82 protein-coding genes, 4 tRNA genes, 3 pseudogenes and 1 riboswitch (1 of these 90 cut by a window edge) are annotated in these 115,343 nt (G+C 65.5%); of the genes and pseudogenes, 48 read left to right on the plus strand and 41 right to left on the minus strand.

Annotation, left to right across the window (positions count from 1 at the left end):
- Positions 1 to 352 precede the first annotated feature (352 nt).
- Both DX923_RS17195 and DX923_RS13240 read right to left on the minus strand, forming a co-directional pair.
- Complete coding sequence (locus tag DX923_RS17195) at positions 353 to 520, minus strand: hypothetical protein (protein WP_430732306.1); 168 nt, start codon at positions 518 to 520, stop codon at positions 353 to 355.
- A gap of 829 nt (positions 521 to 1,349) precedes the next feature.
- Positions 1,350 to 1,817: a YczE/YyaS/YitT family protein gene (locus DX923_RS13240; protein WP_116115605.1), complete on the minus strand. Its 468-nt coding sequence runs from the start codon at positions 1,815 to 1,817 to the stop codon at positions 1,350 to 1,352.
- A 111-nt stretch (positions 1,818 to 1,928) separates the two neighbouring features.
- Here DX923_RS13240 and DX923_RS13245 point away from each other — a divergent pair.
- From DX923_RS13245 to DX923_RS16300, 6 genes and pseudogenes are all read left to right on the plus strand, one after another.
- A pseudogene (locus tag DX923_RS13245) lies at positions 1,929 to 3,150 on the plus strand (IS3 family transposase); the annotation flags it as partial.
- 547 nt (positions 3,151 to 3,697) lie between these two features.
- Positions 3,698 to 3,883, plus strand: coding sequence for a hypothetical protein (locus tag DX923_RS16295; RefSeq protein ID WP_162872983.1), 186 nt, complete (start codon positions 3,698 to 3,700; stop codon positions 3,881 to 3,883).
- Positions 3,884 to 4,009: 126 nt separating this feature from the next.
- Positions 4,010 to 5,119: an MFS transporter gene (locus DX923_RS13255; RefSeq protein WP_240322843.1), complete on the plus strand. Its 1,110-nt coding sequence runs from the start codon at positions 4,010 to 4,012 to the stop codon at positions 5,117 to 5,119.
- On the plus strand, positions 5,091 to 5,699 hold the full coding sequence (locus tag DX923_RS13260) for a 2OG-Fe(II) oxygenase (protein ID WP_116115607.1): 609 nt from the start codon (positions 5,091 to 5,093) through the stop codon (positions 5,697 to 5,699). Before DX923_RS13255 ends, DX923_RS13260 begins: the two co-directional genes overlap by 29 nt.
- Positions 5,700 to 5,882: 183 nt before the next feature.
- On the plus strand, positions 5,883 to 6,914 hold the full coding sequence (locus tag DX923_RS13265; RefSeq protein ID WP_240322635.1) for an IS30 family transposase: 1,032 nt from the start codon (positions 5,883 to 5,885) through the stop codon (positions 6,912 to 6,914).
- A gap of 75 nt (positions 6,915 to 6,989) precedes the next feature.
- Positions 6,990 to 7,529, plus strand: coding sequence for a hypothetical protein (locus tag DX923_RS16300; RefSeq protein ID WP_162872985.1), 540 nt, complete (start codon positions 6,990 to 6,992; stop codon positions 7,527 to 7,529).
- 731 nt (positions 7,530 to 8,260) lie between these two features.
- On the opposite strand, the gene DX923_RS13270 is transcribed toward DX923_RS16300, so the two are convergent.
- Positions 8,261 to 9,085, minus strand: a complete 825-nt coding sequence (locus DX923_RS13270) for a transposase family protein (RefSeq protein WP_116115608.1) — start codon at positions 9,083 to 9,085, stop codon at positions 8,261 to 8,263.
- Between the two features lie 106 nt (positions 9,086 to 9,191).
- Between DX923_RS13270 and DX923_RS13275 the strand changes: the two genes are divergently transcribed.
- Positions 9,192 to 9,419 carry a transposase family protein gene (locus DX923_RS13275; RefSeq protein ID WP_240322636.1) on the plus strand — a complete coding sequence of 76 codons (228 nt, stop codon included), beginning with the start codon at positions 9,192 to 9,194 and terminating at the stop codon, positions 9,417 to 9,419.
- Positions 9,420 to 10,215: 796 nt separating this feature from the next.
- Here DX923_RS13275 and DX923_RS13280 read toward each other — a convergent pair.
- The 8 genes from DX923_RS13280 to DX923_RS16970 all read right to left on the minus strand — a co-directional run bounded on the left by DX923_RS13280 (position 10,216) and on the right by DX923_RS16970 (position 33,803).
- Complete coding sequence (locus DX923_RS13280; protein WP_162872986.1) at positions 10,216 to 12,090, minus strand: ABC transporter ATP-binding protein; 1,875 nt, start codon at positions 12,088 to 12,090, stop codon at positions 10,216 to 10,218.
- Positions 12,087 to 13,859: an ABC transporter transmembrane domain-containing protein gene (locus DX923_RS13285; RefSeq protein ID WP_116115610.1), complete on the minus strand. Its 1,773-nt coding sequence runs from the start codon at positions 13,857 to 13,859 to the stop codon at positions 12,087 to 12,089. The genes DX923_RS13280 and DX923_RS13285 overlap by 4 nt, the downstream gene beginning before the upstream one ends.
- A 1-nt stretch (position 13,860) precedes the next feature.
- The gene (locus DX923_RS13290) at positions 13,861 to 15,693 is read right to left on the minus strand and encodes a siderophore-interacting protein (protein ID WP_116115611.1); all 1,833 of its coding nucleotides are present in this window, start codon (positions 15,691 to 15,693) and stop codon (positions 13,861 to 13,863) included.
- Between the two features lie 82 nt (positions 15,694 to 15,775).
- The gene (locus DX923_RS13295) at positions 15,776 to 17,038 is read right to left on the minus strand and encodes a lysine N(6)-hydroxylase/L-ornithine N(5)-oxygenase family protein (protein WP_116115612.1); all 1,263 of its coding nucleotides are present in this window, start codon (positions 17,036 to 17,038) and stop codon (positions 15,776 to 15,778) included.
- 61 nt (positions 17,039 to 17,099) lie between these two features.
- Entirely contained in the window at positions 17,100 to 18,767 is a 1,668-nt protein-coding gene (locus tag DX923_RS13300; protein WP_116115613.1) for a (2,3-dihydroxybenzoyl)adenylate synthase, read from the minus strand.
- A gap of 129 nt (positions 18,768 to 18,896) precedes the next feature.
- Entirely contained in the window at positions 18,897 to 19,103 is a 207-nt protein-coding gene (locus DX923_RS13305; protein ID WP_006503239.1) for an MbtH family protein, read from the minus strand.
- Positions 19,104 to 19,137: 34 nt separating this feature from the next.
- Complete coding sequence (locus DX923_RS13310; RefSeq protein WP_116115614.1) at positions 19,138 to 20,139, minus strand: Fe2+-enterobactin ABC transporter substrate-binding protein; 1,002 nt, start codon at positions 20,137 to 20,139, stop codon at positions 19,138 to 19,140.
- On the minus strand, positions 20,136 to 33,803 hold the full coding sequence (locus DX923_RS16970; RefSeq protein ID WP_116115615.1) for a non-ribosomal peptide synthetase: 13,668 nt from the start codon (positions 33,801 to 33,803) through the stop codon (positions 20,136 to 20,138). Before DX923_RS16970 ends, DX923_RS13310 begins: the two co-directional genes overlap by 4 nt.
- An 88-nt stretch (positions 33,804 to 33,891) precedes the next feature.
- Between DX923_RS16970 and DX923_RS13320 the strand changes: the two genes are divergently transcribed.
- From DX923_RS13320 to DX923_RS16305, 4 genes are all read left to right on the plus strand, one after another.
- On the plus strand, positions 33,892 to 34,110 hold the full coding sequence (locus DX923_RS13320) for a phosphopantetheine-binding protein (protein WP_116115616.1): 219 nt from the start codon (positions 33,892 to 33,894) through the stop codon (positions 34,108 to 34,110).
- A gap of 99 nt (positions 34,111 to 34,209) precedes the next feature.
- Complete coding sequence (locus DX923_RS13325) at positions 34,210 to 34,848, plus strand: TIGR00645 family protein (RefSeq protein WP_240322637.1); 639 nt, start codon at positions 34,210 to 34,212, stop codon at positions 34,846 to 34,848.
- Positions 34,849 to 35,099: 251 nt separating this feature from the next.
- Positions 35,100 to 36,530, plus strand: coding sequence for an MDR family MFS transporter (locus DX923_RS13330; protein ID WP_116115617.1), 1,431 nt, complete (start codon positions 35,100 to 35,102; stop codon positions 36,528 to 36,530).
- Positions 36,531 to 36,642: 112 nt separating this feature from the next.
- Positions 36,643 to 36,816 carry a hypothetical protein gene (locus DX923_RS16305; protein WP_162872987.1) on the plus strand — a complete coding sequence of 58 codons (174 nt, stop codon included), beginning with the start codon at positions 36,643 to 36,645 and terminating at the stop codon, positions 36,814 to 36,816.
- Between the two features lie 12 nt (positions 36,817 to 36,828).
- Here the strand turns inward: DX923_RS16305 and DX923_RS13335 are convergent, their stop codons facing one another.
- Positions 36,829 to 37,470 (minus strand): response regulator, encoded by a 642-nt coding sequence (locus DX923_RS13335; protein ID WP_116115618.1) that lies wholly within the window; start codon positions 37,468 to 37,470, stop codon positions 36,829 to 36,831.
- A complete protein-coding gene (locus DX923_RS13340; protein ID WP_116115619.1) occupies positions 37,467 to 38,618 on the minus strand; it encodes a sensor histidine kinase in 1,152 nt (383 codons plus the stop codon). Before DX923_RS13340 ends, DX923_RS13335 begins: the two co-directional genes overlap by 4 nt.
- A gap of 156 nt (positions 38,619 to 38,774) precedes the next feature.
- Here DX923_RS13340 and gdhA point away from each other — a divergent pair, with 156 nt between their 5' ends.
- Positions 38,775 to 40,115, plus strand: a complete 1,341-nt coding sequence (gene gdhA / locus DX923_RS13345) for an NADP-specific glutamate dehydrogenase (RefSeq protein ID WP_116115620.1) — start codon at positions 38,775 to 38,777, stop codon at positions 40,113 to 40,115.
- An 85-nt stretch (positions 40,116 to 40,200) separates the two neighbouring features.
- Here the strand turns inward: gdhA and ppdK are convergent, their stop codons facing one another.
- Together ppdK and DX923_RS16835 are read right to left on the minus strand one after the other, a co-directional pair.
- Positions 40,201 to 42,903: a pyruvate, phosphate dikinase gene (gene ppdK / locus DX923_RS13350; protein ID WP_116115621.1), complete on the minus strand. Its 2,703-nt coding sequence runs from the start codon at positions 42,901 to 42,903 to the stop codon at positions 40,201 to 40,203.
- A gap of 578 nt (positions 42,904 to 43,481) precedes the next feature.
- Positions 43,482 to 43,664, minus strand: a complete 183-nt coding sequence (locus tag DX923_RS16835) for a hypothetical protein (RefSeq protein ID WP_240322638.1) — start codon at positions 43,662 to 43,664, stop codon at positions 43,482 to 43,484.
- Between the two features lie 40 nt (positions 43,665 to 43,704).
- Between DX923_RS16835 and DX923_RS16840 the strand changes: the two genes are divergently transcribed.
- The 3 genes from DX923_RS16840 to DX923_RS13365 all read left to right on the plus strand — a co-directional run bounded on the left by DX923_RS16840 (position 43,705) and on the right by DX923_RS13365 (position 46,192).
- Positions 43,705 to 43,974 (plus strand): hypothetical protein, encoded by a 270-nt coding sequence (locus DX923_RS16840; protein ID WP_240322639.1) that lies wholly within the window; start codon positions 43,705 to 43,707, stop codon positions 43,972 to 43,974.
- 273 nt (positions 43,975 to 44,247) lie between these two features.
- Positions 44,248 to 45,153 carry a hypothetical protein gene (locus DX923_RS13360; RefSeq protein ID WP_116115622.1) on the plus strand — a complete coding sequence of 302 codons (906 nt, stop codon included), beginning with the start codon at positions 44,248 to 44,250 and terminating at the stop codon, positions 45,151 to 45,153.
- A complete protein-coding gene (locus DX923_RS13365) occupies positions 45,143 to 46,192 on the plus strand; it encodes a pyridoxal-phosphate dependent enzyme (RefSeq protein WP_116115623.1) in 1,050 nt (349 codons plus the stop codon). Before DX923_RS13360 ends, DX923_RS13365 begins: the two co-directional genes overlap by 11 nt.
- A gap of 147 nt (positions 46,193 to 46,339) precedes the next feature.
- Here DX923_RS13365 and DX923_RS13370 read toward each other — a convergent pair whose 3' ends face one another.
- The 3 genes from DX923_RS13370 to DX923_RS13380 all read right to left on the minus strand — a co-directional run bounded on the left by DX923_RS13370 (position 46,340) and on the right by DX923_RS13380 (position 50,601).
- Positions 46,340 to 47,629 carry an MFS transporter gene (locus DX923_RS13370; protein ID WP_205413047.1) on the minus strand — a complete coding sequence of 430 codons (1,290 nt, stop codon included), beginning with the start codon at positions 47,627 to 47,629 and terminating at the stop codon, positions 46,340 to 46,342.
- Between the two features lie 307 nt (positions 47,630 to 47,936).
- Positions 47,937 to 49,292, minus strand: coding sequence for a M18 family aminopeptidase (locus DX923_RS13375; protein ID WP_116115625.1), 1,356 nt, complete (start codon positions 49,290 to 49,292; stop codon positions 47,937 to 47,939).
- 52 nt (positions 49,293 to 49,344) lie between these two features.
- Positions 49,345 to 50,601, minus strand: a complete 1,257-nt coding sequence (locus DX923_RS13380) for a S1 family peptidase (protein WP_116115626.1) — start codon at positions 50,599 to 50,601, stop codon at positions 49,345 to 49,347.
- Positions 50,602 to 51,043: 442 nt separating this feature from the next.
- Between DX923_RS13380 and DX923_RS13385 the strand changes: the two genes are divergently transcribed.
- From DX923_RS13385 to DX923_RS13420, 6 genes are all read left to right on the plus strand, one after another.
- The gene (locus DX923_RS13385; protein ID WP_240322640.1) at positions 51,044 to 52,825 is read left to right on the plus strand and encodes an HAD family acid phosphatase; all 1,782 of its coding nucleotides are present in this window, start codon (positions 51,044 to 51,046) and stop codon (positions 52,823 to 52,825) included.
- 275 nt (positions 52,826 to 53,100) lie between these two features.
- On the plus strand, positions 53,101 to 54,783 hold the full coding sequence (locus DX923_RS13395; protein ID WP_116115628.1) for a 3'-5' exonuclease: 1,683 nt from the start codon (positions 53,101 to 53,103) through the stop codon (positions 54,781 to 54,783).
- Between the two features lie 825 nt (positions 54,784 to 55,608).
- Positions 55,609 to 55,980 carry a GntR family transcriptional regulator gene (locus tag DX923_RS13405; protein ID WP_116115629.1) on the plus strand — a complete coding sequence of 124 codons (372 nt, stop codon included), beginning with the start codon at positions 55,609 to 55,611 and terminating at the stop codon, positions 55,978 to 55,980.
- Between the two features lie 2 nt (positions 55,981 to 55,982).
- Positions 55,983 to 56,810 carry an ABC transporter ATP-binding protein gene (locus DX923_RS13410; protein WP_116115630.1) on the plus strand — a complete coding sequence of 276 codons (828 nt, stop codon included), beginning with the start codon at positions 55,983 to 55,985 and terminating at the stop codon, positions 56,808 to 56,810.
- Positions 56,803 to 57,483 (plus strand): ABC-2 transporter permease, encoded by a 681-nt coding sequence (locus tag DX923_RS13415; protein ID WP_116115631.1) that lies wholly within the window; start codon positions 56,803 to 56,805, stop codon positions 57,481 to 57,483. Before DX923_RS13410 ends, DX923_RS13415 begins: the two co-directional genes overlap by 8 nt.
- A gap of 328 nt (positions 57,484 to 57,811) precedes the next feature.
- Positions 57,812 to 58,144: a hypothetical protein gene (locus DX923_RS13420; protein WP_162872989.1), complete on the plus strand. Its 333-nt coding sequence runs from the start codon at positions 57,812 to 57,814 to the stop codon at positions 58,142 to 58,144.
- A 109-nt stretch (positions 58,145 to 58,253) separates the two neighbouring features.
- On the opposite strand, the gene DX923_RS13425 is transcribed toward DX923_RS13420, so the two are convergent.
- Positions 58,254 to 58,340, minus strand: a tRNA-Ser gene (locus DX923_RS13425).
- Positions 58,341 to 58,559: 219 nt separating this feature from the next.
- Complete coding sequence (locus tag DX923_RS13430; protein ID WP_116115633.1) at positions 58,560 to 58,991, minus strand: nucleoside deaminase; 432 nt, start codon at positions 58,989 to 58,991, stop codon at positions 58,560 to 58,562.
- Between the two features lie 91 nt (positions 58,992 to 59,082).
- On the opposite strand from DX923_RS13430, the gene upp reads away from it, so the two are divergent.
- Positions 59,083 to 59,721, plus strand: coding sequence for a uracil phosphoribosyltransferase (upp, locus tag DX923_RS13435; protein WP_116115634.1), 639 nt, complete (start codon positions 59,083 to 59,085; stop codon positions 59,719 to 59,721).
- A 110-nt stretch (positions 59,722 to 59,831) separates the two neighbouring features.
- On the opposite strand, the gene DX923_RS13440 is transcribed toward upp, so the two are convergent.
- Positions 59,832 to 60,191, minus strand: a complete 360-nt coding sequence (locus DX923_RS13440) for a PadR family transcriptional regulator (protein ID WP_116115635.1) — start codon at positions 60,189 to 60,191, stop codon at positions 59,832 to 59,834.
- Positions 60,192 to 60,371: 180 nt separating this feature from the next.
- On the opposite strand from DX923_RS13440, the gene DX923_RS16310 reads away from it, so the two are divergent.
- Positions 60,372 to 60,542, plus strand: coding sequence for a hypothetical protein (locus DX923_RS16310; protein WP_162872990.1), 171 nt, complete (start codon positions 60,372 to 60,374; stop codon positions 60,540 to 60,542).
- A gap of 41 nt (positions 60,543 to 60,583) precedes the next feature.
- Positions 60,584 to 61,411, plus strand: coding sequence for a PH domain-containing protein (locus tag DX923_RS13445; protein ID WP_116115636.1), 828 nt, complete (start codon positions 60,584 to 60,586; stop codon positions 61,409 to 61,411).
- A gap of 61 nt (positions 61,412 to 61,472) precedes the next feature.
- On the opposite strand, the gene DX923_RS13450 is transcribed toward DX923_RS13445, so the two are convergent.
- On the minus strand, positions 61,473 to 61,976 hold the full coding sequence (locus DX923_RS13450) for a VOC family protein (RefSeq protein WP_240322641.1): 504 nt from the start codon (positions 61,974 to 61,976) through the stop codon (positions 61,473 to 61,475).
- Between the two features lie 158 nt (positions 61,977 to 62,134).
- Here DX923_RS13450 and DX923_RS13455 point away from each other — a divergent pair, with 158 nt between their 5' ends.
- Together DX923_RS13455 and DX923_RS13460 are read left to right on the plus strand one after the other, a co-directional pair.
- Complete coding sequence (locus DX923_RS13455) at positions 62,135 to 62,629, plus strand: hypothetical protein (protein ID WP_116115637.1); 495 nt, start codon at positions 62,135 to 62,137, stop codon at positions 62,627 to 62,629.
- Between the two features lie 359 nt (positions 62,630 to 62,988).
- Complete coding sequence (locus DX923_RS13460) at positions 62,989 to 64,521, plus strand: amino acid permease (protein WP_116115638.1); 1,533 nt, start codon at positions 62,989 to 62,991, stop codon at positions 64,519 to 64,521.
- 765 nt (positions 64,522 to 65,286) lie between these two features.
- Here the strand turns inward: DX923_RS13460 and DX923_RS13465 are convergent.
- Positions 65,287 to 67,140, minus strand: a complete 1,854-nt coding sequence (locus tag DX923_RS13465; RefSeq protein ID WP_162872991.1) for a hypothetical protein — start codon at positions 67,138 to 67,140, stop codon at positions 65,287 to 65,289.
- A gap of 1,463 nt (positions 67,141 to 68,603) precedes the next feature.
- On the opposite strand from DX923_RS13465, the gene DX923_RS16315 reads away from it, so the two are divergent.
- Positions 68,604 to 68,771, plus strand: coding sequence for a hypothetical protein (locus DX923_RS16315; protein WP_162872992.1), 168 nt, complete (start codon positions 68,604 to 68,606; stop codon positions 68,769 to 68,771).
- Here the strand turns inward: DX923_RS16315 and DX923_RS13470 are convergent.
- Complete coding sequence (locus DX923_RS13470; protein ID WP_162872993.1) at positions 68,761 to 69,855, minus strand: substrate-binding domain-containing protein; 1,095 nt, start codon at positions 69,853 to 69,855, stop codon at positions 68,761 to 68,763. The two genes, DX923_RS16315 and DX923_RS13470, sit on opposite strands and share 11 nt — an antisense overlap.
- Positions 69,856 to 70,082: 227 nt before the next feature.
- Here DX923_RS13470 and DX923_RS13475 point away from each other — a divergent pair, with 227 nt between their 5' ends.
- A complete protein-coding gene (locus DX923_RS13475; RefSeq protein WP_116115641.1) occupies positions 70,083 to 71,822 on the plus strand; it encodes a hypothetical protein in 1,740 nt (579 codons plus the stop codon).
- A 99-nt stretch (positions 71,823 to 71,921) separates the two neighbouring features.
- On the opposite strand, the gene DX923_RS13480 is transcribed toward DX923_RS13475, so the two are convergent.
- Positions 71,922 to 72,824 carry an RDD family protein gene (locus tag DX923_RS13480; RefSeq protein ID WP_116115642.1) on the minus strand — a complete coding sequence of 301 codons (903 nt, stop codon included), beginning with the start codon at positions 72,822 to 72,824 and terminating at the stop codon, positions 71,922 to 71,924.
- A 336-nt stretch (positions 72,825 to 73,160) separates the two neighbouring features.
- On the opposite strand from DX923_RS13480, the gene DX923_RS13485 reads away from it, so the two are divergent.
- From DX923_RS13485 to DX923_RS13500, 5 genes are all read left to right on the plus strand, one after another.
- Positions 73,161 to 73,233: transfer RNA gene (locus DX923_RS13485), tRNA-Arg, on the plus strand.
- A 225-nt stretch (positions 73,234 to 73,458) separates the two neighbouring features.
- Positions 73,459 to 73,605, plus strand: a complete 147-nt coding sequence (locus tag DX923_RS16320) for a hypothetical protein (RefSeq protein WP_162872994.1) — start codon at positions 73,459 to 73,461, stop codon at positions 73,603 to 73,605.
- A complete protein-coding gene (locus tag DX923_RS13490) occupies positions 73,602 to 73,835 on the plus strand; it encodes a hypothetical protein (protein ID WP_116115643.1) in 234 nt (77 codons plus the stop codon). Before DX923_RS16320 ends, DX923_RS13490 begins: the two co-directional genes overlap by 4 nt.
- Positions 73,836 to 73,876: 41 nt before the next feature.
- A complete protein-coding gene (locus tag DX923_RS13495) occupies positions 73,877 to 74,065 on the plus strand; it encodes a hypothetical protein (protein ID WP_162872656.1) in 189 nt (62 codons plus the stop codon).
- A 259-nt stretch (positions 74,066 to 74,324) separates the two neighbouring features.
- Positions 74,325 to 74,558 (plus strand): hypothetical protein, encoded by a 234-nt coding sequence (locus DX923_RS13500; RefSeq protein ID WP_116115645.1) that lies wholly within the window; start codon positions 74,325 to 74,327, stop codon positions 74,556 to 74,558.
- 52 nt (positions 74,559 to 74,610) lie between these two features.
- Here the strand turns inward: DX923_RS13500 and DX923_RS13505 are convergent.
- From DX923_RS13505 to DX923_RS13525, 3 genes and pseudogenes are all read right to left on the minus strand, one after another.
- Positions 74,611 to 75,447: pseudogene (locus tag DX923_RS13505) on the minus strand (IS481 family transposase).
- A 528-nt stretch (positions 75,448 to 75,975) separates the two neighbouring features.
- Entirely contained in the window at positions 75,976 to 80,301 is a 4,326-nt protein-coding gene (locus DX923_RS13520) for an RHS repeat domain-containing protein (protein WP_116115647.1), read from the minus strand.
- The gene (locus DX923_RS13525; protein WP_116115648.1) at positions 80,282 to 80,599 is read right to left on the minus strand and encodes a hypothetical protein; all 318 of its coding nucleotides are present in this window, start codon (positions 80,597 to 80,599) and stop codon (positions 80,282 to 80,284) included. Before DX923_RS13525 ends, DX923_RS13520 begins: the two co-directional genes overlap by 20 nt.
- A gap of 1,796 nt (positions 80,600 to 82,395) precedes the next feature.
- Between DX923_RS13525 and DX923_RS13530 the strand changes: the two genes are divergently transcribed.
- From DX923_RS13530 to DX923_RS13540, 3 genes are all read left to right on the plus strand, one after another.
- Positions 82,396 to 82,608: a hypothetical protein gene (locus DX923_RS13530; protein ID WP_116115649.1), complete on the plus strand. Its 213-nt coding sequence runs from the start codon at positions 82,396 to 82,398 to the stop codon at positions 82,606 to 82,608.
- A gap of 476 nt (positions 82,609 to 83,084) precedes the next feature.
- Positions 83,085 to 84,602: an LCP family protein gene (locus DX923_RS13535; protein WP_162872995.1), complete on the plus strand. Its 1,518-nt coding sequence runs from the start codon at positions 83,085 to 83,087 to the stop codon at positions 84,600 to 84,602.
- A gap of 223 nt (positions 84,603 to 84,825) precedes the next feature.
- A complete protein-coding gene (locus DX923_RS13540) occupies positions 84,826 to 85,683 on the plus strand; it encodes a LytR C-terminal domain-containing protein (protein ID WP_162872996.1) in 858 nt (285 codons plus the stop codon).
- A gap of 1 nt (position 85,684) precedes the next feature.
- Here the strand turns inward: DX923_RS13540 and DX923_RS13545 are convergent, their stop codons facing one another.
- A complete protein-coding gene (locus DX923_RS13545) occupies positions 85,685 to 86,116 on the minus strand; it encodes a pyrimidine dimer DNA glycosylase/endonuclease V (protein WP_116115652.1) in 432 nt (143 codons plus the stop codon).
- Between the two features lie 318 nt (positions 86,117 to 86,434).
- Here DX923_RS13545 and DX923_RS13550 point away from each other — a divergent pair, with 318 nt between their 5' ends.
- Positions 86,435 to 88,252 carry a phosphoenolpyruvate carboxykinase (GTP) gene (locus tag DX923_RS13550; protein ID WP_116115653.1) on the plus strand — a complete coding sequence of 606 codons (1,818 nt, stop codon included), beginning with the start codon at positions 86,435 to 86,437 and terminating at the stop codon, positions 88,250 to 88,252.
- A 2,261-nt stretch (positions 88,253 to 90,513) separates the two neighbouring features.
- On the opposite strand, the gene DX923_RS13565 is transcribed toward DX923_RS13550, so the two are convergent.
- Together DX923_RS13565 and DX923_RS13570 are read right to left on the minus strand one after the other, a co-directional pair.
- On the minus strand, positions 90,514 to 91,008 hold the full coding sequence (locus DX923_RS13565) for a 4Fe-4S single cluster domain-containing protein (RefSeq protein WP_116115654.1): 495 nt from the start codon (positions 91,006 to 91,008) through the stop codon (positions 90,514 to 90,516).
- Positions 91,009 to 91,010: 2 nt separating this feature from the next.
- Entirely contained in the window at positions 91,011 to 93,224 is a 2,214-nt protein-coding gene (locus DX923_RS13570) for an anaerobic ribonucleoside triphosphate reductase (RefSeq protein WP_116115655.1), read from the minus strand.
- A gap of 107 nt (positions 93,225 to 93,331) precedes the next feature.
- A riboswitch (cobalamin riboswitch) is annotated at positions 93,332 to 93,555 on the minus strand.
- A 197-nt stretch (positions 93,556 to 93,752) separates the two neighbouring features.
- Between DX923_RS13570 and DX923_RS16325 the strand changes: the two genes are divergently transcribed.
- The 6 genes from DX923_RS16325 (at position 93,753) to DX923_RS13600 (ending at position 101,987) form a co-directional block, all read left to right on the plus strand.
- Positions 93,753 to 94,301 carry a hypothetical protein gene (locus DX923_RS16325; RefSeq protein WP_162872997.1) on the plus strand — a complete coding sequence of 183 codons (549 nt, stop codon included), beginning with the start codon at positions 93,753 to 93,755 and terminating at the stop codon, positions 94,299 to 94,301.
- Between the two features lie 349 nt (positions 94,302 to 94,650).
- The gene (locus DX923_RS13580; RefSeq protein WP_116115657.1) at positions 94,651 to 94,908 is read left to right on the plus strand and encodes a hypothetical protein; all 258 of its coding nucleotides are present in this window, start codon (positions 94,651 to 94,653) and stop codon (positions 94,906 to 94,908) included.
- Positions 94,909 to 95,842: 934 nt separating this feature from the next.
- Positions 95,843 to 98,374 (plus strand): hypothetical protein, encoded by a 2,532-nt coding sequence (locus tag DX923_RS13585; protein ID WP_116115658.1) that lies wholly within the window; start codon positions 95,843 to 95,845, stop codon positions 98,372 to 98,374.
- Positions 98,375 to 98,532: 158 nt separating this feature from the next.
- Positions 98,533 to 99,243, plus strand: coding sequence for a DUF998 domain-containing protein (locus DX923_RS13590; protein WP_162872998.1), 711 nt, complete (start codon positions 98,533 to 98,535; stop codon positions 99,241 to 99,243).
- A gap of 377 nt (positions 99,244 to 99,620) precedes the next feature.
- Positions 99,621 to 100,349 (plus strand): response regulator transcription factor, encoded by a 729-nt coding sequence (locus tag DX923_RS13595; RefSeq protein WP_116115660.1) that lies wholly within the window; start codon positions 99,621 to 99,623, stop codon positions 100,347 to 100,349.
- A 93-nt stretch (positions 100,350 to 100,442) separates the two neighbouring features.
- Positions 100,443 to 101,987, plus strand: a complete 1,545-nt coding sequence (locus DX923_RS13600) for a sensor histidine kinase (protein WP_240322642.1) — start codon at positions 100,443 to 100,445, stop codon at positions 101,985 to 101,987.
- 19 nt (positions 101,988 to 102,006) lie between these two features.
- Here DX923_RS13600 and DX923_RS13605 read toward each other — a convergent pair whose 3' ends face one another.
- The 4 genes from DX923_RS13605 to DX923_RS13620 form a co-directional block, all read right to left on the minus strand.
- Positions 102,007 to 102,423 (minus strand): hypothetical protein, encoded by a 417-nt coding sequence (locus DX923_RS13605; RefSeq protein WP_116115662.1) that lies wholly within the window; start codon positions 102,421 to 102,423, stop codon positions 102,007 to 102,009.
- A 260-nt stretch (positions 102,424 to 102,683) separates the two neighbouring features.
- Positions 102,684 to 102,777, minus strand: a tRNA-Ser gene (locus tag DX923_RS13610).
- A 202-nt stretch (positions 102,778 to 102,979) separates the two neighbouring features.
- Positions 102,980 to 103,183, minus strand: a complete 204-nt coding sequence (locus DX923_RS13615; RefSeq protein ID WP_006503297.1) for a cold-shock protein — start codon at positions 103,181 to 103,183, stop codon at positions 102,980 to 102,982.
- Between the two features lie 344 nt (positions 103,184 to 103,527).
- Positions 103,528 to 104,547, minus strand: coding sequence for a LacI family DNA-binding transcriptional regulator (locus tag DX923_RS13620; RefSeq protein WP_116115663.1), 1,020 nt, complete (start codon positions 104,545 to 104,547; stop codon positions 103,528 to 103,530).
- A gap of 276 nt (positions 104,548 to 104,823) precedes the next feature.
- On the opposite strand from DX923_RS13620, the gene DX923_RS13625 reads away from it, so the two are divergent.
- The 3 genes from DX923_RS13625 to DX923_RS13635 all read left to right on the plus strand — a co-directional run bounded on the left by DX923_RS13625 (position 104,824) and on the right by DX923_RS13635 (position 106,108).
- Positions 104,824 to 105,063, plus strand: a complete 240-nt coding sequence (locus DX923_RS13625; protein WP_162873132.1) for a metal-sensitive transcriptional regulator — start codon at positions 104,824 to 104,826, stop codon at positions 105,061 to 105,063.
- Positions 105,060 to 105,977, plus strand: a complete 918-nt coding sequence (locus DX923_RS13630; protein ID WP_116115665.1) for a hypothetical protein — start codon at positions 105,060 to 105,062, stop codon at positions 105,975 to 105,977. The genes DX923_RS13625 and DX923_RS13630 overlap by 4 nt, the downstream gene beginning before the upstream one ends.
- Before the next feature lie 41 nt (positions 105,978 to 106,018).
- Positions 106,019 to 106,108 (plus strand) — tRNA-Ser (locus tag DX923_RS13635).
- Positions 106,109 to 106,173: 65 nt separating this feature from the next.
- Here DX923_RS13635 and DX923_RS13640 read toward each other — a convergent pair.
- Complete coding sequence (locus DX923_RS13640) at positions 106,174 to 107,109, minus strand: hypothetical protein (RefSeq protein ID WP_240322643.1); 936 nt, start codon at positions 107,107 to 107,109, stop codon at positions 106,174 to 106,176.
- A gap of 192 nt (positions 107,110 to 107,301) precedes the next feature.
- Positions 107,302 to 107,346, minus strand: a pseudogene (locus DX923_RS17200) (hypothetical protein); the annotation flags it as partial.
- A gap of 305 nt (positions 107,347 to 107,651) precedes the next feature.
- Here DX923_RS17200 and DX923_RS16490 point away from each other — a divergent pair.
- The gene (locus DX923_RS16490) at positions 107,652 to 108,128 is read left to right on the plus strand and encodes a hypothetical protein (RefSeq protein ID WP_205413048.1); all 477 of its coding nucleotides are present in this window, start codon (positions 107,652 to 107,654) and stop codon (positions 108,126 to 108,128) included.
- A gap of 68 nt (positions 108,129 to 108,196) precedes the next feature.
- Here the strand turns inward: DX923_RS16490 and nudC are convergent, their stop codons facing one another.
- The 3 genes from nudC to cysK all read right to left on the minus strand — a co-directional run bounded on the left by nudC (position 108,197) and on the right by cysK (position 110,842).
- A complete protein-coding gene (gene nudC / locus DX923_RS13650) occupies positions 108,197 to 109,138 on the minus strand; it encodes an NAD(+) diphosphatase (protein ID WP_116115667.1) in 942 nt (313 codons plus the stop codon).
- A gap of 113 nt (positions 109,139 to 109,251) precedes the next feature.
- Positions 109,252 to 109,872: a serine O-acetyltransferase EpsC gene (epsC, locus tag DX923_RS13655; RefSeq protein WP_205413049.1), complete on the minus strand. Its 621-nt coding sequence runs from the start codon at positions 109,870 to 109,872 to the stop codon at positions 109,252 to 109,254.
- Between the two features lie 43 nt (positions 109,873 to 109,915).
- A complete protein-coding gene (cysK, locus tag DX923_RS13660; protein WP_116115668.1) occupies positions 109,916 to 110,842 on the minus strand; it encodes a cysteine synthase A in 927 nt (308 codons plus the stop codon).
- Positions 110,843 to 111,139: 297 nt separating this feature from the next.
- On the opposite strand from cysK, the gene DX923_RS13665 reads away from it, so the two are divergent.
- A complete protein-coding gene (locus DX923_RS13665) occupies positions 111,140 to 114,220 on the plus strand; it encodes a (Fe-S)-binding protein (RefSeq protein ID WP_116115669.1) in 3,081 nt (1,026 codons plus the stop codon).
- A gap of 50 nt (positions 114,221 to 114,270) precedes the next feature.
- On the opposite strand, the gene DX923_RS13670 is transcribed toward DX923_RS13665, so the two are convergent.
- Positions 114,271 to 115,343 carry the 3' portion of an ABC transporter ATP-binding protein gene (locus DX923_RS13670; RefSeq protein WP_116116346.1) on the minus strand. It continues 895 nt past the right edge of the window, so 1,073 of the gene's 1,968 nt are visible here — the last part of the coding sequence; the start codon falls outside the window, past its right edge — the gene reads right to left on this strand; it ends in the stop codon at positions 114,271 to 114,273.

Raw genomic sequence — 115,343 nt, forward strand, 5'->3', positions numbered from 1 at the left:
GCGATCTCGACCCGACGGACCCGGCGCACAGAGCGGCAGGAGAACGTCGAGTGTACCCAGCACCCAGGTTCCTTGCCCGGGATATGAGGCGGCACTCCATTTGTGAGAACTGTTGCAGGCCACCTCCCGGGTCAGTTCCCAGCCTGGAGCAGGGGAGGTGGCGACCAGGACGCGCGAATAGCCCATAGTCGGCACAACTGCTTCGCCAGGGCCGTCGGTCGATCGGGAGGACGTTTCGTGGCTCACGAAGAGACAGCGTATGGCTGTTTTCTGAATGGCACCTGGAGTTGCCAGGCGATCCTCCCGGCGAAGCCCGCCCTTTCTCTCGGGAAGAAGCGCACGAGCGGTATCATCAGGGAGCCAGTCGTCTCCTGGCCGCCGGAGAGGGCCCTCGCACTTGACCTTGACGTAGCGTCAAGGTCAGAGGCTTCGGAAGATAGCCGATCATATCCGCCTCAATCAGCTCCACTCGCCCAGCGAGGTCCTCCTGATCAACTTTTTGGCGAGTGACGTCCAGCATCTCCACCGAGACATCGACACCAGTTACTTGAGCGCCTAATTTTGCGAGACGAGCGCGCCCCTACCGGCAGCACAACCTAATTCAAGAAATCGACTCTTTTCTTGCGCGAGAAACTTATAGAAATCGAGGCCTCACGTATAGCCATCAGTTATGTCGTAAAATCGGGCTACCGTTCGATTTGACGAGCAATCGAGCACCGTTCATACCATCTATTAATGGACTAAGGGACGCCTCCGGCCCACAGCTGGACAGTCGCGATTGCGTGGGAGAAATTCTCAATTAAAAGTTAAATCTGAGAAATCAATAGTCAGGCGCTTGTTGAGCAGGGAAAGTTCACAGCAGTGTCAGGGCCCAGCCAGATCGATCTGAATCAGGCCTTACCTGGCAATAAACGTGAAGTTCTCTGAGGCTAGCGCCCTGTTTTCTAGACTCAGGATCGTTAAAAGCTTCTTGCGCCGAGATGTTATACAAGCCCCCGGGGGGACACCTGGAGTCGGCCATCCCTGCCCAATCGCAGATCATCATCCCTGAAACCATCTGAGTTCCTCACCAGACTCTTAGTTCGAATGCGGGCCAGGCTGCAGGAGCACACGGGCTCCAATGCCACGTTGCCTGGGCAAGGCACCATGTTCAGCGTTGGCACCTTCAGGCCCGAAACTCCGGATCCGCCAACCCTGGGCAACCGCTGTCGGCCCCCGCCCCTTCTCTCCAGGTCCCTTTATGTGTAGGGAATTTCGAGGCTAAATCCGGTCATGTGGGTCTGCAAACGAGACACGCACAGAACCAGGCTGGACTTCGCTTCACATATTCGGCAATCACGACAGAGGCCCTATCGGCCGGCCCGGGTAGGTGCATCGAGTTCCACGATGGTGCGAGACAGGAGGCTTCCGAGCAGTGGCCCTATACAGATCGCGATGACAACTGTGCCGACGCCTAAGGTGCCGCCCAACAGCCAACCGGTGACCGCAACCACGATCTCGATACAGGTCCTGACTCGGTGGACAGGCTGTCCAGTGGCTCGAGTGAGGCCAGTCATAATGCCGTCGCGGGGCCCCGCGCCGAACTGGGCGCCCAGATACAGAGCGTCGAAAAAGGCCAGCATCAGCACCCCGATCACGAGGTACATGGCCCTGGCAGGCCATGACTCTGCTGGTGGAAGCAGCAGAGCGGTCCAATCGGCGGTCAAGCCCACGAGACACACATTGAGAACAGTTCCCAGGCCAGGCATCTCGCCCAAGGGGATCCATGCCACCAGCACGGTCAAGGCGATCAGATTCGTCGTCCAGCCAAAACTCATCCCTGTCTGATGAGCAACCCCTTCAGCCAGGACATTCCAGCTCGCAGCTCCCAATCTGAATCGCCCCGGGTTCGGTGAAGACTCTGATTCCTGGGAAGGATGATGAGTGTCATGGCGGCACCGAGGAAGTACAGCCTGGAGTTGAAGGAGCGGGCCACGCGGATGGCGGTTGAGGCTCGGCAGGATCCGGCCTCGCGGGCGGGGGCGATCAAGCGGATCGGTGATCAGCTCGGGGTGCTTCCGGAATGCCTTGCGGACCTGGGTGAAGCAGGCTGAGATCGATGGCGGTCTGCGCGCCGGAACGGCCAGCGAGGAGACGGCGAGGTTGGCCGAGCTCGAGCGTGAGGTCCGTGAGTTGCGTCGGGCGAATCACATTTTGAAGACCTCGGCGGCTTTCTTCGCGGCGGAGCTCGATCGCCCCACCTGCAGGTAGTGGCCTACATCGACGCCCATCGACGCGAGGTGGTCGATGGGTGTCAGGTCGGGGTCGAGCCGATCTGTGCAGTGTTGAAAGACGCCGGTGTGCAGATCGCCCCGAGCAGCTACTACGCCGCCAAGTCCAGGCCGCTGTCTGTGCGGGCGGTGCGGGACGTGGAGTTGACCGAGCTGATCGGCCAGGTCCACCGGGAGAACCTGGGCGTGTACGGCGCCCAGAAGGTGGATGCGCCAGGACGTCAGCGTGGCCTGCTGCACGGTCGAGCGACTCATGCGGGCCCAGGGCCTGCGGGGCATTCCGCGAGAGAAGACGCGCAAGACCACCACGGCTGATGGCGCGCAGACCCCGCAGCGGGCCGGTCTGGTCGAGCGCGAGTTCGTCGCAGCAGCGCCGAACCAACTGTGGGTCGCGGATCTGACGTACGTGCGCACGCACGCGGGGTGGACCTACGTCGCGTTTGTGCTGGACGTGTTCAGCCGGATGGTCGTGGGCTGGCAGGTGTCGACCTCGCTGCGCACCGATCTGGCGCTGGACGCCTTGGACATGGGACTGTGGCTGCGGCGCCGTTGCGGGCAGGACACCTCCAGTCTGATTCACCACAGCGACAGAGGAGTTCAGTATCGAGCGATTCGCTACACCCAACGACTGGCCGAAGCCCAGGGCGTCGCATCGGGCGGCTCCCGCGGGGATAGCTACGACAACGCGATGGCCGAGGCGCTGAACTCGCTGTTCAAGGCCGAGTGCATCCGCAATCCGGTGATGCGCCCGGTTGGCGGCTGGAAGAACGTCAGCGACATAGAGATCGCCGTTGCCGAGTACGTGGACTGGTACAACCACCGACGCCTACACGGCGAGATCGGTTTCGTCCCACCAAAGGAGTTCAAGGCCGCGTACTGGGACGGCCAGCAGCCCCAGCACTACCCTGAAAACACCGTCCTCATCGAGGCCGGAACCAACCAGAACAGCCTCTACGAAACCCGGGGCGATTCAACCCGTCGCGCCATAGCAACGCTGCTACACATCCGCAACATCGAGGATCTACCCACGTGCGGCATACACAGGCAATTGAGCCTGACACCACTCCCCTTTGCACGTCCCAGGTGTGCCGGATGGCTGAAGCGCCGACGCCACTTGAGGCGGTCGCCACGGGCGCCTCGGTCAGAGACAGAGGCGTCGACGACGGACTGCGGGCGGCACAGACAAAAGGCAAGATCCCCCTCCCGTTCGCCAGCCCACCGGGGAGGCGCACAGTTCTCCGAGCAGATCAGAGGCCGTCCGTCCCCCACCGCCCAGCCGCGGTGATCTCGCGCTGCTGGGACGCGCCGAAAAGTCCGGTTGTGTCCTCCCCACGCGGCCGGGCCACACGGGGTAGGTTCCCACTGTCGGATCTGATGCAGTCACCCGACATAAACGTGCGTTACCACGGCCAAGAGTAGAAGCAACAATGAGCGACCAGCAGAACGACTTTGACTTCAACGAGATCACTGACGAAGAAGCCATCATGAGTCACTCCTCGGACAACTCGCGGGCGGTCGTTAACCCCTCCTCGGACAACTCGCGGGCGGTCGTTAACCCCTCCTCGGACAACTCGCGGGCGGTCGTTAACCCCTCCTCGGACAACTCGCGATGATTCACAGAAAGTAAAAGTGAGTGGCGGGGGGTCTGACGTCCCCCGCCACTCCCCAATATCATGCCAACAAAATTCACCAGACCCATCCTGCTAGCGGCCATCCTGGCATCTTCCGTGTGCTACTTCATGGCCGTTCCTCTAATACCGCTGTACGTAGCGCAGCTAAACCCTCGATCCCCCCTCGCAGGGCCCACTCTCGCCATCTCATTCGTCTTAAGCGGACTATTCTCCCCGCTGTGGGGCAAACTGGCTACCAGGTATGGAACTAAGCCAATGCTAATCAGATCATCCTTGATGATCTGCCTCGCTTATGCTCTGAGCGCTAACGCCACCAGTGTCTCTGGACTCTTCTTATCGAGGTGCCTCGCAGGCGTAGCCTCTGGATTTGTACCCATCGCCTCAAGCACTCTTGCCCAGCTGAGCACGCCTGAAACAAGAAACCGCGACCTTTCTTGGATAACTTCCTTCCGCACCGGCGGCACCCTCGCCGGCCCAGCCATTGGTGCGGCTATTGTCTGGTCCACCGGCAGTTATCGAATCACCTTCCTCGCATCGGCGGGGTTGAGCCTCTTCACGCTCAGCGCGGCTCTAATCTCCCCAAACATAAAAGTCCAGGATCGGTCAATATCGACCCAACTGCAGACGCGGCACACGACCAAAACTGCGTATTGGATGCCCATCTGTGCCGTTTTCGCTCTAACTGTTTCATCCATGCTCCTGGGAACCTGGTTGCCCTTATCATTGTCAAGCAGCTCCAGCGCTATATCTGCTGCTCCAGTTTTAGCGACGATCACGACAGCCTCGGCCCTCATCACCATGACCCTGGCGCCCTTCTGGGGACAGCTAGCAGACAGGAGGAAGCCTGGCCTCATCCTTATTCTTACGCTCATACTTCCCATTCCAATTATCCTCGGACTGCTATTTTCGGACAATCACCTCACAGTTGGATTTCTTATCATAGCGGCCTCGGCTGTCGGCGCGGACACCATCGGATTGCTCTCCGCGGAGACGACCAAAAAGCTAGCCGAACAGGACATCGCTCCTTTCTTCGGATGGACCAACACTGCAACGCAATATGGCAATGCATTAGGAGCTGGCCTCGCTCCTATCGCGATGGGAATGTGGACTCAACTTCCTATTGTTCTTTCAGTGGCGCTCGATTTACTTTCGGTGCTTATTATTTTTATTTTCTTAAAATCTGGAGCGGATGGACAGTATGCATCTAGAGGCGAATAACAGCCCATTCCTGTGGGCGCTGGGAAGGAACGTCCTCCCCGTTGAGTGCACTAAAGCACTGGTGGCATACCTAGACCACTTCGGCGCCTGGGTGCCGTCAAAAAGTGCGATTGCCCGCAACTCCGCTTACTATCTAAATTCGCAGGAAATACTCACGCCGCCAGGCTTGCGTATTGCGGTGGCCACCCTAACCCCATCTATCGAGGCTAGTGTTGCCTCCGCTTTTAAGATTGAAGCGCTCACAACAAGTCAGGTGATGTTGAACCGTTGGCTTCCCGGCGATTATGCACACCCTCACACGGATGCAATGGGTGACCCTTCAAATCCGCATTATTTCTCACATCGAGCCCTGTTGTATTTGACGCCCACCGAAAAGCAGTTAGCTGGGGGAGATCTTGTTCTTCACGGCGCCTCCGAACTCGACCCCACTACTCGTCGCATTCGCCCGGACTGCAACACGCTGGCCGCCCTTGCTATGTCCCCCGAATCCGTCCACTCGGTCGATAAGATCGTTTCAGGAACACGGTATTCCATCGTATGGAGCTTGAGGCCAAGCACAACAGATAGGAATGTTTCATGAACAGCGAGTCGCAGCAACTCCCAGTCGAACTGTGGCAGATGGCCGCGGGGGTGGCCCTCGATTCCAAACCGGACCGCTTGACTATGTATGTACGCGAGACGGGACGCATGTTTTCTATGACCGGAATCGCAGCTTGGTGTAAATGGGTCAGTGCCTCGCCTGGGATGATCTGGGGGTTCCTGGGTGGAGAGGGTGTTGTGGGTGCGTGGTCGGGCGTTGTCGTTGGTGGAGCGGGAGGAGATCTCGCGGGGTATCGCGGTGGGTGAGTCGGGTCGGGTGATCGCGGCCAGATTGGGTCGTGATCATGGGGTGGTCAATCGTGAGATCGCTCGCTGTGGTGGCCGGTCACAGTACCGGGGACACTGCGCACAGGAGCTGGCGCGGGTGCGTGCCCGCCGGGCGAAGCTGCGCAAGGTTGAGACCTGCCCGGCGTTGTTGGAGCTGGTGAACGCTGGCCTGGGTCAGGGGTGGTCGCCGCGCCAGATCGCGGGACGACTGGTCAAAGACCATCCCGAGCGGCCACAGTGGCAGGTGTCCCACGAAGCGATCTATCAAGCGTTGTACTGCCAGGCCCGCGGGCAACTGCGAGTCGAGCTCAAGGGTGTCCTGCGCCGTGGCGGTACCGCCAGGGTCAGCCGGGCCCAGCGGGCTGCGATCAGTGCAGGCAGAGAAGCGATCCTGGACAAGGTCATGATCAGCGAACGACCCGCCGAGGCCGAGGACCGGGCTGTGCCCGGACACTGGGAAGGCGACCTCGTCATGGGCGCGGGGAACCGCTCGGCGGTCATCACTCTGGTCGAACGCACCAGCCGCTACGTCATCCTGCAACGCCTGCCCTATGACCACAGTGCGCCCCGCGTGGCGTTCTTCCTCTCCCAAGCGATGAGTCGGCTGCCCGCTCTGTTGCGCCGGTCCCTGACCTGGGACCAAGGCCGCGAAATGGCCCGACACGCCACGTTCACCATCAATACCGGCATCCCCGTGTTCTTCGCTGACCCCCACTCACCCTGGCAACGCGGTAGCAACGAGAACATCAACGGCCTCCTACGCCAATACCTCCCCAAAGGAACCGACCTGTCCACCCACACACAAACCGACCTCGACAACATCGCCTACCTCCTCAACGGGCGCCCCCGCGAAACCCTCGACTTCGACACTCCCGCCGAAAAACTCGATACAATCCTCACTCAAGCAGGCGAGGCACTCACCGGTTGATACCGCCCTGTTACCGGTGGATTGATTACCACTGCAATGATTTTTGGGTCTATTGGATCTGCATCTGCTATCCCAATGGGAGAGCGCCATAGCGACATCTCTTCTCAGCCTGCATCTGCTCCATCGGCCAATGAGATAGAACTAGCAAAGCGTTTCGAGGAAGGGTTCCGGGTTCTCTTTACGGAAGTTATCATTCAGAGCCCTTCGGGAACCTGGTCTGTCAGCGAGAAGGGGCTTGCTAAGCACCCTGATATTTCCAGGTCAGGTGCCATCTCCGTCGCTTCTGCAATGAACGGTCCAGAAGGACTTGCAGGTGCTGTACGCGCAGGAGCCTCCGCTGGATCGATAAACTTTGATGAGCCTGTAATTACTACTCATGGCGCAACAGACTATGCAAAATGTGTTCTTAAAGGAGTTGTCCCTGGGGGACTCATTGCATTCCTTGACTGGAGGGCTATTTCTAGTATGATCCAGCAGAAAGCTTGGCCTAAGCTCGGGCTTTACATCGGAAAGCATGCCGCTAAGCATGGCATGAAAGACGCTGTTAAACTTACTCCTGGCGGGCTGGCTCTCAGTGTAATTGGGTCAGCAGCAGGGTGTGCTGTTTGGGGATGATAACTATGACTATCGGTAGACGTAGAGGATTCGGAGAAATATTCTGCTTTGGGATTGCGTCAGCTTCTGCGTTGATGGTAAGCATCTCTGACTCAAACCCAGCATGGATGATTTGTGCTTTTCTTTCAGCTGTTGCCTATTCTGGAGTGGTATACAGGGCACTAAAGGACGACGCGGATAGCATCCAAGAAAGAAATCACGTCTACTTCAACAATCGAGCTCGATTGTTTGTTGCAGCCATTCTATGCGCTTTTACTCCATGGTATAGGCCCATGGGACTGATTATCGCCGCAGTAGAATGTGGATTCTTGATATCGATCATCTATCGAGTGTTCAAGAACGAGGATGGAGAGCCTCGAGCAGGGAAGGGGTTGCGCCTAATGGGCGATGTCTGAACATTACAGAAATGATGGGATTTCGCTTCTCACTTTGCTGAGATTTAAATCTCACATATCTCTTTAATCAGGTCTCTTGCCTCATATCTAATTCAATGGAGCGGGATTACCAAGCCGTAGCTTGGTAATCCCGCTCCATTGAGGGATCTTCGGACTTGAGCGTGGGTTGAGTACGGTGGCGTGCTCGATGCCGGGACGGGGGTAGGGGTCGAGGTCCCTGGCAGTATCAGAGGACTTCTACCCCCTCTGTTCGCCAAGCACCTCGACTGTGCCTGACTCTACTTCGCTGTGCTCTCCTGCCGGATCATGCTCGTCGTGCCAGGCCTGGAGCCTTTTTCATCTGGCGGGTTGACCTGCGGTGATGAGGGTGGTGACGGCGGTGACGATGGGCGTGGCCTGTTCGGGTGAGGAGCGTAGGCGTCGGAGCACGTGCCAAGACTTGAGTTGGGTGTTGCTGCGTTCGCTGCAGGCGCGCAGCCGTCCGTGGGCGGCGTTGTAGGCCTTCTCGTTGCGCGAGAGGTCGCGTCGTTCGAAGTGGCCGGTGGCCTGGTTGCGGCGGACGGCGCGGATCGGGACGGAGATCCCGGAGCCGATACCGAGGTAGCCACGGTCGGTCAGGACCGCTTTCCTGGCGGTGGTCAAGGTCGCCGGTTTCTCGGGGAGTTGATGCTGCCGGGCGGCCGTGATGTCGTGCCGGGCGCCGGGTAGGGCTGCTGAGGTCCACAGCAGTTCTCCGAGGGGGCCGGCGATGACCTGGACGTTCATGCCGTGGTGGTGGACCTTACCGGAGAAGTACTCGCGGTCGGTGCCGCGCTTGGTCATCCTGACCCGGTCGGTGGGGATGACGGTGTCGTCCAGGACGAGGTAGGCCTTCGCTTGCGCCACGACCAGGGCCTGATCGAGGGGGGGAGCTATCGCGGCCAACACCTGGCAGGCCTCGCGGATGTACCGGAAGACGGTCGCAACGCCGATTCTGAACCCGGCTGCCAGGGCGGTGTAGGTCGGATTGTCATGCAGATAGGCCAGCACCAGCAGGGCTTGATCGCGGGCTGAGAGCCGACGCCAGATCACTTTGGCCGCGGCCCGATGCCGGTGCAGCGCGTTGGTGAGCAGATCCAGGGTGGTGGTGGACATGGCCAGACCGACGGGGTAGACAAGCATGACGGGGCTCCTGGCAGGGGTGACTGAACTGACAATCACCGCTCCTACCAGGAGCTTCGTTATCTCCCCGGATCACACGCCACACGAGACCCAACCGTCACACAGGATGGAAAAGGCTCCGGGTCTGGTGGGCTGCTCGGTCTGCGGAGTGGTCGTGCATGCGCACGACCGCGACGACGTGACGCTGGTGGACGCGCCGTCGTTCGGTCGACCGGTGCGTCTGGTGTGGGTCAAGCGCCGGTACACCTGTGGCGAACCAGCCTGTACGGGTGGGACCTTCGTCGAGCAGGACGTCCGAGGGACCACACAGGTAGCTCTGCTCCTCACGAGATGACACCTCATGTCGTTGAATCGCCCCCGGTGAATCCGGAGGAATCAATAGTGCGGCAGTTTCAGCCCCTGAACTAGCTGGGCCTGACCAGCGTAGTAGGCCTGTTCCAGTTCGGAAGGCGGGATGTCGCCGCAGTACTCGTCAAGATCCCGTCACGGCGATGCCATGAACTCAGGTGACCTTTATCGGAGCGGCTCACAACGCCGCGTGGGCGCACGAATGAGACTCGAAAGATGACCGATGATGTAGGCGAACTATGTCAGAGAACTCACTGTATCGGCCTCATCTTTCCTCTGAGATGTGTAGAAATCTCAACGTGATCCACGAGCTTATTATGCCTCCACCGACAACCATGAAAGCAGTCCCCAGCGCATGCAGAAAATAGCTTATGCCAATAGTTCGCGTATAACTATTGAAAAGCTCATCGATTGAAGTAGACGTCGGCCCTTGCTGCAAGACGACCCCAAGGACGACACAGCAGATGCCGAGCGGTAGAAGATGGCGATATCTCATGCTTTCGCAGGCTAACCGGAGTGACCCGTCTGGCCAGATGAACACTCCGCCGCATACCAAAACCACAGCAAACGACTGAGCTCCAGCCTTAGGTTCAGCCGCAATATCTCCCCAAAAATCGGCGCACGTAAACCTGCCGGATTAGGCTGCAGGCCAGCGCTTCAGACCGGACCAACTCAGCTGCATAAACCTTTACGCAAGACCACGACCAAGCGTTTATCGTTGTCCAAACGTTCTTCGACCTGCTGGTGCCGCAGGCGTCGCCTCATCCAGCAGCCGAGCCCGGTCAGGACTCGCAGCGACCGGCCCGCCACAGCTGGGCATACCGGCCGTCCGCCGCCAACAGCTCCTCGTGCGAACCGGATTCCACCACCGCACCGGAATCCATCACCACGATGCGATCAGCCAGCCGTGCCTGCTCCAGACGGTGAGCGACCACCACCGACGTCCGACCCGCCGCCAAACGCATCGCCGCCTCGTCCACCCCGGCGCCAGGCTCAGAACTCTCCTCCGAGGCAGCCTCGTCCAAGACCACCACCGGCGGATCCAACAAAGCCACCCGGGCGATCGCGATCTGCTGAGCACGCACCGGCGACACCGGCACCCCGCCACCACCGATCACCGTGTCCACGCCATCGGGCAAGGACGCCACCCACTCCGACAGCCCCGCCACCTCCACCGCAGCCTGCACCGCAGCCTCATCGGCCTCCGGCACCGCCAAACACAGATCGTCCCGCAAAGACCCCGAGAAGACATGGCTCTCCTGCGCGATCAACACCAGCGAGCGCGCCCGCACCCGCGGCGGCATCGACGCCACATCCACCCCGCCCAAAAGCACCTGGCCGCCCTGCGGGCTGCGCACCCCGGTGAACAAGGCCGCCACCGTCGACTTGCCCGCGCCCGACGCCCCCACCAAGGCCAAGGAGGACCCCTGCGGCACCGTCAGATCGAAACCGTCCAGCACGCGGGCACCCCCGTCGTAGGCGAAGGTCAACGCCTGCGCGGTCAGATCACCCGAACAGGGCACGACTGCTCCCTGAGTCGCTGTTCCGTCCGTCGGCTCCGCGTCCCGTCCCGGCCCCACCCCAGGCCCACCAGCCGTCTTCTGTTCGCCGATCTGCCCGGTCGGCATGTCCGTTCCCAGGCCTACGATCCGCTGTAGGGACACCGACGCCGACTGCACCTGGTCGATGACCATCACCAGCGCACCGATCGGGCCGAAAAGTCTGAAGAAGAACAGGCTCGCTGCGGTGGCCTGGCCCACCGAGACCTCGCCGGCCTGTACCAGCCAGGTGCCGACCGCCAAGAGCACGCTCACCCCGAGGAATTCCGCCAGGTTCACCCCGGCGAACAGGCGGGTCGTCGCGACCTGTACCAGCACCGTCAACCGGGTGACCTGCCACGACGGTCGGGAAGCCCGGGGACGGCGGTAGTCCTGCAGTTGCAGCGCCCGCAAGGTCGAGGCGCCCTCGGCGATCCCGAGGACTTCACCGGCCCGGGATGCCCTGGCCGCGCGTTCTTCCACGTACAGCGGCGGTGCTTCCCGCCGGTACCGGCGCACCACGAAGGCGTACACCGGTGAGGTCACCACCACGAGGGCAACCACGAAAGACCAATGGATGCCGGCCATTCCCACCGCGGTGACCAGTACGGCTGCGCCGGCGCCGGTCAGCGCAGGGACGGCCTGGTTGACCGCCGATGTCACTGCTGCGACGTCATCGGTCGTCCGCGAGACGATGTCTCCGCTGCCGGCCCGCTCCACCCGTGCCAGCGGCCGACGCAGGGCAGCCCGCATCGCCTGCTCGCGCAGGTCGGCGACCACCCGGTCGGCGGCCCCCGCGGAGAGGACCGTCCCTACCCCGTGTGCTGCCGCGCCCGCGAGGGTCGCCGCCGCCATCACCGCGATCGACCGGACCACTGCGTCCGAACCTGATCCGAGGAGCGGGACCTCACGGCCTCGGACGATGTCGACCAGTCCGCCCAGCACCGCTGGTAGCGCCAGGCCGCAGAAAGCGGCGAAGAGCAGCAGCGGCACCGCGAGGGCGACCCGCCAGGTCTGCGGGCGGCCCAACCGGCGGGTCTCCGCCCAGACTTCGCGGCCTGAGGCGAGCGCGAAGGTTTCCGGGGCCGAGGTGTCGGCGGTAGGGGTGGGTGTGGTCACGAGGTGGCTCCTGCCGTGCGTTCGAGGGAGGCCTCGGGCTGGGCGTCGCCGTCCTCGTCGGGGGTGGGCTCGGGAAGGGTGATCGTCCGGTCGGCGACGGCCCGCCAAGCCGGGGATGCGGTGCACACCAGGGTGATTCCTTCGGCGCGGAAGTCGCGTACGCTGCGGGCGACCTGGTTCTCGGTGACGGCGTCGACGGCGGTCGTCGGGTCGTCGAGCAGGAGGACGGCGGGGCGTCCGGCGAGGGCGCGGGCGAGGGCGACCCGTTGGCGTTGTCCGCCGGAGAGTCGACGGCCTGCTTCGCCGATCTGGGTGTGTCCGCCTTCGGGGAGGAGCGCGAGGACGTCGTCGAGGCCGGCGGCTGTCTGGGCTGCGCGGGTGTTGTCCGGGGTTCCGCGGCCGGCGGCGACGGCGTCGTCCAGGGTGTCGGGGAAGAGGTGGGTGTCGTGGGGTGCGACGTGGACGACGGTGCGGATGAGGTCGACGGGGCAGTCGGCGAGATCGGTGCCGGAGAAGGTGGCCCGGTCGTCCGGTCCTGGGGTCGCGGTGGAGGTGCCGCCGAGGAGGCGTCCGAGTTGGGCGTTCTGCTCAGGTGTCGCCTCGATCACGACGAGTTCCCCTTCTCCGAAGCGGTACTGACGGCCAGCGACCCACAGCGCCAGTTCCCCGTCCCGCTTCGTCTCCCCCTCAACCGGGACCTGAGCACCAAGTACGGTGCTCAGGTTCCGGTTGAGGGTGGGGCCTTGTTGGTCGTGGGGGGTGCGGAGGAGGGTCAGGACCCGTTCTGCTGAAGCCAGTCCTGCCGCCCAGAAGATGCCGACATTGCGTCCGAGCAGCGTCATCGGGCCGACCACCAGCTGGGTGAGAGCAACCACCGTGACCAGCTCACCGATCGTGAACTGCCCGTGCACCGTACGGTGAGCGGCGACTCCGGCGACAGCGACCACGAAGAGCCCCCCGGCCAAGGCGGTCGAACTCTCCATCACCGCCCGCGAACCATTGGCGCGCAATGCCGCATCCAGGGCAGACCGCGACGAGGTCTCGTACCGGCGGCGGGCCTCCGGCTCGGCACCCAGACCCTTCACGACCCGCAAGCCGCTGATCAGGTCGGCTGCCGTGCCCGCAGCAGCCGCAGCAGCGGCCTGCGCACCACGCAACCGGGCCGCCAACGGCCGCATCGCCCGGTCGGCGACCGCGACGGTGACCGCGGCACCGATCAGGACCCCGACGGCCAAGGGCCACCAGATGACCGCCAGCAGCACACCCACGGCGAACAGCGCGGCGATCTCCCCCACCGGGAAGAACGAGATCAATTTGGTGCGGGCCACCGCCTGCACGTCACTACTGGCCACCGCGAGCAGATCCCCGGCGAGACGAGGACGCCCGCCGAAACCACGCGCATCGAGGATGCGGTCGGTGGTCAAGGTGCGCAGCTCGTGCTCCACCTGGCCGTAACCGGCGAAAGCCAGCCGCGCCCCCATCCGGTAGCCGGTGGACAACACCACGAAAGCCATGCCGAGCACGCCCACATAGGTGAGGGTCCCGGCGAGATCCCCTGCGGCGACAGGACCGTCCAAGGCCCAGCCGATCAGCAGGGGAACGCACGCCTCACCGACCTGGTGGAGCACGGCCAGGACGGCGGCGAGCGCGGTACGCCGAGGATGAGCGGTCAGGACCTGCCGGAGCAGGCCTGCCGGGGTGGTGTCCTCGGTGATCTGCAGGGTGCGGTCGTCGATGCGGGAGTCATCGGGGACGCAGGTGATCGGCACGTCAGCTGCTCTCCGGGCCGGCGCGGAAGGTGACGGCGTGCTGTCCCCAGCCGACGGGGTCGAGGCCGGTGAGGGTGGTTCCGGTGACGGCGGCGAGCGCTTCGAGGTCGCTGCGGGTGGGCAGCGCGGCGCCGTGCAGGCAGAGCCTGCGCAGGTCGTCCTCGAGTTCGTGTTCGTCCGGCCTGGCCGGGTCGAGCAGCGGGGTGACCATGACGAGTCGCCCGGTGTTGCTGAGGAGTTCGCTGATCAAGGCGGGGAGGTCCTCGGCAGCGGTGGTGCCGGGCAGGTCGACGGCGACGACGGTGTCGGCCGGGGCCGGGAGCTGTCCGGGCCGGGGTGCCGCGGTGAAGGTGACGGCGGCCCTGCGGGCGGCGCTCATCTCGTCGCGGCAGCGGCGGAGCTGCCGGTCGTCACCGGTGACGGTGACCGACAGGTCGGGGCGTTGCCGGATGATCTCGTCGGCGTAGACCCCGGCTCCCGGGCCGAGGACGGTGACCTGTTCGCCGTCCGTCAGGTCGAGGACGGGAGGCAGTGCCGGAGCGGTGAACCCGGCTTCCTGGGCGACCCGGTCGGCGTGGTCGTCGGCGATCTCGCCGTCGCCGGTGAGTTCGGCGACGATCGTCTGCCCGTCCTGGGAGGCGCATTCGCCGGTGTGCAGCCCGGCGAGGAGGCCGATGAAGGCGAGATCCCGGCGGGCGGCGGCTCCGGTGAGGGAGGCGACCATGTGGGAGTCGGGGTCGGAGAGTTCGTTGCCCAGCGGGGTCAGGTGCAGGAATCCTTCGTCGTCGAGTCGCAGGTATTCCAGGGCGCCGAGGTAGCGGACCAGGCGGGCGAGTCGTTCGGCGGGGACGCCGGTGCGTCCGGCGAGGTCGGGCAGGTTGTCGACGCCTTCGTCGATGGCGGCGAACAGGTCGATCTCGCAGGCGGCGCGGATCGCGAAGGCCGGGGCGAGTTCGGTCGTCTCGTGGATGACGGCGGTCGGGCGGGGCCCGGTGGCTTCGACGTCGATGGTCGAGGGGTCGTCGCCCATGGTGACGACGGGACGTTCCTTCCAGTAGCCGGTGATCTCGACGTCGCTCCTGGGGAGTCCGCAGTCGTGGGTGAACCAGCGGCGCAGCGGTTTGATCCGTCCGGCTTCCCCGGCGACCCACACGTACGGGGTGCCTTCGCCGAGGGGGCATTCCTGGGTGGTCCGGATGAAGTCGCCGCCTTCGGCGCGTACCACCCAGGTGGTACGGGCGTCGGCCTGGGTGGCCAGTGGGACGATGTGGTCGGTCTCGGCGACTTCGACGACGGCCTGCACGGGAAAGCCTGCGGGGAGTTCTTCCAGGCAGCGGGCGATGGCGGGCAGTGCCGTCTCGTCGCCGGCGACGAGGAGGCTGTCGGCGTGGGTGGGCAGTGCCGAGGAGGCCTTGGGTCCGGCGACGTGGACGGTTTGTCCGGGGCGGGCGCGCCCGGCCCAGGTCGAGGCGAGTCCGGCGATGTGTTGGGCGAAGTCGACGACGAGCTGTCCGGTCTCGGTGTCGAAGCTGCGCACCGTGTAGGTGCGGGCCAGGGAGATGGTGCGTTCGTCCCAGTCGAGGCGACCGTCGGGCAGGGGCTCGGGTGCGACGGCTTCCCCGGTGGCGGGGTCGGGGACGATGATCTTCACGTCGTCGTCGAAACCGTTGCTGACCAGCGCGGGGACGGCGACGCCATTCCGTTCGTGAGCGTGGAGTCCGGGGCCGCCCAGGACGACCCGGCGCATGCCGGGGCTGAGGTCGTAGGCGTCGATCACCTGGAGTTCCCGGACGGTGATGGGGTAGACGGTCCGGTCGCGGCTGGTGCGGGGCATGGGCTCCTCGTTCGTGGCGATGTGGAGCCCGGCCGTCAGGGGCAGACCTGACGGCCGGGCTGGTTGTGGGGAGTCTGGTGTTTCAGGCGCTGGCGCGCTCCTGACCTGCTCGGGCGGCCAGGATGCTGTCGAGGATCTCGCTGCTGCGCAGGGCGAGGTTCGACAGCAGCGCCGAGGTCAGTCCGTGGGTGTGTTCCACCCCGCCGTTGAGGTACACGGAAGGAAGCGCGTCTTCGACAGGGGCCCAACGATAGTCGCGGAGTACGGCGGGGAGCCCGTTGTCGTGGCGGTACCAGCGGGCGCTGTTGCCGAAGAGGTCGGCGGGGTCGGCGCCACGGTAGCCGGTGGCCATGACGACGGCGTCGGCCCGCAGGGTCTCTTCTCGTCCGTTCATCAGGTCGCGGACGGTGAGGGTGACGCCGTCGGCGTCCTCGGTGCAGTCGACGGCTTCGGTGCAGTTGTGGATGTGCAGGCGGGGTCGGCCGGTGACGAGTTCTTCGTAGGCGCGGGTGTAGAGGTCTTCGATGAGGACGGGGTCGACGGCGGAGTAGTTGGTGCCCCGGTGGTAGCGGTACATGCGTTCGCGGACCTGCGGGTCGGCGCCGTGCCAGCGGTCGACCATGTCGGGGTCGAAGATGCGGTTGGCGAACGGCGAGTCGTCGGCGGGGGTGTAGCCGACCTTGCCGAAGACGGCGTGGATGGTGCGTTCGGGGCAGGTGTCGTGCAGGTGCTGGGCGGCTTCGGCGGCGGACTGCCCGGAGCCGATCACGACGGCCGTGCGGATCTTGCCCGGTGCGGCGTCCAGGGAGGTGAGCAGGTCGTGGGTGTGGAAGACCCGGTCGGAGGCGTCGGCCCAGACGGGCATGATCGGGACGAGCCCGGGGGCGTGGACGAGGCTGCGCCCGTGGAAGGTGGCGCCGTCGGCGGTGGTGACGGTGACCTGGTTGCCGGCCCGGTCGACCTCGACGCCGGTGACGGTACTCCCGTAGCGGGCGACGTCCTCGACGTGTTTCGCGGCCCAGGTGAGATAGTCGGCGAATTCCTGACGGGTGGGGAAGAAGCTCTGTTTGTTGACGAAGTCCGGAAGCCGTCCGGCCTGGTGGACATAGGTCAGGAAGGACAGCGGGTGGGCCGGGTCGCGGTAGGTGACGAGGTCTTTCAGGAAGGAGATCTGCATGGTGGTCCCGGGGAGCATCATGCCGGGATGCCAGGTGAAGTGGTCGCGTTTCTCGAGGAAGATCGCCGTGATCCTACGATCGGCGGGGGCTTCGCGGTTGTGGTCTGCGAGGGCGATGGCCAGGGCGATATTGGCGGGGCCGAAGCCGATGCCGATGATGTCGTACACGAGAAGCCTCTTCGGTGTTGTGTCGTACCAGGGAGAACCAGCTACTTAGGTAAGGCTAACCTCATTTTTGCGCTAAGGGGAGTTCGGAATCCTCACGCAATCCACGCTTACTGACCTTTCCCACCCCCGTCTGCGGAAATTCCCGCACCAGATGCACCACATCCGGAATCGCGAAGGACGCCAACCCCCGCGCCCGCAAGAACTGCCGCAGACCCCGCGCATCCGGAACATCCGCCGCCTCCGGATCACGCACGATCACATAAGCGCACACCCGCTCCCCCAACACCTCGTCCGGCAGACCCACCACCGACACGTCGTGCACCGCCGGATGCGCCAACAACTCGTTCTCCACCGCCTCCGGAGCAACCTTCTCCCCGCCACGGTTGATCTGATCCTTCGCCCGGCCGACCACCACCAGATGACCCGACGGCAACTGCCGCACCACATCCCCCGTCCGATAAAAACCCTCCGCCGTGAACGAACGCGCATCGTGCTCCGGCGCCCGGTGATAACGACGAATCGTGTACGGACCCCGCGTCAACAAATGCCCCGGCTCCCCCGAAGCCACCGGAACATCCGCATCATCGACCACCAGCACCTCGTCCCACGACGACTGCGGACACCCCTGCGTCGACAACACCAACTCCGGGTCGTCGTCGAACCGGGTGTAATTCACCAGGCCCTCGGCCATCCCGAAAACCTGCTGCAAAGCGCAACCCAACTCCGGGACCACCCGACAGGCCACCGACTCGCTCAACTTCGCGCCACCGACCCACAACACCCGCAAAGAAGACAACTCCGACCGCTCCCGCAGCGGCGAATTCAACCAGGCCAACAACAACGGCGGCACCAGCGCCACCGCCGTCACCCCCTGCGCCTCGATCAACGGCAGACAGGTCGACGGGCTCGGATCCGCCGCCAGGACCACCTGCGCGCCCACCATGAACGCCCCCAGGATCCCCGGCGAACTCATCGTGAAATTGTGCGACGCCGGCAACACCACCAACATCACGTCGTCCCCGGTCAACGCCGTCACCTCGACACTGGCCCGCACCGAGTACACATACTCCGCATGCGTCCGCGGAATCAGCTTCGGCACCCCCGTCGTCCCACCGGACAACTGGAAGAACGCCAAGGACAACGCCGACACCTCGGCCCGCGCCACCGGAGCACACCCCGACGCCACCGACCACGGATCCTCCGCCCGATCCGCGACCAACACCACCTCCACCTCGGGAAACTCCGCACGCACCATCGACGGCACCGCCGCGAACCGCTCCCCCGGACGATCCGGACCCACGTACGCCCGCGCCGGAGCCAGACCCACGAAATGCCGCACCTCCGCCGCACCGTGCGCCGCCAGAGCGAACACCGGCACCGCCCCCAACCGGTGCACCGCGAAGACCGTCTCCACGAAAGCCACCGAATTCGGCAGATGAACCACCACGGCGTCCCCGACACCGACCCCCCGCGCCGCCAACACCCGCGCCGCCCGATCGACCGCCGCATCCAACTGCGCATAGGTCGCCCGGCGGTACCGGTCGCTCACCGCAGGACGATCCGGCCACCGACGGGCCGCCTCCGCCAACAGGTCGTCCAGCGTGTCCTCGGTCCACAGGCCCTCACGTCGATAACGGTCCACCAGCTCCGCAGGGAACCCCGACACGGTGTGCCCCTCCGGAACACCCCCATCCGGACCCACCGTGGGCTCGACCTTCGACGACGACATGGACACAGCACTCCTTCAGAAGAGGACGACAAGAACAGGACGGACACGCCGCCACCACCGACGAGGACGCCCCCGCCCGGACACACCGCCGGGGTGGCCCCTCAGATCAGAGGGGCCACCCGCGACAGATCAGCGGATCGACAACGGGCGCATGTCGACCCACGTACGTTCCACGAACTCGCAGCACTCGGCCCGCGACGCCCCCTCAGGCGCGCCGAAGACGACCCGCCAGCCCCCGGGCAACTCCCGGAACACCGGCCACAAGGAATACTGCTCCTCCTCATTGACGAGTACGAAGAACCGGCCGGACTCGTCGTCGAACGGATTGGTCGACATCAGGTCACTCCTTAACTGACGGTGTGGACGACGCTCAGGAGAACGTCTTCTCGAGCAGATCCAGCGTCTGCAATGCGCTGTCGTAATCAGGTCGGTAACTCGTCGCCGGGAACTCGTTCACCTTCTTGCCAGTGAACGACGGCAACTGCGAATAGACCGGGTCTGCCTGTAGCTCAGCCAACTTCGGACCACCTACCGGGATCACGAAGGTATTCGGCGCATCGGCCACCTTCGGCAGCAACTCCTTGCTGACATTGAACGAGTCCCCCGACCCGTACAACTTCGGCTTGTCGGCCTTCTCATGGACGTCATCCATGTCGAAGCCAACCTCCTTCAACAACGACGGAAGCGCCGCCGTCGAAGGCACCAGACTCGGCTCCTTCGTCTGCAAGGAGAGCATCACCGCGGTCTTGCCCTCAGGCACCTTGATCTTGCCCTTCACCTCGGCGACCCGCTTCGTGTACGCCTCGATGAGCTCGTCGGCCTTCTTCGTGCGCCCGGCCGCATCGGCGACCATCCGCAACTGTTCCTTCCAGTCGGTCACCGACGTCGGCACCAGCACCGTCGGAGCGATCGCCTTCAGGTCGTCATACCGCTTGTCGGCCTGCACCGCAGAGATCCCCTGACCACCGCCGATGATCAGATCCGGCTTCGCTGCCGCCACCGCCTCGATGCTCAGCTCCTCGCCGCCGGGCAGCGCCTTCGTCCCCTGCTTCGTCGCCGGGTCGGCCCACGAAGGCGGGAACTCCCCCTTCAGGTCGGTGACCCCCAACACCCGGGTGTCCGTCGCCGCGACCGGCGCCTCCAACCGGAAGGCATAACCCGCCAAACCACCGGTCAGAACCACGATCCGCTTGGGCTCCTTCGGCACCTGGATGTCACCCTTGGCACTCTTCACCGTGCGTTTCTCATCACCGGAACCAGCCGTCCCCTCGGACCTGCCCTGGGTGCACCCCGACAGGACAACCGCTGCCGCAAGGCACGACGCGGTCAACGGAACGGCGCGTGGTCGTCGCTTCATGCTGGGAAAGGTCACGATGATTCTCCTCGGATGTGCTGGTGCGTACCGCTCGATCGCTGCTCGACAAGCGGAGATGGAAGGCGCTGACCGGCAGCGGCCAGCGAAGGATCGGCGTCCAGGAGCGGAACGACCTGGCTCCAGCCCTCGTCCGTCGCGATCCCGGCGTGGTCGAAGGGCACGAAGTGCACTGCCAACGACCCACGATGTGCCCGGCGCCACCCGATATCGGGCGTCCAACCGGGCCGTCCCGGCAGGGCCTCCCCGGCACCGTCGCCACCGACACGACGGTCGGCTTCGGCCACCACCAAGGTCACTGCCCCCGGATAGTCGGGAAGCCTCGCCTCATCGGCGAACCGGAGACACCGGGCCAGATTCGCCCGCAAGGACTCCAACAGCGCCGACGAACGCCGAGCAGCCTCCGCGGTCAGACCGGCGATCCGCATGACCTGCTCGTCGGTGGTCGGCAGCGCAGACGACCCCCGCGGCGGAACATCCGCACCGCGCGGAGGCTCGCTGTCCAGCAACCCGACGAAAGCGACCTGCTGCCCGGCAGCACGCAGCCGCCCGGCCATCGCATAGGCCACCGTGCCACCGAAGGAATAGCCCAACAGGTGATAGGGCCCCTCGGGCTGGACGCCCCGGATCGCCGCGACATAGTGCTCGACGAGGCCGTCGAAGGTCTCCACCGGGCCGAGGACGCCCGGCTCGGGGAGTTGGATCCCGACGACCGGACGGTCGGCCCGCAGCCGCCGGGCCAAGGGCAGGAAGGGCAGGGCGTAGCCGCCGCCGGGGTGGATACAGAACAAGGGTTCGCCGCTGCCGGAGCGACGCAAGGGCAGCAGAATGTCCTGCCCCGGCCGCTCCTCCTCCGACGCGCTGGGCACCGTCGCAGCGATCTGCCCCAGGACGACCCCGGCCAGCAGATCAGCCACGTCCACGTCGACACCGGCACGTTCAGCCATCGTCGACAGACGCATCGCCCGCAACGAATCCCCGCCCAGGTCGGGCCAGGCATCCTCCGGACCGACCCGGGCGACCTCCAGATCGAGCACCTGCGCCACCAGAGCACAGACCGCCCGTTCGGCCGCGGTGGCCGGACGCCGGCCCACCCCCGTGACGACCGGAGCCGGGTCGGGCAAGGCCGGACGGTCGAGCTTGCCGTTCGCATTCAGCGGAAGAGCGTCGACCTCGACGACCGCCGACGGGATCTGATGCACCGGCAGGACATCCCGCAGCGCGGAACGCACCCCGGACACCTCCCACCGTCCGCTCCCGTCGACGACGACCCACGCCACCAGACGGGCCGCTGCACCGCTCCCCCGGACATCGACGGCACACCCCTGCACACCGGGCAGTTCACGCACCGCACACTCGGTCTCCCCCGGCTCGATCCGGATACCGCGGATCTTGACCTGACGGTCGGTACGGCCCAGGTAGCTCAACGTCCCGTCGGCTTCTCGGCGCACCAGATCACCCGTGCGGTACATCCGGCTGCCGTCGTCGGCGAAGGGATCGGCCACGAAAGCTGCCGCCGTAGCCGCCGGACGTCCCGCATAGCCGTGCGCAGCGCCGTCACCGGCCAGATAGAGCTCACCGCAGGCGCCCACCGGTACTTCTCGCAGACCTGAGTCCAAGACATACGGGCGGCAGTTGCGCACCGGCTTTCCCAGGCAGGGAGACGGATTCGCGGCGAAGTCCGAGCCGAAGGCGTTGATGGTGAACTCGGTCGGCCCGTACAGGTCGTACCCGGCGACATCGGGGCGTTCCCGCAGCATCGTCCACAGCTGCGGTGGCACCGCCTCACCGCCGGTCATCACCAGCACCGGGTGGACGTCACCGTCGAGCAGGCCCGCGTCGATCAGCTCCCGGGCGTAGGAAGGAGTCACATTGACCACGTCGATCCCCACCCGCCGGTAGTGCGGCACCAACCGGTCAGGACGGAGACGTTCCGCCTCGTCGATGACGTGCATCTCATGCCCGGCGAGCATCCAGAAGAGCTCCTCCCACGACATGTCGAAGGCGAAGTTCACCGTGTGCGCGATCCGCAAGGTGCGACCGGCCCGGGTCACCGTCGGAGCGAAGATCTCGTCCCGATGGTTGTGGTACATCGCCGTCAACCCGCGATGGCCGATGACCACCCCCTTGGGCAGACCGGTCGACCCGGAGGTGTACATCACGTACGCCGGATCGTCGGCATGCGCCGGGCCCGCGAGGCGCTCCGCCGGAACCGACGGCATGGGCCGGTCGCCGTCCAGGATCGGAAGGATCTCGTCGAGCACGATCAACTCCGGCGCGCTGCCGCCCGGGCAGCCGGTGAAGTTCTCCCCCGTCCGGCGGTCCACGACGACAGCTGCGGCGCCGGCGTCAGCGGCCAGATCGCGCAACCGACGCGCCGGAAGCACCGGGTCCAAGGGGACATAGGCGGCGCCCGTGCGCAGGACGGCGAAGATCGCCACGATGTGGTCGGCCGTGCGCGGCACACAGATGCCGACCCGGTCGCCGCGGCCCAATCCGTGATCGGCGAGGACCGCCGCCATCCGGGTGACCCGTTCGTCGACCTGCCGGGCGGTGAGCCGGGTCTCCCCGCAGACGAGACTCCCGGCATCCGGAGTCGCCACAGCCCGCTCCCGCAGGAGGGCGTCGACGCTGCCCTCTGGTCGCCCCGGCTCCGGGACGACGACCGGGGCGGGCCGGTCACCGACGACCGGGCTCCCGGTCAGCACGGACACCGGAGTTCCCTCGGGCAGGGTGCCCAGGTCGGCGAGGATGTCGGCGACCCGGGTGAAAAGGTCGGCGATCCGCGCCGGATCAGCCAGGTCGTCGCGGTGCTCGCAGGTCAACACGATCTCCTGATCCGCGCCCTGCAGGTCGCAGTCCAGGACCACCGGGTAGTGGGTGGCGTCGACGGCTTCGGCGCGAACCACCCCGGCCCGGGCGAAGACCTCGTTCACCGACGACTGCCGGGGAGTGTTCCGCACCACGAGCAGGGTGTCGAACAACGGGTTACGTCCGGCGATGCGGTGGACCTCGGCCAGACCGACCTGCTGATACTCCTGCAAGCGCCCCTGGTCACGGAAGAGCCTGCGGGCCAGGTCGACGATCTTCTCCGCAGGGTCGACCCGCACCCGCACCGGGACGGTGTTGATCGTCAGCGTGACCATGCGTTCCACACCGGGGACGCGCGGATCCCGTCCGGAGACCGTCGAACCGAAGACGATGTCGTCGGCTCCGCTGACCGCCCGCAATGCCAGCCCCCACGCCGCGGAGACCAGCAGGGCCGGGCCCACCCCCCAGGTGCGGGCCCGGGCTCGTAACCGGTCCGCAGTCACCGAGTCGATGGACCGGCGGCTCCGTGACGGAGTGGCCGCCGCAGCTTTCGCCCCGGGGACGCCCAGGAGGGTGGCATCGCCCAGGTCGGTCAGGTAGTCACGCCAGGCTGCGGCGGCCTCCTCCGGATCTGCGCCGACGACGACACGCAGGTGGTCCCGGAAGTCGGGTGCGGCAGGCAGCGCCGCCTCGTCCTGTCCCTGATGGCGGCGCACCAGTCGGAAGAGCTCCTCGAAGAGCGCCGACTGCGACCAGGCGTCGGTCAACAGGTGGTGTTGGGTGATGAGCAGACGGTCGAGCCCGCCGGGCAGGTGGACGACGGTCGCGCGGATCAGCGGCGGCGCAGCCGGGTCGATGCGGGTCGCGAACTCACGCGCGGCGATCCGCATCGCGGCTTCTTCGCCGTCGGCGTCCTCCTCGGTCAAGGGCACCCGAGCGGCCGGGGCGAGGAATTGCACCGGCCGGCCGAATCCGTGATGGGTGAATCCTGCACGCAGAGAAGGATGTCGGCGCAGCAGATCGGCCAGCGCTGCCTGGACGGCGGTCAGATCGAGGCCGCCGGGCAGATCGAAGTGGTGCTGCACCACGTAGGCGTCGGCGGTGTCCGCGTCCAAGGTGGACTGGGTGTACATGCCCTCCTGGAGAGGAGTGACCTGGAGTGCTTCGGTCCAGCCGGGGCAGAGTTCGTCGAGGAGGCGGCTCTGCTCAGGGGTGGGCTCGACGGTGATCCGACGCTCCGGACGGTCGGTCGACGTGTCGGCCGGGCCGTCCACGGCCTGCCCGCCGTCCTTGTCCGGAGTGGCGTCCCCGACGGAGCCGATCGGGGTCGCGGCGGCGGCGAGCGCGCCGAGGGTGTCGGTGGCGAAGACCTCTGCCACGGTCGTCTCGTATCCGGCGGAACGGACCGCTGCGACGAGCCGTACCGAACTGATGCTGTCGCCGCCCAAGGTGAAGAAGCCGTCGTCGGGTCCGCTGCCCGTCGTCCCCAGGAGGATGTCGACGGCGGCGCAGACGGCCTGTTCGGCGGGGGTGTCGGGGCGTCGTCCGGCGGCGGTCTGCACGGCGGGTTCGGGCAGTCTCGCCCGGTCGATCTTGCCGTTGAGGGTCATCGGCAGGGCGTCGACGACGGTGATCACGGTGGGCAGCATGTAGTCGGGCAGGTGCCCGGCGGCGTCGGCGCGGATCTGCGCGGGGTCGACCTGGGACCCGTCGAGGGGGACGACGTAGCCGAGCAGTCTCGGAGTGCCTTGGGCGTCGGGTCGGACGGTGGCCGCAGCGCGACGTACCCCGGTCGCCGCGGCGAGCGCCTTCTCGACCTCGCCGAGTTCGATGCGGTGGCCGCGGACTTTGACCTGGTCGTCGGCGCGGCGCAGGAAGGTGATGCGGCCGTGGCGCCGGACGACGAGGTCGCCGGTGCGGTAGAGGCGGCGGCCGGGCCGGTCGGGGTCGGCGACGAAGCGGGCGGCGGTCAGGCTGGGGCGGGCCAGGTATCCGCGGGCGAGTTGAGCGCCGCCGAGGTAGAGCTCGCCGGCGACGCCGTCGGGAACATCGCGCAGGGCGCTGTCGAGGATGCGGGTGTGGACGTCGGTCCAGGGTGCGCCGATGGTGACCGGGCCGTCCGGGGTGAGCAGGTCACAGGTCGCCCAGACGGTGGCTTCGGTGGGTCCGTAGACATTGCGGGCGTCCTGGCAGTGTCGGGCCATGGCGGCGCCGAGGTCGGTGGGGACGGCTTCGCCGCCGATGAGGGCGCGTACTGCGGCCAGGGTGGTGTCCTGGTGTTCTTCGGCATGGTCGATCAGGGCCCGCCACAGTGAGGGTGTCGCTTGGAGGACGTCGATGTGTTCGTCGGCGAGGAGGCCGGTGAGGGTCTCAGGGTCGAGGATGTCGTCGCGGCGGGCGATGACGACGGTGCCGCCGGCGAGCAGGGGTGCGAACAGTTCGAGTCCGGCGATGTCGAAGGAGACGGTGGTGACGGCGAGGAGGCGGGCGCCGGGGGCGATCCACTGGTCGGCGAGCACGGTGTCGAGGAAGACGGCGAGGTTCGCCGCGGTGATCATCACCCCTTTGGGGCGGCCGGTCGAGCCGGAGGTGTGGATGACGTAGGCGAGGTCGTCGGTGCTGCCGGGCAGGGGTGGGAGGGTCTGCGGTCCGGTGTCCTCCTGGCCGTGTTGGTCGAGGGTGTCCAGCAGGAGGGTGGGTGCGCCCAGGTCGGGCAGTTCGGCGGCGGTGTCCGTAGTGGTGAGCAGGCAGATCGGGGTGGCGTCCTCGCACATGGCGGCCAGACGGCTCGCCGGGTGCCCGGTGTCCAGGGGCATGTAGGCGGCACCGACGCGCAGCACGGCCAGGAGTGCGATGAGCATCCGGGTCGAACGGGGGACGGCGACGCCGACGATGTCGCCTCGGCCGATGCCGCGGCGGTGGAGTTCAGCGGCAGTGCGGTCGACCTGGCCGAGGAGTTCCTGGTAGGTCAGTTCGTCGGTGCCGCAGCGGACGGCGACCTGGTCGGGGGTGTGCGCGGCTTGGGCGGCGAGGCGGGCGGGCACGCTGTCGGGGGCGCGCTCGCGGGTGGGTGGGTCGGCGGGCCGGTCGGTGTCGAGGGTGATCCGGTCGAGGGTGTCCGCCGGTGCGGTGACGAGGTGGTGCAGCACGGTGGTGACGGTGTCGGCGAGCAGGTCGACGGTGGCCGGGTCGAAGAGGTCGGCGGCGCCGGTGAGACGGAGCGCTCGGTGGCCGTCGGCGTGGTCGACGAGCCACAGTGCGGCGTCGAATCTGCTGGTGGTGGTGCGGGTGTCGACGGCGGTCGCGGTGAGCGTCCCGAAGGCGGGCAGGGGTGCGGGTGTCTCGTGGGAGACGAGGGTCTGGAAGAGGGGGTGCCGGGCTTGGGATCGGCTGGTGACGCAGTGGTCGACGACGGTTTCGAAGGGTAGTCCGCGGTGTTCCAGGGCGTTCAGGACTTGCGCGCGGATGCGGTGGATCAGGTCGCGTCCGGTGGGTCGTCCGGTCAGGTCGGCGCGGATGACCATCGTGTTCACGAAGTAGCCGATGGCGCGGGGGTGCCCGTCGGGGTCGTCCCGCAGGGTGACGGTGCTGCCCAGGGGGATGTCGGTGCCGGCTCCGAGGAGTTGCCAGGCCGCGGCGACGGCGGCTTGCACGATCATCAGCGGGCTGACGCCTTCGGTGGCGGCGAGGGTGTCGATGCCGCGGGCGGTGTCCTCGTCGAGGGCGCGCACGGTGACCTGGCCTTGGCTGCTGCCGTGGTCGGGTCGGGGCCGGTCGACGGGCAGGTCGAGTTCTTCGGGGAGCCCGGCGAGCGCGGTGGTCCAGTGGTCGAGGGCGCGGATGTCGGCGTGGGGGTCGAGGTCCGGGGTGTCGGCGATGACGGGTGTCTCGTCGACGGGCTGTCCGTGGAGGTGTGCCTGGTAGGCCTCGGCGAGTCCGCCGAGGAGGGGGCCTGCGGAGGCGGCGTCGACGGCGATGTGGTGGGCGGTGACGAGCAGGATGTGGTCGTCGGGGGCGAGGGTCACCACGTGGGCGCGGGTGGGCTGTTCACGGGTGATGTCGACGGCATGGCCGGGGTCGGCGAGGATCTGCGCGACGGCGCCCTCGGGGGTGGTTCCGGTGGGAGCGTCGAGGCGGGTGGGCGCGGTGGTCTCGTCGAGGGGTAGGACGGTCAGGGTGGGGCTGCCGTCGGGGGCGACGGGGTAGATGGTGCGTAGGACGGGGTGGCGGGCGAGGACGCTCCGCCAGGCGGCGTCGAGGGCGGCTTCGGACCAGGGTCCGTGCAGGCGCACGGCGAAGGGGACGTCGTGGGTGGTGCTGGGTCCTTCGAGCTGGTGGAGGAACCAGAGTCGTCGCTGGGAGGCGGTGAGTCCGTCGTCGGGGGTCGGGGCGAGGGGTGTTCGGGGGGCGCTGGTCGAGGGGTGGGTGGTGTCCGTGCCGTCGGGGCGGGCAGGGGTGTGGTCGACGGAGGTGGTGGTCGAGGCGGTGAACCGGTCGGTGCGGTGGACGCGGGCGGCGATGCCGGTGGCGGTCCGTCCGTCGAAGATGTCGTTGACCTTGAGGGCGAGGCCGTGGCGTCGCATCGCGCCGAGCAGGCGCATGGCGATCAGGGAGTGTCCGCCGAGTTCGAAGAAGTCGTCGTGGACGCCGATGTGGTCGTGGCCGAGCCGTTCGGCCATCAGGATGGCGATGGTGGTGGCGACCTGGTCGTCGACGGTGGCGGCGGTGGAAGTGGCGTCGTCGGGTGCTGCGTCGACGGTGGCCGGGGTGACGTCCGGGGTGATGGATGCCGGTGGAGCCTCGGCCGTGGCCTGTTCGGGGAGGGTGATCAGCTCGCCGATGCGGGCGTCGTCGCGGGTGACGAGCGCGGTGAGCAGTTCCCCGAGGCGGTCGCGTAGGCCGGTGGCGGCGGTCTCGTCGAAGACGTGCGGGTCGTGGTCGATGACGACGACGAATCCGTCGGCGGGTGGGGCGATGACGGTCACCGGGTAGTGGGTGCCGCCGCTGCTGTCGATCCCGGTCAGGCGGAGGCCTTCGCCGTGTTCCGGCGCGGGCGAGGGGTAGTTCTCGTAGACGACGAGGCTGTCGAAGAGTCGTCCGGCTCCGGCGTCGCGTTCCACGACGGCCAGTGGGGCGTGTTCGGCCCGGTGCATGGCGTTGTGGCCGTCTTGGAGCCGGGCGAGGGTGGTGAAGAGGTCGTCGTCGGCGTCCAGGGTCAGCCGGCAGGGCACGGTGTTCGCGAAGAGCCCGACCATGCGTTCCACGCCGGGCAGGTCGGTGGGCCGTCCGGACACGGTGGTCCCCCAGAGGACGTCTCGCTGTCCGGTGCGTTCGGCGAGGAGCAGTGCCCAGGCGCCTTGGAGGAGGGTGTTGGGGGTGAGGCCGTGTCGTCGGGCGGTCTCGGGGAGCGCGGCGGCGGTGTCGTCGGTGAGGGGGACGTGGCTGCGGACGGCGCTGCCGGGGCCTTGGGGGCGGTGTCCGGGGGCGAGGAGGGTTCCTTCGTGGACTCCGGCGAGGCGGGTGCGCCAGGCCTGCCGGGTTTCATGTTCGCTCCGGTCGGACAGGTGGGCCAGGTAGTCCCGCCAGGGGGTGACGGCGGGAAGGTCGGCGACGCCGTGATCGTGGGCGTGGAGTACTTCGTGGGCGAAGATCGGTGTCGACCAGCCGTCGGTGAGCAGGTGGTGTCCGCCGAGGATCAGGCGGTGTTCTCCGGCGGGCATGGCGATGAGGGTCGCGGTGATCAGTGGCGCGGCGGCGATGTCGACCTGGCGGCAGGCGGTGCGGCGCAGGATGCGGTCGGCGGCGCGGCGGGCTGCGGCGGCGGGCAGTGCGCTGAGGTCGTGGGTGTCGAAGGGGATGTCGACGTGACGGGGTTGGATCTGTACGGGGTGGTCGAGGCTGTCGACGTCGAAGGCGGCGCCCATCTGCGGGTGGCGGGCAACCGTGTCGTGCAGTGCTGTTCGCAGGCGTTCGGCGTCGACCGGGCCGGTGATGTCCAGGGCTGCGGCCAGCGTGTAGGCGTCGTGGTCGTCGCTGAGGGCGTGGAAGAGCAGCCCTTCCTGGAGGGGGCTGAGCGGCAGGATGTCGGCGATGGCGCCGTGGCGGTCTTCCAGTGCGGCGAGGGTGGCCAGGTCGACGCCGGGGACGGCGAGGTCGCTGGGGCTGGCTCCGCCGGTGGTGTTCCGGGCGTGCACGGTGAGCGCGGCGAGACTCTCGGCCCAGCGGGCGCGTAGGTCGTCGGTCGTGGCTTCGTCGAGGAGTTCGCCGGCGAAGGTCCATTCGACGCTGAGCCGGGGCCCGTCGGTGTCTTCGGCGACGAAGACGTTGACGGCGAGGGTTTCGGTGAGGGCGCGTCGGGCCGGCTCGCAGACGTGGAAGGTCTGGTCGGTGGGGAGGGTCCAGTCGTCTTCGGTCGAGGTGAAGCGGCCGAGGTAGTTGAGGACGATCTCGGGGGCGGGCAGTGCCGCGAGGGTGTGGCCGGCTTGTGGGTCGTGGTGGCGCAGCAGTCCGTAGCTGCTGCCTCCGTCGGGGACGGATCGGCGGGCTTCTTTGGCGGCGCGCAGGATCCAGCCGGCGTAGGTGCCACCGCAGAGGGCGTCGTCGAGGGCTTCGGCGGTGGTGGCTTGGCTGGGCAGGTCGAGCCGGACGGGGAATTCGGTGGTGAACCAGCCGAGGGTGGCGCTGAGGTCGGGGTGTCCGGGGAGCCCGTCGCGTCCGTGGCTTTCCATGGTGACGGCGCGGCTGTGGCCGGGGCGGCCGTGGTCGAGGTCGTGCCCGGCGAGGGTGAGGTGGAGGGCGGCGAGGAGGACTTCTTCGGGGGTCGTCCGGTAGGCCTGGGGAAGGTCGGTGAGGACGGCGCGGGTGGTGGCGTGGTCGGCGCGGTCGACGGCGCGGCGTGCGGTGGCGTAGGTGTCGCGGGTCGGGTCGGGTCGGCGCCTGCCGAGGGGCGTTTCGGCCCCGGTGAGGGTGTTGGTCCAGTGGTCGAGTTGTCCGCGCAGCTGCCCTGCGGCGGCGTGGTCGGCGGCGGTGGTGGCCGCGTGCCGCCAGGAGGTGTGGACGGCGGCGAGCTCGGGGTCGTGGTCGTGGACGGCGGCGGTGTATGCGGCGCGGAGGTCGTGGGTGAGCAGGCGCCAGCTGAGCCCGTCGACGGCGAGGTGGTGGGCGACGACGAGGAGCCGGTCGCCGGGGGTGCGCTGCGGGTCGCCGGTCGGGGTGTGGCCGGGCAGGACAGCGAGTCGCAGTAACTGTCCTGCCCGGGGGTCGAGGTCACCGGCGAGTCGTTCGGCGTGGTCGGTGAGGTGGTGGGGGTCGTCGACCGGGTCGAGAGCGGTGACGACCTGGTCGGCGGGGACGGCTCCGGTGCGGCGGACGAGCAACCGGGCGTCGGTGGTGGTGCGGTCGTCGAGGACGATGCGTAGGGCGTCGTGGTGGTCGAGCAGGCGGGCGACGGCGGCGGTCAGGGCGGCGATGTCCAGGGTGGTGTGCGTGTCGAGCACGGTCCATTGGGCGTAGCCGCGGAGTCCGTCGGGGTCGACGGTGGTGGCGAGGGCATTGCGGACGACGGGCGGTGCGGGGAAGCCGCCGATCGGGGCGTCGTCGCGCAGGGTGGTCGGGGCCGGGGCGTCCTGGTTCCCGGTGGCGTCCGTACCACTACCGGGGTCGACCCGCTTGGCGTGTGCGGCGATGCGGGCGAGGCTCTGGGAGGACAGGAGGTCGCGGGGGCTGAGGTCGAGCCCGGCGCGGCGGGCGCGGGCGGCGATGGTGATGGCGGTGATGCTGTCGCCGCCGAGAGCGAGCAGGTCACGGTCGACGTCGATGTCGGGGTGGCCGAGAACGTCGGCGACGACGTCGGCGAGGTCTTTTTCGGGCCCGGTGGCGGCGGCGCGGCCGGTGTGTTCGGCGTGGGGTGCGGGCAGCGCGGCGTGGTCGGTTTTCCCGTTGACGGTGGTGGGGAAGGCGTCGAGGACGACGATGTGGGCGGGGACGAGGTAGTCGGGATGGTTCTCGGCGAGGCGGTTTCGGAGGCCGTCGGCGGTGAGGGTGTCGCGGTCACCGGTGACATAGCCGATGAGGTGTTGCCGGTCGGCGGGTCCGCCGGTGAGCACGGCAGATCCGGTGACGCCTGGCTGGCTGTGCAGGATGGCTTCGACTTCGGCGAGTTCGACGCGGTGTCCGCGGATCTCGACTTGTCGGTCGGCCCGTCCGAGGTAGGCGTATCCGCGTCCGGGGATCCACCGGGCGAGGTCGCCGGTGCGGTACATGCGTCCGCCGGGGGTGAACGGGTCGGCGACGAAGCGGGCGGCGGTTTCGATGGGTCGGTTCAGATAGCCGCGGGCGAGTTGTGGCCCGGCCAGGTACAGTTCGCCGGTTTCACCGTCGGCGACGGGGTGCAGGGCGTGGTCGAGCAGGTAGGCGCGGGTGCCGGTCAGGGGTGAACCGAGGTGTGGTTCGCCGGGGTCGACGGCGGTGTGGACGGCGTCGACGGTGGCCTCGGTGGGGCCGTACATGTTCCAGGTGTCGATGTCGGTGGCGGCGAGGGTCTGCCAGAGGTTCGCGGGGAGGGCTTCGCCGCCGAGCAGCAGGGTGCTCAGTCGGTGGGCGCCGGTGGTCAGTCCGCTTTCGACGAGGGCTGCGGCGAGGGAGGGGGTGGTGTCGAGGACGTCGATGTCGTCGGCGGCGAGGGTGGCGGTGAAGGCCGTCGGGTCGGTGGGCAGGGTGGGTTCGTACAGGTGGACGCGGTGGCCGCTGAATATCCAGGACAGTTGGTCGAGGGCTGCGTCGAAGGCGAAGGCCGCGGTGTGGGCGACGGCGACGCGGGGGCGCCCGGCGCGTCGGGCCGCAGCGGGGTGCAGGGTGTGGCGGTGGTGGCGCAGCAGGTGGGTGAGGGCGCTGACGGGGATGGCGACACCCTTGGGGGTTCCGGTGGTGCCGGAGGTGTGCAGCACGTAGGCGAGCCGGTTGCTGCTGCCTGCAGGCAGCACGGGCGCTGCGGTGTCCTGGTCGGCGATGGCCAGTTGAGTGGCATTGTCGGACAGGTCGAGTCGGGGTGTGCCGGGGGCAAGGTCCGGGTCGCCGGTGTCGTCGGTGATGACGAGGGCCGGGGCGAGGTCGGCGGCGATGGTCCGTCTGCGGGCGGCCGGGTGTTCGCGATCGATGATGCTGTAGGCGGCGCCGGCGCCGAGGACGCCGAGCAGGCAGGTCACGAGGGTGGCACTGCGGGACAGGTCGAGGGCGACGATGTCGTCGGGGCCGAGTCCGTGGGCGCGGAGGTGGCGGGCCATCCGGTGGACGTCTTCGGCGAGCCGACGGCCGGTGAGGGCGTTTTCGCCGCAGACGAGGACGGTGTCCTCGGCGTGCTCGCGGGCGAGGACACCGAGCAGCGCGACGGGGTGGTCGCCGCCGGTGGGGGTGGGCAGGGCGTCGGCTCGGTGGCGTTCGGCGTGTATCCGGGCGTCGTCGGCGTGCAGGGCGAGCGCGCCGATGGTGGGGCCGTCCTGGGCGGGGTGGTCGGCGGGGGTGTCCTGGTCGGCGGGGATGTCACCGGTGAGGGTGTCGATGATGTGGACGAGGGCGTCGAGGCGGTGGCGTAGCCGGGTGGCAGGGATGCGGGTGGGGTCGGTTTCGAAGCTGAGTTCGAGTCCGCCGCTGGGGTGGGGGGTGACGGTGAGGCCGAGGTCTTCGGGGGGCCCGCCGGCGATATTGCGCAGGACGCCGGGGTGTCCGGCGAAGTTGAGGCTGAGGTCGAAGACTTTGATGTTGATGCCGATGCCGTGGAGGAGTTCCCCGGGGATCCCGGTTTCCGGGGGGAGGTCTTCGCCGCGGAGGTTCTGGTGGGCGCGGGTGTCGGCGACGGCGCGGATGATCTGGGTGAGGAGTTCGCCGCGGGTGTTCTCGGGGTGGGCGTGGACGCGGAGGGGGAGCACGTTGACGGCCATGGCGGGGGTGCGTAGATGGCGTCCGCTGCGGGTCATCATCGGGAGGGCGATGACGAGGTCTTCCATGCCGGTGAGGCGGTGGAGGTAGGCGGCGTAGCAGGTGAGGAGGGCGTCGACCCAGGTTCCTTCGCGGGTGCGGCCGAGGTCGCGTAGCGCTTGCAGGGTGTCGGGGGTCAGGACGGTGCGGGCCATGACGGTGCGTCCGCTGGTGCCGACGGGCGGGGTGGGGCGTCCGTCGACGGAGGGGGTGGGGGTGAGGATGTCGCGCCAGTGGGCGAGGTCTGTTTGGCGGGCGGTGGAGTCGCGGTAGTCGAGGTCGTCGCGGACGAGGTCGGGGATGGTGCCGAAGCGGTGGGGTGGGGCGTCCTTGCCGCGGGTGAGTGCGGTGTAGTGGGCGGCGATCCGGCGGGTGAGCAGGGCGGCGGAGTATCCGTCGATGAGGAGGTGGTGGTAGAGCTGGATGCACCAGATCTCGTGGTCGTCGAGGTGGAGCAGGGTGTACTGGTAGAGCTGCCGGCCGGTCATGGTGCGGCAGTGTTCGGCGGTGGCTGCGCGGGTGTCGTCGACGATGGCTTGGGCGTGCGCGTGGGGGTCGGGGCTGTTCCGCAGGTCGATGATCTGGGGTGCCTCGGCGGGGGTGTCGTCGATGTATTGGCGCGGACCGTCGGGGGTGTCGAGGAAGCGCAGGCGGAGGGTCTGGGCGTCGTCGACGGTGCGGCGTACGGCGTCGGCGAGGCGGTGGATGTCGGGGGCGTCGGCGTCGTGGGGTACGCGGAGTTCGAGGATTTCGCCGACGACGTAGGTGAGGGTGGCCGGGTCGAGGCGTTGGGCGTGCCAGATCCCGAGTTGCGCGCTGGTCAGTGGCATGGCCTCGTGCCCCTGGGCCTGGTCGGCTGCGGGGTGCGAGTGGCTGCGCATGGGTGTTGCTCCTCAGGTGAACATCTCAAAATTTAGGCAAGGCTAACCTAATACTTGCGATTCTTGACATTCTCCGAGGAGTTCACCGATGCAGAACCTCATGCGCGCCCTTACCGAGCACATTGCCGACGCTCTGGGCGTCTCCCCCGCCGACGTCGATCCCGACATCAGCCTCGCCGACCAGGGCCTCGATTCCGTGCGAATGATGGGAGTGGTCGAGCTCATTCGTGAGGCCGGCCATGACATCGACTTCATCGATCTGGCCGACGACCCCCGGCTGAATGCCTGGGAAGAACTGTTCGCCTAAATGTGGCCTGCATCACATGATGAAGATGTAACCCTCAAAGTTGGTTCGCTCCAGTACCATTCCCCCGTCAACATTGAATGAGCGACGTCTGGAGCCCCCGTGGACAAGACCGCCACCGTCGAACCGACGTCCCCTTCGAGCACACCTGCCTCGCCGCCACCCGAGGCTTCGCCCGCGTCGTCCGCACCTCCCGAACATGCCGCTGCGCCGCACCGCCGCTTCAGCAGTACTGTCGGTGCAGTGTTGTTCGCTTCCCGCTGGCTACAGGCACCGCTCTACTTCGGGCTCGTGACCGCGCAGATGTTCTACGTCTTCACCTTCATGAAGGAGTTGTGGCATATCGCCAGCCACATCACCGATCTGAAGGAATCGGACATGATGCTCATGGTGCTGGGCCTGGTCGACGTGGTGATGGTCGCCAACCTGCTGATCATGGTCATCGTCGGCGGCTACGAGACCTTCGTCTCCCGGGTCGATCTGAAGGATCACCCCGACCAGCCGGAGTGGCTCAGCCATGTCAACGCCAACGTGTTGAAGGTCAAACTCGCCATGGCGATCATCGGGATCAGCTCGGTGCACCTGCTGAAGACCTTCGTCGAGGCCAAGAGCTACTACGCGACGATGGGTTCGACGGCCACCGCTCTACTGCTCTCCCAGACGGCGATCCACCTGGCCTTCATCCTGTCGGCGATGGGCCTGGCCTGGATCGACAACTCCTCCCGCCAGACTTCCCACTGACGACCACTACGCCACGAGCGCGAACAGCGGCTCCCACCACGACCCAGAGTCGGTGGGAGCCGCTGTTCGCGCTCTGCCGCCAAAAGAGTTCGCTTTCCATCACCGCTCCGGGCTAACCTCGGCGGTCCTGCCGCCGACATGACCCAGGGGTGTCGTCCACGACATCCCCACGGCCGTTCCCCTCCGCCGGGGCGAACCGGCCGACCGGTTCCGTACGGACGAGCCGACCCATCCCGCCACCGGAGGAACCTGTGAAGCCCGAACGCCTCGACGACAGCACGACGCCGCCGGATCCGTCCGCCGCCACGCCCGCTGCCCCCGACGAGTACGCCGACCACTCCGTACTGACCTGGCTGGTCGCGGCGACCTTCGTGGTGATCCTCAACGAGACGATCATGACCACGGCGATCCCCCGCCTGATGGTCGACCTGCGAATCAGTGCTTCGTCGGCCCAATGGCTGTCGACAGCCTTCATGTTGACGATGGCCGTGGTCATCCCGACGACGGGGTGGCTGCTGCAACGACTGACCACCCGGGCCGCCTATCTGACGGCGATGTCGACCTTCTGCGCGGGCACCCTGTTGGCCGGGCTGGCACCCACCTTCGCAGTGCTCCTCCTCGCCCGGGTCGTGCAGGCCTGCGGTACCGCAGTGATGATGCCGCTACTGATGACGACGTTGATGCACGTCGTCCACGAACGTGACCGCGGCCGGGTCATGGGCAATGTCTCCCTCGCCATCTCGGTGGCCCCCGCGCTGGGCCCAGCCGTGTCCGGGGTCATCCTGCAGGCCCTGTCATGGCGGTGGATCTTCCTGCTCGTGCTCCCGGTGGCTGCCGCGGTGACCCTGGCCGGGCTGCGCGGGCTGCGCAACGTGGGTGAGCCCTCCGCGGAGAAGCTCGACCTGTTCAGCGTCCTGTTGTGCGCGGTGGGTTTCGGCGCCCTGGTGTACGGGCTGAGCGAGATCGGCGTCCCCCAACAGCGGATGGTCGGCGCTTCGGCGCTGGTGGTCGGAGTGGTCGGAGTCGCCGTGTTCACCTGGCGTCAAAAGGTTCTGGCCGCTGTGGGTTCGGCTCTCCTGGACGTTCGGGTGCTGGCGATCCGTACCTTCGCGTCGGCGATGGCGGCGATGTCGATCTCGTTCATGTCCTTGATGGGCGCTGTCATCGTATTGCAGCTGTACCTGCAGGAGGTCCGTCACGTGACCCCCTTGGAGGCCGGGCTGGCGGTGATGCCCGGTGGTATCGCGATGGGTCTGGCCGGTCCGGTGGTGGGCCGGTTGTACGACCGTTTCGGTCCGCGCCCGCTGCTCGTCCCGGGCGGTTGCTTGCTGGTGGGAGGGTCGCTGGGTTTGGCTCTCCTCGGCAGTCAGACCCCGCTGCCCTTCGTGGTGGCGGCCCACATGGTGCTCTCCTTGGGCCTGGCTCTGGTCTTCACGCCCTTGTTCACCGTGGGGCTGGGTGCGGTGCCTGAGCAGCTCTATTCGCACGGCTCCTCGGTATTGGGCACCACCCAGCAGGTGGCCGGGGCGATGGGGACGGCAGTCTTCGTGGCTGTCCTGGCGGCCAGCGGTGGCGGGGTGGTCGGAGTGCGTTGGGCTTTCGGGGTCGCGGTGGTCCTGGCCGTGGTGACCTTGGCCCTGGTGTCGACCCTGCGTGCCGGAGGCAGCGAGAAATCCTCCTGAACAGTGCATACGCAGGTTTCTTCTGTGCCTAGGATGCAGCGCATGCGCTTCCCCCGCGGCACCACCTTGGCCGTGGTCACCGAATCTGTACACAGCATTGGAGCCGGACACCGTGAAAAAAGTCAGCGACGACTTCCGACGCTATGACGACGATGTCGTCAGCAAGACCCGCAAGGGTGTGCGCGAGACCACCAGCTGGATCCGACTGATCGCAGACGCGGTCAAAATATTCCGCGACATCGCCAAGACCATCCTGGACATCGCCAGTTGGTTCAACCGGCGGTGAACCGTTCCGCGGTCAGAGCAGCCCGTGCTCGTACGCGTAGATGACCAGTTGGATCCGGTCCCGTAGGCCCGTCTTGGCGAGGATGCGGGAGATATGGGTCTTGACGGTCGCCTCGGAGAGGACCTCCAATGCGGAGATCTCCGCATTGGACAGGCCTTTCGCCGCGTGCAGCAGGATCTCCTTCTCCCGCGGGGTCAACCGGTCGTATCTCTGGTCGGGTCGCCCAGGCACATGGGACCGGGAGTGTTCGAGCAGCCGGCGCACGGATCCGGCGGCGACGACCTGATCTCCGGCGGCGACAGCGCGCACGGACGCCAGCACGAACTCGGGTTGGGACGATTTGAGGATGAAACCGCTGGCTCCAGCGGCGATGGCTTCGGTGACCGAGTCGTCGAGGTCGAAGGTCGTCAGCACGAGGACGGCGGGGGCCTCGCCACCGGATCGGACGATCTGTCGGGTGGCTTCGATGCCGTCCATGGTGGGCATTCGCACGTCCATGAGGATGACGTCCGGTTTCAGTTGAGCAGCGGCACGCACCGCCTGGGCGCCGTCCCCGCATTCGGCGATCACGTCCAGGTCGCTCTGCGAGCGCAAGAGCATGGCGATGCCTGCGCGGAAGAGTGCTTGGTCGTCGGCGAGCACGACCCGGATCATCCTGGTTCTCCTTGGGTTACGGGCAAGGTGATCTCGACCTGCCAACGGTGATGAATACGTCCGGCCCGGAAGGTGCCGCCGAGGAGACGCACGCGTTCGGCCATCCCGTCGAGACCGTGTCCCTGATGGGTCGGATCGTCCTGGGTACGAACGACATTCGTCACAGTCAGACGGTAGCCGTTCCCCCAGGTCTCGGTGACTTCCACCGGTTCGGTGAGCTCACCGTACTTCAGGGCGTTGGTGAGCGACTCGGTGAGGAGCCGTTCGGCGGTGACGGCGATCAGCGGATGGTCGAGGACGGTGCCGGTCTCAGTGTGTTCGAGGCGCATCCCGGATTCACGCATGCAGGTGAACAACTGGTGTCGTCCACCGGTCAGCGGGCGTTCTCCGGAGTCGCCGGCGCGCAGGTCCTCGAGGAGGCTGCGCACCTCGTCCATCGATTGTCGGGCGGTGTCGGCGATGACTTTCAGTGCCTGTTCGGCTTCGTCGGGTGCTTCGTGGAGACGGTACCGGGCTCCGTCGGCCTGGGCGGCGACCACGGCCCAGGAGTGCCCGACGATGTCGTGCATGTCAGCGGCGATCCGACGACGGGTCTGCTCCTGATGGTAGAGATCTGCGAGGCGTCGCTGTTCGACGGCGTCGATCCGCGCCTGGACAGCGATGTCCTTCTGCAGTTTGGCGTAGCCGGTCGCCCACCCGCCGAAGGCGACCCCGGCAGCGGGCAGCGTGTACAACGCGCCGCCGTAGAACAGGACGAGCGGCGAGGATTGTTCGACATGTGGGGCGAACGACGACGACAGCCCGGTGACGAAATCGACACCGGACGCCAGGGAGGCCGCTCCGCAGCAGATCAGTCCCCATCTGCGGAGTCGCTCGTCGGGGTCGGTGCCGAGCCGTTTCGCCAGCAGGAAGTAGACCCAGGCCACTGGGTAGAGGACTGTCCCGGAGACGACTTGGACCGCCCCGGAGGCCAGCGCCAAGGCCGACATGTGCCACGGACGGTCCTTCTGCGTGAGGAGTGCCCCGGAGATCAGCAGCATCGTGACCGCTGCTGCGTCTGCACCGGACATGAAGAGCGGCGCGGCAGGGATCCCGAAGAGGGCCGCGAGCACTCGTTCCCAGCGCAGCCACCTCGGTCGGGAGATCATGACGACAGTCTGCCCCGTCCGGGGTGTTCACGCAGGTAGAGACGTCTTGCGCTGACAGCGTGGACTTTTGAGAGAAAAAAGACAAGACCCGGCTTTCCGGCGACATGTCCGTACCCCTAGAGTCGAGAGATTGGACACGATTGCACTGGAGGCCCGATGGCTTTGCACCCTCAGCTCGCGCACGTCTACGAGACGGTTCTTCACCGCAACGGGGGTGAAGCCGAGTTCCACCAGGCCGTACTGGAGGTGCTGGAGAGCCTCAACCCTGTCGTCGACAAGCGGCCGGAGTACGTGCAGGAGTCGGTCATCGAGCGGATCTGCGAGCCGGAACGGCAGATCATCTTCCGGGTGCCCTGGGTCGACGACTCCGGCCGGGTGCAGATCAACCGTGGTTTCCGGGTCGAGTTCAATTCGGCGTTGGGCCCGTACAAGGGTGGTCTGCGGTTCCACCCGAGCGTCTACCTGGGGATCGTGAAATTCCTCGGTTTCGAGCAGATCTTCAAGAATGCGTTGACCGGTCTGCCGATCGGTGGCGGCAAGGGCGGCTCCGACTTCGACCCCAAGGGCAAGTCGGACGGCGAGATCATGCGGTTCTGTCAGTCGTTCATGACCGAGCTGTACCGGCACCTGGGTGAGTACACCGATGTTCCGGCCGGTGACATCGGCGTCGGGGCCCGTGAGATCGGTTATCTGTTCGGGCAGTACAAGCGGATCACGAACCGTTATGAGGCCGGGGTCATCACCGGTAAGGGGCTGAGTTGGGGCGGTTCGCAGGTGCGCACCGAGGCCACCGGGTACGGCCTGGTGTATTTCGCCGATGAGATGCTGAAGGCGGAGGACACGAGCTTCGACGGCAAGCGGGTCGTCGTCTCCGGGTCGGGCAATGTGGCGATCTACGCCGCGCAGAAGGTCATCGAGCTGGGTGGCACCGTGGTGGCCATGTCGGACTCCAGCGGCTACATCGTCGAGGAGAACGGTGTCGACCTGGAGCTGATGAAGGATGTCAAGGAGGTCCGCCGGGCGCGGATCGGCGACTATGCGCAGGAGCGGAGCGCCCGGTTCGTGGAGGGCGGGGTCATCTGGGACGTGCCCTGTGAGGTGGCGCTTCCGTGTGCGACGCAGAACGAGTTGGACGATGCCGGTGCGGCCGCGTTGATCAAGAACGGCTGCCAGATCGTCGCCGAGGGCGCGAACATGCCTACTACGCCGTCGGCGACGCGGACACTGCGCGAGGCGGGGGTGCGTTTCGCTCCGGGTAAGGCTGCCAACGCCGGTGGGGTGGCCACATCGGCCTTGGAGATGCAGCAGAACGCGTCGCGGGACAGTTGGAGCTTCGAGTACGCGGACGACCGCTTGCAGGAGATCATGCAGGGCATCTTCGGCTCGTGCATGATGACCGCCGAGGAGTACGACATGCCCGGTGACTACGTGGCTGGCGCGAATATCGCCGGGTTCACGCAGGTCGCCGACGCGATGCTCGCCTTCGGTGTCATCTGACCCCACATCTCCCCTACCACTCCCCCACAACCGTGACCTGGGCACCGAGTTCGGTGCCCAGGTCACGGTTGTTCAGCGGGTCAGGTCAGCGGAAGTCGCTGCCTTCTGCGGTGCCGGAGGCGCGTCCGGCCTCCAGGCGCGCCACCGGCACCCGGAAGGGGCTGCACGACACGTAGTCCAGACCCACCGTGTTGAAGAAGTGGATCGACTGCGGGTCGCCGCCGTGCTCACCACACACACCGAGGTGCAGCTCGGGACGGGTGTCCCGGCCTGCCCGCGCGGCCAGGTCGACGAGCTTGCCGACGCCGCTCTGGTCAAGGGTCTCGAAGGGGCTGACCCCGAAGATGCCTCGCTCGATGTAGTTGCTGAAGAAGGAACCTTCGACGTCGTCCCGGCTGAAGCCCCACGTGGTCTGGGTGAGGTCGTTCGTGCCGAAGGAGAAGAACTCGGCGGCTTCGGCGATCTCACCGGCGGTGATGGCGGCGCGGGGCAGCTCGATCATGGTGCCGATCGGGACGTCGCGCAGGTCGACCCCGGTGGATTCGGAGACCTCGGCGGCTACCTGACGGATGGCCTCCTTCATGATCTCCAGTTCCTGCACGGCACCGACCAGCGGGATCATGATCTCCGGCTTGGGGTCGCCACCGGCCTTACGACGCTCGGCAGCGGCTTCCAGGATCGCCTTGGCCTGCATCTCGAACAGGCCGCGGATGACCAGCCCGAGGCGTACCCCGCGCAGACCCAGCATCGGGTTCTGTTCGTGCATACGTTCCACGGCGGCCATGATCTTGCGCTGGTCCTCGGCGAGGTCGAGGCCCTGTGCCTGGGCGCGCGCTTCGAGGTGGATCATCTCCGACTGTGCGGGGAGGAACTCGTGCAGCGGCGGGTCGAGCAGACGGATGGTGACCGGCAGCCCGTCCATGGCTTCGAGGATCTCGACGAAGTCGCCCTTCTGGAGCGGGGCGAGGGCATCGAGCGCGGCCTTCTTCCCGTCGACGCTGTCGGCGAGGATGAGGTCTTCGACGAGCTGGCGGCGGTCACCGAGGAACATGTGCTCGGTACGGCACAGGCCGATGCCCTGAGCGCCGAAGCGACGTGCGCGAGCGGCGTCTTCGCCGGTGTCGGCATTGGCGCGGACCCGCAGGCGGCGCTGGTCGTCGGCGATCCGCATGATGCGGTCGACGGCTTTGACGAGTTCGTCGGCGGCGATCTCTTCGTCGTTGAGCTGCCCTTCGAAGTACTTCACGACGGGCGGGTCGACGACGGGGACCTCACCGGAGAAGACTTCACCGGTGGTGCCGTCGATGGAGATGACTTCTCCGGCCCGCAGGACGGTGCCGTCCTTGAGGGTCATGCTTCCGGCGCGGACGTCGATGTCGAGTTCTTCGGCACCGCACACGCAGGTCTTGCCCATGCCGCGGGCGACGACGGCGGCATGGGAGGTCTTCCCACCGCGGCTGGTGAGGATGCCCTGGGCGGCGATCATTCCGGTCAGGTCGTCGGGGTTGGTCTCCCGGCGGACGAGGATGACCTTCTTGCCTTCCTGGACGGCTTCGACGGCGGCATTGCTGGAGAAGCAGATCTCACCGACGGCGGCACCGGGCGAGGCGTTCATGCCCTTGGCGATGCGGGTCTTGGGTGCGGCGGCGTCGAACTTGGGGAACATCAGGTTGACGAGCTGGTCGCCGTTGACGCGCTGGAGTGCTTCGCCTTCGCTGATCTTGCCTTCGTCGACGAGCTGGCAGGCGATCTTGAAGGCCGCTTCGGCGGTGCGCTTGCCGACGCGGGTCTGCAGCATCCAGAGCTTCTTGTTCTGGACGGTGAATTCGATGTCGCACAGGTCTTTGTAGTGCGCTTCGAGGGTGGACATGATGTCCATGAGCTGGTCGTAGGCGGCTTTGTCGACGCGTTCCATGTCGGCGAGGGACATGGTGTTGCGGATACCGGCGACGACGTCTTCGCCCTGGGCGTTCTGGAGATAGTCGCCGTAGACGCCCTGCTGTCCGCTGGCGGGGTCGCGGGTGAAGGCGACGCCGGTGCCGGATTCCATGCCGAGGTTGCCGAAGACCATGGAGCAGACGTTGACCGCGGTGCCGAGGTCGGCAGGGATGCGCTCCTGGCGGCGGTAGAGGACGGCGCGTTCGGAGTTCCATGAGCGGAAGACCGCTCGCATCGCTTCGAGCAGTTGCTCCTTGGACTCCTGGGGGAAGTCCTTGCCGGTCTCTTCCTTGATGATCGCTTTGAAGCGTTCGACGATCTTCCGGAAGTCGGCGGCGTCGAGGTCGAGGTCGGACTTGGTGCCCTTGGCGTCCTTCGTCTCGTCCATGACGTCTTCGAACTTCTCGCCCTCGATGTCGAGGACGGTCTTGCCGAACATCTGGAGGAGTCGACGGTAGGAGTCCCAGGCGAAGCGGTCGTTGCCGGTGACGGTGGCCAGGCCGTTGACGGATTCGTCGTTGAGTCCGATGTTGAGGACGGTCTCCATCATTCCGGGCATGGAGAATTTGGCACCGGAGCGCACCGAGACGAGGAGGGGATCGTTCGGGTCGCCGAGTTTCTTACCGTTTTCCGCTTCGATCTGGGCGACATATTCGTCGATCTGCGCGGAGAGTTCTTCGGGTTCGCTGCCTTGGGCGAGATAAGCCTTGCAGGCTTCGGTGGTGATCGTGAACGAGGGGGGAACTGGCAGGCCCATGTTGTGCATTTCGGCGAGGTTTGCACCTTTTCCGCCCAACAGGTCCTTCATGTCCTTATTGCCCTCGGAGAGGCCATACACGAACTTGCTCATGAGTACTTTCCCGGTACCTTCCCTGTGCGCCAGTGAACGGGGTCGGACGACAGCCTAGGACCTTTGGCAGGGGTACATCGCAGGGCCTAGGTCCCAGGTTCACACCGAACCCGTTGCAGCTTGGGCAACTTGGCCGTCTACAGATTCGCCCATACTGCGGCAAATTAAGGCAAGCCTTCCCATATCAGCGCTGTTCAGGGTGGGGTGCGTCCCGCCCGAGCACCACTCACCTTCTTCGGCGCGTCGACCCTCGACAGGTCGGGACACCCCGCCTCCCCCCTGGGAATCGCGCGAGAGGTCGGCCCGATGGGGATCCCGTCAGGAGTTGAACGCTTCACGATTCCTCGGCCGTTCGGGAGATGACAGTACGCAGACAGCCGGCCGGCACCCACGGGGCGCACCACATCACGAGACCCGAGAACATTGAAAACAGCATTATTTAAAGTTCATCAACTTTAATAGGAGATTACTTAAGGACACGGCGTAAATCTTCCAGGCGGCAGCAGCCGAATGGTCTAACCTCCGAGACGAGGAACGTTTCTCTCAACCAACCATTCATTAACGCGGAAGCGCGCCCTTCAGGATTTCCTTCTCATGATCACGGTGCGCACTATCGCCTTACCCTCAAAGGGGTCAACCATGTCTTCCACTGTTTTCTCCATGGCAACAGCATCACTCGCCATATCTGCCTCCCTTCTGGCCGGACCGCCTACAACAACTGCCCCACAGAGCACTCCCCCACCAGCTGCAAGCATTTCCACCTCGGCCCCGCTCCCGAACGCGCCGATGCCTCCGGGATACATGCCTCCGGACTGCCCCAAGGGAAATGCTTGCTACTACCAGCCCGCAGCAGATGGATTCACCTTGAACTCGGTCTATTACAAGTACGGTGTCTACAATTTCACCGACGTGCATGGCATGTGGCTGGTCTGCAACAACCAGACCGGAGGGGCCAAGGTCACCCTGCACCACGGCTACAACGCCACCGGAAAATTGGCTGGGGAGCTCCCCCAAGGCGCTTGCAGCCTCTTCGAAATGGGCCCCATCAATTCAACGAAGCTTCGGCCATGACCACACCCTTCATCGCCGCCTGACACAGACCGTTGCCCGCCGCACCCTCGCGGCGGGCAACGGCGTCTTCCGAGTTAAGCCACGGATGCGTCGCCCGACGAATCAGCCCCGAATGCAGGGGACAACCCCTAACCCTTTGTTCTCCTTTGCCCTATTCCATCCTGATTCATGCGATTTTTAATCGTAGAAATATCAACTTAATTTTCCGTGCCACACACCGGCGAGTTCCTTGCATACACCCTCCGCGACATCTACGTTCCAGGTGGAGGAATCATGCGAAACATAGACTCGCTCTTATCCATATTGAACGATCCACCGGGGGTAACATTTTTAGGTGAATGCTGCGGCACCATCGGCGAGCTGTGGCAAGGACCGGTCTCTCATCAGGGCGAAGAGCGGGTAGGAATCGTTTCCTATCCGGGATCACGACGCAGCCGGGTGACTTTTGCCCCACCCGGAAATCACACCAGTGGAATTCCCCTGGGGTGGAAATCACGTAAGGCCGCAGAACTCTTCGCCGAGGAGACCGGCCTGCCAGTACCACGCGGGCAATGGCTGTGTTGGAGCGATCTTCCCGAGGGACGGGGCATGTCCAGCTCATCGGCCGACATCGTCGCCACGCTGCGTTGCCTCACCGAATATCACGGGCTCATCGAGGACACCGCACTGTACGAACGGGTGATGAGCCGGATCGAACGTTCCGACCCGGTCTTCGCGCCGACCCCCCGGCTGTACCTGACCGGCGCCCACCACACCGTCAGCACCTTCCCTTCGCCGGGGATGGCCTGCTGCTATTTTCACCACGGTCGAGCGGTGAACACCTGCGGGGTCTCCGAGAAAGAGCTGCTGCTCACCTACGCCACCCATCGCCGTCGGTACCAGGATTCCCTGGCGATGATGGCGCACGGGCTCAGCGCCGGCGACCTCGCCATGATCGGTGAGGCCTCGACCACGAGTGCTCTGCTCGCCCAACACCATCTGCCCAATCCTGCGGTCGGTCATACGGTCGCGGTGGCCAATGAGCTGGGCGCATTGGGGGTTTTCCGGGCCCACACCGGGAGCCTCGTCGGGATGCTCTTCGACGCCGATGCGCCGCCAAGACGCGATCTCGTCGAAGAGGCCCTCATCACACGGGTGGGCCCCACCACCATCCATTGGGAGGGACATCATGCATGTTGACCAGCACGTCTGCGAAACCCTTTCCCGTCCGGCGTTGATCGGGTTGGGCGAGGGGAACTTCCTGTTGCGTTTCGAGTCGATGAAGGTGGCTTCGGCGGGGTGGGCGGTCGCCGATCTCCTGGCCCGTGGGGTGATCGACGACAGGTCGACCTTGATCGACAGTTCCAGTGGCATCTACGCCTATGCATTGGCGTTGACCTGTCATCGTTTCGGTCTGGGGTGTCATGTCGTGGCTTCGGCGGCGGCCGACCCTTCTTTGTTGGTCCAGTTGGATCTGCTGGGCGCGTCCTACGAACAGATGCCTTCGGGGGACGATCTGGCGTTGGATCAGAATCTGCGGGTGGCCCGGGTGCACGAGTACGTTCGTACTCATCCGGGGGCTTATTGGATGCAGCAGTATCACGACCGCATCCATTACGAGGGGTATCGGCGGATGGTGGCGCCATTCCTGGCGGAGAACGAGTGGTCGCGGGTGCGGCTGGTGAGCGCGGTCGGTTCGGGGGCGTCCTCGGCGGGGTTGGCGCGTGGGCTGCGGGATCTGGGTGCTGAGGTTCAGGTGCACGGGGTGCAGCCGTTCGGGTCGGTCTCCTTCGGCAGTGAGGAGGTGTCCGATCCGGACATGATGATCGCGGGGATCGGCAGTGCGATCGATTTCGCGAATATCGACGACGATCTCTTCGACACGATCGACTGGGTGTCTTTCGCGGTGGCGTGTTCGGGTTCGCACGAGTTGATGCGACGGCAGGCGATCTTCGCCGGCCTTTCCACGGGTGCGGCCTTCATGACGGCGTCTTCGCTGCCGCGTACGGATGGCGCTGTCACCCTGGTCATTTCGCCGGACACCGGGCATCGGTACACCCAGAGGGTGTTCGCCCGTCCTGCCGCGCCGGTCACCGATTGGGTGCCCCGGATGATCGAGCATCGCCGTGAGCTCACCTTGCCGTGGTGTCGTCGGCTTCGTCCGGCCGACGGGTGGGCGGCGCATCGTCGGGTGGCCGAGGAGCGGCGCGATGCGGAGGTGCTTTCGCCTGCGGGGTGATTGCTGCGTCGGACGAGCGTCCTGGCCCGAGTGTTCTCGTGGCCGGGTCGCTCGTCGTCCGTACTGGTCCGGGTGTGGAGGATGCGAGGCCCGCCGCTGTTCCTCGTGGGAGGGCAGTCGGCGGGCCTCGTACTGTCCGTCAGGTCGTCAGGCGACGGGCTGCTCGACTTTCGTCGAGGAGAACTCGCGGCTGCTGGGTTCCAGCATGGAGAGCACCGGGGCGATCAGGCAGGCTGCCGCGCAGAACAGCAGTACCGGTTGGCTGCCCCAGTGTCCGATGGCGGGGGCCAGCGCGGCCAGTCCCAGCGGGGAGAGGCCGTAGGAGACCAGGAAGTCCAGTGAGGAGACGCGGGCGACTTTGCCCGGAGGTACTTCTCGTTGGACGGCGGTGAACCAGGGCACGTTGAAGATCTCGATGCAGAAGCCGGCGACGACATAGCTCGCCACGATCAGGAGCGGGAAGGGTGACAGCGCCAGGGAGAGCGGCACCAGGGAGTAGGCGGCGAGGCTGCCCATCGCCCACCATCCGGCGTTGCGGGGCTTCCAGCGGGCGATGAGCAGCGCCCCGACGATGGCTCCGGCGGTGTAGGCGGTCACCCCGGCGGCCAGCACCGTGGAGCCGTCGAACCGGTCGCGGCTGATCAGCGGGAGTGCCACGCTGGTCGAGGAGTACCCGAGCATGATGACGACGGAGAGCGCGCCGAGCCCGCAGGTGAACCACCGGTGGCGGAGGGCTTCGTCGGCGCCTTCCTTGATGTCGTGGACGAAGACGGCCAGTGGTGATCCGGTGCGTGATGTTGCGGCCGGTGTGCTTCCGGTGTCGGCCGGTGTGCTTCCGGTTTCCACGGGTGTGCTGGTTTCGGTGGTGGTTCTCTTCGTCGAGGCGGGCAGGAGTGCGGCGAGCAGCCAGAGCAGTCCGCTGATGTGTACGAGCACGACGTCGGAGACGACCTGGGAGGCCAGTGCGGCGGCGGCGGGTCCGACGAGGACGGCGACCCGCACGGAGATGGTCATCGCGGCATTGGCGCGTTGGCGGGCGTCGGGGTGCACTTCGTCCTGCACCATCGCCTGATAGGCGGGACGTCCTGCGCCTTGGCCGACTCCGACGAGCAGTGCTGCGCAGATGCCGATCCAGCCGCCGTCGGGGAGGCTCAGCCCGAGGACCGCGGTACTCACGGCGGCGAGGATTCCTGCGCCACGGATGACGGTGCAGCGGTCGCCGCGGTCGGCGAGGACGCCGCCGAAGGGGACGCCGATGATGAATCCTAGGGTGCGGGCGCCGAGCAGCAGGCCGAGCACTGCGGCGCTCCACGACTGGTTCGCGACACCGAGTCCGAGGACGAAGGGCAGCGCCCAGGTGGTGATGCCTGCGCTGGTGGACGAGGCCCAGAGCCGGGCGAATCGGCTTCCGAGGGTGGGTGGAACAGGGGTCGTCACGGTTGTCGTCTCCTCTCGGGAGGCCCCGCTCCTCCGACCTGTGCGCGAGGCCGCCATGGCATTCCTGCGGTGGTGATGCCGCAGACTGCCGTCAGGTTTTCGGCCTTTTCCCTCACGGTGGAGGGTTTACCGTTGCGCGCCAGGGCCGGATTCTCACCGGCTTATCCCGTTTTTCTCCGCTGGGAAGAAATGATCGACAGTGCTGTCATGCTACCTATTTTCCATACCCCGGCCAGGAGCGACCCGCAGAAAAATCAGTCGACGAGTGGGCCCGTCACGAAGAACAAAAAGGTTCATTTCGGGATATTCAGACATCGAAAGAATGTGGCGTCAGAAATGCGGCCAGGAGTGCGACGTAGTCGGCGATATCTGCGGCACCTACGAGTTCCCGCGCAGAATGCATCGACAGCATCGGTGCGCCGACGTCGACGGTGACCGCCCCGGTCAGTGCGGCACTCATCGGGCCGATCGTCGAACCGCAGGGCATGTCCTTACGGCTGATGAAGCTCTGCAGCCGCACGTCGGCCTGTTCGGCAGCCAGCTTCAAGCAGGCCACTCCGGCGGCATCGGTGGCATAGCGCCCCCTGGCGTTGATCTTCACCGCAGGACCCTGCCCGACCCACAGCTGGTGCTGTGACTCGCTGCGATCGGCATAGTTCGGGTGCACGGCATGGGCCATGTCCGCCGAGCAGATCACGCTGCCCGACAACGCCCGCAGGAAGTCCTGCCGGTCACCGCCCAGGGTCAGGGTGATCCGTTCGAGCAGCGCGGGCAGGAACTGGCTGTCGCCGCCACGGTTGGTGGTCGAGCCGATCTCCTCGTGGTCGAACAGGACGAGCACCGGCACGTAGGGATGACGTCCGGTGGCGGCGGTTCCGCCTTCGGCGATCCGGCCGACGGTGTCGATCAGCGCTCGGGTACCGGCATAGCTGCTGCCGAGGTTGTCGATCCGGGGCGCAGCGACCAGATCGCCGGTCCGGCCGATCCTGCGGGACGGGGTGAGGTCATGTGTCATGACATCCCAGCCGAGCAGGTCGTCGGCGGTGACCTGTGCCTGTTCGGCGAGCCACTGATGGAAGGAGGGCGCTTGACCGGTGGCCCCCCACACCGGTGTCAGGTGGTACTGCGGGTTCAGCACGAGCCCGTCCCCGGTGACCCCGCGGTCGAGATGGATCGCCAGTTGCGGGATCCGCAGCATCGGTTCGTCGGTGCGCCAGAGCAGGTCCCGAACACCTCGTTCGGCGTGGGGGTCACGGACGAGCAGGCGTCCGGACAGCCCGAGGTCGCGGTCCAGCCAGGAGTTGAGCAGCGGACCGCCGTAGACCTCGACGCCCAGCTGGTCCCAGCCCAGCCGGGTCAGGTCAGGGCGCGGGGCGATCCGCAGGTTCGGGGAGTCGGTGTGTCCGCCGACGACCCGGAAGGGCAGGTGTCCGTAGGCGCCGTCGGCGACGTCCAGGTGGGCGGTGCTCCAGGCGATCAGGCTTCCCTCACGGACCGCCAGATAGTGCCCGGGCTCCCCCGGCCAGGGCTCGGACTCGTCGAGGTCGACGAATCCGGCCTCGACGAGCAGGGAACGGACCGTGTCGACGGCGTGGAAGGGTGAGGGACTCGCATCGATGAACCGGCACAGCCCGGCGGATTCGGTGTCGACGGTGAACTCCATGAGTTCACTCTAGACAGCGGCCCTCCGGCGGGCCCTGTTGTGACGCAGCCGGTCAGGGCACGTAGTCGATGTTCAGGCCGCCGTTCCAGGCGCTGTTGACGATCGCCGCCGGCGTGAAGAGGCATTCGTCGCTGCCGTCGTCGCCGCTGCCGACGCCGTGGTGGATGCCCACCGCGTAGCCGCCACTGCCATTGGACACCGGGGTCCACACCGGCCCCCCGCTGTCGCCGCCATTACTGAAGCACGGACTGTAGGCAGCCATGTTGTCGTAGTACTCGGCGCTGGAGTAGCGCACTCGCATCCCGGTGCGGACGACGGTGTCGGCCCAGTTCTCACTGGCCCGGCCATAGCGGTTCACCGTCTGGCCGACCCAGGGCCAGCGCACGCCGCGCACGGTGAGATAGGAGCCCCGTTCGTAGACGAACCACGGAGCGGTGGAGCGACCGAGAACCGTGTGATATTGCAGGTCACCGACGTGATCACGGCCGCCCCAGCCTTGGGAGAGCCAGGCGTAGGTGCCATAGCGCAGCCAGTCCGAACAGTGCCCTGCGGTGAGCAGACCTTTTCCACCGCTGCTGGGGGTGACGACATAGGCCGCGGTGCAGGCAGCGACCGCAGGGTTGCTGTAGGCCTGCAGGTCGGCCCCGCCGATGACCTCGACGGTCTTGCGTAGCCGGAAGTTCGGGTCGGTGACGGCCCGCACTGGAGGCAGGTTCGTGCCGTCGGCGCGAGCGGCCCGCTGCCAGGAGTCGAGGATGTGTTCGGTGGGCACGGCTGCTCTGACCCGGATCTCCTGGGTGCGGGGGTCGGCGGCGACGGTGAAACTCTCGACGCCGTGCCGGGTCAAGGTGGCAGCGATGGAGTCCTGTCGACGAGCCACGTCTTTCTCGGAGAAAGTCCGGTCGAAGGAAACTTTTATTCCGGATTTCTTCCCGATATCAGCAATGTGTTGCTTCGCCGATGCACTGATGGTTCGCTTGAAGGAGATACTTACCCCGCCGCCGTCAGGACTCTGCCTGGCCTCTGAAAAGTATTCGGCATAGTTCTTTTTCAGATTGTCGACATGGGCGGAGAAGCGATCTTCGGCGTTGAGGCGTTCCGCCGCCTCACCCCGGCCCGTCCCACTTCTGCCCGCCAGCTCCTCGACGGTACGGGCAAGCGCCCGCTGCCCCATTCCGTCCTTCCCGGCATCCTCCACAATGTTCTTGACCTGGGGCTCCATAGCCTGAGTCAGCGAAGGAACACTGACGGACAGGCTGCCGACGAGTAGGGGGACACCCACCATCATGAGGCGATGGCGAACGTTCATATCGGTCTCCTTGCATTTCTCCCCCGACCTGTGATGAAACAATTCACGCTTCTTGTATCCCTCGACAAAGCGGCGTAGTCAACGCATGGCGAGCGCAGCTCAATCAGATTCATGGACATACGACCGACATTTACTAATGGCTTTCCCGCCGCCTTAAAGGCTAACCAGTCGGCAGCAACTCCGAAGCATGGGATGTTGCGCAATACACCCGGAAAAGAAGTTCACAGAAAAGCATTCCAGCGAACTTTCACGCCCATTCACCAGCTCTTTCCCGAACAGGCGGTCGTACGTCCTGGTGATCACGATCCCGTCGCGACACGCCACCGAAGTGGTCACGGGAGGCTGAACTTTTCCTCACAGATCCACTATTCGGACCACAAGGGCGACCCCGGGGGCAGATAGTGGCTTGGTTATCGCAGATCAGCTCTCTCGGAGGACCCTCATGACCTCTGCGCGTTCACGCAGTCTGGTTCTCGCGCTGATGCTTCCGCTCGCAGCCCTGGGGACGACAGTGCCCCTGCACGCCGCCGTGACGGACCAGCGTCCAGACGTCTCACAACAGCCAGTACAGCAGGCACCCGTTCAGCAGACCCCCTCGCGCCCGGCTCCACCGCAGGCACCCGGCCAGGCCCCGGTGCGCCCCGGACATGGCATCTCCGCCCCGGTCTCCCAGGTGCGCGGCGCTCAGGAAGGCCGTCACACTCCCGCTCCGGCCGCCGAAGGCGCCCTCGGCCCACAACAGCGCTTCACCCTCCCGGCGGACGGCTCCGCCGGGAAACAGGCTCGCGGCGAAACCCTGCCGAACGCCGATGTCGCGAAGAAGACGATCCGCGCCTACTACGGTGCTTCTGACAAGGGCATCTCCGACAAGAAGAATTCGCCCTACATCCAGGAGGTCAAGCAACTCCTGGCCAAGGAGGCCGCGACCCTCCCCGCGCGGTACAAGCAGGCCGCCGCACAGGGCCACAAACCGGCCGTCTTCGTCGACATCGACGACACCTTGCTGTCCACCTACGACCTGGTCGACGCGGGCACCGGCTTCCACTACGACCCGAAGACCTGGGACAAGGGTGTGCAGCGGGCCGACATGCCGGCCGTCCCCGGCATGGTCGACTTCATCGCCCAGGCCCGCAGGACCGGGTTCACCGTGATCGGGCTGACCGGGCGCAATGACGGCCAGAAGGCCGCCACCCTGACCAACCTGGCCAAGGCCGGCTACCCCGGGTTCACCCGGGACACCCTGTTCACGAAGTGGAAAGGCAATGCCAAACCGGCCTACGTGAACTGCGCCAAGGCCAAGTGCACCACCGTCGAGTACAAGGCGGGCACCCGTCGGCACTTCGAGTCCCAGGGCTACCGGGTCGCATTGTCCATCGGTGACCAGTGGTCCGATCTGCAGGGCGGCTCGGCCGATGCGCTGATCAAGCTGCCGAACCCGACCTACTACCTGCCGTCGGCCGACCTGCCGGGCATGCCTCAGCCGAACCTGCGCCCGCGGACCGACTTCGTCATGCGCCCGGACGGCAGCAGCGGCAAGGTCGTCGGCGGCGAGGCCATCCCGAACATGGATGTCGTCCGCAAGACGATCCGCACCTACTACAACGCCGACGAGAAGGGCCTGGCGAACCCGACCACGTCGCCGTACCGCACGGAGCTGGCCGGGCTCACCTCGCAGTGGACCCAGCAGATCACGCAGGCCTGCTCCAGCGAGAAGGCCCAGGGCCGTAAACCGGCCGTGGTGCTGGACACCGATGACACCACCCTCATGACGTATGACATGCAGGACGGTGCCATGCGCTTCACCTTCGACCCCAAACTGCAGGACCAGTGGGTGAAGCAGGGCAGGTTCACCGCCACGCCGGGCATGCTCGACCTCGTCCGCAAGGTGAAGGCTTCCGGCTGCGAGATCCTGGGCGTCACCGGGCGGACCACCAGCCAGTCCGCGGCCTCGGTGGCGAACCTGCGCAAGCTGGGCTTCCCGGAGTTCGCGCCGAACGCCTACATGACGAAGTGGGAGAAGGGCGCGGCCAAGCCCGACTACGTCAAGTGCGCGAAGGAGAAGTGCACGACGGTCGAGTTCAAGTCCTCGACGCGGGCGTGGCTGGAGTCGGCCGCCGGCGGCAACTATCAGATCGTGGCGAACTTCGGCGACCAGTACAGCGACCTGATCGGTGGGCACGGCATGCCGATCAAGCTGCCGAATCCCACCTACTACCTGCCGTGACCGTACGGCTGAGGTGATTCGACGCTGATCAGCAAAGCGGGCCGAGGGATGACTTCCCTCGGCCCGCTTTCCCGATGGCCCGCTTTCTCTACGGCCGGGTCCTTCCTCGACACGGGGGCGCGGTGGCTGGGCCGGTGGTCCGGACGGTCACGGGCCTCTCTGCCCGTGGCCTCAGACCAGGCCGTCCTCGGGCGATGAGACGGGAGGAATCCGCAGCCGCTGTCCTGTCCGGGCAGGGCGGCTCTGCTGCGGTGTAGTCGACCTCGCGGAGGACCATGGACGGCGCGTTGACCTGGGTTCTCCTGGCTGCGACCGTGGCTGCGACGGTGTGGGCCTTCTGGCCACGCGGGTCGGGCCGGAAGCCGCCGCGGTCGTCCGCGCCGTCGGAGACTCGTCGGCCGCGCACCGATCCGATGCCGGAGGATCCGGCGGCTGAGTCTGCGGGGTCGGGCGCTGGGCAGGCGGTGTCGCTGCTCGACGACGGTGGTGCCGTGCGCCTACCTGGGGAGAGTCCCGGTGGACGCTCACGAACTGCGACGGGTCCGGTCGCGGCCTTACCGGCCGGGCGCACTCCTCCTGCCCTGGGTGGGCCGCCCCCGAGTGGCTCCGCAGCGGGCGGTTCTCCTCGGGGGGATGGACGACACCGCAGAAGAGCGGACGGCTCCGGCACGCCTGGTGCCGGGTCCAGGGGCGAAGAACGGGCCGGTCCCGCCGCTGCTCCAGGACCGCCGCCACGCCCGGCTCCGGCCCCGCTTTCGCCCCGTTCGTCACTGTTCGCCTTCGGCTCGTTGACCGACGACGGCGAGAGTTACCGGCATCGTGGCGATTTCGCTTGTGTTCACGTGGTCACCACAGGTTTCTCCGCTGCCCGGGAGCGCGTGATCGAGGTGGCGGTGGCGCACTCCGACCGGGCAGGTCGGGTGCAGGAGGTGTGGTCCTCCTTGGTCGATCCGCAACGCCCCGATGTGCCTGGCACGGCCTGGCACGGCCTCCGGTCAGGTGCCTTGCAGGGCGCTCCGTCGTTCGCGCAGATCGCCCCGGAGGTGTTGTCCCGCTTGGAGGGCCGGGTCGTGGTGGCGCTGGGTGCCGAGCTGGTGGAGGCTTTCCTGGCTGCGGAGCTCCTCCGGGCGGGGGTATTGGCCGCGCCGGTCCCGGCGGTGGACGTGGGCCGGTGGGCGTCGGTCTCGGGTGCGCCGAGTGCGCGGTGGGCCGCAGTGGCTCAGCTGGCCGGTCGGGGTCGGTCGGTGCCGTCGTCGGCGGTGGAGGACGTCCACCTGTTGGCGGCGGTGCTGCCCCGGTTGTGGTCTTCTTTCGGTGACGACCTGGTGTTCCCGGTGGCTCCGGCGCCGGTGTCGACCGGTCGGCACCGGCAAGTGGTTGCCGGGGTCGGTCGGCCGGTGGGGCAGATCGGAGCGGTGCCGACCGGTTGGCTGGCCGAGCTGATGGTGGCTTTGCCGATGAGTGCGGCGGAGACTCATGACGCCAGGTTGGCGGCTTATGTCGACGGGTTGACGTCGATCCTGCCGACGGGGCGCATCGTCGCTGATGAGGTGCGGGAGCTGACCGCTTCGGCGGTGCGGGCCGGTTTCAGCGCGTCACAGCTGCACACGGTGGCCGTGCGCCTGCTGGAGTCGATGCGGGCCACGGCCTTCGCCCGGGGTGAGCTGTCGCAGGATCAGGTGCGGCATCTGCGGGCGGCGGCGGTCTCCTTGGGGGTGCCGCAGTATTTCGACGATCTGGTGCAGGCTCCGGCACCGCCCGCACCCGAGCCGGGGTCGGGGTCGTTCAGCCGCCCGGTGCGTAAACCCTCGCCACCGCCTCCGCCGCAGTGGCTGCCCCGGTGCGGGCATTGCCTCCAGGTCGGTCACTACACGTCGTCGTGTCCTCGGTTGCGTCGTCGTGGCCGGGGCGGCGGTGTACCGGGTGTGGGCCCGATCGAGCCGATCCGCCCGGTGTGATCGGCGCTGTCGCCGCCTCGCCTGTACCGCCGCCGCCATGACTGTCAGCGCATTTCCTTCACTACCAGCACATTCTCTCGACTACCAGCACATTTCCTTCACTACCAGCACATTTCCCTCACAGCCAGCACACTTCCCTCACTGCCACCCGCATTCATGTCTGCAACCAGTGAAGGAAACGTGCTGGCAGTCGAGGAAATGCGCTCCAAGGATTCGGCGATTGGCCATGCCGACGCCCCTGGTGGGGAAAGAATGTTCAGCTTCGTCGCCCAGCTTCTGTCGGCCCGTCGCATAGTGAACTACCCACCCAGGTCACAGGCTTGTTCGCCGGACAGCCGTAGAGTCCATGTGGCGAATCTCCACGGCAGGCTAGTCGGGTGTCCTTTTCTGACGGCCTGGTCCGTGTCCTGGTTGTCGGCGACGACGCTCTCACGGTCGAAGCACCCCGTCATTTCGCCGGTCTCCCTGATGGCTTCCCCTGCCACCGGTGCCATGTCGGACGGTGTGGCAACGGCGGATCAAGTAGCTGCATTGCGTCCTGACGTCGTGCTCATGGATATACGGATCCTGCGCATGGACGGAGTAGCGGCGATCGCCCGAGCCGACAAGTGGAAGCTCGCAGCACTCTCTCGAAGAGCCACCGCGGCAGTCGCCTCACCCCTAGCTTCTCAGGGGATCCGGCCTGGTAGGCGGTTCTCGACGGCGGTGGCACGACAAGAAGCGCAGGCAGCCCGCATCTCAGGAGGTCACGTTGGCGAGCTACCGACCGTCGTAGACAGATCTCTCCCTATCTGTATATTCTGACCATGTACAGAAAGGCGCATCATGGACGTCATACTTTCGCATACCAGTGGCGTGCCGCTGTATGAGCAGATCAAGACGCAAATAAAGATGAGTATCGCGCGAGGAGACCTGGAAGAAGGCGATGCCCTTCCCTCGGTTCGAGGGCTCGCCCGCGACCTCAGAGTGAGCGTCATCACCACCACCAGAGCATTCTCTGAACTGAGCACAGAAGGCTACATCATCAATATCCCCAAGAAGGGGAGCTATGTCGCAAAGCGGGACGAAAAAAAACTGCGGTCACAAGCATTGGACGAAATCCAAGAGCACCTTCGCAATGCGATCCAAGCATCTCGCCTGATCCCGCTCAGCGACAGAGAATTCCTTAAGATCGCAGAGACGCTACTGGAGGAGTAGGCATGTCTGCACTGTCCTACCAGGACATTGTCAAGGACTACGGAAATTTTCATCTCGGACCTGTGACGCTATCCATCCCCGAGGGATATGTCACCGGCTTGGTAGGAGTCAATGGAGCTGGGAAGACAACGCTGATCAAGCTGGCTTTAGGGCTCATCCATCCCACATCCGGCACGGTCAATACATGTAATCATGAAAAAATCGGAGTCATTTACGACACGCCGAGCATGAGCGGACACTGGAAGGTCATCGACTTCGCCAAGGTCATGCAGCGCTTTTACGCTTCTTGGAATCAGAGCGAGTTCGACCGTCTTCTCGAATGGGGAGGCATCGATAAGAGGAAGAAAGTAAATCAGCTGTCTCGTGGAATGGGAATGAAGCTCCAGTTCGCCACGGCTTTAGCTCATGACGCCAAATTCCTCATCCTTGACGAGCCGACATCCGGTCTCGATCCACTGGCTCGACATGAGCTCTTGGACATGATCGCCGACTTCATGATGGATGAGACGAACTCGGTACTGTTTTCCACACACATCACGTCGGACCTGGCGAGAGTCGCCGACCATCTTGTCCTGCTCCATCAGGGACAACTGATCTCGTCAGGATCAACCAGCGACATCTTGGACGAATACCGATTGGTGCGCGGTGCCTCCGAAGATCTCTGCACCGTCCAAGACCAGGTGGTCGGCCTTCGTCAGCATTCTGCCGGGTGGGAGGGGCTGATACGGACCGAGGACACGGTTGCGCTCAGCGGAAGAAATGCGCAGGTCCAGGAGCCCACTGTTGATGAACTGCTGATTCATCTCACTCAAGGAGCGACCCATGTCTAACCGCTGCTCTGACCTAGTTGAAGAACAAGATGTCCAACGGAGCGCAACGGGCCAACGCATCGTAGCGATGATTCATCTCGACATTCTGACCATCCGCGAAGCTTTAATCCAGTTCCTCCTCCTCGTCCTGGCCACGTCCGTTATCGCTGTGATTCACCCGGTCGACGCAGTAATAGCTGCCATGGCCGCGCTGGCGGCCATCACGATCATCAAACTACTGGCAGCGATCGACGAAAATAATCTTCATCTCTTGTACGGCTCGCTGCCAGCACTTCCGCACGAAGTCGTGGCTGCACATTATGCGCTAGGAGCAGGCGTGGTGGCTTTAAGCTCACTGCCCGCCATACTCATGTCCATCAGATCCCCACAATCAGATCTGGCCACGGCCGCTGGAATCGCAGCGAACTGCACAATGCTGTTGGTTGCCCTCTCCTTACTTCTTCCGGTGTATATAAGGTGGGGTACCCGGCGCGGGTCAACCGTCCTCCTGAGTGGCGCACTCTTGATAGGAGCCATACTCCTTTTCGTTCCCGGGGTGCTCCATGACGCGCCATTAGCACCGCCCCCCGAGATCATCAACCTGCTGTCAGCTGCGGCGATATTGCTGGGCGTCACCGCATACCTCGCTTCCTGCGCCGTAGCAGCACGCGTGTACTCCGCCATGGACCATTGAGCTTCACCGTCCGACCGATGGCGGCGAGCGGCCGTCTGAATGAGTACGACTGACATTCAAGGAAGCCCACTGAAAGTCCCTCTGGGGTGACCTTGTCGAGCAGGCTCTGCGAGGTGTTCCGTTTGGACCACTCCAGCGCACCAGAAAGTCCAGGTCAGCCAGATCGATCAGCGAACTTATGTGTTCCATTTGGACCACTTCGGTGTTCAGATCTGAACAGTTGCTGCCGATTCGGGTGTGCAGCACGACGGGTGAATTCCTCGTCGATCCTTCCTCAGCCTTTTCTCGGGAGACGTGTGTCTGGCCGGGCGACGACAAGGACTTTTCCATGGATGTCAACTCGCAGAGCCCGATTGTGCTCACTGCGGTCTATGACGAGTACCGCCGTTACGAACGGTATTTGGCGTTGGCTTTCGCGTTGGGCCTGGTCACGGTGGTGTCCTTGCTGTGCCAGAACCCGGCATGGCCTGCGTCGACGGCTGTCCTGGCTGTCGTGGCGATCGCTTTTCGTAAGTACCACGTGGTGGTACATCGGCTGATCGGTGCGCCCGGCCCGGCGGCGGACCAGGCGGTGCAGCTGTGGGGTACAGCTGCTCAGGCGTGCGTCTGGGGCGCGATCCCGATCGTCTTCGCCATGGGGGTCCTGCAGATCTACTCCTGAGGCTTCGGCTCTGCTGCGGCACGGCTGCCTCTTCTCACCCTGATACGCCGAGAGGCCCGACCTTTGGAAGGGGGTCGGGCCTCTCGGCGATGTCCGTGGACATTCAGGGCGGTGGCGGTGGGATTTGAACCCACGGTGGAGTTGCCCCCACACACGCTTTCGAGGCGTGCTCCTTTGGCCGCTCGGACACGCCACCGTCGACCAGACTACTAGAGCTGGAACGCGTCAGGAAATCCGGGTCGTCTTTTTCCAAGCGTTCCTTCTGTGTCGCCCGTGGTCGGCTGCCGGTTGCTGCAGCTCTCCCACGGCCGTGGGCCATCTGCTGTCCACCGCTGCTCACCGGGCCGTCCACCGCTGCTCACCGCACCCGTCCCTCACTGCTCACCGAGCCGGCCCATCGCTGCTCGCCGAGCTGTCACCGGCGTTCGTCGAAGAAGTCGAGCAGCAGCTGTCCGCATTCCTCGGCACGGACTCCGCCGACGACCTGGACGCGGTGCAGGGTGTGGCGGTCGCGGACGAGATCCCACAGGGAGCCACAGGCCCCGGCTTTGGGGTCCCAGGTGCCGAGGACGACGGTGTCGATCCGGGCCAGGGAGGTCGCCCCGGCGCACATGGGGCAGGGTTCGAGGGTGACGACGAGGGTGCAGCCGTCGAGTCGCCAGTTCTGACGACGCCTGGCGGCTTCGCGGAGGGCGACGATCTCGGCGTGCCCGGTGGGATCGTGGTCGATCTCCCTGGTGTTGGCGCCGGTTCCGATGATCTGTCCAGCCGGGTCGACGACGACGGCTCCGATGGGCACATCTCCCGCTTGACCTGCTGCTTCGGCGAGGTCGAGGGCGGCCTGCATCCAGTCGTCGTAGCGGCGGTCGTAACCGGTTGCATGCGCTGTCCGCTCGGACGGGGACGGATCTACTGAGGTCACACGTTAAGTTTGCTGTATGCGCGTGCATGTGGCCGACCACCCTTTGATCAATCACAAGCTGACCTATCTGCGTGACAAGCAGACGGATTCGCCGACTTTCCGCCGGTTGGCGGAGGAGCTGGTGACCCTGCTGGCCTATGAGGCGACGCGTGATGTGCGGGTCGAACCGAAGCCCATCGAGACCCCGCTGTGTTCGGCGACGGGGATCAAGTTGGCGAATCCGAAGCCGGTGATCATTCCGATCCTGCGGGCGGGGTTGGGGATGCTCGAGGGCATGGTGCGCCTGCTGCCGAGTGCGGAGGTGGGTTTCCTCGGCATGGTGCGTGACGAGGAGACCTTGGAGGTCAGCACGTATGCGAACCGGTTGCCGAAGTCGTTGACGGGCCGTCAGTGTTATGTGGTCGATCCGATGTTGGCGACGGGGCATTCGTTGGCGATGGCGATCGAGTACTTGGTGCAGTTGGGTGCTGAGGACATCACGGCGGTGTGCCTGTTGGCTGCGCCGGAGGGCATCGAGCACGTCCGTTCGATCTTCGACGGTCGGCCGTTGTCGGTGAATCTGGTGGTCGGCGGGGTCGATGACGGCCTCAACGAGCAGGGGTACATCGTTCCGGGTCTGGGTGATGCCGGTGACCGGTTGTACGGCGTGGTCTGATTCCTGTCCTGGTTCTTTCAGTGGATGCCGTCCGGGGTTCCCGGGCGGCATCGTCATTTCCGAGGTCGGTCCGGTGATGGCTCGGTCGGCCTGGCCGTCAGGCCGGGTCGTCAGGCTGTGCCGGTTCGATGCTGTTCGGTGATGTGCAGGACGTCGGCGGCGAAGCGTCGCCAGGTGTCGGTGTCGCGGGTGAGGCGGGCACGTCCGAGGTCGGTGAGGGTGTAGTCCTTGCGGCCGGGGCCGGATCGGGGTTCGACCCAGTTCGCGGTGACCTGTCCGGCGTCTTCGAGGCGGGCGAGGACGGGGTAGATGGATCCGCCGCGTAGGGCGCCGAAGCCTGCTTCGTCGAGTCGGGTGGCGATGGCGTAGCCGTGGAGGGGCCTGTCGGCGACCAGTCCGAGGATGATGATTTCGAGGCTGGCGCGTACCCAGGTCAGGGGGTAGGCCGTGCGGTCGTCGGCGTCCTTCATGCCCTTAAGTCTTGTTCGTACCTACATAGTGGTCAACGTGAGGAGGCTGGGCGGTTCTCCTCACGCAGGTCCCGTCGGGGCGGCGGACCGGCGCACGGCTGGTGTCGCGCCCGGAAAGGACCGATATCAGCCCTTAGGCTGCCCGTGGAGTCCACACGTGTCGTTCTTGGGAGATCACGCATGCCTTCGCAGGTCAAGCGGTTCTTGATATGGGCCTTCTGGGCATTCGTCATCTATGCGATCGTCACCTCCCCGGACAGAGCGGCTGACATCATGCGGTCGACAGCGGCCATCATCACGAACGCCTTCCACAACATGGGGGTATTCTTCGACCGCATCTTGAACCGGTGAATGGGCAGCTGAGGCTGGGGCGACGAAGGCGGTGAGCAGACATGCCACTGTTCGGCGGGGTCGACGGCACGCCCCGCACGGTGGCGCGTTATCTCGTCGACGACGAACGGTGCGTGGTGGCGACCAGACGGCACTGGGTGGTCTTGGTGGAGCCCTGGTTGAGTGCTCTGGCCTCTTTCCTCCTGGTGGCCTGGTTGGCTTTCGAGGTGGTCGATCCACGTCCGGGTCGCCTGGTGGATCTGCTGTGGTGGGTGTGGTTCGCCGTGGTGGGTCGGGCCCTGTGGCTCACCTGGGATCGGCAACGCACCTGGTTCGTGGCGACTGATCGCCGGTTGTTGTTGATCTACGGGTTGGTGATTCGACGGGTGGCGATGATGCCCTTGGCGAAGGTCACTGACATGAGTTATCACCGCACGCCGCTGGGTTGGCTGATGGGTTTCGGCGATTTCATCTTGGAGAGTGCCGGGCAGGACCAAGCGCTGCATCGGATCCGGTTCGTTCCGCGCCCTGATCCGACGTATCGGGCGATCGTCGACGAGATCTTCCACCGGGACGGTGAGGACGGCGGCTACGTCGACGACCGGGAGCGGGACGGGGTTCACATGGTGGAGGACGCCGATGGCCGGTGGGTCGAGGTGGAGGACGATCCGACGAGCCGGTTGGCGATGTCGTCGTCGACGAGCCGATGGCAGGACATGCAGGTCGTGCAGACGTATCCGCCGAGGGGATTCCGGGCGCGGGTGTCACGGCGCAAGCACCGGGTCGCTTCGTGGCTGGGGCTGGAGTCGCCGGGCGAGCCGATGCAGCGGATGTCGTCGCGGGATTCGTCGAGGGTCGATCGCCGTGGGGGCCCACCGCACGAGCGGTGATATCGGCGGCATGTCGACTTCGGCGTCGGCTTCGGCGGCCGTGCACCCCCCCAGCCCCAGGTCAGGATTGGCCGGGCACTCCGGCTCCGGTCGGCGGCAGGTTGGGGTTGTCGCCGGGGTTGAGGGCTTCTTCGGTGGCATTCTTCCGGGCGATCTCTTCGGCGCGGGCGGCGTCACGGCGGGCGCGTTCGGCGGGGTTGAGAATCTCTCGTGGGCTGAGCAGCTGGTAGAAGCCGAGGGCGTTGCCCCAGTTGTCGGAGAAGTTCGCGAAGCCGACGACGTCCTGGATGATGACCGTTTCCCCGACGGGGACGTCGACGTCGGTGAGCCGTTTGACGGCGATGTCGATGTCGGCCACTTCGAGGCGTACCCGGGCATTGTTGGCACCGGGCCGGTCGTGTCCGGTGGAGATCTGGAGCCAGGCTCCGGGTGCGATCTGCCATTCGAGGAAGTCGTCGAGCGGCGCCGTGTCGGGCCCGTGCCCGAAGACGTGGGTGTAGAAGTCGAGGACTTCGTTGAATTCGCCCGCGTTGAGGGCGATTGTCAGGCCTCGGACGTCATCCATATGTCCAGAGTAGGTCACTGGGGGTCCGCAGTCCGGGATCGTCGGCATGCGATGGGGGCTGTGCCTCAAGTCGGTTCGTTGTGCACCGAATGGAGTGTCATGCGCTGTGTCACCGTCCGGTGGCCGGTATGTCGCACGACCACCGATCGGGGAGCGAAATGACTGTGTGGGGGCTGGTGTCGACGGTGGCGGTGGCGGTGGCGATGGTGGCGGCGGCGCTGGCTTTCGCGGTGTATTCGGGGGCGGCTCGGCGGACGATGGCGGCGGCGACGGGGCTTCGGGTGGACCTGTCGATGCCTCCGGCGTGGGCGCTGGATGTGTCGGCGGCGCAGTTCGCGGTGTCGGAGTGGGTGCCGGTGGCCGGTGATGGCGAGGTGAACCGTCAGCATGTGCGCCCGGAGCATCCGGCGGTGTCGGTGGCGGCGGTGCCGGGCTTGCGGGGTGGCAGTGAGGTGCACATCTGGTTGTCGGGATGGTCTTTGCGGTGGGGCCTGGTGCGTCATGTGGCGGTGGCGCGCCGACAGATGGCTGTCTTGGCGGAGGTCTTGCGGACGGCGGATCGGGCTTTTGACGCTCCGGTGCCGAATGACGAGTCGGCGCAGGTGGTTCAGGTGTTGTCGCAGCGGGCGTCGGGGCGGGGTTCGGCTGCGTGAGCTCGGCGTGTCGACGGACGGATGCCTCGTCCTTGTTGGACGCTCAGTTTGTTTGAACCATATCCATCGGACAGATGGATGAAAAAGAGTTCTTCTGCTGGACGAATGGCCCTATTCGACCGCCATTGGGCGCACATCTCGACCGCTCACCCCACCCATGACCCCTAATCCGACATATCGCACACCTGGTGGCCAATGGGCTCCGGTAGCCTCCCGCCTCAACCGACCTGAACGACATCGTTGCCGCGCGACGCCATCGACGGGACGGGATGCGACACCTTCATGTCGCAGAACCACCCATGGCGAACGCCTACCGGCGGCCGTCATGTTTCATGTCCACCCAGCCAAGGAGTCCCGACATGCGCGTCATGCGGACGAAGTCGATCGAGCAGTCGATCGCAGAGACGGATGAACCGGAGTTCCAGCTCAGGAAGCAGCTCACCGCGGTTGATCTCACCGTTTTCGGTATCGGCGTCATCATCGGTGCCGGCATCTTCACCCTCACCGGCCGGGCCGCTCACCTGTATGCGGGCCCGTCCATCGTCATCAGCTTCGCGGTGGCCGCTTTCGCCTGCGGCCTGGCAGCCCTCTGTTATGCCGAATTCGCTTCTACCGTCCCGGTTTCGGGCTCCGCTTATACCTTCTCGTATGCGACTCTCGGCGAGCTGGTCGCGTGGATCATCGGATGGGACCTCCTCCTGGAGATGATGCTCGGCGCGAGCGTCGTGGCGCAGGGGTGGTCGCAGTACTTCGTGGTGCTGCTGTCCAGGGTGGGGATCACCTGGCCTGCGTCTTTGGCGCCGGGCTCGTGGTTCGATCTGCCGGCTTTCCTCTTGGTCGTCGTGCTGACTGCGTTGATCGCCTATGGCATCAAGGAGTCGATGCGGGTCAATTTGATCCTGGTGGCGTTGAAGTTGTTCATCGTGCTCTTCGTGATCGTGGCGGGCCTGTTCTACGTCAACGCCTCGAACTACTCCCCGTTCATCCCGGAGGCGAAGGCGTCCGCCGAGGTCGGCGGTTCGTGGCTGACGGCTCCGCTGGTGCAGACGCTCTTCGGTTTCACGCCGACGACCTTCGGGTGGGGCGGTATCTTCGCGGGCGCGTCGATCGTCTTCTTCGCCTACATCGGTTTCGACGTGGTGGCGACGACGGCCGAGGAGGCGAAGAATCCGCAGCGTGATCTGCCGATCGGCATCATCGCGTCGCTGGTGATCTGCACGGTGTTGTACATCGCGGTGTCTTTGGTGATCACCGGCATGGTTCCTTATGAGCAGATCAACCCGAAGGCGGCGTTGGCGACGGCGTTCGAGTCGGTGGGCAGGCCTGCTTATGCGACGTTGATCGCGGCTGGTGCGGTGGCGGGTCTGTGCACTGTGGTGATGACGTTGATGATCGGCGCGACGCGGGTGACTTTCGCGATGTCCCGTGACTGGCTGCTGCCGGCGTCGTGGGGTGTGACGAGTTCACGGACGGGCACTCCGGTGCGCCTGACCTTGGCGATCGGCTTGTTCGTGGCCTTGGTGGCGGGTTTCACGCCGATCGGCACCTTGGAGGAGATGGTCAACATCGGTACGTTGACCGCTTTCATCCTGGTGTCTTTGGCGGTGCCTGCATTGCGTCGTAAGCGCCCTGATCTGAAGCGTTCTTTCAAAGTGCCGGGTAGTCCGGTGTTGCCGGTGTTGTCGGCGGTGGCGTGTTTCTGGTTGACCTTGAATCTGTCGGTGGAGACGTGGATTCGTTTCGTGGCGTGGATGGCTTTGGGCCTGGCGATCTATTTCGCTTACGGGTACCGGAATTCTCGTCTGGAGAAGAATGCGCCGACGGCGGAGGCCCAGGACGCAGCTCGGCATGAGCACCATGGCGGCAACCCCGCCGTGGGTGGCGACTTCTGATCCGCTCCAACGATTTTCGCAATACGGACATGCGGATGTGCGTCATCGTCTTTGTCATTTCTCACCCACATGGGTCGAACGTCCGCTAATCTGGAGGTGTCGCCTTCGCCAGGGGCGACAATCTTGGCGGTGACGCGCCAGGGATGACCGTCGGAGCCCCCACTTCTTCTGAAGTGGGGGCTCCGATGATTCTGGAGCTTTATCGGGTGCTCGTCGGTTTCTTCACCAAAATTCGCTGTTGTCTGCGACTGTACCCATGGGCGAGGAATGGCAGAGTGTTATCCGTTCGTGTTTGTCGTATGACTGTCAGGGGTATGGCACGGCGAGCCCGTCTCGTTCGGGTCGTATCTGAGGCTCCCTGGGACCTCCAGCCCTAGGCCGTCGGATCCCGGCGTCGCGTGGATCGGCGGCACCGTCCTCACCTTGGCGGTGTGATGGCAGGCATGGGCGGCGGCTCGTCGCTGGTCTTACTCCCTGGCCGGCGGCGGGCCGTTCTTCGTGTTTCCGGCGGGGGGACGTCGGGGCATGGCAAATCCCCCATTCGAGTGGACGAATGGGGGATCTGCCGCACCTGAGGCTCCCTGGGACCTCACAAAGACCAGGCTGCCGCCACTCCCGGCGTCGCGAGGATCGGCGGCACCGTCCTCGTCTTAGGTGCAGGCTTACGCAGTGGCGGCCCGCCGCAAGTCCGTTCTGTTTGACGAATGGCTTGTGGCGGGCCGCTCCTGTGTCACTTCCTGCGACCTTTCGCTGGGCCTAGAAGTGTCAGAGCTTCATGGCCTTGTAGGCGTCCAGGGCCAGGTACTGTCCGGTGCCATTGCGCGGCACGATGGAGATCGTGATGGGCGCTCCGGTGTCGGGCAGTGCCAGGCGGCGCAGCAGCTGCTTGTACGGCTGGTCGAGGGTGCCCTTGGAGCTGAAGTCGGCCCAGTTGGTGCCGTTCACCTTGAGGGTGCCTGATCCGCCGTTGGCGAAGACGGTGCCGTAGAGGTCGAAGTGCTTCGTCCCCGCGGGCAGGGTCAGTGTGGCGACCCCGTTGTATCCGATCATCGCCGAGTTGTTGAAGTACGGCAGGTTGAGGTTACGCATGTCCGTCCACGATCCGACGAAGGTCGCGGTGGAGCTGTTGAGATCGATCCAGCCGGTGGTGTCTTCCCCGACGGGGCCGGGGAAGGTGACATCGCTCTGCGCCTTGGTGGAGACCACGCTGTTGGAGTCCTTGGCGGTGACGTAGATGCGGTAGTGGTCACCGGGCATCGCGATGAACGGCGAGGATGTGGCTGTGGTGTCCTTCAGCCAGGCGATCTCCGGGCCCATGGTGCCGTCGGCGTTGATCTTCTGGTAGCTGGTGGTGTAGCTGACGGCGTTCGGGGCCGACCAGGTGAACATCGTGGTGGGGAACTGGGCCCCGGCGACGATCTGGTTGGTCACGGTGACGACGGAACCGGTCGGGTTCTTGAAGTCGAGGGTCCAGGTTGTCGGGGCACCGTCGGCGAAGGTGAACCCGCTGGCCGGCATCGCCTTGACGACGATGCTGGTCTTACCTGCGCTGGACTGCGGCTTGCCCAGGGTGGCCGGGTCAGCAGCGACGCCGTCGACGTACCAGACAACGCCTTCCTGCACAGGCAGGGTGTAGGTGTCGGTGGTGTTGGTCGGCGTCATCGGGGTGATGGGGCTGGCGGTACCCGGCTTAAAGGTCCACGGAGCTGGTGCGCTGCCGTCAGGGTTGGGGGCGATGACGTAGACCGAAGAAGCCGGACGTGCCTTGACCGTGACGATCCCGGAGTAGGGCAGTGCCTTGCCGAGGTCGGTGGCGGCGATGTCCTTGGTCACGCCGTTGGCGTCGGTCACCGAGTAGATCACCGTCGGGTCGTTCGGGAAGGTCAGCGTGTAGCTGCTGCCGCCGGCGACCGGGGTCTGGATCGGGGCTGTGGGGGTGATCACCATCGAATTGGTGAAGTTGTAGTCCCAGGCGCTGGTGACCGGGTTGCCTTGCGCGTCGTTGGCCAGCACAGCAGTCGTGTCGTTGGCAGATGTCCGCACCCATACATGGGTGTAACTAGCCGGGTCGACATTCGCCCCCATAGCTTTCTGAAGGTCAGTCAGACTGACAGTCTTGCCGTACCAGGTGAAGTCAACGAAACGCCATTCTCCTGCCTGAGGCTGAGTCGTTCCTGAAGTGATCGCGAACTCATACCCCTTGAGTCCTGATTGCATTGCAGGGAAAGTGACTGCGTCGTTGACCAGACCAGTGGCGTCGATCCACTTCGGGCCTTCCGGAGTTACCGCCGAGCGGTTGTCGAAGACCTGAGTCCACGTCGTTTTGGTGACCTTCGTGGTGTCGATCGAGTAGTTGTTCGCAGTGTCAGCAACAGCGGTGAAGGTGTATGTCTCTGGAGGAAGCGTGGTGAAAACTGGAACCTGAGTACCCAGCCGTGAATCTGTCGACGAGTAAGTCACTGATGGACCAGGAGTCCCATCCTTACGAGTGCTGGTAACGGTCCACCCCAGGCCGTCAACCTTAGGAAGGACGTAGTAGTCCGCATTACCAGGTCCGTCGACCAAGGTGGGCGCAGGAATGGCGGAAATCTTAATGGTGTCGGTGAAGCTTGCAGTCACAGTTTTGATCGCAAGACCTGCTGCATCAAACTTGTGGGTGGTATCAGTGATGCCAAATATTTTCATCGGCACATTTGCCGCCAAATCAGCAGGGCGCGTAATTGATGTTGCCCCTGCAGGCACTTCCACCAAGCCAGTAGCGGGATTTCCAGGAGTAGTATTCGCCGCAACGGCCGCTCTCGCCGATACCAGATCTGTTGGGTCGACGAGGTCTCCCTTTGTGCTGTAGAAGTAAGTCACGCCAGGGATGTTCGTAAGCGTAACTGTGTCGCTACTCTTCCCGTCTCGATCGTTTACCACTGGAGCGACCCAATTAACTTGGGCCTTATTATCGAGCACGAACGAGAATGACTTGGTGATTCCCGTATATCCAGTGGCTGGCGCCGCTGTTACTTTAACTTCGACTGCACTGTTCACAGTCAGGACGGCTTGCGCATCAGGCCCAGCGCTCTCAGGCCAGATGATGCCATGGGTCGTACCATCGATTGTCGCCCCTGAAGTGTTTGCCACGTTCGCCGCAGCCCCGGTTCCAGCACTGTCAGTGACAGTCCAGGTAATTCCGGTTCCCTTGGTAACCGTGATAGTTCCTCCAGCTGTCGCCGGGGCAGCTGCCAACGTAGCAGTAGGCGGAGGAATGGACTGAACGGAGCAAGTCGCGTCCGTGATGTTAGCAGCAGTCACTACATTGTCAGAAACTTTTGTGCCATCTGGATCATAAATTGCGAGGTCCAGGGCCAGCCCTTTAACTCCGGAGGTGACCGTCGCATCATAATCAGCAGTAGCAAGGTAATAACGAACCGTCTTACCGTCGGCTGAAAGCACTACCGCGCCCGCCGCAACAGCAGTCGTTGTAACAGCATCGTTCGTATTCACGGTAGCGTTTGACCCACCCTTAATCGTGTAAGTGCCGGTCTTTGCGGGGAAAGTTATGTAGTCCAGCCCAGCACCGCCACAGACGTTGGTGAGGGTGACGTCAGCTGCTGCCGCCTGCGCCGCGAGGGGCATGGCCGTCATGCCCGCGAAGGCGAGGGCCATGGTTGCCGTTGCGGTGAGAAGGCGCTTGCCAGATGTGTGAGACAAGGTGCTCTCTTTTCTTACGTGCCCCGCGCAGGGTCATGCGCAGGACGGCCAGGGATGACGGCAACAACTATTGCCACATTTGCCAAGATTTGGAAGTCGAGAAGCAAAAAACATGGCTATTTCTCGCATCATGAAATGGTCATTCGTCCATGACGAACGTGTGAATAAGAATCCCTCACGGTCACAGCAATATCACGCCCCCGTGAACGAATTCATACATGTCAAGCACCGACACCACGTCCGGAATACCAGGAACCTGAGCGATAACATCCCCGGTTTTCGGCTTCACCACGCCGATATACCGCCGATAAGCCCGGTGAACAACGCAACACCGACCATTCATCCCGGGCGAACAACCGCCCGCATCACCGGAGAGGGACGCCATGTGGGAACACCGCGAGAGCCGCATCACCGACGCGCTGGCCCGCGACGAACTCCACTACGCACTCGCCCTGTCCGGCTCCCTCCAATGGGGCACCACCAGCACCCTCGTCCTGCCCCCGCTGAACGCCCGCAGCACCCCCGACGAAAACCCACCGGTCAACCAGTGAGCTTGTTCAACACCTCGTCCTTCGCGTAGACGTCCTTCGCCATCGCCCGGGTCACACTCGTCACCGGCATGATCAGCCGCGTCCCGACCTCACGCTTCCCCGTCGACAGGCTCTGCTTGTCCAAGTTCGGGCGGTCCTTCTTCGTCAGATCCGACACGAAAGTCGCCAACTCCGCGCCGACCCGGTCCTGGTCCTCCCACGTCGTCGCCGCCAACTGGCCCGCCATCAACGCCCGCACACCCTCAGCGGACGACCCGGCACCCACCACCACCGGCACCGACTTCTTCAACTCGGCCACCGCCTTCACCGCCGCGAGCGCCGCCCCGTCGTGCTGGGCGACCAGTGCCTCCGGTGCGCTGTCGGTGTAACGGTCGCGGAAGAGCTGTTCGACGGCTTTGCCGATCTCGCCGCTCTCGACGGCTGCCCGGTCGAAGTCGGTGCGTCCGCTGGGGAACTCGATGAGTTTCTGGTCTTGTTTCGGTTTGAGTTCGGCGATGGTGGCGTCGAACTGGAGTCGTGCGGTGACATCGTCCTTGCGTCCGGCGAAGATCTCGACCCGGGAGGGTTCGCCGGGGCGTCGTCCGGCGACGGCGGTGGCGACGGCTTCGCCTTGGGCTTTGCCGCGGGCCGAGGGGTTCGAGCCGACGTAGTAGTCGATCGATTCGCTGTTGCGGGGTAGTGCGCCGGTGGCGATGACGACGACGCCGGCTTTCTTGGCCTGGGAGAGCCGTTCGGCGATCCGTCCGCCGTCGAGGGCGTCGACGACCAGCACTTGAGGTTTTTCCTCCAGGAGGAGTCCGACGAAGTGGTCCTGGTCGTCGGGGCGGTCCGACATCCGTGAGATGACCTTGAAGCCGGCTTTCGTGAGTTCGGCTTTCACGGAGGCTTCCACGCGGCTGCCGAGTGGCAAGGCCAGGGCGACGGATGAGCCTGCGGCGATCGGGGCGTAGGGCGGCGGGGTCGCCGAGCTCGCTGACTCGCCGCCCTTGTTCTCGCGGGTCGAGCAGGCCGCGGACGTGGCGACCAGCGCGGCTGCCACCGCGACGGTGAAGAGTTTTGTCCCACCTGTATTCACAGCACGCACAGTTCGGCTCCCACCATGACGAGAAGAACACGGACATCGGGTGCCTGGCTGCTGCGGCGTCAACACCGCACCCCCGCAGCACGCCGTCCCCTTACAGAGCACCCTAACCGCGCATACCCGGACAAAGCGTGACTAAAACACTGGAATCGGTCAGTGCATCGGCGGTGCCCGCTCACACAGCGGGGAAGATCACGAGTCACTGAGGGCGGCTCGCTAGGCTGACGGCCGTGAACCGGACCCAATCCCTCCGCCTTCTCTGGTGTGTCGTCGCTCTCATCGCCGTCGGTGGGGCCATCGCCCGGCTCACCGGACTCGACATCCAGAACTATTGGATCGACGAGATCTTCAGCGTCCGCCAGACTGACAGCTCGCTGCTCAAGGTGTTGCGTGTCGGTCGGACGGAGGTCCACCCGCCCACCTACGCCCTGCTCCTGCATGTGTGGGTGCTCCTCGGCGGCAACACCACCGCGTGGACGCACCTGCTGTCGGCGTTGATCTCCATCGGCGGTATCGCCGTCTCCTACCTGGCCTTGCGTCGGTCGTCATTGCCCGATGTCGCCCGCGCGATGATCGTCATCGCCACCGCGTGCAGCGGCTTCTCCCTGGCCTATGCCCAGGAGACCCGCGCCTACTCGCTGATCTGGTTGGCAGCGGTCGGCACCACTGCCACCACGCTGATGATCGTCGAGCAGCTCTCGGCTGCGAAACTCGCCGCGTCCGCCGGGCCCGACGCGCCCACTGCACCCGACGGTGATACGGCCGCTGCGACGGCTTCGTCCGCTGAGATGGCTCCGGCCGCGACCGGGGATCAGAAGGCCCCTGAAGGTGGCGTTGAGAAAACCGATCAGGCGAAAGCCGACCGCAAGATGTGGCTCCCCTGGATCATCTGGGGTCTCCTCGGCTCAGCCGGTCACATGTTCGGCGCGATCCTCGTCATCGGCGCCGCCGCGACCCTGCTGTTGATGTTCCACCCGTCGTGGAAGAAGATCCTCATCGCCACCGGGATCGCCATCCTGCCCCAGATCAGCTGGGTCGGATTGGGCCTCGCCATCACCCCCAAGTTCGCCAATGGCGCGAAATGGGCCCCGGCGCCGGATGGTGAGAGCGTGCTCCAGCTGTTCCGCAACACCTTCGCGTGGGGGCCGCTCACCCAGGTCGAGGACGGTTTCTACTTCCACGGCATGACCGGGATCATCATCTTCGGCGGCATCCTCGTCCTGGCCCTGCTGGTCCGCGCCGCCATGGTCGCCACCAGCGGAGGCGCGCTCAATGCCCCGGCCGTCCCCGACGCCGAACCCACCACCGAAGATTCCCTGAACCACGCCGTCATCGCCCTGGGCATCCTCACCACCGGCACCATCGTCGCCGTCTACGGAGTCAGCCAGATCGAACACCTGTGGCTGCTCCGCAACATGATCGTCGTCGCCCCCGCCCTCAGCTGGCTGGTGTGCCTGCTCGTCGTGCTCCTGGCGCCGCGCGGAGCCCTCCGCATGGTGTTCGCCTCGGCGACCGCGATCGCCCTGGTCGCCTCCATGGTCAGCGCAACCGCTGCGCAACGCATCCCGTACAAGACCGGTTTCCGTGACGCCGTCTACGACATCATGCGGTTCCGCCAGGCCCACCCGGACGGCTTCGTCCAACACAATGTCGACAGCTGGTGGCTCCTCGGCACCGACCATCCCCGCGACGACAACTCGATGAACAAGATCCTGCTGCCCGGGCAGCGCATCTCCCCCGGGCCCTTCCCGAAGAACATCGTGCGTACCGACAAGCCCACCCTCGTCGTCGGTATGCGGCTGCACCTGCGCGACAACGAGAAAAAGGGCCGTTACATCATGGACAGCCTCGGCGCCGACCGGTGCCGACAGATCATGCACAAAGACGTCACCGTCATCTGGTGCGATGCCCCCACCTCGGCGAACCCCAACCCGACGGCGAAACCGGCCCCCGACTGGCCCCGCCCCTGAACACTCCACGCTGAACCCCTGACGTCGACACCATCGACCCGGACATGCTGGTGGGCCGCCCCTACGGGACGGCCCACCAGCATCTGTGATCCCCCAGGATCAGCGTTTCACCACGATCGCCTCGGCGGCTTGGTCATGCCAGCCCCGGTTGCGCCCGGTCGAGTCGAAGAAAACCGAGAAGGCCCCCAGGCAGAAGAAGGAGTTGGTCACAGACAGGATGAAAAGACGCAGCACGCCTTTCCAGAACCCGATCTGCTGCCCGTCAGCAACTCGCACCACTCGTATTCCACAGATCTTCTTGCCCCACGTGGCGCCTTGGACTCCATCGAAATACCCGTAATAGGCGTACGGGAGGAGTATGCCGATGAGGAAGCCCAACACTCCGGCGACCGAAGAAGAACCGCTCTTCCCCCCACCGCCTATCGCAATCAGGATGCCCAGCACGAACACGAGAACGAACAAGCCCACGAAAATGAAGAAGCCATCCACCAGCAGTGCCAGGACACGCATCCCCGGCGATGCGGGCTGCACCTGAGGGCCGGCCTGACCGTACTGTGACTGCCAGGCCGGGGCGCCCGCCCCGTAGTTCGGCTGCGCCCACACACCCTGCTGCGGGTTTTGACCAGCAGGTGCCGCGTACTGGCCGTACTGCGGCTGGCCGTACTGAGGCTGCCCCTGCGGTTGGCCGTATTGCGGCTGCTGCGGTTGGCCGTATTGCGGCTGCTGCCCGTACTGCGGCTGTGCCTGCGATGGCTGGCCGTACTGAGGCTGCCCGGCCGGAGCCTGCCCGTACTGCGGCTGCTGGCCGGCAGCCGCCGAGGATTCGGAACCCCCGTATCCCGGCTGGCCCCACTTCGGGGCACCCTGCTGCGCAGAGTTGTTCCCCTGAGAATCAGCGTTCTGCTGTCCCTGCATCGACGGCCACGAAGCCACCGGCCCAGACGCCGGCGGCTGCTGCCCCCCGGAATTGTGCTGCGGCGGCCCTGTCGGCGTGCCAGTCATCGTTGTCCTTCCTGTACTGATGGGTGAGCCGCGAAGCATCTGAATGCGAAGTCGCGCTACGGGCGTTCCCAGTATCAGGCCCTTCGCCCTGCTGCCACGGCCCAGCACTCCGAAATCGACGATGAGCTTGACCTAATCCCTTGCTATGGAATATTTCTCATACAAAAATTGGCGATGCTCCCGCATCCGGAAACACACAGCCCGCCACGCCCCACCTGAATTGCACCTCGGCCACCACCACAGGACACGGCCCGAAGGCTCTGACCAGCCGATTCGCCTTAGGCGCCTTCCGGCGGGTAGCATCAATGCTCGTTCCCCGGTCTCACCGAGGAGCAGGCGCCCGTAGCTCAACGGATAGAGCATCTGACTACGGATCAGAAGGTTAGGGGTTCGAATCCCTTCGGGCGCGCTCTGTGTTGAGACAGAAAGCAGGCCCTGATCAGCGGAAACGCTGGACAGGGCCTTTTGCTTGTGCGCTTTCACCGGCGTCGGCCGCTCCTCGACCAGTTATCTGACCAGTTATCCGCCCGACATACTCACGGGCGCGGGCAGCGGCGATGGCGATCACCGCCGTTACCGCAGTAGCAGGCTTGCTACGGGCGCTGACAGGCTCGCCACAAGGGGAGGCACCGCCGTGATCGCCACGATCCACCTAGTTGTCCATCCACTGCCGACCTGGCTACTGGCCATCTTCGGTGCGGCGATGGCGGTGAGTGTCGGGCTGACCTTTGTGAATGCATGGCACCGCCACAGCGAACGACTGGCGGTCGAGGCCCGATGAGTCTGCTCACCACGGCACAGGTCGCGGAGCTGGTCGGCGTCAAGGCCACCAGCCTTCGCGGCCTGGTCAGCCGCCTACGTCAGCAAGGCGTCGAACTCCAGGCACCCAAGGAGCAATGGCCCGACAAGCGCACACCGATGTACGACGAAGCGGTCGTCCGCGCATGGATGGACGCCCGCCCCGGTCAAGGGAACTGGACCAGGGGCGAGAGCCGCCGAGGCGGACGATAGGCGGAGCGCCGTATGGAATACCTACCGAAGGGATGGATGAAATGACCACTCCAACTCTGGCCGTCACCGCCAAACGGTGGCAGGGCGGCTGGGAGCTCCACATCGACGGATATGGAGTCACTCAGTCCCGCACGCTTGACCAGAAGGCCGCGGAGCGTGAAGTCCACGATTACATGACCCTGGAGACCGGCCAGAAATGCACTGCACCGGTCGCACTAACCGTCGACTGACCGGACGCGGACAGTGAGATTCCCTGAGAAATCAGGGCTTTTTCTGTGCCTCTCGAACCGCAATATTAGTGATCATCGGAGTTGCTACCGCGATCGACCTGGGCAGCCGGGCGGTAGTAGACATCAGGACCGTGATCACTGGCTACGAGGGTCGGCATCGCCGAGACAAGTAGCCCAGCGGCCCCGGGAAAAAAGGAGTTTCCCGGGGCCACCCACTCAACGTTACTCACCGATCCCCTCGTGACGAAAAGAGAGAAAGATGCTCAAACGCTTGATCATCCGGGACGCCCTCCCCGTGCTCGGAATGCTCGCGGCAAAGGCGGCCGCGCCCCAGGTCATCCCCTGGTGGGCCGTGGGCCTGATCGTCCTCCTGGCGGCCGTCGATGTAGCCGTGCGCTACTGGGCCGACCGCATGAAGCGCCAGGATGTCGAGGGGACGCCCCAAAGCCAGCAACGGCGACAAGAAGCAGTGACACAGAAGGGCCCGGCATGACACCGGGTCCTTCCTTTACGCTGCGCCCTCCCACATACGCGAGAGTGTCTGCCTAGATGTACTGACCCGAGAGGTTGGTCAAGCGGGTGACTGGGGGCTGGTTCCCGCAGGCGGTGTGGGGTCGGTGGTGGTTGTACTCGTGGAGCCATCCTGCCAGGGCGTCGCGGCGTTCGGTCTCTGAAGGGGTAGCAGCGGGCGTAGCCCCAACCGTCGGCCATGGTCCGGTGGAACCGTTCGATCTTGCCGTTGGTCTGCGGCCGGTACGGGCGGGTCCGCTTGGGTGTGATGCCGAGCTCGGCGCAGGTGTCGCGCCACAGGAACGAGACGTACGGCGAGCCGTTGTCGGACAGGACCCGGTGCGTGGTGATGCCGCGGGCGGCGAACCAGCCGACCGCGCGGCGCAGCACCCCGGTGGCGGTGAGCGCGGTCTCGTCGTCGTGGACCTCGGCGTAGGCGACGCGGGAGTGGTCGTCGATGACGGTGTGCACGAACGCGTGACCCATCTTCGGACCGCGGTGGATACTGCGCGGCTTGTCGGGCGTGGCCACGCGGTTCTTCTCGCCTTGCTGGCGGCCGACGTACCGCCACCCGCCGCCATCAGGGATGTTCCCGAACTTCTTGACGTCCACATGAAGCAGGTCACCTGGTGCAGCGTGTTCGTAGCGGCGGACGGGTTCGCCGGTGGCGTCTTGGCCGGCATCGTGTGAGGCCGACTCGGACGGTCGGTCATCGGTTCACCGGCGCGGTACCGCTCGGCCCACCGCTTCACGGTCGGCCACGCGACCTGGAACCGGGCGGCGACCTCGCGGGTCGGGTCGCTGGTCAAGAGCCTGCGGTCCTCGTTCGCCGTGCACCAGGCGACACCGAGGGCATCTGTGATCCGCATCATGGACAGGTGCGCGACCACGAGCGATTCGAGTGCCCAGGTCAGCGCGGCCTTGGTGAGCTTGCTGCGCGGTGTCAGTGAAGCTAGCGTCACGCAACGTCGAGGTCTTCTCTTGGATGAGCGGTGTAGAAACCTTCATCCTCGGAAGGCCTCGACGCCTACCCCGGCATCGACGCGACCACGGTCATGGACCCCACCGAAGCCATCAACGGACGAACTTCGAACATCTCCGTGTCCGCCACTCTCCATCCTTGTCAGGCCATTCCTGAGACATCAGACTGCTCGCCGAGAAGATAATCCGGAACAATTCCGAGAATCACTCGACTCGCCCATCCTCCTCAGAACCCTCCTCAGAATCTATTAGTTTCCTGGCCCTAATCTCACTGAACAATCGCAAAAAACCAAGAATAGCGCCAATAGCTGCAGGAATCACGACATTTCTGATTGAGTCATCGGGCCATATTATCCTATACACTACCACCGCGAAGGCGAAAGCGACAAGGATCAGAATCGCCCGGACTATCTCTACCATCAGAGAGTCTTCGCAAGCTGTCCTACAAACTTCCTTCCAGCCATTCCAGGGATAGCGCCGGCAGCAGCCCCTTTCACACAGTCGAATCCAGGCCTGTCGCTCCCATCGAGCGCTGAACCAACGAGATTACCCACACAGCCAGCGCCAATAGCAGCGCCTATTAGGCCCCCTGGAGCACCACCAAACAGAAGGCCGTACCCAGCACCAATAGCTGCACCCGCGACGCCACCCATAACCGTCAGAGTGATATGCCCCAGGTCATCCCAGAAAGACTCTCCGGTGGGGTCGATCTGGTTGCAGCAGTTGCCGCCGGCGTAGAGGTAGTTGTTCTTTTCTTTGCCGGAGGGGTCGGGGGTGGCGAAGCGGCCGGTGGCGGGGTTGTACCAGCGGACGCCGAATCTGGTGAGGCCGGTGGTTTTGTCGTACAGGCCGCCGGCGTAACGGTGGATGTTGTAGCCGGCCACCGTCCCGGTTTCGGCGGTGGCCCGGGGGACGCCGTACGGGTCGTAGGAGTAAGACCCGATGAGTGCGCCTCCATCGTTGGCCAGGCCGATGATCGTGCCGAGGCGGTCGGTGAGGAACCAGGCCTGCCCTTCGGGAGCGACGTACCCGATGTTGGCCCCTGAGGGGTGGGTGATGTAACGGATGGTCTTGCCGCCCACGTTCTGGCTGGACAGGGCCAAGCCGAGGATGGAGCGGGCGTAGGTGGCCTTGGGTCCGGACAGGAGCTGGTTGTACAGGCCCGGGTTGGTCCCGCTGTACCCGTAGGACAGGGACGCCCCGGCCACGGTCATGGACGTGACATTCCCGACCGCGTCGGTCTGCTGGCCGGTGCGTGCGGGGATGGCGGAGCCTGCAGGTCCACCCGGGGCGTTGATCTCGTTGCCGTTCTTGTCGTAGCTGAAGGCTCCGTGGGTGTTGCTGACCAGCAGGGAGGCCTGGTTGTAGGTCGCAGTCTCGTTCCCGGTGGCGCCGGTGTTCCCGGAGCGGGTCCCTGAGGTGCGGTTACCCATCGGGTCGTAGGCATACCCCCAACTGGCCGGGCTGCCCCCGGTCTCGACCACACCGGTGACCCGGTTCTGGCTGTCGTAGGTGAACGTTTGAGAGGCGCCATTGGCCGGGCCTGGTGTCAGGGAAGGTGCGCGGGTGGACCAGGTCTGCACATTGGTCTGGTCGGTTCCGGCCTTGGAGTAGGTGTATCCCTGGGAGGTGAGCAGGCCACCGGTGTTGTTCGTCTGCGAGGAGATCGCCACGACCCGGCTGGAGGCGTCATAGGCGCGGGATTGGATGACCCCGCCGGGGTAGACCCGCCCGGTCTCCAGGCCGTTGTTGTCATAGGCGAACTTCACGCAGCCGGCCTGGGCTTTGTCGGTCAAGGCCGTTCCGGGAGCGGTGGAGTTCTCCCGGCCCCAGTTGCAGGTCGCACCGTTCAGCGCGATCGAAGCGACCCGCCCGTGCCAGAAGTACTGGTAGGTGGTGGTCGCGCCGGTGTCGTCGGTGTAGGTCGCCAGGTTCCCCTTCGCGTCATAGGTGGCCCTGGTGGACTTACCGGCCACGCTCAGGGAGGTCTGCCGGTTCTGCTTGTCGTAGCTGATGGATGCGCCGTCGTTACCGGTTTGGTTGCCGTCGGCGTCCCAGGTGTCATCGGTCGTCTTCGCGCCGGTCACGGAGGTGATGTGGTCCCGGTTGTCGTAGCGGTACGTCAGGGTGGAGCCCTTGCCGTCCGTGGCGGACTTCACGCGACCGTACCCGTCATAGGTGAAAGTTCGGTTCCCCAACAGGGCAGCGTTCGAGCCGGCTGACTTGGTCAGGTTGCCGTAGGCGTCGTAGGTATTGGTGACCTTCCAGCCGGTGGATTGACCGGCCACGACGGGCTGGGTCGCGGTGCACAGCTGGCCCTTCATGCCGCCGCAGGCGGTGTCCGAACCGGTAGCGCCCTTGACACCCTGATAGGTGTACGTCGTGGTCGCCGCGCCGGCCTTGCCCGCCCCGGCGGTGGAAGAGGTCAGGTTACCGGCCGGGTCCCAGGTCATGCCGGTCTTGTTCCCGGCGGCATCGGTGGCGCAAGTGACCTTGTCCCCGGCTCCGGAACCGTCGGAACCGCATCCGGCCTGGCTGCCGTAGGCCAGCGTGGACGTTGCCCCGGTAGGCATCTTCACCTGGGTGGGGTTGTTGTTGGTGTCCCAGGAGAATTGCACGATGTTGCCACCGGCTCCGCCTCCGGCACCCATCGCGTCGGTGGTCGTGGCGATGTTGTTGTTCGCCGTGAAGGACTGGGACTGTGTGTTGCCGTACGGATCGCGCACGCTGGTGCGCTTCTTGACGGCGTCCAGGGGGTGGAACCAGTGGCCGCCGTTCGGGTCGACCTCTGTGGTCTGGGTCTGGGAGTTGTAGGTGAAACGCCAGGTGTCCTGGCCACCGCCGTCCCGGTCGCGGGCGATACTGATCGCCCGGCCGGAGGAGTCATAGCCGATGCTCAGTTTCGCCCCGCGGGCGGTGGTGATCGAGGCCAACCGGCCACTGGCCTCATAGGCATACCGGGTGGTGTTCCCGTCGGCGTCGGTACTCGTAGCCAGGCGGCCGTTGCCGTCGTAGGTGTAACCCGTCGAGCGGGACTGCCCATCGGTGCCGGTCTGGGTGATCTTGGCTGCCCGCCCACCGGCATAGGTGTACTGCACCTTCCGGCCTGCAGCATCCACGATGACGTTGGTGGTGCCATCGGCGTTGTACCCGAACGCCTGACCGACCCCGTTGGCATCCCAGATGTTGGCCAGCATCCCGGTCTTTCCGAAGTCCATCGTGAGGTGGCTGCTCTGAGCCTTCACCCGGTAGGTGCCATCGCTGTTCTTGGTCAAGGTGCCGTTCAACCCCGGATCGGGTTTGCCGTTGACCCACTTGCTGATGAACCCCGACGGGCCGACGAAGTACACCGTCGCGGCCGGGACATCCTCGACCAGTCGCACATCCGAGCCCACCCCGGACTTCCAGGCCTGTCCGAACGTGCCGGTGGCCTTGGACAGGGAGTTGTACCAGCGGTCCAGCCTCAGCCCGACTCCGGGCGCATTGCTCTTCAGGTCGGTATCACGCACGATCACGTTGCCATTGGCCACGTTGACCGCCAGGGACAGATTCTCCCGGATCGCGAACTCCTCGACCGGGTACCACGACTGCATCCCCACACCAGGGCTGGCGACGTTGAGGTCGGCCAACGCCGGGATGTTGTCGTAGTTGTAGTCGAAGGCCAGGATCGGCGCGTTCAAGTGCCCTGTGGTGGGATCCAACCACCGCTGCCAGGACGAGTTCGACCCCCCGTTGGAACCCTTCAACACGACCGTGGTCGTCGCGGCGTTACCGCCCTGGCGACCCTTCACCGCTGCCGTGATATCCCAGGTGCCCTGCACCTTGCCGTTGTTGCAATAGGTCGGGTTCGTCTTGCCCTTGAACGTCCCGTACGACTGGGTCATGTTCGCCGGCTGGGAGTTCCACGTGAGAGGACGAGAGATCTCGGTGTTCAACACATAGGCGTTGTTGCCCTCGTTCTGGTCACAGGTCACCGCGAACGCCTGGAAAGCGTTGAACGTGGCATACGTGATGTTCTTGCCCACCAGACGGTCGTTGCTGAACTCGAAGAACAGTCTCTTCACGTGCGTGCCGGAGTAGTTGTTGAACCCGGCCGCCTCGTGCGTGCCCCACGCGCTACCAACAGAGCCGGTGTAGTTGGCGTACTCCTGATTCGGGTAGGCCGAATCGACCATGAACCAGCATGTATTCGCCAGATACACCGTCGGATCCAATGACACCGGGAACGTCGTCGACTCATCATCGAGCAGCTCCACCGGCGCCGACAACGCCAACGCCCCACCCTCGACCTTCAACCCCATCGGCTTTTGGGTGTTCCCCATCGCCGGAGCCGGATGCCCCGCCTTGCGACCCGCCTCCGGAGCCGGCGCGTTCCCGGCCCCCGGACGGTCAGAGCGACCCGGCGCCGGGTCCGGGACCGTGGCATCCCACGCGATCGGCGCAGCACCAGCCAACACCTCCTTGCCCTGGCTGTTCTTGACGACGTACCCGCCCTTGCTCCCGGCAAGAGAGCCACCGCTCACATCGGTCTTGACCTTCCACGAACGCACCCTGGGATCCTTGGCCGCCTGACGGTTCTTCACCACCAGCACCTGAGAGAAGGTCGAGGATGTTGCCGTCAACACCAGGTCCACGCCCGGATAAACCTCCGGATAGGTCAGTCGAGGACCATCCGCGTTCGGCTTGGGCAACGCCGCTGGAAAGGTGTACGCCACGCTGACCCCATCACGAGTCAATGACGCCATCCGGGCCCGCTCCACCACCGGAGAACGACATGCCGATCGGGGACACCTTCGGCGACCAGCGGCCATTCCCGTCCTGAGTCAGGGTCGCGTCCACATCTCGCCACGTCCCGCCGACCTTGGCCCGCACCGGAGCGGCCGCGGTCTCTTCCCGGATCGTGCCATCGGGGCGTGCCCACGCCTGAATCGTCTCCGAGGTGTAGGCGGCGATGGGCACCGGCGTATTGTCACGCTGCGCCGCATACATTGCCGCTGCTACCGAGGCCTGTTCCGGGCTCAGTCGGGGCATCGACGTCGACACATACGAATTCCTCGACCATGACTTGGCATCCGCTCCCGGCGGCACCGGGTCGACCAATGGCGCCTGACCCGGCGCGTGAGCCAGAGCTCCGTTCCCTGAGTCAACGGCCGGAACAGCCCACACAGCCGAATTCACCCCAGTCAGCCCTGAGACGACCATCGCCGCCGAAACAACTGCCGAAACCATGCCGCGCCGAGCCATCACCAGACCCCCACACCATGCCAGAAGACGTCACAAAGTACGCCGACGAACCGGACAAGGCCCGTCACTGACACACTTTTCCGCGAAATCCTTTCCCGTCAAGGCAAATCGGAAAAATAGACAAAAACTGACCGTTCCATCTGCAGCCCCGACCACCGACACGGCGCCACCTCATCGACGACGCACGCACTGACCCATGGCAGCCACAGCCCACCAGCCGGTGAGGACTATCCCCGCTGCCTAAATGACGCTGTCGCCCGCCGCCCTCGCAGGCATCGAACTCGTCACCCCCACTCGACCTTCACCCGGCAGAATGCCCCCTGATCCTGCGGTACCTCCTGGCAGAATGACCGTCAGCCAGGAGTCAAAAATTTTCACAATGCGCGACGAGCCCTTCATCTGAATATCAGACTTCCGATCACACTGGCAGCTATCGCACAAACGATTATCATAATGTAGTCGCTTTTGGTGAGCGGAACTCCTTTTTCTCTGGTGAGACCCACAAAATTCGAGAACTTCTTAAGTCTTTCCAGGTGAGACACTATTCCTCCTTTGGCCGTTGAATCACCTTACTTCCTCCGGCTTCAAGCTCCTCGAAAAATAAGCCGGACAACGAGCCCGCCACGCTGCCGCCCCCTGGAGCCAGGGCGCCAACCTGCAGCACGTTAAAGCGCCAGAGCTGCTTGTACCCGTAGCCAGTTGCCGCGCCACTCGATGGACGTCATCCTCAACCGGGCGCGGGCCTAGCGGATTGCTCACTGACCTCGATCACAACCGGCGAGGCCCGAGACCCCCAGCTCCCACGAGAAATACACATCGAGATCTGGCATCTACTCACGGAGCAGTAAGGCACTCCGAAGGGTTGGGGATTTCACTGTCTCTCTCTATTTGTGACCTGCGCCACTAGAGATGCAGTGATGAGTGAGCAAATTTGAAGAGAAGTAGATCGGCCGGAACCGATGGAATTGATCGGCCTGAGTCGCGACATCACCACCACCGGTGAAGCACCAGGGGAAGCCGGACGCGTCAGCCACGCCATATGAAAGACGTGCGCAGACAACTACGGCGTGCGATGCAGCCGCGGCGCGCACACGCCTCGGACATGCGCATCACTGCAATGCGTGATGCGACCGTTGCGCGCGATCCCTCCGGCAAAGTACGCGTCACTGCGGTGGGCAGAAGTGACTGCGGTGGGTCGATGCCACTGCGGTGGCGTCCTGTCACCACCGCAGTCGTGCCTGCCCACCGGAGTCGTCCAAAGCCCACCGCAGTCACCCCGCGCGGGATGCAGTTGCGTGGACCCACATGCCCATGCCCATGCCCATGCCCATGCCCAATCATCCGACCCGCATCACTCTGGACCTCACTGCCAGGGCGACCGTCCTGGACAGTCTGTCCACTCCACAGACCTCAGCAATATCCCTGAAATCTCTTGCTACACAAATAAATTCAGTAGAACACCTCAGCTGCCACCCCTGACACCCCCAGCTCCGACACTTCGACGCGTGCTACAAAGGCAGACGCCCAGCACCGGGTGTCGAGCTTCCAGAGCCCTGCGCCGCTCGCACCCGGCCACTCCGAGCAGAAGAGGCCCCGTGGCGTCACTCACCACCACCGAAGCGGCAGAGCTCACCGGCGTGAAGACGGCAGTCTTCCGCGGTCTCGTGATCTACGCCCGCAAAGACGGCATCGAGCTGGAGAGCCCGCGCGACACCTGGCCGAACCCCCACACCCCCTTGTACGACGAAGAACGCCTCCGCAGCTGGCTCGCCGCACGCGCCCGACCGGACAAAGCCCGCGCCAGCTGATCCCAACGCACCACGCCCAACGCGCCCCTCCGCACCAGCTGACGCCGCCCCAACGCATCACCCCCAACGCACCAGCTGACGCCGACGCACCACCCCCAACACGCCACCCCACAACACCACCCCGGCGCCCCCACTTTTCGCAACACTCGTCACCCGGGCGATTCGTTACACCCTTCCTTGCCGCACAAAGCCGACACTTGGTGTGAAACACATAACCAGTCGGCAGGTCCTGGGTGGCGCCCCGCCCCGGCTCCCTGCCCTCCCCCGCAGGAGGGATCGTGGACCCGGCAGACGACTCGTCACATCGACAGACGAACCTCCCTCCCGCACGCCCCGGCCAAGAAAGAGCCCCCTCATCCGCTCCCCGCAGCCCAGTTCCCCCAGGCCCGGCAGAGCCGCCGAGTCGAGGCGAGCGTCACCGCACACAGCGCAGGAAACAGCTCCTGCGCGTTTTCACCTGGCTCGCCGCCACCACGATGGTCGTCATCCTGCTGCTCCTGGGGTACATCGGCGTCGAATACGTCAACCTCGACCGCGGCCTGAACCGCTCCGACGCCGTCAAAGAAGCCCACGGTGGCGCCGTCCGTGAACCCACCGGCGATGTCAATATCCTGCTGATGGGCCTGGACAGCCGACTGGACCTACGCGGCAATCCGCTCGCCAAGGACGTCTACGACGCGATGCACACCGGCAACAGCACCATCGGCGGCATGAACACCAACGTCCTGATGCTGCTGCATCTGCCGGGAGGCGGCCGCCCTGCCACCGTCATCCAGATCCCCCGCGACGACTTCGTCGACTTCCCCGGCTGCCCCCGCAACAAGTGCGACGGCAAGATCAAAGAAGCCTACAACGCGGCCTTTCAGGCTCGACAGGAAGAACTTCAAGGCATGGCCGGGCTCGGCGACGAGGAGAAACACCGCCAGGCCCGGGATGCTGGCCGGGCACAGTCGATCCGCACGGTCGAGGCCTTCCTGGGCAAGAGCGTCGTCGTCGACCACTTCATCGAGGTCACCATGGTGGCCTTCTACGAGATCGCCCAGGTCGTGCAACCGGTCACGGTCTGTCTCAAACAGGACACCAAGGACAGCTACTCCGGTGCCGATTTCAAAGCCGGCAAACAACAGATCAGCGCTGAACAGGCGATGTCCTTCGTCCGGCAGCGCCGGGACGCCCTCGGCGACACCGCGTTCTCCGATCTGGACCGGGAGCGCCGCCAGCAGGCTTTCATGGCTTCCCTCGCCCACCAGCTGAAGCAGAAGGACACCTTCGTCAACCCCTCCCGGCTCGACGGCCTCATCGGCGTGGCGAAGAAGAATGTCGCGGTCAGCGAAGGCCTCAGCCCGCTGGACCTCGCCCGGCAGGCGAAGCAGCTCACCGACGGGAAGGTCACCTTCTACACCCTGCCCGTCGTGGAATTCTTCACCGACAAGTACGGCAGCTCCGCCAACCGGGTCGATGTGCCCCGCATCCAAGCCACGGTCGCCGAACTTCTCTCTGCGGGGAAGGATGTCCCCGAACCGGCCCCGAGCACTCCCGCCGCCCCCAAGCCGACCGTCTCCGTGGTCAATGCCTCCGGTGTCAATGGCGCAGCGAGCGGGCTGGCCGATGGGTTGGCGTCGGTCGGTTACGGCAAGGGCGGTGTGGGGAATGCGCCCACCATCCAGGTCGGAACCTTCGTCCAGCATGCTCCGGGCGAGGCCGGTCTGGCTGCCACCCTCATCACCCTTCTCGGGCCGGAAGCGACCCCCTTGGAGTCCGATGAGCTGAAATCAGGCACGCTGCGCGTCACCCTGGGCACGAATTTCCGGATGCCGGCAGGCCTCGGCGGGGCCGGATCTCCCGGGACACCGGGCTCGGCAGCACCGTCCTCGACGACGTCCACCCCGGCACCGCTTCCCCCCTCGACAGTGGGCACCGGAGCGAAGAACGAAGACACCTCCGCGACCACGCTCACGGCCCTCTCCGGAGGCGGAATTCCTTGCGTGAAGTGAGAGCCGCCAAGGCCTCGGCGGCTCTGGTCGAGCGTCCCGCCTTGAAGTGCATCCCCTTGCGCACACTGATACCGCCGCATGAGACAGTGTCCACTCGAACACGGCAAGGCTACGCTGCGGCAACAATCGAGTATCGACCGCGCGTACGGCTCGCTTCCGCTGGTCACACCTGAAAAAGTCGCTGTTGACCGGATTCAGGCGACCGATAACCCAGGAGGTGGTCTTGAAACTGCGGGAGGTCCTGAGTGACCCGGAGAAGCGGCGAATCGCAGGGATCATTGCCTTCGTGCTGACCCCCGGCATCGTCGTCGGCCTAGGTATCTGGGGAACGTCGTATGCGATCAGCAGTTCCTTTCCGGAGAAGCCCAGCTGCCAGCCGACGAAGGTGCAAGGTCCGATCCAGAATTCCTTCGTCACCAATGTCGTCAACGCCAGCGATGCCGGCGGTGTGGCCACGGCGGTGTCCAAAGAACTTCCGTTGCGTGACTTCCAGCCCGGCGAGGTCGGCAATGACAACATCATCGAGCGGGCCGGGAAGGTCAGCGGCGTCGGCGAGATCCGTTTCGGACCTCAGGGGTTCGACCAGGCGCTGGTCACCCGCAAATTGTTGATGCCCGACGCGAAGCTCATCAAGGACTTCCGGGATGGCACCACCGTCGACCTGGTCATCGGACCCGATTTCAAGAGTCTGGCCCCGCACGACGGCCCGTTGGTGCGCCGCACCGACGTCGTCGTCAACGTCTACAACACCACCTATTTCGAGGGGCTGGCCGCCAAGACCGCCGAGGGGCTGATCGGTTTCGGTTTCCGTCAGGGCAAGACAGGTCTCGACCCGCAGCGTTCCTGGATCACCGAGATCGCAGCGATCCGATACGGCCCTGACTCGGAAACGGCGGCGAAACTCCTCCAGGAAGCCGTGCCTGGTTCGACCCTGCAACTAGAGGCGGGCAAACCGGGCACCTCCATCGACCTGCTCATCGGGATGAAGTGGGCGGGGCTCGGCCCGGCCGACAAGCTCACCCCGCAGGAGCCGAAGAAACCGCTCGGCCCCATCGAGGTCGAACGCCCCTGCATGAAGTGACTCAGTGGGGTCGTTCCCAGTCGGCGATCGGCCCGGGCCGGACGTCGAACACGGGGTGGGCCCGGGCCGAGACACCGACCAGGGTGGCTGCCCAAGCAGGATCACGGGCGGCGACCTTCGCCGACAGGTGCGCCCATTCGTAGGAGAGCTGCCCGTCGGTCAGTTCCATCCGCAAGGTCGGGTCGGCCAGGAGGACGACCCGGGAACGGTCGAATCGGTATCCCCGGGCGTCAGCGGCATCGGCCAGCCCGTGCAGCCAGGTCGTGATGCCGGCGATCGGGTCGCCCAGCGCCCGAAAACGCTGCAGCTGCGGGTGCGCCCGGTAACCCTTGGTGTGGCCGAGCAACACCTTCTGGGCGAGAAGCCCTTCCCGCCAACCTGCGACCAGCGCAGCACGGTCGAGCTGATCCGGCGACACACTCCACAGACGCATGGTTCGTCAGCTTAGGGCCGTCCGACGGTATCCGTCGGCGCACCGGCCCGATGTCCCCGGTCGACGTCGATTCTCCACACGTCGCCCGCAGCACCCGCTCCGGACGGTTGGCCCTATGTGAGGCATTCCTCATCCACGTACCCCCCTAACGCCCGTCAACTTCTGTTCGCTTGTAGCGTGTCCCTTAGAGCCCCGCGCGTTTTCGGGGTCGCGGTGGCGAGGACGCCGTCAGGTGGTCGTCAGCCCCTTCGACACGCTGGGGACAGCGAGTAGGACCTGCCCAAGCGAGACCACCACACGAAGGGACGGCCGGACGCGATGACCGACACCACCACTCTTTCCATGCAGGGAGACACCACGCACCCCGGGCTTGCCGCCTGGGTACGTGAGATCGCAACGCTGACGCAACCCGAGAGCGTTGTCTGGATCGACGGTTCGGTCGAGGAGAACGAGTGTCTATCGCAGGAACTCGTCGACGCCGGCACCTTCGTCAGACTCGACGACTCCAAGAAGAAGCACTCCTTCTGGTGTGCGTCCAACCCCAGCGACGTGGCACGCGTCGAGGACCGCACCTTCATCTGCTCCGAGAAGGAGGAAGGTGCCGGGTTCACCAACAACTGGATGGCGCCCGCCGAGATGAAGGAGAAGATGACGGAGCTGTACCGCGGCTGCATGCGCGGACGCACCATGTACGTCATTCCCTTCGTGATGGGCCACCTGGAGGCCGACGAGCCGAAGTACGGCGTGGAGATCACCGACTCGGCGTACGTCGTGGTGAACATGCGGATCATGGCCCGCATCGGCACCGCCGTCCTCAAGCAGATGGAACAGACCGACGCCGAGTACGTGAAATGTCTGCACTCGGTCGGTGCCCCGCTGGCTCCCGGCGAGCAGGACGTGCCATGGCCGTGCAGCGAGACGAAGTACATCTCGCACTTCCCGGAGACCCGTGAAATCTGGTCCTACGGCTCCGGTTACGGCGGCAACGCCCTACTGGGCAAGAAGTGCTACGCGCTGCGGATCGCCTCCGCCATCGCCCACGACGAGGGCTGGCTGGCCGAGCACATGCTGATCCTGAAACTGACCTCCCCCGAGGGCAAGACGTACTACATCGCCGGAGCCTTCCCGAGCGCCTGCGGCAAGACCAACCTGGCCATGCTCGAACCGACCATCCCCGGCTGGAAGGCCGAGATGGTCGGCGACGACATCGCCTGGATGCGCTTCGGCAAGGACGGTCGCCTGTACGCCGTCAACCCCGAGTACGGGCTGTTCGGTGTCGCCCCCGGCACCGGCTACGGCACGAACTCCAACGCCATGAAGACCATCGAGCAGGGCAACTCGGTGTTCACGAATGTGGCCCGCACCGACGACGGCGACATCTGGTGGGAGGGCATGACCGACGACAAGCCCGCCCACCTGACCGACTGGAAGGGCCGCGACTGGACCCCGGACAGCGCCGAGAAGTCCGCCCACCCGAACTCGCGGTTCACCACCCCGGCGAAGCAGTGCCCGATGATCGCCGACGAGTACGACGAGCCCAACGGCGTACCGATCGACGCGATCCTCTTCGGCGGACGCCGCGCCACCACCGTCCCGCTGGTCTACCAGTCCCGTGACTGGAACCACGGCACCTTCATCGGGTCGGTGCTCTCCTCGGAGACCACCGCAGCCGCCGCCGGTGCGGTCGGCGTCGTACGTCGCGACCCGATGGCCATGCTGCCCTTCATCGGCTACAACGCCGGTGACTACGTGCAGCACTGGATCGAGATGGGCAAGAAGGGCGGCGACAAGATGCCGGCCGTCTTCCAGGTGAACTGGTTCCGCAAGGACGAGGACGGCAGGTTCGTCTGGCCGGGCTTCGGCGACAACATCCGCGTCCTCAAGTGGGTCGTCGACCGCCTCGAAGGCCGGGCAGAAGGCGTGGAGACCCCGGTGGGCCTGATGCCCAAGCCCGAGGAGCTCGACACCGACGGGCTCTCCCTGACCCCGGAGCAGGTCGCCACCGCGGTGGCCTTCGACGTCGAGGGTTGGCAGAAGGAGATCCCGATGATCGAGGAGTGGTACGCCAAGTTCGGTGACGCCCTCCCCGCCGAATTGCAGGCTGAACTCGAACGGTTGAAGAAGAACGTCGGCTGACGCCGCCTCACGCTGCCCTTCGGTGAGGGCCGGGCATCTCTTCCCCGAGGTGTCCGGCCCTCGCTTCGTCCACTGCTCCCCACCTCCGAGAACGCCGCACGAACGGTGCCCGATGCCGACCAGGGTCAAGACGCCAACGGTCGGTACAGCGGCCCACCCGAGCGTTCTGAACTGTCTTCACGAGCATCCTGGACCAATCAGAGGACGCGACAATCGTTCTCCCGCTCTCACCAGGGAAAAGATAAAAGCCCCGGGCGCTTGTGATTCAGAGGCGGCTCCGGGGCGTTCGGCAGTCACGCTAACATCCGCATATGGATCAGGGCTACACCGCAGATTCCATCGGGATGGCATTATCACCCGCAAGGTTCGCGCCCTTTCTCGAATGGACGGAAAACGACCCAGAACGTGCGCTTCGCTTGTACGAGTGGTCGACTCGAGTGTCTTCAGCTGCATTCGAGACGATCACCCTCACCGAGGCGGCTCTGAGTCATGCCCTGGACCAGGCCCTGAGCAAGCACTACCGCGACGACCTGCGGGGAATCCCCTGGTTCCTGTCCCGACCACCTATGGACGACGACTCCTATCGGCGGATCGAGCAGACTCGGACCAGGCTGCGAAGAGCCGGAAAAGAGGACCGCCACCAGCTGATATCCGGTTTACCATTCCGATTCTGGGTCGGCTTGTTGAACACGAAATATGAAGAACTCTGGCGATCTTCACTGCGCCATGCATTTCCTGGATCAAATGGGACACGCAAACAGGTGGCGCAGAAGCTCGACGCCGTACGCAAGTTCCGCAACCATCTCACGCACCACGAACCGATCCTGAATCTGGACATCCCCTTCGAGATGCAACGGGTCCATGAGCTCGCTTCCTACCTGGGCCCCGAGATCGCCCTGTGGGTCGCCGAGATCGACCGCACCAGCCAGCTCTACGCCGACTGCCCTGAGGTCCCTCTGGATACGGTCGTGGTCGAAGCCCGCAGCGCGTGGACCCTGTACGAACAAGAACACGCCTACGTCTGCCAGGCCGGGCGATGGTTCGGCCCCGTCGACCGCATCGCCTTCTACACCGGACGTGAGATCAAGGCCGACATCCCCCGGATCAGGTACCGCAAGGACAATGTCACCTGGACCGACAGCCACGCCGCGCACCTGCTCGATTCGCAGGACCGCGACGACAAGCGCATCGGCCAGCTCATCCGCGCCTCACGCGATCAGGGCTGGCGAGACGGGAACTACCAGGTCTTCCTCCTCACCCGACCGGGCGAACGCGCCCACCGCCGCCTGGACCACCCCATCAGGCATCGGCCCGCCGGGCGGAATGCGGCCTACACCCGGAAACAGAAGTACGTCTCCCTCCGCTCGCTGGAAACTGCGGACAGTACGGCCGATCTGAGCCAAATCATTGTGCTGCGAAAATCCGAGACGGCACCGGATTCCGCGCCGGAGATTTCTCCAGCTGCGGTCGTCGCCCCCGTTTCGGCGGTTCCTTCGGAAACAGATCTGGCACCGACTGCCCCCGAGCCTGATTCGTCAACGGCGGACAGCACGCCGAACGAGCCCGAAGTCCCCCAGGCACCGGAGCCCGAGGCAGTCCAAGCGGCTCCGGCTCCGGCTCCGGCTCCGGCTCCGGCTCCGGCTCCGGCTCCGGCCAAGCCTGCGACCCCGGTGGAACCGATCGAGACATCGGCACCTCCTGATCCGCGACCGATGCCCCCTCCGACATCAGTGCCCTCCCGCCACAGCGTCCTGCCCTCGTACCTGCTGCCGGCGCAGCCAGCGGCACAGTCGACCGTGATGCCCGAGCAGCCCTTTTCCAGTGCGCCTCGCCCGGATCCCTCCCGGAACGAGCCCTCCCGGCCGGAGACCCCCCGCTACGACCCGCCTCGCTACGAAACACCCCGGTACGAGGCACCTCGGCCGACCTCGCAGCCTTCGTACCTGTCCTCCCCGCCTGCGGATCGGCCTACCCCCCAGCACGCCTACCCACCGGCAGCGCAGACCCCGATGCCACCGACCGTGATGCCCGAGCAGCCCTTTTCCAGTGCGCCTCGCCCGGAGCCCTCCCGGAACGAGCCCTCCCGGCCGGAGACCCCCCGCTACGACCCGCCTCGCTACGAAACACCCCGGTACGAGGCACCTCGGCCGACCCCGCAGCCTTCGTACCTGTCCTCCCCGCCGGTGGATCGGCCTACCCCCCAGCACGCCTACCCACCGGCAGCGCAGACCTCGATGCCACCGACCGTGATGCCCGAACCATTACCCGGCCAGTCGTACCTCACCGAGTTCGAGAGTCGTCGGCAGGTCGACCAGCCGTTGGTTGGTGCTCCCCCGCCACCGCAGCGACAGACTCCGCCGAGCCACTACGAACGGCCCGTCCACCAGGACGTCCACCAGCGGGAGGAGTTCGCCGAGTTCCGGCTCCGTACGGGCCCGTCGTAACAAATGCTCCACCCGGTAGCCCGAATAGCACCACACGTTCAGACCCTGCTCCTTCGCCGCCAGAGCGAGACGAGCAGCCGGGCCGGCCTGTCGGGTCGGCTCACCTCCGCTCAGGGTGAGCCCGCAGGTCAACGGGTTCTCCCGCATCTCGGCGATCAGGAGATCGACATCGACCACGCTTCCGGTGTCGAAAGGCTGGCTCTGCGGATTGTGACACCCTGCGCAACTCAGGTCGCACCCCTGCGCGAAGACGACATACCGCAGGCCGGGCCCGTCGACGATGGAGTCCTGGACCCGGCCGGCAATCCTCATTCTCACGGTCGGGATTCCGCCTCACCAGAAGCCGGGGTCGAGCCGGAACGGCCAAGACTGCGCAGTCCGTGACGGACCCGGTCGCATTCCTCGGCACGCTTGGCATCGTTGAACCGGTCCAGAGTGCCCACCAGGTAACCGGTGATCCGACGGATTCGGTCGAAGGGCGCATCAGGGGTCTCGACGCGGCCGCAACCAGGGCATTCGTCGTCGATACAGCCGGTGTACCCGCAGACCGGATCCAGATCCACCGGGTGATTGATCGACCCGTAGCCGATCCCGCTGGCGTGCATATGCCGCACGATCGCTTCGAAGGCCTCCAGATTCGCGCCAGGATCACCGTCGAGTTCCACATAGGTGATGTGCCCGGCATTGGTCATCTCGTGGTACGGCGCTTCGAGGGTGATCTTGCGTGCCGCCGTGATCTCGTAAGTGACCGGCACGTGGAAACTGTTGGTGTAGTACTCCTTGTCGGTGACGCCCGGGATATCGCCGAAACGGGCCCGGTCCAGCCGGACGAAACGACCGGCCAACCCCTCTGCCGGAGTGGCGAGCAAGGTGAAGTTCAGGCCGCTGCGAGCAGCTTCCTGATCCATCCGCTCCCGCATCCGGCGCACGATCCGCAGCCCGAGCTCCTGCGCTTGGAGAGTCTGCCCGTGATGGCGCCCGATGAGCACGGTCAGGGCCTCGGCAAGGCCGATGAAACCTGCGGAGAGGCTTCCGTGTCTGAGGACCTCGCCGACTTCGTCGTCCGGGCCGAGTTTCTCACTGCCCAACCAGACTCCCTGCCCCATCAGGAAGGGGAAGTTGCGTACCCGTTTGCGGCTCTGGATCTCCAGCCGCTCCCACAGCTGAGCCACGACCAGGTCGAGGGTCTCGTCCAGGAGCGTGAAGAAGTCCTCGTGGTTCCCCTCGGCGACCAGCGCGAGACGAGGAAGATTGATGCTGGTGAACGACAGGTTTCCGCGTCTGTTGCAGACCTCCTGATCGGCATCGTGGACATTGCCGATGACGCGGGTGCGGCATCCCATGTAGGCGATCTCGGTCTCGGTGCGGGCCGGGTCGTAGTGGGCGGCGTTGAAAGGCGCGTCCTGGAAGGAGAAGTTCGGGAAGAGCCGCTTCGCGCTGCACCGGCAGGCCAATCGGAAAAGGTCGTAGTTCGGGTCGCCCGGGTCGAAGTTGACCCCCTGTTTCACCCGGAAGATCTGGATGGGGAAGATCGGGGTTTCACCGTTGCCCAGCCCGGCCTCGGTCGCCGCGAGCAGGGCCCGGATCACCAGTCGCGCCTCCGGGGAGACGTCGGTGCCGTAGTTGATGGAGGAGAACGGCGTCTGGGCTCCGGCCCGGGAGTTCATCGTGTTGAGGTTGTGGATGAGAGCTTCCATCGCCTGGTAGGTGGCCCGTTCGGTGTCCCGGAAGGCTTCCGAGGCGGCGAATTCCTGGGCTGCACGGACTGCAGCGTCGTCGATGCCGTCGAGGTCCGGTTCCACAGTGCCTTCGTCGGCGCGGTTCTCGACGAGTTGGGCGTAGATCTGCTCGATCAGGGCCTGTCGCTCCTGATCGATCTGCCCGGCGGCCGGTTCCAAGGCCGGGCGCAGCGCCCGAGCCGTTTCCAGGACGCCCAGCGCACGGAGAGCGATCTGCTCCCAGTCGTAACGGTCCAGGCCTGGTGCGGGAGCCCGCAGGGTCAGGGCACGGGTCAGGTTCTCCCGGTAGCTGCGGGCGTAGGTGAGCCGGACCCCGTCGGCCATGACCCGGTCGAAGTCGGGGATCGACTGCCCGCCGTGCTGGTCGTTCTGGTTGGACTGGATGGCGATGCAGGCGAGCGCCGCGTAGGAGGCGATGCTCTGGGGTCGGCGCAGGACGCCGTGTCCGGTGGAGAATCCGCCGTCGAAGAGGGTCCGTAGATCGATCTGGCAGCAGGTGGTGGTGAGGGTGAGGAAGTCGAGGTCGTGGATGTGGATGTCGCCGTCGATGTGGGCTTTGGCGTGGTCGGGGTCGACGATTCTGAGGAGGTTGAAGTGTTTGGCGCCTTCGGAGCCGTATTTGAGCATGGCGCCCATGGCGGTGTTGGCGTCGACATTGGCGTTTTCGCGTTTGACGTCGCTCTCGGCTGCTGAGGTGTGGGCGATTTCCTCGAAGGCTCGCATGAGGGGGGCGTCGTGGTCGAGGTCGTCGCTGGTGATGGGTGTTGCGGTGACGGTGTCGATCGACATGTGCGCTCCTCGCGGGCCGGGGCACGGGTGCGCGGGAGTGGTCGAGGGCAGGGCGGTTCCCTGTTTCGACCGGGCCCACCCGCGAGGCCTGTGCCGGACACCGGGACTGGTTGCCCCGGGTGTCGGCAGGTCTTCGGACTGGAGAGCATTCCGGTGGTTCCCGGTTTTCCTACTGGGCGGCGCTTCCCGGCCTGGGCCAGTGCGTCTGCCGCTTGTCGTTCTCTCTCACCGCTGCGGGGCAGTTCCGGATTCTCACCGGATTCCCTTTTGCTTCGCGCCGTTCCGGTGTGGTGGTGGGTGGGATGACCTCGCCGCAACACAGAAATAGCCACTACATGTAGTGGTGTTCGGCGCGAACCGACACAAGGGGTAGCTTATGCGGTCCTGCGACCGCATCACGAATCGACACCCCACTGTGGACAGTTCGCCCAGACCGCCCACGCCACCCCAAGTCTGTGAGGAAGTCATGAAAGGACCTGGACACATGTCATGATCGAAGCGGCCGGCCCAGTGGAGAAGGAGGAACATGTGAGCGCGCCATTCCAGGTCGACCTTCGAGGCATCGTCGATCTGCTGAGCCATCACCTCTACTCCGGACCTCGGGTCTACCTACGGGAACTGACCCAGAATGCGGCCGATGCCCTGACCGCACGGGTCCTGCGCGAGCCGGAGACGGCCAAGAGCACGCCCCCACGAATCACCATCACGCCCGCCGATGTCTCACCCGACGGACGTTTCCATCTCGACGACAATGGCGTCGGGCTGACCCGTGAGGACATCGACCGTTTCCTGGGGGCATCGGCAGCTCCTCGAAACGGGGAGAGTGCGCGCCGGCCCAGAAACCCTTCATCGGCCATTTCGGGATCGGACTGCTCGCGTGCTTCCTGGTCTCGGACACCATCGAGCTGCGCACCCGGCATGACGACGACCCGACCTGGCGGTGGACGGCCCACAGCAGCGGCACCTACTCGGTGGCCGAATCCGATCTGCCTCGCATCGAACGCGGCACCGTGGTCAGCCTGGAAGCCCGCCCCGAACATGCCCATCTGGTTCGAGAGGACGCCGTCCGAGAACTGATCCACGAGTTCGCGGCCTACCTTCCCCACGAGATCGTCCTGCACACCGCGGCCGGGCCCGAGACGATCACCCGTCGCCGGTTCCCCTGGAATCCCGACGCACGAGGACGCCAGGGCGGCTCGGGACTGTGCCGAAGAGCCGAAGTCACCGACCTGTGCAACGACCTCCTGGGGTTCTCCCCCTTGGACTGGATCGACCTGACCGACCCGGAGACGGGCCTGCGAGGCGTCGCCTATCTCCTGCCGCACCCGGCGGGGCAGCACGGGTCACATCACGTCTACGCCGACCGCCTGTTGGTCAGCGACCGCTGCGAGTCCCTCCTCCCACGTGGGCGGTCTTCGCCCAGGCCGTGGTCGACGCCGAGAACCTTCCCCTCACCGCGAACCGTGAGGGATTGCACGAAGGTGAGTTGCTGCAACGGACCCGCGAACGTCTCGGCGGGCAGATCCTGTCCTGGCTGACCCGGACCGCCCAGACCAACCCTTCCCGCATCCGCGCCTTCCTGGATGTCCATGAACTCACCGTGAAATGTCTGGCCACCGCCCACGAAGACCTGCTGGACGCCGTCTGTAAATGGTTGACCTTCGAGTCGACCCTGGGCCCGTGACCTGCCGCAGTTCGCCGAGAAATGCCACGTCCTCCGGTATGCAGCCACAGTCGACGACTTCCGCCAACTGGCCCCAGTGGAGAGCGCCCAGGGGTCCTCCCTGCTGAAGGCGGAGGAACCCACGAGGACGCCTTGATCCTCCGCTATGCACAGTTGACCGGAGTGCCCACCAATTGGTGCATCCCACGTCCTTGCTGACGGCTCTGGACACCCCTTCCCCGGGAGAGGAATCCTCCTACCTGCCATTGTTGGACCTGGCCGGGCGGGTCCTCGACCGGCCGGATGCGACATGGTGGTGCGCTCCTTCTCCCCCGCAGCGGTTCCTGCGCTGCTGCTCTCCGATCGGAGGAGCCCGATCGAGTTCCTGCCGGAATCCCGCGAGCAAGCCCGATGACGGAGCCTGGACGGAGCTGCTCGGCAGCCCTGCAGGCCGACACGGAACGCCCCCAGTTCGGTCCTGAACTCCCGCAACGAAAGCATCCGCTCGCTGCGGGACTGCGACGACCCTGCGCTGCAGGCCTCGATCATCGAATCCCTCTACGCCTACGCCCTGGTCATCGGGCATCAACCCGTTACGCCCGTACGAGTCCGCTCTCGTGTCCAGAGCGCTACCGCACCTGGTCCCTTGGCCATGGACACCGGGGAGGGCGCGTGATTGGCCGAGGCCGCAGAGGTGTGCGCGGCCTTGGAAGAGGTCGCTCGCCTGCCGCATGGCCAGGAGCGATGCAGCAGGCCGAACGCGCAGTGCGCTCGCCGATGCCACCGCTGACCTGTCCTGGCAGGTTCGCGCTCGCACGCATTTGGCCACCAGCTATGCCTTCGGCGACCCGGGAAAACACGAATTGGCCTTAACGGTATGGCAGCTCAAGGCACTGGATGAGGCTGGGACGGTCTTCCCCCCCGAACTGGAACGTCAGATCCTGCGGCAGTTGAAATGGTCGTTGAGCCGGATGCGCGAGCTACCGGATGTCCCGCTGCCCACGATCCGACAGACCTACGACGAAGCCGAACGACGTTTCCGCGAGGCCGGAGCCGGACGTCATGCCATGACTCTGCTCCGCGCACAGCTCGCCACGGACGTGGAACCCCCGACCAGGTCGAATCGGCTGTCGAGCTGTGGCGCGCCCAACCCCGGGATGACCTGTCCGACTGTTACGCCTGTTGCGCCCGGGCGGAGGCCGAGTTCTTCGCCTCGCGCGGAGACACCGATCGTGCGCTGCGCACCCTGCAGGGTGTGCTGGCCGGGCGGATCGGCTGCGTCGATGAGCCTGCGCTGTCCCAGTCCTTGTCCTTGGGATGGCTGCTGCGCGCAGGAAGACTCGAAGAGGCTGTGCAGGCCCATGTCCGATCGTGGCAGCAATGCCGCCACCGGCCTGCTCAGGCCGAGGTCGCAGCCCGCACCTTCCTCTTCCTGGTGCACACGGGACGCCCGGAGCGGGCCTGGCAGCTGTTGCGCCCCCGGCTTCCTTGGGTGGAGGAGATGCGCAGCCCTCGTCGGCGGATGGAGTTCGCCGCAGTCTCCGCGACGGTGCTGGCCGCGGCCCGGGAGGGCGGAGGGATCGACGACGACAGCTGGGAGACGACCTGGGCTGCCGAGTGCGACCGGCTGCGGGAGCTGGCCGAGACTTTGTCCGCCGCCTTCGATACCCGTAACGGCAACACCAATGTGTCCTCGGCGTTGGAGGCTTTCGTCGCTCTAGGCCGTGATGTCACCGCCGTCGGCGTCGCTGAGGCACCTGTCGAGGCCACCCGCCGGGCTCAGTTCTCCGAGGAGTCTGCCGAGGGGCTCTCCGAAGCTGAGCAGAGCCGTTCGGATCGGACGCTGCCGGAGGGGCTGATCGCGTGGCGTGCCCGGGTGCAGGCGGCATTGAACACCTTTGACGAGGCCTACGATCGCCTCATCGAGACCTGGCACGACACCCGGGACGAACAACCAGAACCTGGCACTCCGGCCGAATTCGCTGCCGCCGCCTACCTGGACCGACGGGTGATTCCCGCGCCGGACGAGGACACCGCTGACCCGTTGCGGGAACACCAGGATGCCCAGTCGGCCCGGCGGGCGTGGTTGGAACGGGCGGAGGCCGAGGCGCTCTGCGGCGACGAGCCGGGATTGTCCGCACGGATCGGGGTCGAGCTCGCGTTGTACGACATGCCCGAGGACCGGGAGATCTGGGAGGCGGCCGGCGAGGCTGCTTCGGCAATCCCGATGGGAGACCCTCATCGGGGGCCCGCATTGGCGGTCCTGGGTGATCATCCTGAGCCGCGGGTTGCCGCGCTGTGGCTGGAGCGGTCCGCGGAGGCTTTCGCCATGACCGGCGAGCGCGCCTGGCAAGGTCATGTGCTGGGGCGTGCCGCCTGGCAGCAGCTGGGTTTTGACCTGTCGGCGGCGGAGAACTCCAGCCGGGTGGCCTTGTCCTTGCTCACCGCGGCGGGTGCGCCGGGGCACACGCTGAGTCTGCCCCGGGTCGTCCTGGGTCTGGCGTTGTCCGCCCAGGGGCGTCCGGAGGAGGCGGTGGAGCCCCTGCGGGCAGCAGTTCGTGAGGCTCATGAGCGTGGCGAGCCTGCTTTGGCGCCTGCTGCTTTGGAGCTGTGCTCGGCGTTGACCTATCTGGGTGCGTGGACGGAGCTGTTGACTGTGGCGCGGCGCACCGTGACAGAGGTCGCCGATCTGGGTCCGACCTATCTGGCGGCGGCTCGCCGCTATCTGGGGATGGCGCTCTTGGAGTCGGATCGTCCGCATGAGGCCGCGCTGGTGTTGGAGGAGGCGCTGCCGGTGTTGCGGGCGGAGTCCTCGCCGTCCCTTGGCGCCGCCGCGTGGGCGCTGGCCGGGGCCTTGCGGCGGGTCGATGATCTGTCCGGGGCCTTGGAGGTCTACCGGTTGGGTGCGCAGGCGTTCAGTGCCGGTGAGCATTTCGTCGAGGCGGCGCGCTGTCTGGAGTCAGCAGGCGAGCTGACCTGGCAGGTGCATTCGGCCCGGGCCGCGGTTCCGGTCTTCGAGGAAGCTGCTCAGTCGGCTCGGCGGGGGAACGATCCCAGTCTTTTCCTCAGTGCCCGGCGGAATCGGGCTGCGGCGCTGGCTCAGTACGACTTGCAGGACGGGTTGGCGGCATTGTCCTCCTGTCAGGACGAGATCCAGGTGTTCTTCAAGGAGCCTCAGGCCGGGGGGATGAGTTACGACGCGACCTTGCTCTCGTTGAGTCTTCTCCTCCAGGGCGGCAGATTGGCTGCCGACCGGGGCGAGTGGCAGTTGTCCTTCTCCTATGTCGACCGGGCCGAGGCCTTGGCTGCGGAGGCCGGGCGGGCAGGGATCTGCGCAGAGGCGAGGTCCTTGCGTGCCTTGGCGCTTTCCCGACGGGTCACGCCGATGAGGCCGAGCGTTTGCTGCGGGAGAACCTTCCGGTGCTGGCCGACGGGATGTTGTCGAATGCACGGATCGATGCGGCCCGGGTTCTGGCGACCTTGTTGAATGACACCGGGCGTGGCGATGAGGGCGAGAAGATCTGGGCGCAGTACGGCCCCCATCCGGTGTGATCGGGTTTCGATGGCTGTGGCCGGTAGGTTGACCCGTTCGGGCGCTCTTGCGCCGAGCTGGCCCGTTGCGTCCACGGTTCACTCTGTGATTTCGTGAAGCTTGTGGCTCCAGGAAGACGATTTTTCGGTTTCGCCTGGTGCGCGAGCGGGTTGATCGGGATGCTGGCGCAGCTGGTGGCTTTGCGTGCCTGGCCGCGGCCCTATTCCTGGAATATCAACTACATCAGCGACTTGGGCATGCGCAGCTGCGGGAAGATCATTGACGACGCCGGTGCGGCTCGGTGGGTCTGTTCCCCTGGGCATGAGATGTTCAACATGGGCTTGATCGTGGCCGGGCTGCTGCTGGCGGCCGGGGCTGCTTCGATGCTGCGGCGTCGGCGTGGCGAGTGGGATGTCTGGCCGTTCTTCGTCCTGAGCGGGCTGGCCTTGGTCGTGACGGCGCTGGTACCTGCGGACGAGCATCTCCTGGCCCATGATCTTGCGGCCTTGGCCCAGGTGGTGCTGCAGTGGGCGGGAATGTTGGCGCTGGCCCGCCCCCGGACGGCAGCGGCGGTGTGGCCGCGGATGTCACCGACCTTGAGCGTGGTGACCTGGTCGGTCCTGGCGTTGTCGATCGTGTCCTACGGGGCTTTCCTGCTCTCCCATGTGGGGGGTGACCTGTTGGGTCTGCGCCTGGGGACGTGGGAGCGGTTGTCCACGGACAGTCTGTCGCTGTGGATCTTGTTGGCAGGTGCCTCCGTCTTGGTGGATCTGGCCATGCCTCGTGCTCGGATCAAGGCTCATCCGTCGATGGAGAAGGCCTGACCTCGACTTCGAGGATGTGGTGTGGGGCCGGTTCCCGCCTCACGAGAGAACCGACCCCACCTGGGCTCTCGCCCTCGGCACTTCCCTCGCCTGTGGAAGCGCCTCCCCTCTGGTGAAGCTGACCCCGTCGCCATCCGAGGTCGTGTGCAGGACTATCCAGGTCAATCCTGGATATATTCTGCACGATCCCTCCCCGGGAACTGGGAGTCGATCACTCACCAATCCCCTTGGGGAGCATGCTTGTTCATTGACCAGGAAGTATCCAAGATAATCTCTGATTTGGAGGATCAGCAAACTCTCGCACTTGATCTCCATTCACAGAAAACCCACAGGAGAGGCATAGCGGGATCGATAGCTGACCCCTTTCAATCGAAGGCATGAACTCCTCGGCGCCGCCATCCCTCACCCGACCGGACGGCAGCCCGGTCCGCGTCCTCGTCGTCGACGACGAAGCGAATATCACCGAACTCCTTCGCATGGCTCTGCGCTACGAAGGATGGGAAGTCCGCACCGCAGGGACCGGCACATCCGCCGTCAAGACCGCCAAGGAGTTCAGCCCCGACGCCGTCGTCCTCGACATGATGCTGCCCGACTTCGACGGCATGGAAGCACTCCGTCGGATGCGCCATCACGACCCGAATGTGCCCGTGCTCTTCCTCACCGCCCGCGACACCGTGGAAGACCGTGTCGCCGGACTCACCGCAGGTGGCGACGACTATGTCACCAAACCGTTCAGCCTCGAGGAAGTGGTCGCCCGTCTGCGCGCGCTCATGCGTCGCACCACGGTCAGCGCCGAGGACGTCGATTCCCTCCTGGTGGTCGGCGATCTGACCCTGGACGAAGACAGTCACGAGGTGACCCGGGCTGGCACCGAGATCACCTTGACCGCAACCGAGTTCGAGCTCCTGCGTTATCTGATGCGCAACCCGAAGCGGGTGCTCTCCAAAGCGCAGATCCTCGACCGGGTGTGGAACTACGACTTCGGCGGGCAGGCGAATGTGGTGGAGCTGTACATCTCCTATCTGCGCAAGAAGATCGATGTGGGACGGGAGCCGATGATCCACACCCTGCGCGGCGTGGGTTACGTCCTCAAGCCGACGAGCTGAGCGGGGTTGTCTCCTGGGACGAGGGTGGCGGTTCACAGCGTCGGCACAGCGGTGCAACAGCCCTCGCCGGGTGGGGTCGGCTGTCCTTGACGTATGGGACGGGCAAAGCAGGCGATGCTGGGAGGTATGTCCTTGCGTCGGAAACTCGTCCTGTCGATCGTCTCCTTGTTCGTGATCGTGACCATCGTGATCGGGCTGACGAGCTTCGCGGTGGCCCGGAAGTCCTTGACCCGGCAGCTCGACGAACAGGTCGGGCAGTCCATCGGACGGGCTGTGGATCAGTATCGCGGCCGGAATCTCCCGCCTGCCGATCAGGACGATCCCGGCCGGGGCATCGGTGGTGATTTCCTTCTGCTGGAGATCCGGAATGGTTCGGTCCGCCAGTTCGCGGCGTACACCAAGCGGGGTGCGCGGGTGGAGAAGACCGAGAAGCTCACCCGTACGCTGCTCACTGCTGGTCTCGACGAGCGTCCTCGCACCGTGTATCTGGGGTCTGAGCTCGGCGATTATCGGCTTGTCCGTCAGGAGACTGGACGTAGCACCGTCATCGCGGGGTTGCCGATGCGTCGGATGGAGGACCCGCTGGAGAGCATCCTCTACACCAATGCGGTGGCCGGGCTGATCGGGTTGGTCTTGCTCGCCGGCGGAGCGACATGGCTGATCCGAGCCAATCTGGCTGCGCTGGAACGCGTTGCTGCCGTGGCGGGGCGGGTGTCCCGCACGCCGCTGTCCACCGGGGCCGTGGAGATCCCCGAACGGGTCGCTTTGCAGGACACCGATACCCGTACCGAGGTGGGGCAGGTGGGCGCGGCTATCAACGAGATGCTCGACCATGTCGACCGTTCTTTGCAGGCCCGCCATGAGAGTGAGATGCGTCTGCGGCGTTTCGTGGCTGATGCCAGCCATGAGCTGCGGACCCCGCTGGCCTCCATCCGTGGTTATGCCGAGTTGTCCCGTCGGGAGACCGATCCGGTCCCCGAGGGGGTGCGACATGCCTTGAGCCGGATCGATTCGGAGTCGGCGCGGATGGCGAATCTGGTCGAGGATCTCCTGCTGCTGGCCAGATTGGATGCTGGTCGCCCGTTGGCTGCGGAGGAGGTGGATCTGACTGTTCTGGTGATCGACGCGGTGAGTGATGCTCGCGCCGCCGGTCCTGGGCATCGGTGGCAGTTGGATCTGCCCGAGTCCGCGGTGGAGACGGTCGGCGATCGGGCGCGGATCACCCAGGTGGTGGTGAATCTGTTGGCCAATGCCCGAGTACATACTCCTGAGGGCACTACGGTGACGGCACGTGTCCGGGAGGTTCCTGCCGAGCCCGCCGAGTGTGGGGAGGGCCCTGCGGCGTGGGCGGTGATCACGGTGTCCGATGACGGCCCCGGCATCCCTGAGGAGCTGTTGCCTCGGGTTTTCTCCCGGTTCACCCGCGGCGATGAGGCCCGTACCCGGGTTACCGGGAGCCAGGAGAGCAGCGGACCGGCTTCGACCGGGTTGGGGCTGTCGATCGTGCAGGCGGTGGTCTCCGCGCATCGCGGCGAGGTGGGGGTGGACAGCGTGCCGGGGCGGACGGTGTTCACCGTGCGGCTGCCCATGTTGAGGTCTGCTCCGTCCGGTGGCGACGGCGAACCGGTAGCGGGCTGAGGTGTCGGCGCTCGACCGGTCAGAAGGCTCCTTCGCCGGGCGCAGCGATGAAGTGCCGGACCAGCCAGGTCGGGAAGAGGATGTAGAAGGCCAGGATGATCAGGCAGCCCAGGAGCAGGAGGATGCTGATGCCGCTCGCGTGGGCAAAAGCCAGCAGGTGCAGACGGACGGCGAGCAAGGCTCCAGCGGCTCCTATGCAGAGGTAGGTACCGCGACGCGCGCACCGTAGGCAGATCTCGGAGGATCTCAGTAGGCCGCCGGCCAGGGCGAGGACGAAAGCGAGGCTCAGCACGACGGCGGAGAGCATCAGGAAGCTGTGCGAGTGGTGGACTGCGGCGGGAACCGGTTGGAAGAGCACCGACCACCAGATCAGCATCACCCAGAAGCCGAAGGCGGCGACAGGCCCTGCACAGAGTCGGTCTTCGCGGTGTGTCATCACATGTCCCCCGCCTTATCGGCGCCAGGAAAGCTGCCACCCGACACCAGTTCATCGGTCCGCCAATGTGATTCAGGCTATTAGCCGGTATATGCCCTTTGTCTTCCATTTCAGGGGTCACGACTTGAGCGGTTTCCCTGGTACTGCCGACCGGGAGGCACTCACGCCCAGCGGAGGCTCAGGCGCGCCGGAAGGAAAGACGGAGACGCGCATGTACGCGAAGAGGGTCCGACACCTGATGGTGTCGGACCCTCTTCGCGTGGCGGAGGCGGAGGGATTTGAACCCTCGATGGGGTTTAACCCCCAAACCCGCTTAGCAGGCGGGCGCCATAGACCGGACTAGGCGACGCCTCCACGACTTCTACAACGATTCGTTGTAGCAAGCTTCGGACAGGCTACCCGCTCAAGGGGACCCAAGACAAAGCGAGACACGAGATTCCTCGACCAAGTTCTCCCCCAGACGCATCGAGGCGCCCGAATCGCGCGGAATACGAGGAAGGCCCCCCGAGATACCAGATCTCGGGGGGCCTTCCTCGAAGCTTGTCGTCAGCGACGATCAGAGGGGACGGACGTCGTCAGCCTGCGGACCCTTGGGGCCCTGCGTCACCTCGAACTCGACACGCTGAGCCTCGTCCAGCGACCGGTAGCCACTGGTCTGGATCGCGGTGTAGTGCACGAAGACGTCGGGGCCGCCGCCGTCCTGAGCAATGAAACCGAAGCCCTTTTCGGCGTTGAACCACTTAACGGTGCCCTGAGCCATGCGAAATACAACTCTCTATCTTTGAGGCCATCGGTTCGACACACTTCGTGTCGAACCTGGCTGCGGCATTACCCCCGACAAACGCGGGACATGCCCGTACTTTCCGAAAACTCACCGTGAGTGGCCGGATCCGGAATCACCTGCGAGGAACTGCTGTGCAACCAGGCTCACCGTAGCACGCGGCAGCTTCGACATAACAGAGCAGCATGACAGTTTATGACATTCTTGAGATAGGCATCCGAAATGCCCGACTGGATACGTCATATAGGCAGGTCAGACCCCTGAGGTAAGGCCATGAAAAATTTATGAGATTTCTTCGACACACCCTTGTCGGGCGTGTCGAATCATGCGCGTTTGGTCCCCTCACAGCCGCAACTACGTCGGTGGATGATCTCCCCCGCCAAGCGTAACGTCTGCGCCGGTACGTCCGGATTGTTCATCCGCCGCACCAGCATCTGCACCGCACGTGCACCGATCGCGAACCAGGGCTGCGCCACCGTCGTCATCGCGGGTTCAGCTGCACCGGACCAGGGCACTTCGTCGAAGCAGGCCATGGCCAGATCTCCAGGGACCGTGATGCCCGCCGCACGAGCCGCTCGCAACGAGCCCACGGTGGCCGAATAACCGGCCACGAAAAGCGCTGTCGGCGGATCCGGTTCCGCCAGAAGCGCAGACACGGACCGACGTACCTGCTCCTCGCCCGGGCACTCCTCGACCACCAGCTCGGAGGACAAAGGCAGCCCGCGGCGCCGATGCGCTTCCACATATCCGGCGAGTCTCTCCCGGTAGGTGGCCAGCTCGGGACGACCTCCCACATAGGCGACTCGCCGGTGGCCGCGCTGGATGAGGTGCTCGACCAGCGCGCAGGACGCCGACTCGTTCTCCACCCCCACTTGATCGACACGCATGTCCTGCAGACGGTCGACGACCACGAAGGGCACCGAACGGTCACGCAGCAGCTTCAAGGTGCCGTCCTCCCACCCGCCGGAAGGCGCGATGAGCAAGCCGTCGACGTGATGCGCCAAGAGACGGGCGACCACCTTGCTCTCGTGCTCGGCATCGTCATGGGTGTCGACCAACACCATCTGCACGCCGCGCCTGGAGGCCTCCTCCTCCACGCCGTCCGCCAGCTCACGCAGCGCAGGGTTCGAGGACATGGCGGCAGCCAGCCCGATCGTCATCGTCGCTCCGGCTGCCAGGGATCCTGCGACCGGGCGATGTTCGAAGCCCAGCCGCTGCATCGTGTCGAGCACCAGACTCCGTGTCTCCGGATTCACCGGTCTTGTGCCGTTCACGACGTGCGAAACAGTGCTCACGGACACCCCCGCGTCACGCGCGACCATGGTCATGGTGACACCCGCCATGACCCCATCCTTGCGCAAGCGCTCTCGGCGTTCCACTCCCACCCCCCTTGGACAAAAGCACGCAAACTCCGCGAGCTCCCCCGGCCTGCCCTTCTTGCCGGCCCCGACCGAGCTCCCCCGTCGTCGGCAGAAACCCTTGGGCTCGGTCCGCTCCAGATACCCCCACCGGTATCATGAAGGATCGTCCGGCACCGACCGGAAGGTCACCCCGCCGATCAACCAGACCGGCTCTCACCTGCGAAGGAGGCACCTGTGGTCTCGCTCGATCCCGATGACATGGGCCCCGTGGTCAACCGTCTCCGCCGAGCCCAAGGTCAGCTCGGCGGAGTCCTGGCAATGATCGAGGACGGTCGCGAATGCGAAGACGTCGTCACCCAGCTCGCCGCCGTCAGCAAAGCCGTTGACCGTGCCGCGTACAGCATCATCGCGACCACTCTGCGTCGCTGCATCGACGCCGGCGACGAAGAAAGCCTCGACGCCAAACGCCTCGAGAAGATCTTCCTCTCACTGGCGTGACCTCGACCCGACCGCAGCCTCGCCGCCGTCCCGTCACCCTCTGCGCACTCGCCGGGGTGTTCGCCCTCACCCTGAGCGCGTGCACCCCCGGCCCAGGACGATCCACCGGCGAGCCCTCCACCACCGCCCGCCCCAGCACCCCCGGAAGTTCCACGACAGCCGGGCACGCTCTGCCCCCTGAGCTCGTCGCCGCACTGGAGAAGCTCCCCGGCAATCTCTCCGAAAGATCTGGTCTGGCCGTTCTCCCGGTCGGTGGACGGGGCGAGCCAGCACTCTGGGGAGCCATTCGCACCGGACCGGCCTGGTCCACCATCAAGGTCCCGATGAGCGTCGCTGCCGGAAGCGCGCACCAGGAGGCCTCCCGGCTCGCCATCTCCCAGTCGGACAACGAAGCCGCCGCCCGACTCTGGGCGAGCCTGGGCGGCGGAGAAGAAGCCGCCACCGCCGTCCGCGCCGAGCTCCAACGCGGAGGCGATACCCGCACCTCCGTGCAGCATCAAGAAGTTCGCCCGCCCTATACCCCCTACGGGCAGACGAACTGGCAGCTGAACGACAGCGCGCGCTACACCGCGACCCTGCCCTGCCGACCCGAGGCAGCCGCCACCTACACCCAGATGCACACCATCGCAGCCGATCAGCGCTGGGGCCTAGGATCCATCCACGCGGAGGCGTACAAGGGCGGATGGGGCCCAGCCGTCGACCAGCAGTACGTAGCCCGCCAGATCGGCGTCATCGCCCGACCGGACGGCACCCGCACCGCCATCGCCATGATCGCGCTCTCTCCCGGCGGTTACGAACAAGCTGCCACCGACCTGGACATCCTGACCGGAACGATGCGCGAACACCTCGGCAAATTACCTTCAGGGCGGTGTACAACACCCTCAGGAGCAGCCGGAGACCGAGCCAAGCCCTGAGGGCCTTACACTGGCTTCTGCTGCGGTACACCACCCAGCACGGAGGGCTCGCATAGTGGACTAGTGCGGCGGTCTTGAAAACCGCTAGGCGGGCAACCGTCTCGTGGGTTCGAATCCCACGCCCTCCGCCACATGCCGAAGGGGCCCGCATCGCGATGATGCGGGCCCCTTCGGCATGTCGTCGCCCTGGGACAGGTCAGATGTCCTCGGCCTTCAGCCCGGGAAGCTTCGAGGAGGACATCAGCGGATTCCAGGAGCTCAAGAAGGTCTCCTTCGCCGACGAAGCCTTCGAGTTGGCCTGCGTCAGCTCACTGCTTCCCTGGCAGACCGTGCCCGCAGTGGCCATGTGCATGTAGATCTGGTCGGCGTCGGCTGACGCCTGCAGAGCCGCCTTGAGCTGATCACGCGCCCGCGACCCCTCCGGGATGTCCTTGAACGGGGCGTCCCCCAACTCGTCCAATTTCGCCAACTGCGCCAAGCGACCCTTCAGGGCGTCGTCCATCTGACGCTTGCCGCCCTCCTTGTCGCCCTTGCTGCAATAGGCGTCGATGCCCTGGACCAGGGTCAACCGCGAGCCACGGCCTGCGTCCAGTACCGATCCCACCGCGCTACGCGCAGCCTGAGCGCGGCTCGCCGGGTCACTGGCCGTCGACGTGGTCGTGGACGACGAAGCCTTCGTCGTCGTCACCACCGGAGCCTTCGCCGTCGGCTTGGCCGATTTGCTCGAGCCCCCCATCGACGTCAACGCGAAGATCACCGCACCGATCAGCAGAACCGCAATGACCAGAACGACCGGGACCAGCGGGACCCCGCGCTTCTTGCCACCGCCTTCCCCGTACGAAGGCTGGCCGTCCCCGTACATCTGTTCTTCCAGTCCGCCACGCCCCTGAGCGGGATATCCCCCAGGATGTCCCCCCTGAGGGATGCCCTGGCCCCCGATACCAGGAGCAAAAGGCGCCTGAGCCGTACGGGCCGCACCCATCTGAGCCGTCGCTCCGGGGCCGCCCTGCGGCCCACCCCACGGCGACGGCTGGTCGTCGATGTCGTCCGGCCAGGCCGAGAACTGGTCGGCCATCGTGTCCGAACGCGGACGACGCGGAGGCGGAGCCCCCGCACCTGGGCCCTCCGACACGGGAGGCATCATCGCGGTCGACCCGCTAGCAGCGGGCATCGCCGAGGTGCGCTGCGGCGAAGCTCCCCCAGGCACCGAAGGCATCGCCGCCGTTGATTGATCCTGCGATGCAGGCTTCGCTCCAGCGGGTGCGTCTGGTCCTGCATCGTGCTTGGCCTTGGCAGGGCTGCCACACGAGACACAGAAGCGCGCACTCGCCGGAAGCTCAGCGCCGCACTCGGGGCAGTAGCGGGCCATGGTCACCTTCCCTCGTCACCGGCATATCAGACTTGACTGATCAGCGTCGTAGCCTAGCCGCCAGCATCCTGTCTGTGATATCAACCGAGGTCACAGCTCGCGTCTCCGTAGGTTTCCCACCCCGGTCACCGACGCTCCCCCGGTTGAACTTAAGCGTCTGAAGCCTGCCATGTCCCTCGTCGAACATCGAATTCGGGTATACCAGCTTTACTTTCCACGGCTTCCCCCGCCACCGGTCGCGTAGATTCAAGACAGATCGGCGACACTGCGCCGCAAGTAGTTTCACCACGAAAGGGGACGCTCACATGCGTGGACGACTGATGTTCATCGCCGGACTCGGTGTCGGATATCTGCTAGGTGCACGAGCTGGCCGCAGCCAGTACGAACACATCATGTCCCAAGCCGACGCCCTGTGGAACGACGCCAGGGTCCAGGAAAAGGTCGAACAGGCCCAGCACCTCGCCACCGACGCCGCGGCCTCGGCCGGAGCCGTTGTCGTCGACAAGGCCAAGGAGAAAGCCCCCGAGGTCGCAGCCACACTCACCGGTATGGCGGAGTCCGCCAAGGAAAAGATCTCCGACCTCGGCAACGACCCTGCCCGCGAAGACGCACCCGACCGGACGCCCGGCACCGATCACCTGTCGACACCACCCGGACGCCAGGTGAACACCGACGCCCCGTGGTCCACCGAGTCCTACGGGGAGACCCGCGCCAGCAGGGCACAAGCCCGTCAGGAGGGCAACCCGGCCATGCCCGACCCCTACTACCGCAAGCCGGAATGACCACACACGAAAAATCCCGAGAACACACGGGCCGGACGGTGCCACCCACCGTCCGGCCCGCGCACAGGTCAGTCCAGCCTGCTGTACACCGTGGAGAACTCGTCAGGAACCCGCTCGCCGAGCCAGCCCTCGACCAGCCAACGCCCAGCAGCGAAGGACACCGGCAACGTCACCTCTCCCGCACGTAACGCCTCGAGAAGCTCCGCCCTGCTGAACCAACGCGCGGCCACGACCTCCGCCGGATCGATGGTCAGCTCAGGGTCCTCGACCCGGGCCACCATCGCCACCATCAGCTGCGACACCGCAGGCCAGGGCTGACTCCCCGCATAGGCCACCGAGACCACCGTCAGTCCCAGCTCCTCGTCGACCTCCCGGATCACCGCGTCCTCCAAGGACTCCGCCGCATCGACGAAACCCGCCGGGCAAGACATCCCGACCGCTGAGGACCAACGGTGCCCCCGCACCAGGCAGATCCGGTCGTCCGCGTCGAGCACCGCCATGATCACCACCGGATCAGTCCGCGGGTAATACTCGGCCCCACACCCCGGGCAGGAACGCATCCACCCCGCAGCCACCCGCTCGGTGCCACCCGCGCAGGCCGGGCAGAAGGGGTTCAGCCGATGCCAGCGACCCAGAGCCAGCGCGATCGACACCGCCTCCGCATCGACCTGGCCCAGCCCGGCCATCGCTTCACGCCAAGGACGCCACACCCCCGTGCCGGTCGCAGCTCGGCAGCGGGCCAGCCGGCCGGGCTCTCCGCCCAGCCAGATCATCTCCTCGCGGGATTCTCGGTCGTCCCGGCTCGGCGAACGCCAGCGCAGGGCACCGCTGTCCTCCTCCACACAGGCCGACTGACCCGCCAGATCACAGACCAAGGTCTCCGGGTCGTCCAGCAGCCGGGACACCAGGCCGGCATCGAGACGTTGCTCTCCCCGTCGGGGCCACTGCGCATACTGCATCCACAGCGGACGGACGGGAACCGGAAACGGATGCGTCGACGGACCATTCACCCCGCCAGGCTAAACGCACGCACCTGACGTGACACCGAGTCCGTCCTCCCGTCCTCCTGAACAGGAGGAGACACCGACCGGTCGTCGCAGAAGAACCCCGGCGGAACCCGGACTCAGATCCACAGCTCCGGCTCGGTGAACATCGCCTCGTACGGATCCTCCGCAGAGGTGAGTTCACGCTGCCGATACCGAGCAGGCACCCCCGTGGCGACGTGATTCGGTGGAACATCTTTGACCACGACCGAATTCGCTCCGATCTGAGCACCATCACCGACGAAGACCGGCCCGAGGACCCGAGCCCCCGCCCCGAGAGTCACGTTGTCACCGACAGTCGGATGACGTTTCCCCTTGGCCAGGGTCCGCCCCCCGAGAGTCACGGCGTGGTACATCATCACGTCGTCACCGATCTGCGCGGTCTCCCCGATGACGACCCCCATTCCGTGATCGATGAAGAAACGCCGACCGATGCTGGCCCCAGGGTGGATCTCGATACCGGTACGGGCACGGGTCCACTGGGAGAGCAGCCTGGCCGGAAGCCGTCCACGATCGTGCTGCCACATCCGATGAGCGATCCGATGCCCCCACACGGCGTGGAGCCCCGGGCTGACCAGGGCCATCTGAACACGCCCGGTCGCTGCCGGGTCCCTGGCCACAGCTGCTTCCAGGTCCTCCAGCACCGAGGCCTTCGCTCGTGCCAGGACACCGGGAACCCGAACGGGCCAGGTGACACTCATGACATGCCTCCGTTTCGGAATCCGGGGGCGAACCCCCGAGGGGTCAATCGGTGAGACCTTCGAAAAGGATCGTCGACAGGTAGCGCTCACCGGTGTCGCACAGGACGGTGACGATCGTCTTCCCCGCGTTCTCCGGCCGGGCTGCTACCTGAGCAGCAGCAGCCAGGTTCGCTCCGGCGGAGATCCCGATGAGCAGGCCCTCGCGAGTGGCGGCTTGACGCGCCCAGGCGACCGCGGTCGAGGCGTCGACGGTGAGAACCTCGTCGACGACCTCACGGTCGAAGTTGTCGGGCACGAAGTTGGCGCCCATCCCCTGGATCTTGTGCGGGCCGGGCTGGCCGCCGGAAAGAATCGGTGATTCAGCTGGTTCGACAGCGATCACCCGCAGGTCGGGGTTCTGCGACTTGAGGTAACGGCCGGCGCCGGAGACCGTGCCGCCGGTGCCGACACCCGCGACCAGGATGTCGACATCTCCCTCGGTGTCGGACCAGATCTCGGGGCCGGTGGTCTCTTGGTGGGCAGCGGGGTTCGCCGGGTTCGCGAACTGGCTGGCCAGAATGGCGTTGTCACCGGCGGCGATCTCGTGAGCCCGGTCGACGGCCCCCTTCATGCCGGACGAGCCGGGTGTGAGCTCGAGCTCCGCCCCGAAAGCGCGTAGCAGTGCGCGACGCTCCTTGCTCATGGTGTCGGGCATGGTGAGCACGACCCGGTAGCCGCGGGCTGCCCCGACCATCGCGAGGGCGATACCGGTGTTGCCGCTGGTGGCCTCGACGATGGTGCCGCCCGGTCGGAGGTCGCCACCGGCTTCGGCGGCATCGACGATCGCGATCGCGATGCGGTCCTTGACCGACCCTGCGGGATTAGCGAATTCGGCTTTTGCGAGCACAGTGGCCTCGCTGCCGATGATGCGGTTGATACGGACGAGGGGTGTGCGCCCCACGATGGCGGTCACATCGTCGTACACAGGCATGTCGTTACTCACTCAGGTCGTCGGAGGCGAGCGTCGGCTCGTCGGTACACCACCATCAACCCTAGATCCGTTATGGATATTCCAACAAAAACTTATAGATGTCGTCTCAGGGGATGAATCGGCACCCCGAAGCACGCCCCCACCGACCCCGGATCGCGACCCAGCAAGGCACCGACACCGGCGTCGACACCGAAGAACACCCATCTCCGTCCCGTTCGGGGACCGAAACAGACCCCCGAGAGGGAGGTCACAATTCATCCACCCGATGAGAAGCCACTCGCTTCGTATGATCGCCGCATGTCAGCGCTGCAAGCCACGGCGATCATTCTCTGTCTCGTCGTTCCCACCATCGGGTGGATACTTCTGTTCCGACAGGCCTGGCGATTCAGCAAGGTCTTTCGCATGGGGACGGCAGACCCCCTCCGCACCGACCGGCCCGCATATCGCACATGGACAGTGGCCAAAGAATTCTTCGGCCACACCAGAATGTCCCGTCTCCCGGTCGTCTCCATCGCGCACTGGTTCACCGCGCTGAGCTTCTTCCTGCTCTTCTCCACACTCGTCAACGCCTTCTTCCAGCTCATCTGGCCAGAATTCAGGCTGCCGATCGTGGGCCACTTCCCACCCTTCGAATGGCTCATCGAGTTGTTCAGCTGGGGCGGCCTCATCGGCATTGTCACCCTTAGCGTCATCCGACAGAAGAACCACCCCCGTCGCTATCAGGACAGCCGTGGACGACGCAGCCGGTTCTTCGGATCTTCCTGGTGGCAGGCCTACTACGTCGAAGCGACCATCCTCGGCGTCACGATCTGCATCCTGCTGCTGCGCACCCTCGAAGCCCGCATGGTGCAGCTCACCCACCCCGAAGAATCACTCGTCCTGCATTTCCCTCTCACCGGTTGGATGGCCGGCATATGGGGCCATCTACCACTCCCGATGGTGTACGAAGCCGTCTACATCTTCGCGATGTTGAAGATCCTGATCTCCTTCGCCTGGATGATCACCATCTCGCTGCAACCCACCATGGGCGTCGCCTGGCACCGATTCCTTGCTTTCTTCAACATCTGGTTCAAACGTGAAGCCAGTGGACGCACGGCGCTAGGTGATGTCCGCCCCATGCTTACCCCCGCCGGAAAACCGATGACCCTTGAGGACATCGAAGCGATGGGCGACGAAGAATCAGACCAGTCCGAAGGCGAGGGCCATGAGCCCCGCCTCGGCGTCGGAAAAGCAGAAGACTTCTCCTGGAAATCCCTGATGGATTTCACGACGTGCACCGAATGCGGCCGCTGCCAAAGCCAATGTCCCGCCTGGAACACCGAGAAGCCGCTCTCCCCCAAGCTGCTCGTCATGACCCTGCGCGACCACGCCCATGCGAAAGCCCCCTGGGTCATGGCCACCGAGGACGAACGCCGCGAACAGCCAAAACACCTCAAACGACTCGCCGAGATCCCCCTCGTCGGCACCACCGGATACGAAGCCGACCACCCCGCAGGGGCCTATGACGCACTGGGCCCCGACGCCATCATCGACAACGACGTCCTCTGGTCCTGCACCAGCTGCGGCGCCTGCGTGGAACAGTGCCCCGTCGACATCGAACACGTCGACTCCATCGTCGACATGCGTCGCCACCAAGTGCTGATCGAATCCGCCTTCCCCGGCGAGCTCAGCGGCCTGTTCAAAAACATGGAAGGCAAAGGCAACCCCTGGGGGATGTCGCCCACGGCCCGCCTCGACTGGGCGAAGGGGCTCCCCTTCGACGTCCCGATCATCGGCCAGGACGTCGAAGACCTCACCGAGGTCGACTACCTCTTCTGGGTCGGCTGCGCCGGCGCCTACGAAGACCGCGCCAAGAAGACCACCCGCGCCGTCGCCGAACTCCTCCACACCGCAGGCATCCGCTTCGCCGTTCTCGGCAACGGCGAGAGCTGCACCGGCGACTCCGCCCGCCGCGCCGGCAACGAGATCCTCTTCCAGATGCTCGCCGCGCAGAACATCGACGTGCTCGATGAGGCCAAGGCCACCCGGATCGTCGTCACCTGCGCGCACTGCTTCAACACGCTGCGCAACGAATACCCTTCCCTCGGCGGCGACTACGAAGTGATCCACCACACCCAACTGCTGAACCGGCTCGTCCGCGACAAAAAACTCGTCCCGGTCGCCCGCCCCGGCGCCGCGAACACCTCCGACGTCGCCTCCACCGGACGCAGCGTCACCTATCACGACCCCTGCTACCTGGGACGCCACAACCACGTCTACGCCCCACCCCGCGAGCTGCTCGGCGCGCTCCCCGGCGTCGACTACAAAGAGATGGCCCGCTCCAAGGAGAAATCCTTCTGCTGCGGGGCAGGCGGCGCACGCATGTGGATGGAAGAACAGCTCGGCTCACGCATCAACGAGAACCGCACGGCCGAAGCTGTGGCCACCGGCGCCGAACGGATCGCCATCGGTTGTCCTTTCTGCCGGGTCATGTTGTCCGACGGGCTGAACAGCCAGAAAGAATCCGGAGCTGCTGCGGACGAGGTCGAGGTCGTCGACATCGCTCAGATGCTGCTCGCCGCAGTGCGGACACCCGCCCCGGCCACGCCGGAAACCTCCTCGACCACGAAGAGCCCGGACGAGGACACCGCTGTCTCCCCCGGTCCCCGCACCGCGGTGGAACATACCGAGGAAGAAGCCGCTCAAGCTCCGGTCGGAGACGCCCCGGACACCGTCGACCGCCCGGCGGCGAGTGCTCCCAAGGGGAAGATGTCGGCCGCCGAAGCCCTCGCCCTGATGGGCGGCGGCGTGGCAGCTCAACCTGCCGCCAAGCAGGACAAGCCTGTCGAGGAAGCCAAGCCCGTCGAACAGGCCAAGCCGACGGAGAAGCCCGCCCCCACCGGTGCCACGGCTCCGCCGCCGGAAAAGCCTGCGTCCATGCCCAAGGGGAAGATGTCAGCGGCTGAAGCCCTCGCCCTGATGGGCGGCGGCACGGCGGCTGAAACGGAGTCGGCCTCCGCACCTACACCTGCACCCGCACCTGCACCTGCACCTGCACCTGCACCTGCGGAGGCTCCTTCGCTACCGCCCGCAGCCGCACCACCGGTTTCGTCAGAGACGTGGGCTGTGCTCCGGGAGAAGCTCGGCGACCGGCGCAGCATGCCCGCTTCCGAAGCGCTCAGCCTGCTCGGTCGCGCCCCTGCTGCGGCACCGGCCACACCTTCGGAGGCTGCGGGCGACGTGAAGCCGGAAACCCCGGAACCGAAAACCCCGACACCGCCTGCCACCGAGCCGGTACCGGCTGCGGACAGCGCCGCTTGGCGCAAAGTACAGGAGAGGCTCGGCGACCGGCGCAGTATGCCCGCTTCCGAAGCGCTCGCCGTCCTACGCGGAGAGTGACCCGCGCCTCGGAGCTGCCCGGTGATCGCTGCCGGTCAGCTCCGAGGCTTCTACGCCGGCGGAGCTGTTCCGGCCTGCGGTGTCCCCTCTTCGGTGATCGCTGCCGCGAACTGGCTGCGGTACAGCCGCGTATAGGCGCCTTCGGCAGCGAGCAAAGACTGGTGGTCTCCCTGCTCCACGATCGCGCCGTCCTCCATGACCAGAATCAGATCAGCATCCCGAATGGTCGAAAGACGGTGCGCGATAACAAAACTGGTCCTCTCTGCCCGTAAGGCCGTCATGGCCTGCTGTAAAAGCAGCTCCGTACGGGTATCGACCGAACTGGTCGCCTCGTCGAGAATCAGCAAGCTCGGCCCCGAGAGAAAAGCCCGGGCGATGGTGATGAGCTGTTTCTCGCCCGCGCTGATATTCGCCCCTTCGTCGTCGAGGACCGTGTCATAGCCCTCGGGCAGATGCGCCACGAAACGATCCACGTAGGTGGCTTCCGCTGCGGCGTAGATCTGCTCGTCGGTCGCCCCAGGGCGCCCGTAGGCGATGTTCTCCCGGATCGTGCCCTGGAACAGCCAGGTGTCCTGCAACACCATGCCGATACGTTCCCGCAGCTCCCGTCGTGGCATCGCCGCGATATCCGTACCGTCCAAGGTGATCCGACCGCTGTCCAACTCGTAGAAACGCATGATCAGGTTGACCAGGGTCGTCTTCCCGGCACCGGTCGGCCCGACGATGGCGACGGTCTGACCGGGATCCACCGTCAAGGACAGGTCATGGATCAGCGGAGTACCGGCCCGGTAGGAGAACGAGACCTCCTCGAAGACGATCCGGCCCCGCGTCGCACTTCCCTGTACCGCCGACGACACCTCCGGGACCTGCTCCGGAGCGTCGAGCAGCTCGAAGACCCGCTCAGCCGAAGCGACACCGCTCTGCAACAGATTGGCCATCGAAGCCACCTGAGTGAGCGGTTGGGTGAACTGGCGGCTGTACTGGATGAAGGCCTGGACATCGCCCAGACTCAACTGCCCACCGGCAACCCGCAACCCGCCGACCACCGCGACCAACACGAAGGACAGGTTCCCCACCAGAAACATCACCGGCATCATCAGACCACTGATGAACTGGGCCCCGA

This window comes from Austwickia chelonae, assembly GCF_003391095.1.
In the GTDB taxonomy this organism is placed as follows: domain Bacteria; phylum Actinomycetota; class Actinomycetes; order Actinomycetales; family Dermatophilaceae; genus Austwickia; species Austwickia chelonae_A.

What these genes read in the sequence shown, in the direction of transcription:
- DX923_RS17195 (WP_430732306.1), bottom strand. Translation starts at nt 520, where the DNA reads ATGCTGGACGTCACTCGCCAAAAAGTTGATCAGGAGGACCTCGCTGGG.
- DX923_RS13240 (WP_116115605.1), bottom strand. Translation starts at nt 1,817, where the DNA reads ATGAGTTTTGGCTGGACGACGAATCTGATCGCCTTGACCGTGCTGGTG.
- DX923_RS16295 (WP_162872983.1), top strand. Translation starts at nt 3,698, where the DNA reads ATGAGCGACCAGCAGAACGACTTTGACTTCAACGAGATCACTGACGAA.
- DX923_RS13255 (WP_240322843.1), top strand. Translation starts at nt 4,010, where the DNA reads ATGGCCGTTCCTCTAATACCGCTGTACGTAGCGCAGCTAAACCCTCGA.
- DX923_RS13260 (WP_116115607.1), top strand. Translation starts at nt 5,091, where the DNA reads ATGGACAGTATGCATCTAGAGGCGAATAACAGCCCATTCCTGTGGGCG.
- DX923_RS16300 (WP_162872985.1), top strand. Translation starts at nt 6,990, where the DNA reads ATGGGAGAGCGCCATAGCGACATCTCTTCTCAGCCTGCATCTGCTCCA.
- DX923_RS13270 (WP_116115608.1), bottom strand. Translation starts at nt 9,085, where the DNA reads ATGCTTGTCTACCCCGTCGGTCTGGCCATGTCCACCACCACCCTGGAT.
- DX923_RS13275 (WP_240322636.1), top strand. Translation starts at nt 9,192, where the DNA reads ATGGAAAAGGCTCCGGGTCTGGTGGGCTGCTCGGTCTGCGGAGTGGTC.
- DX923_RS13290 (WP_116115611.1), bottom strand. Translation starts at nt 15,693, where the DNA reads ATGCCCCGCACCAGCCGCGACCGGACCGTCTACCCCATCACCGTCCGG.
- DX923_RS13300 (WP_116115613.1), bottom strand. Translation starts at nt 18,767, where the DNA reads ATGTCGTCGTCGAAGGTCGAGCCCACGGTGGGTCCGGATGGGGGTGTT.
- DX923_RS13305 (WP_006503239.1), bottom strand. Translation starts at nt 19,103, where the DNA reads ATGTCGACCAATCCGTTCGACGACGAGTCCGGCCGGTTCTTCGTACTC.
- DX923_RS16970 (WP_116115615.1), bottom strand. Translation starts at nt 33,803, where the DNA reads ATGCGCAGCCACTCGCACCCCGCAGCCGACCAGGCCCAGGGGCACGAG.
- DX923_RS13320 (WP_116115616.1), top strand. Translation starts at nt 33,892, where the DNA reads ATGCAGAACCTCATGCGCGCCCTTACCGAGCACATTGCCGACGCTCTG.
- DX923_RS13335 (WP_116115618.1), bottom strand. Translation starts at nt 37,470, where the DNA reads ATGATCCGGGTCGTGCTCGCCGACGACCAAGCACTCTTCCGCGCAGGC.
- DX923_RS13340 (WP_116115619.1), bottom strand. Translation starts at nt 38,618, where the DNA reads ATGATCTCCCGACCGAGGTGGCTGCGCTGGGAACGAGTGCTCGCGGCC.
- gdhA (WP_116115620.1), top strand. Translation starts at nt 38,775, where the DNA reads ATGGCTTTGCACCCTCAGCTCGCGCACGTCTACGAGACGGTTCTTCAC.
- ppdK (WP_116115621.1), bottom strand. Translation starts at nt 42,903, where the DNA reads ATGAGCAAGTTCGTGTATGGCCTCTCCGAGGGCAATAAGGACATGAAG.
- DX923_RS16840 (WP_240322639.1), top strand. Translation starts at nt 43,705, where the DNA reads ATGCCTCCGGACTGCCCCAAGGGAAATGCTTGCTACTACCAGCCCGCA.
- DX923_RS13360 (WP_116115622.1), top strand. Translation starts at nt 44,248, where the DNA reads ATGCGAAACATAGACTCGCTCTTATCCATATTGAACGATCCACCGGGG.
- DX923_RS13365 (WP_116115623.1), top strand. Translation starts at nt 45,143, where the DNA reads ATGCATGTTGACCAGCACGTCTGCGAAACCCTTTCCCGTCCGGCGTTG.
- DX923_RS13375 (WP_116115625.1), bottom strand. Translation starts at nt 49,292, where the DNA reads ATGGAGTTCACCGTCGACACCGAATCCGCCGGGCTGTGCCGGTTCATC.
- DX923_RS13380 (WP_116115626.1), bottom strand. Translation starts at nt 50,601, where the DNA reads ATGAACGTTCGCCATCGCCTCATGATGGTGGGTGTCCCCCTACTCGTC.
- DX923_RS13385 (WP_240322640.1), top strand. Translation starts at nt 51,044, where the DNA reads ATGACCTCTGCGCGTTCACGCAGTCTGGTTCTCGCGCTGATGCTTCCG.
- DX923_RS13395 (WP_116115628.1), top strand. Translation starts at nt 53,101, where the DNA reads ATGGACGGCGCGTTGACCTGGGTTCTCCTGGCTGCGACCGTGGCTGCG.
- DX923_RS13405 (WP_116115629.1), top strand. Translation starts at nt 55,609, where the DNA reads ATGGACGTCATACTTTCGCATACCAGTGGCGTGCCGCTGTATGAGCAG.
- DX923_RS13410 (WP_116115630.1), top strand. Translation starts at nt 55,983, where the DNA reads ATGTCTGCACTGTCCTACCAGGACATTGTCAAGGACTACGGAAATTTT.
- DX923_RS13415 (WP_116115631.1), top strand. Translation starts at nt 56,803, where the DNA reads ATGTCTAACCGCTGCTCTGACCTAGTTGAAGAACAAGATGTCCAACGG.
- DX923_RS13420 (WP_162872989.1), top strand. Translation starts at nt 57,812, where the DNA reads ATGGATGTCAACTCGCAGAGCCCGATTGTGCTCACTGCGGTCTATGAC.
- DX923_RS13430 (WP_116115633.1), bottom strand. Translation starts at nt 58,991, where the DNA reads ATGCAGGCCGCCCTCGACCTCGCCGAAGCAGCAGGTCAAGCGGGAGAT.
- upp (WP_116115634.1), top strand. Translation starts at nt 59,083, where the DNA reads ATGCGCGTGCATGTGGCCGACCACCCTTTGATCAATCACAAGCTGACC.
- DX923_RS13440 (WP_116115635.1), bottom strand. Translation starts at nt 60,191, where the DNA reads ATGAAGGACGCCGACGACCGCACGGCCTACCCCCTGACCTGGGTACGC.
- DX923_RS16310 (WP_162872990.1), top strand. Translation starts at nt 60,372, where the DNA reads ATGCCTTCGCAGGTCAAGCGGTTCTTGATATGGGCCTTCTGGGCATTC.
- DX923_RS13445 (WP_116115636.1), top strand. Translation starts at nt 60,584, where the DNA reads ATGCCACTGTTCGGCGGGGTCGACGGCACGCCCCGCACGGTGGCGCGT.
- DX923_RS13450 (WP_240322641.1), bottom strand. Translation starts at nt 61,976, where the DNA reads ATGGATGACGTCCGAGGCCTGACAATCGCCCTCAACGCGGGCGAATTC.
- DX923_RS13455 (WP_116115637.1), top strand. Translation starts at nt 62,135, where the DNA reads ATGACTGTGTGGGGGCTGGTGTCGACGGTGGCGGTGGCGGTGGCGATG.
- DX923_RS13460 (WP_116115638.1), top strand. Translation starts at nt 62,989, where the DNA reads ATGCGCGTCATGCGGACGAAGTCGATCGAGCAGTCGATCGCAGAGACG.
- DX923_RS16315 (WP_162872992.1), top strand. Translation starts at nt 68,604, where the DNA reads ATGTGGGAACACCGCGAGAGCCGCATCACCGACGCGCTGGCCCGCGAC.
- DX923_RS13480 (WP_116115642.1), bottom strand. Translation starts at nt 72,824, where the DNA reads ATGACTGGCACGCCGACAGGGCCGCCGCAGCACAATTCCGGGGGGCAG.
- DX923_RS13490 (WP_116115643.1), top strand. Translation starts at nt 73,602, where the DNA reads ATGAGTCTGCTCACCACGGCACAGGTCGCGGAGCTGGTCGGCGTCAAG.
- DX923_RS13495 (WP_162872656.1), top strand. Translation starts at nt 73,877, where the DNA reads ATGACCACTCCAACTCTGGCCGTCACCGCCAAACGGTGGCAGGGCGGC.
- DX923_RS13500 (WP_116115645.1), top strand. Translation starts at nt 74,325, where the DNA reads ATGCTCAAACGCTTGATCATCCGGGACGCCCTCCCCGTGCTCGGAATG.
- DX923_RS13520 (WP_116115647.1), bottom strand. Translation starts at nt 80,301, where the DNA reads ATGGCGTCATTGACTCGTGATGGGGTCAGCGTGGCGTACACCTTTCCA.
- DX923_RS13535 (WP_162872995.1), top strand. Translation starts at nt 83,085, where the DNA reads ATGGTCGTCATCCTGCTGCTCCTGGGGTACATCGGCGTCGAATACGTC.
- DX923_RS13545 (WP_116115652.1), bottom strand. Translation starts at nt 86,116, where the DNA reads ATGCGTCTGTGGAGTGTGTCGCCGGATCAGCTCGACCGTGCTGCGCTG.
- DX923_RS13550 (WP_116115653.1), top strand. Translation starts at nt 86,435, where the DNA reads ATGACCGACACCACCACTCTTTCCATGCAGGGAGACACCACGCACCCC.
- DX923_RS13565 (WP_116115654.1), bottom strand. Translation starts at nt 91,008, where the DNA reads ATGAGGATTGCCGGCCGGGTCCAGGACTCCATCGTCGACGGGCCCGGC.
- DX923_RS13570 (WP_116115655.1), bottom strand. Translation starts at nt 93,224, where the DNA reads ATGTCGATCGACACCGTCACCGCAACACCCATCACCAGCGACGACCTC.
- DX923_RS13585 (WP_116115658.1), top strand. Translation starts at nt 95,843, where the DNA reads ATGGTCGTTGAGCCGGATGCGCGAGCTACCGGATGTCCCGCTGCCCAC.
- DX923_RS13595 (WP_116115660.1), top strand. Translation starts at nt 99,621, where the DNA reads ATGAACTCCTCGGCGCCGCCATCCCTCACCCGACCGGACGGCAGCCCG.
- DX923_RS13600 (WP_240322642.1), top strand. Translation starts at nt 100,443, where the DNA reads ATGGGACGGGCAAAGCAGGCGATGCTGGGAGGTATGTCCTTGCGTCGG.
- DX923_RS13605 (WP_116115662.1), bottom strand. Translation starts at nt 102,423, where the DNA reads ATGACACACCGCGAAGACCGACTCTGTGCAGGGCCTGTCGCCGCCTTC.
- DX923_RS13615 (WP_006503297.1), bottom strand. Translation starts at nt 103,183, where the DNA reads ATGGCTCAGGGCACCGTTAAGTGGTTCAACGCCGAAAAGGGCTTCGGT.
- DX923_RS13620 (WP_116115663.1), bottom strand. Translation starts at nt 104,547, where the DNA reads ATGGCGGGTGTCACCATGACCATGGTCGCGCGTGACGCGGGGGTGTCC.
- DX923_RS13625 (WP_162873132.1), top strand. Translation starts at nt 104,824, where the DNA reads ATGGGCCCCGTGGTCAACCGTCTCCGCCGAGCCCAAGGTCAGCTCGGC.
- DX923_RS16490 (WP_205413048.1), top strand. Translation starts at nt 107,652, where the DNA reads ATGCGTGGACGACTGATGTTCATCGCCGGACTCGGTGTCGGATATCTG.
- epsC (WP_205413049.1), bottom strand. Translation starts at nt 109,872, where the DNA reads ATGAGTGTCACCTGGCCCGTTCGGGTTCCCGGTGTCCTGGCACGAGCG.
- cysK (WP_116115668.1), bottom strand. Translation starts at nt 110,842, where the DNA reads ATGCCTGTGTACGACGATGTGACCGCCATCGTGGGGCGCACACCCCTC.
- DX923_RS13665 (WP_116115669.1), top strand. Translation starts at nt 111,140, where the DNA reads ATGTCAGCGCTGCAAGCCACGGCGATCATTCTCTGTCTCGTCGTTCCC.